At 36.2% G+C, this 115,343-nt stretch carries 122 protein-coding genes, 6 pseudogenes and 1 other annotated feature (2 of these 129 cut by a window edge); of the genes and pseudogenes, 28 read left to right on the forward strand and 100 right to left on the reverse strand.

Annotation, left to right across the window (positions count from 1 at the left end; genetic code table 11):
• From GY23_RS03825 to GY23_RS03840, 4 genes are all read right to left on the reverse strand, one after another.
• On the reverse strand, window positions 1-988 hold the start of the coding sequence (locus GY23_RS03825; protein WP_075617867.1) for an AfsR/SARP family transcriptional regulator. 2,222 nt of this gene lie to the left of the window's left edge; only the first 988 of its 3,210 coding nucleotides appear in the window; its start codon is at window positions 986-988; its stop codon lies off the left edge, out of view.
• A gap of 139 nt (window positions 989-1,127) precedes the next feature.
• Complete coding sequence (acnA, locus tag GY23_RS03830; RefSeq protein ID WP_075617868.1) at window positions 1,128-3,839, reverse strand: aconitate hydratase AcnA; 2,712 nt, start codon at window positions 3,837-3,839, stop codon at window positions 1,128-1,130.
• A gap of 137 nt (window positions 3,840-3,976) precedes the next feature.
• The gene (locus GY23_RS03835) at window positions 3,977-4,465 is read right to left on the reverse strand and encodes a DinB family protein (RefSeq protein ID WP_075617869.1); all 489 of its coding nucleotides are present in this window, start codon (window positions 4,463-4,465) and stop codon (window positions 3,977-3,979) included.
• A gap of 17 nt (window positions 4,466-4,482) precedes the next feature.
• Window positions 4,483-4,884 carry a thiol-disulfide oxidoreductase DCC family protein gene (locus tag GY23_RS03840; protein ID WP_075617870.1) on the reverse strand — a complete coding sequence of 134 codons (402 nt, stop codon included), beginning with the start codon at window positions 4,882-4,884 and terminating at the stop codon, window positions 4,483-4,485.
• 114 nt (window positions 4,885-4,998) lie between these two features.
• On the opposite strand from GY23_RS03840, the gene yfkAB reads away from it, so the two are divergent.
• On the forward strand, window positions 4,999-6,111 hold the full coding sequence (gene yfkAB / locus GY23_RS03845) for a radical SAM/CxCxxxxC motif protein YfkAB (RefSeq protein ID WP_075617871.1): 1,113 nt from the start codon (window positions 4,999-5,001) through the stop codon (window positions 6,109-6,111).
• A 206-nt stretch (window positions 6,112-6,317) separates the two neighbouring features.
• Here yfkAB and GY23_RS03850 read toward each other — a convergent pair whose 3' ends face one another.
• Complete coding sequence (locus GY23_RS03850) at window positions 6,318-6,992, reverse strand: DNA alkylation repair protein (RefSeq protein ID WP_075617872.1); 675 nt, start codon at window positions 6,990-6,992, stop codon at window positions 6,318-6,320.
• 719 nt (window positions 6,993-7,711) lie between these two features.
• On the opposite strand from GY23_RS03850, the gene GY23_RS03855 reads away from it, so the two are divergent.
• Window positions 7,712-7,960: a GlsB/YeaQ/YmgE family stress response membrane protein gene (locus GY23_RS03855; protein WP_075617873.1), complete on the forward strand. Its 249-nt coding sequence runs from the start codon at window positions 7,712-7,714 to the stop codon at window positions 7,958-7,960.
• Window positions 7,961-8,004: 44 nt separating this feature from the next.
• Here GY23_RS03855 and GY23_RS03860 read toward each other — a convergent pair whose 3' ends face one another.
• Window positions 8,005-8,685, reverse strand: a complete 681-nt coding sequence (locus GY23_RS03860) for a lytic transglycosylase domain-containing protein (RefSeq protein WP_075617874.1) — start codon at window positions 8,683-8,685, stop codon at window positions 8,005-8,007.
• A 147-nt stretch (window positions 8,686-8,832) separates the two neighbouring features.
• Here GY23_RS03860 and mscL point away from each other — a divergent pair, with 147 nt between their 5' ends.
• Entirely contained in the window at window positions 8,833-9,213 is a 381-nt protein-coding gene (mscL, locus tag GY23_RS03865; RefSeq protein WP_075617875.1) for a large conductance mechanosensitive channel protein MscL, read from the forward strand.
• 41 nt (window positions 9,214-9,254) lie between these two features.
• On the opposite strand, the gene GY23_RS03870 is transcribed toward mscL, so the two are convergent.
• Window positions 9,255-9,848 (reverse strand): SCO family protein, encoded by a 594-nt coding sequence (locus tag GY23_RS03870; RefSeq protein WP_075617876.1) that lies wholly within the window; start codon window positions 9,846-9,848, stop codon window positions 9,255-9,257.
• Window positions 9,849-10,036: 188 nt separating this feature from the next.
• Between GY23_RS03870 and GY23_RS03875 the strand changes: the two genes are divergently transcribed.
• Entirely contained in the window at window positions 10,037-10,465 is a 429-nt protein-coding gene (locus tag GY23_RS03875) for a DUF2621 domain-containing protein (RefSeq protein ID WP_075618229.1), read from the forward strand.
• An 11-nt stretch (window positions 10,466-10,476) separates the two neighbouring features.
• Here the strand turns inward: GY23_RS03875 and GY23_RS03880 are convergent, their stop codons facing one another.
• The 5 genes from GY23_RS03880 to GY23_RS03900 form a co-directional block, all read right to left on the reverse strand.
• Window positions 10,477-10,992 (reverse strand): CcdC family protein, encoded by a 516-nt coding sequence (locus GY23_RS03880; protein ID WP_075617877.1) that lies wholly within the window; start codon window positions 10,990-10,992, stop codon window positions 10,477-10,479.
• A gap of 37 nt (window positions 10,993-11,029) precedes the next feature.
• A complete protein-coding gene (locus GY23_RS03885) occupies window positions 11,030-11,740 on the reverse strand; it encodes a cytochrome c biogenesis CcdA family protein (protein ID WP_075617878.1) in 711 nt (236 codons plus the stop codon).
• 122 nt (window positions 11,741-11,862) lie between these two features.
• Entirely contained in the window at window positions 11,863-13,641 is a 1,779-nt protein-coding gene (locus GY23_RS03890; protein ID WP_075617879.1) for an ABC transporter ATP-binding protein, read from the reverse strand.
• Window positions 13,641-15,395 (reverse strand): ABC transporter transmembrane domain-containing protein, encoded by a 1,755-nt coding sequence (locus tag GY23_RS03895; RefSeq protein WP_075617880.1) that lies wholly within the window; start codon window positions 15,393-15,395, stop codon window positions 13,641-13,643. The genes GY23_RS03890 and GY23_RS03895 overlap by 1 nt, the downstream gene beginning before the upstream one ends.
• 129 nt (window positions 15,396-15,524) lie before the next feature.
• A complete protein-coding gene (locus tag GY23_RS03900) occupies window positions 15,525-16,781 on the reverse strand; it encodes a Y-family DNA polymerase (RefSeq protein WP_075617881.1) in 1,257 nt (418 codons plus the stop codon).
• 758 nt (window positions 16,782-17,539) lie between these two features.
• Here GY23_RS03900 and GY23_RS03905 point away from each other — a divergent pair.
• Window positions 17,540-17,767, forward strand: coding sequence for a hypothetical protein (locus tag GY23_RS03905; protein ID WP_075617882.1), 228 nt, complete (start codon window positions 17,540-17,542; stop codon window positions 17,765-17,767).
• 60 nt (window positions 17,768-17,827) lie between these two features.
• Here GY23_RS03905 and GY23_RS03910 read toward each other — a convergent pair whose 3' ends face one another.
• From GY23_RS03910 to GY23_RS03920, 3 genes are all read right to left on the reverse strand, one after another.
• Window positions 17,828-18,283, reverse strand: coding sequence for an SRPBCC family protein (locus GY23_RS03910; protein WP_075617883.1), 456 nt, complete (start codon window positions 18,281-18,283; stop codon window positions 17,828-17,830).
• Window positions 18,284-18,334: 51 nt separating this feature from the next.
• On the reverse strand, window positions 18,335-18,931 hold the full coding sequence (locus GY23_RS03915; protein WP_425434961.1) for a kinase: 597 nt from the start codon (window positions 18,929-18,931) through the stop codon (window positions 18,335-18,337).
• A 425-nt stretch (window positions 18,932-19,356) separates the two neighbouring features.
• Complete coding sequence (locus GY23_RS03920) at window positions 19,357-20,739, reverse strand: MATE family efflux transporter (protein WP_075617885.1); 1,383 nt, start codon at window positions 20,737-20,739, stop codon at window positions 19,357-19,359.
• Between the two features lie 416 nt (window positions 20,740-21,155).
• On the opposite strand from GY23_RS03920, the gene GY23_RS03925 reads away from it, so the two are divergent.
• Window positions 21,156-21,386: a hypothetical protein gene (locus tag GY23_RS03925; RefSeq protein WP_075617886.1), complete on the forward strand. Its 231-nt coding sequence runs from the start codon at window positions 21,156-21,158 to the stop codon at window positions 21,384-21,386.
• Window positions 21,387-21,472: 86 nt separating this feature from the next.
• Here GY23_RS03925 and GY23_RS03930 read toward each other — a convergent pair whose 3' ends face one another.
• The 8 genes from GY23_RS03930 to shc all read right to left on the reverse strand — a co-directional run bounded on the left by GY23_RS03930 (window position 21,473) and on the right by shc (window position 31,544).
• A complete protein-coding gene (locus GY23_RS03930) occupies window positions 21,473-22,651 on the reverse strand; it encodes a hypothetical protein (protein ID WP_075617887.1) in 1,179 nt (392 codons plus the stop codon).
• On the reverse strand, window positions 22,635-23,168 hold the full coding sequence (locus tag GY23_RS03935) for a sigma-70 family RNA polymerase sigma factor (RefSeq protein ID WP_075617888.1): 534 nt from the start codon (window positions 23,166-23,168) through the stop codon (window positions 22,635-22,637). Before GY23_RS03935 ends, GY23_RS03930 begins: the two co-directional genes overlap by 17 nt.
• Before the next feature lie 530 nt (window positions 23,169-23,698).
• Window positions 23,699-25,069, reverse strand: a complete 1,371-nt coding sequence (gene argH / locus GY23_RS03940; RefSeq protein ID WP_075617889.1) for an argininosuccinate lyase — start codon at window positions 25,067-25,069, stop codon at window positions 23,699-23,701.
• Window positions 25,066-26,274 (reverse strand): argininosuccinate synthase, encoded by a 1,209-nt coding sequence (locus tag GY23_RS03945; RefSeq protein ID WP_075617890.1) that lies wholly within the window; start codon window positions 26,272-26,274, stop codon window positions 25,066-25,068. The genes argH and GY23_RS03945 overlap by 4 nt, the downstream gene beginning before the upstream one ends.
• Before the next feature lie 158 nt (window positions 26,275-26,432).
• The gene (locus GY23_RS03950; RefSeq protein ID WP_075617891.1) at window positions 26,433-27,185 is read right to left on the reverse strand and encodes an SDR family NAD(P)-dependent oxidoreductase; all 753 of its coding nucleotides are present in this window, start codon (window positions 27,183-27,185) and stop codon (window positions 26,433-26,435) included.
• Window positions 27,172-28,116 (reverse strand): MBL fold metallo-hydrolase, encoded by a 945-nt coding sequence (locus tag GY23_RS03955; protein WP_075617892.1) that lies wholly within the window; start codon window positions 28,114-28,116, stop codon window positions 27,172-27,174. The genes GY23_RS03950 and GY23_RS03955 overlap by 14 nt, the downstream gene beginning before the upstream one ends.
• 209 nt (window positions 28,117-28,325) lie before the next feature.
• On the reverse strand, window positions 28,326-28,703 hold the full coding sequence (locus tag GY23_RS03960; RefSeq protein WP_075617893.1) for a transcriptional regulator: 378 nt from the start codon (window positions 28,701-28,703) through the stop codon (window positions 28,326-28,328).
• Window positions 28,704-29,621: 918 nt separating this feature from the next.
• Window positions 29,622-31,544, reverse strand: a complete 1,923-nt coding sequence (gene shc, locus GY23_RS03965; protein WP_075617894.1) for a squalene--hopene cyclase — start codon at window positions 31,542-31,544, stop codon at window positions 29,622-29,624.
• Between the two features lie 203 nt (window positions 31,545-31,747).
• Window positions 31,748-31,962, forward strand: a binding site (T-box leader).
• Between the two features lie 48 nt (window positions 31,963-32,010).
• On the opposite strand from shc, the gene proC reads away from it, so the two are divergent.
• Both proC and namA read left to right on the forward strand, forming a co-directional pair.
• Complete coding sequence (proC, locus tag GY23_RS03970) at window positions 32,011-32,823, forward strand: pyrroline-5-carboxylate reductase (RefSeq protein WP_075617895.1); 813 nt, start codon at window positions 32,011-32,013, stop codon at window positions 32,821-32,823.
• A gap of 44 nt (window positions 32,824-32,867) precedes the next feature.
• Window positions 32,868-33,884, forward strand: coding sequence for an NADPH dehydrogenase NamA (gene namA / locus GY23_RS03975; protein WP_075617896.1), 1,017 nt, complete (start codon window positions 32,868-32,870; stop codon window positions 33,882-33,884).
• Window positions 33,885-34,232: 348 nt separating this feature from the next.
• Here namA and GY23_RS03980 read toward each other — a convergent pair whose 3' ends face one another.
• The 9 genes and pseudogenes from GY23_RS03980 to GY23_RS19005 form a co-directional block, all read right to left on the reverse strand.
• Window positions 34,233-35,141: an aminoglycoside phosphotransferase family protein gene (locus tag GY23_RS03980; RefSeq protein ID WP_075617897.1), complete on the reverse strand. Its 909-nt coding sequence runs from the start codon at window positions 35,139-35,141 to the stop codon at window positions 34,233-34,235.
• A 35-nt stretch (window positions 35,142-35,176) separates the two neighbouring features.
• Window positions 35,177-35,980, reverse strand: a complete 804-nt coding sequence (locus tag GY23_RS03985) for a class I SAM-dependent methyltransferase (protein ID WP_075617898.1) — start codon at window positions 35,978-35,980, stop codon at window positions 35,177-35,179.
• Between the two features lie 871 nt (window positions 35,981-36,851).
• Window positions 36,852-37,319 carry a GNAT family N-acetyltransferase gene (locus GY23_RS03990; protein WP_075617899.1) on the reverse strand — a complete coding sequence of 156 codons (468 nt, stop codon included), beginning with the start codon at window positions 37,317-37,319 and terminating at the stop codon, window positions 36,852-36,854.
• 487 nt (window positions 37,320-37,806) lie between these two features.
• The gene (locus GY23_RS18180) at window positions 37,807-37,971 is read right to left on the reverse strand and encodes a hypothetical protein (RefSeq protein WP_161487561.1); all 165 of its coding nucleotides are present in this window, start codon (window positions 37,969-37,971) and stop codon (window positions 37,807-37,809) included.
• 92 nt (window positions 37,972-38,063) lie between these two features.
• Window positions 38,064-38,357, reverse strand: coding sequence for a 3-isopropylmalate dehydrogenase (locus GY23_RS04000; protein WP_075617900.1), 294 nt, complete (start codon window positions 38,355-38,357; stop codon window positions 38,064-38,066).
• Window positions 38,358-38,495: 138 nt separating this feature from the next.
• Window positions 38,496-38,909: a YhfM domain-containing protein gene (locus GY23_RS04005; protein WP_075617901.1), complete on the reverse strand. Its 414-nt coding sequence runs from the start codon at window positions 38,907-38,909 to the stop codon at window positions 38,496-38,498.
• Window positions 38,910-39,244: 335 nt separating this feature from the next.
• Window positions 39,245-39,805, reverse strand: coding sequence for a signal peptidase I (gene lepB, locus GY23_RS04010; RefSeq protein ID WP_075617902.1), 561 nt, complete (start codon window positions 39,803-39,805; stop codon window positions 39,245-39,247).
• A 507-nt stretch (window positions 39,806-40,312) separates the two neighbouring features.
• Window positions 40,313-40,810, reverse strand: coding sequence for a C40 family peptidase (locus tag GY23_RS04015; protein WP_084543956.1), 498 nt, complete (start codon window positions 40,808-40,810; stop codon window positions 40,313-40,315).
• Between the two features lie 437 nt (window positions 40,811-41,247).
• A pseudogene (locus tag GY23_RS19005) lies at window positions 41,248-41,666 on the reverse strand (IS110 family transposase); the annotation flags it as partial.
• A 204-nt stretch (window positions 41,667-41,870) separates the two neighbouring features.
• Here GY23_RS19005 and GY23_RS04025 point away from each other — a divergent pair.
• The gene (locus GY23_RS04025; protein ID WP_075617904.1) at window positions 41,871-42,146 is read left to right on the forward strand and encodes a transporter; all 276 of its coding nucleotides are present in this window, start codon (window positions 41,871-41,873) and stop codon (window positions 42,144-42,146) included.
• Between the two features lie 930 nt (window positions 42,147-43,076).
• Here the strand turns inward: GY23_RS04025 and GY23_RS04030 are convergent.
• The 3 genes and pseudogenes from GY23_RS04030 to GY23_RS04040 form a co-directional block, all read right to left on the reverse strand.
• Window positions 43,077-43,970, reverse strand: coding sequence for a GNAT family N-acetyltransferase (locus tag GY23_RS04030; protein WP_075617905.1), 894 nt, complete (start codon window positions 43,968-43,970; stop codon window positions 43,077-43,079).
• Between the two features lie 124 nt (window positions 43,971-44,094).
• Window positions 44,095-44,408: pseudogene (locus GY23_RS17775) on the reverse strand (recombinase family protein); the annotation flags it as partial.
• Window positions 44,409-45,106: 698 nt separating this feature from the next.
• The gene (locus GY23_RS04040) at window positions 45,107-45,547 is read right to left on the reverse strand and encodes a CotG/ExsB N-terminal domain-containing protein (protein ID WP_425434956.1); all 441 of its coding nucleotides are present in this window, start codon (window positions 45,545-45,547) and stop codon (window positions 45,107-45,109) included.
• A 205-nt stretch (window positions 45,548-45,752) separates the two neighbouring features.
• Between GY23_RS04040 and GY23_RS04045 the strand changes: the two genes are divergently transcribed.
• The 4 genes from GY23_RS04045 to GY23_RS04060 all read left to right on the forward strand — a co-directional run bounded on the left by GY23_RS04045 (window position 45,753) and on the right by GY23_RS04060 (window position 50,499).
• The gene (locus GY23_RS04045; protein ID WP_425434962.1) at window positions 45,753-46,844 is read left to right on the forward strand and encodes a CotH kinase family protein; all 1,092 of its coding nucleotides are present in this window, start codon (window positions 45,753-45,755) and stop codon (window positions 46,842-46,844) included.
• A gap of 1,342 nt (window positions 46,845-48,186) precedes the next feature.
• On the forward strand, window positions 48,187-48,285 hold the full coding sequence (locus GY23_RS19010; protein ID WP_161487562.1) for a JAB domain-containing protein: 99 nt from the start codon (window positions 48,187-48,189) through the stop codon (window positions 48,283-48,285).
• 598 nt (window positions 48,286-48,883) lie between these two features.
• A complete protein-coding gene (locus GY23_RS04055) occupies window positions 48,884-49,471 on the forward strand; it encodes a hypothetical protein (RefSeq protein ID WP_075617907.1) in 588 nt (195 codons plus the stop codon).
• A 464-nt stretch (window positions 49,472-49,935) separates the two neighbouring features.
• Window positions 49,936-50,499 (forward strand): hypothetical protein, encoded by a 564-nt coding sequence (locus GY23_RS04060; RefSeq protein WP_075617908.1) that lies wholly within the window; start codon window positions 49,936-49,938, stop codon window positions 50,497-50,499.
• A 28-nt stretch (window positions 50,500-50,527) separates the two neighbouring features.
• Here GY23_RS04060 and GY23_RS04065 read toward each other — a convergent pair whose 3' ends face one another.
• From GY23_RS04065 to GY23_RS04105, 8 genes are all read right to left on the reverse strand, one after another.
• Complete coding sequence (locus tag GY23_RS04065; RefSeq protein ID WP_075617909.1) at window positions 50,528-50,875, reverse strand: hypothetical protein; 348 nt, start codon at window positions 50,873-50,875, stop codon at window positions 50,528-50,530.
• A 555-nt stretch (window positions 50,876-51,430) separates the two neighbouring features.
• Window positions 51,431-51,838, reverse strand: a complete 408-nt coding sequence (locus tag GY23_RS04070; RefSeq protein ID WP_139311066.1) for a hypothetical protein — start codon at window positions 51,836-51,838, stop codon at window positions 51,431-51,433.
• Window positions 51,839-52,307: 469 nt separating this feature from the next.
• A complete protein-coding gene (locus tag GY23_RS04075) occupies window positions 52,308-52,586 on the reverse strand; it encodes a hypothetical protein (RefSeq protein ID WP_075617911.1) in 279 nt (92 codons plus the stop codon).
• 279 nt (window positions 52,587-52,865) lie between these two features.
• Window positions 52,866-53,213, reverse strand: a complete 348-nt coding sequence (locus tag GY23_RS04080) for a winged helix-turn-helix transcriptional regulator (RefSeq protein ID WP_075617912.1) — start codon at window positions 53,211-53,213, stop codon at window positions 52,866-52,868.
• 521 nt (window positions 53,214-53,734) lie between these two features.
• Window positions 53,735-54,520, reverse strand: coding sequence for a hypothetical protein (locus tag GY23_RS04085; protein ID WP_245827564.1), 786 nt, complete (start codon window positions 54,518-54,520; stop codon window positions 53,735-53,737).
• A gap of 508 nt (window positions 54,521-55,028) precedes the next feature.
• Window positions 55,029-55,730, reverse strand: coding sequence for a hypothetical protein (locus tag GY23_RS04090; protein ID WP_139311067.1), 702 nt, complete (start codon window positions 55,728-55,730; stop codon window positions 55,029-55,031).
• A gap of 573 nt (window positions 55,731-56,303) precedes the next feature.
• A complete protein-coding gene (locus GY23_RS04095) occupies window positions 56,304-56,696 on the reverse strand; it encodes a YciI family protein (protein ID WP_075618233.1) in 393 nt (130 codons plus the stop codon).
• Window positions 56,697-57,105: 409 nt separating this feature from the next.
• Window positions 57,106-57,456, reverse strand: a complete 351-nt coding sequence (locus GY23_RS04105; RefSeq protein ID WP_084543962.1) for a nuclear transport factor 2 family protein — start codon at window positions 57,454-57,456, stop codon at window positions 57,106-57,108.
• Window positions 57,457-57,848: 392 nt separating this feature from the next.
• Here GY23_RS04105 and GY23_RS04110 point away from each other — a divergent pair, with 392 nt between their 5' ends.
• The 4 genes and pseudogenes from GY23_RS04110 to GY23_RS04125 form a co-directional block, all read left to right on the forward strand.
• Window positions 57,849-58,301 carry a MarR family winged helix-turn-helix transcriptional regulator gene (locus GY23_RS04110; RefSeq protein ID WP_075617916.1) on the forward strand — a complete coding sequence of 151 codons (453 nt, stop codon included), beginning with the start codon at window positions 57,849-57,851 and terminating at the stop codon, window positions 58,299-58,301.
• Between the two features lie 25 nt (window positions 58,302-58,326).
• Entirely contained in the window at window positions 58,327-58,845 is a 519-nt protein-coding gene (gene paiA / locus GY23_RS04115) for a spermidine/spermine N(1)-acetyltransferase (protein ID WP_075617917.1), read from the forward strand.
• A gap of 23 nt (window positions 58,846-58,868) precedes the next feature.
• Entirely contained in the window at window positions 58,869-59,492 is a 624-nt protein-coding gene (locus GY23_RS04120; protein ID WP_075617918.1) for an FMN-binding negative transcriptional regulator, read from the forward strand.
• Between the two features lie 220 nt (window positions 59,493-59,712).
• Window positions 59,713-59,832: pseudogene (locus GY23_RS04125) on the forward strand (IS3 family transposase); the annotation flags it as partial.
• 78 nt (window positions 59,833-59,910) lie between these two features.
• Here the strand turns inward: GY23_RS04125 and GY23_RS04130 are convergent.
• From GY23_RS04130 to GY23_RS04170, 9 genes are all read right to left on the reverse strand, one after another.
• A complete protein-coding gene (locus GY23_RS04130) occupies window positions 59,911-60,177 on the reverse strand; it encodes a hypothetical protein (RefSeq protein WP_075617919.1) in 267 nt (88 codons plus the stop codon).
• Window positions 60,178-60,315: 138 nt separating this feature from the next.
• Window positions 60,316-60,708, reverse strand: coding sequence for a hypothetical protein (locus GY23_RS04135; protein WP_075617920.1), 393 nt, complete (start codon window positions 60,706-60,708; stop codon window positions 60,316-60,318).
• Window positions 60,709-61,204: 496 nt separating this feature from the next.
• Entirely contained in the window at window positions 61,205-63,049 is a 1,845-nt protein-coding gene (locus GY23_RS04140) for a M28 family metallopeptidase (RefSeq protein ID WP_245827591.1), read from the reverse strand.
• Window positions 63,050-63,179: 130 nt separating this feature from the next.
• On the reverse strand, window positions 63,180-64,547 hold the full coding sequence (locus GY23_RS04145) for a DUF4179 domain-containing protein (RefSeq protein WP_075617922.1): 1,368 nt from the start codon (window positions 64,545-64,547) through the stop codon (window positions 63,180-63,182).
• Window positions 64,540-65,061 (reverse strand): sigma-70 family RNA polymerase sigma factor, encoded by a 522-nt coding sequence (locus tag GY23_RS04150; protein WP_075617923.1) that lies wholly within the window; start codon window positions 65,059-65,061, stop codon window positions 64,540-64,542. Before GY23_RS04150 ends, GY23_RS04145 begins: the two co-directional genes overlap by 8 nt.
• 293 nt (window positions 65,062-65,354) lie before the next feature.
• Window positions 65,355-65,789 (reverse strand): hypothetical protein, encoded by a 435-nt coding sequence (locus tag GY23_RS04155; protein WP_245827565.1) that lies wholly within the window; start codon window positions 65,787-65,789, stop codon window positions 65,355-65,357.
• Between the two features lie 345 nt (window positions 65,790-66,134).
• Window positions 66,135-66,644: a YfiT family bacillithiol transferase gene (locus GY23_RS04160; protein WP_075617924.1), complete on the reverse strand. Its 510-nt coding sequence runs from the start codon at window positions 66,642-66,644 to the stop codon at window positions 66,135-66,137.
• 396 nt (window positions 66,645-67,040) lie between these two features.
• Complete coding sequence (locus GY23_RS04165) at window positions 67,041-67,916, reverse strand: hypothetical protein (protein WP_075617925.1); 876 nt, start codon at window positions 67,914-67,916, stop codon at window positions 67,041-67,043.
• Between the two features lie 205 nt (window positions 67,917-68,121).
• The gene (locus tag GY23_RS04170; protein ID WP_075617926.1) at window positions 68,122-68,310 is read right to left on the reverse strand and encodes a hypothetical protein; all 189 of its coding nucleotides are present in this window, start codon (window positions 68,308-68,310) and stop codon (window positions 68,122-68,124) included.
• 563 nt (window positions 68,311-68,873) lie between these two features.
• Between GY23_RS04170 and GY23_RS04175 the strand changes: the two genes are divergently transcribed.
• Window positions 68,874-69,650, forward strand: coding sequence for a Cof-type HAD-IIB family hydrolase (locus GY23_RS04175; protein ID WP_075617927.1), 777 nt, complete (start codon window positions 68,874-68,876; stop codon window positions 69,648-69,650).
• 40 nt (window positions 69,651-69,690) lie between these two features.
• Complete coding sequence (locus GY23_RS04180) at window positions 69,691-70,161, forward strand: DinB family protein (protein WP_075617928.1); 471 nt, start codon at window positions 69,691-69,693, stop codon at window positions 70,159-70,161.
• Between the two features lie 234 nt (window positions 70,162-70,395).
• Here GY23_RS04180 and GY23_RS04185 read toward each other — a convergent pair whose 3' ends face one another.
• The 7 genes from GY23_RS04185 to GY23_RS04225 form a co-directional block, all read right to left on the reverse strand.
• Window positions 70,396-70,746 carry a DUF3147 family protein gene (locus tag GY23_RS04185; RefSeq protein WP_075617929.1) on the reverse strand — a complete coding sequence of 117 codons (351 nt, stop codon included), beginning with the start codon at window positions 70,744-70,746 and terminating at the stop codon, window positions 70,396-70,398.
• Complete coding sequence (locus GY23_RS04190; RefSeq protein WP_211270639.1) at window positions 70,737-71,153, reverse strand: MarR family winged helix-turn-helix transcriptional regulator; 417 nt, start codon at window positions 71,151-71,153, stop codon at window positions 70,737-70,739. Before GY23_RS04190 ends, GY23_RS04185 begins: the two co-directional genes overlap by 10 nt.
• Window positions 71,154-71,392: 239 nt before the next feature.
• Complete coding sequence (locus tag GY23_RS04195) at window positions 71,393-73,408, reverse strand: S9 family peptidase (RefSeq protein ID WP_075617931.1); 2,016 nt, start codon at window positions 73,406-73,408, stop codon at window positions 71,393-71,395.
• Between the two features lie 221 nt (window positions 73,409-73,629).
• Window positions 73,630-75,177: an AMP-binding protein gene (locus GY23_RS04200; protein WP_075617932.1), complete on the reverse strand. Its 1,548-nt coding sequence runs from the start codon at window positions 75,175-75,177 to the stop codon at window positions 73,630-73,632.
• A 15-nt stretch (window positions 75,178-75,192) separates the two neighbouring features.
• Window positions 75,193-76,029 carry an SDR family NAD(P)-dependent oxidoreductase gene (locus GY23_RS04205; protein WP_075617933.1) on the reverse strand — a complete coding sequence of 279 codons (837 nt, stop codon included), beginning with the start codon at window positions 76,027-76,029 and terminating at the stop codon, window positions 75,193-75,195.
• 1,258 nt (window positions 76,030-77,287) lie between these two features.
• The gene (locus GY23_RS04220) at window positions 77,288-77,746 is read right to left on the reverse strand and encodes a hypothetical protein (protein WP_075617936.1); all 459 of its coding nucleotides are present in this window, start codon (window positions 77,744-77,746) and stop codon (window positions 77,288-77,290) included.
• An 829-nt stretch (window positions 77,747-78,575) separates the two neighbouring features.
• Window positions 78,576-79,283, reverse strand: coding sequence for an MraY family glycosyltransferase (locus GY23_RS04225; RefSeq protein ID WP_245827566.1), 708 nt, complete (start codon window positions 79,281-79,283; stop codon window positions 78,576-78,578).
• Between the two features lie 385 nt (window positions 79,284-79,668).
• Between GY23_RS04225 and GY23_RS04230 the strand changes: the two genes are divergently transcribed.
• The gene (locus GY23_RS04230; RefSeq protein WP_075617938.1) at window positions 79,669-80,673 is read left to right on the forward strand and encodes a DUF2268 domain-containing putative Zn-dependent protease; all 1,005 of its coding nucleotides are present in this window, start codon (window positions 79,669-79,671) and stop codon (window positions 80,671-80,673) included.
• 183 nt (window positions 80,674-80,856) lie between these two features.
• Here GY23_RS04230 and fosM read toward each other — a convergent pair whose 3' ends face one another.
• The 4 genes from fosM to GY23_RS04250 all read right to left on the reverse strand — a co-directional run bounded on the left by fosM (window position 80,857) and on the right by GY23_RS04250 (window position 82,844).
• Complete coding sequence (gene fosM, locus GY23_RS04235; RefSeq protein ID WP_075617939.1) at window positions 80,857-81,279, reverse strand: FosM family fosfomycin resistance protein; 423 nt, start codon at window positions 81,277-81,279, stop codon at window positions 80,857-80,859.
• 177 nt (window positions 81,280-81,456) lie between these two features.
• Complete coding sequence (locus GY23_RS04240; protein ID WP_075617940.1) at window positions 81,457-81,720, reverse strand: CPCC family cysteine-rich protein; 264 nt, start codon at window positions 81,718-81,720, stop codon at window positions 81,457-81,459.
• A gap of 146 nt (window positions 81,721-81,866) precedes the next feature.
• A complete protein-coding gene (locus GY23_RS04245) occupies window positions 81,867-82,061 on the reverse strand; it encodes a hypothetical protein (protein WP_075617941.1) in 195 nt (64 codons plus the stop codon).
• Window positions 82,062-82,403: 342 nt separating this feature from the next.
• The gene (locus GY23_RS04250; RefSeq protein ID WP_075617942.1) at window positions 82,404-82,844 is read right to left on the reverse strand and encodes a hypothetical protein; all 441 of its coding nucleotides are present in this window, start codon (window positions 82,842-82,844) and stop codon (window positions 82,404-82,406) included.
• A gap of 160 nt (window positions 82,845-83,004) precedes the next feature.
• Here GY23_RS04250 and GY23_RS04255 point away from each other — a divergent pair.
• Window positions 83,005-83,845, forward strand: a pseudogene (locus tag GY23_RS04255) (tyrosine-type recombinase/integrase).
• A gap of 73 nt (window positions 83,846-83,918) precedes the next feature.
• Here the strand turns inward: GY23_RS04255 and GY23_RS04260 are convergent.
• From GY23_RS04260 to GY23_RS04285, 6 genes and pseudogenes are all read right to left on the reverse strand, one after another.
• Entirely contained in the window at window positions 83,919-84,203 is a 285-nt protein-coding gene (locus GY23_RS04260; protein ID WP_075617943.1) for a hypothetical protein, read from the reverse strand.
• A 147-nt stretch (window positions 84,204-84,350) separates the two neighbouring features.
• Window positions 84,351-84,641: an immunity 53 family protein gene (locus GY23_RS04265; protein WP_075617944.1), complete on the reverse strand. Its 291-nt coding sequence runs from the start codon at window positions 84,639-84,641 to the stop codon at window positions 84,351-84,353.
• A 151-nt stretch (window positions 84,642-84,792) separates the two neighbouring features.
• Window positions 84,793-85,563: pseudogene (locus tag GY23_RS04270) on the reverse strand (serine hydrolase).
• Between the two features lie 282 nt (window positions 85,564-85,845).
• Window positions 85,846-86,031 (reverse strand): GNAT family N-acetyltransferase, encoded by a 186-nt coding sequence (locus GY23_RS18975; RefSeq protein ID WP_342742388.1) that lies wholly within the window; start codon window positions 86,029-86,031, stop codon window positions 85,846-85,848.
• Between the two features lie 301 nt (window positions 86,032-86,332).
• On the reverse strand, window positions 86,333-86,656 hold the full coding sequence (locus tag GY23_RS04280) for a hypothetical protein (protein ID WP_075617945.1): 324 nt from the start codon (window positions 86,654-86,656) through the stop codon (window positions 86,333-86,335).
• 136 nt (window positions 86,657-86,792) lie between these two features.
• Entirely contained in the window at window positions 86,793-87,221 is a 429-nt protein-coding gene (locus tag GY23_RS04285; RefSeq protein WP_075617946.1) for a GNAT family N-acetyltransferase, read from the reverse strand.
• A gap of 148 nt (window positions 87,222-87,369) precedes the next feature.
• Here GY23_RS04285 and GY23_RS18675 point away from each other — a divergent pair, with 148 nt between their 5' ends.
• Both GY23_RS18675 and GY23_RS18680 read left to right on the forward strand, forming a co-directional pair.
• Window positions 87,370-87,669, forward strand: coding sequence for a site-specific integrase (locus GY23_RS18675; protein WP_075617947.1), 300 nt, complete (start codon window positions 87,370-87,372; stop codon window positions 87,667-87,669).
• A 29-nt stretch (window positions 87,670-87,698) separates the two neighbouring features.
• Entirely contained in the window at window positions 87,699-87,911 is a 213-nt protein-coding gene (locus GY23_RS18680) for a tyrosine-type recombinase/integrase (protein ID WP_075617948.1), read from the forward strand.
• Between the two features lie 119 nt (window positions 87,912-88,030).
• On the opposite strand, the gene GY23_RS04300 is transcribed toward GY23_RS18680, so the two are convergent.
• The 3 genes and pseudogenes from GY23_RS04300 to GY23_RS04310 form a co-directional block, all read right to left on the reverse strand.
• Window positions 88,031-89,278 (reverse strand): DUF4153 domain-containing protein, encoded by a 1,248-nt coding sequence (locus GY23_RS04300; RefSeq protein WP_075617949.1) that lies wholly within the window; start codon window positions 89,276-89,278, stop codon window positions 88,031-88,033.
• 49 nt (window positions 89,279-89,327) lie between these two features.
• A complete protein-coding gene (locus GY23_RS04305; protein WP_075617950.1) occupies window positions 89,328-89,465 on the reverse strand; it encodes a helix-turn-helix domain-containing protein in 138 nt (45 codons plus the stop codon).
• Window positions 89,466-89,470: 5 nt separating this feature from the next.
• Window positions 89,471-89,880 (reverse strand): annotated as a pseudogene (locus GY23_RS04310) (DUF2975 domain-containing protein).
• 412 nt (window positions 89,881-90,292) lie between these two features.
• On the opposite strand from GY23_RS04310, the gene GY23_RS04315 reads away from it, so the two are divergent.
• Window positions 90,293-90,595, forward strand: coding sequence for a hypothetical protein (locus tag GY23_RS04315; protein WP_075617951.1), 303 nt, complete (start codon window positions 90,293-90,295; stop codon window positions 90,593-90,595).
• Here the strand turns inward: GY23_RS04315 and GY23_RS19015 are convergent.
• From GY23_RS19015 to GY23_RS04415, 20 genes are all read right to left on the reverse strand, one after another.
• Window positions 90,584-90,832 carry a GNAT family N-acetyltransferase gene (locus tag GY23_RS19015; RefSeq protein ID WP_161487565.1) on the reverse strand — a complete coding sequence of 83 codons (249 nt, stop codon included), beginning with the start codon at window positions 90,830-90,832 and terminating at the stop codon, window positions 90,584-90,586. The two genes, GY23_RS04315 and GY23_RS19015, sit on opposite strands and share 12 nt — an antisense overlap.
• Before the next feature lie 104 nt (window positions 90,833-90,936).
• The gene (locus GY23_RS04320; protein WP_075617952.1) at window positions 90,937-92,073 is read right to left on the reverse strand and encodes a zinc-dependent alcohol dehydrogenase; all 1,137 of its coding nucleotides are present in this window, start codon (window positions 92,071-92,073) and stop codon (window positions 90,937-90,939) included.
• A gap of 24 nt (window positions 92,074-92,097) precedes the next feature.
• A complete protein-coding gene (locus tag GY23_RS04325; protein WP_075617953.1) occupies window positions 92,098-92,460 on the reverse strand; it encodes a spore coat protein in 363 nt (120 codons plus the stop codon).
• 16 nt (window positions 92,461-92,476) lie between these two features.
• Entirely contained in the window at window positions 92,477-92,683 is a 207-nt protein-coding gene (locus GY23_RS04330; protein ID WP_075617954.1) for a spore coat protein, read from the reverse strand.
• A gap of 167 nt (window positions 92,684-92,850) precedes the next feature.
• Entirely contained in the window at window positions 92,851-93,222 is a 372-nt protein-coding gene (locus tag GY23_RS04335; protein WP_075617955.1) for a DUF2750 domain-containing protein, read from the reverse strand.
• A gap of 706 nt (window positions 93,223-93,928) precedes the next feature.
• Window positions 93,929-94,264, reverse strand: coding sequence for a hypothetical protein (locus GY23_RS04345; RefSeq protein ID WP_245827567.1), 336 nt, complete (start codon window positions 94,262-94,264; stop codon window positions 93,929-93,931).
• A 157-nt stretch (window positions 94,265-94,421) separates the two neighbouring features.
• Window positions 94,422-94,919, reverse strand: coding sequence for a hypothetical protein (locus GY23_RS04350; RefSeq protein WP_075617958.1), 498 nt, complete (start codon window positions 94,917-94,919; stop codon window positions 94,422-94,424).
• A gap of 347 nt (window positions 94,920-95,266) precedes the next feature.
• Window positions 95,267-97,885, reverse strand: a complete 2,619-nt coding sequence (locus tag GY23_RS04355) for an ABC transporter permease (protein ID WP_075617959.1) — start codon at window positions 97,883-97,885, stop codon at window positions 95,267-95,269.
• Entirely contained in the window at window positions 97,882-98,574 is a 693-nt protein-coding gene (locus GY23_RS04360; RefSeq protein WP_075617960.1) for an ABC transporter ATP-binding protein, read from the reverse strand. The genes GY23_RS04355 and GY23_RS04360 overlap by 4 nt, the downstream gene beginning before the upstream one ends.
• Window positions 98,571-99,329 carry a hypothetical protein gene (locus GY23_RS04365; protein WP_075617961.1) on the reverse strand — a complete coding sequence of 253 codons (759 nt, stop codon included), beginning with the start codon at window positions 99,327-99,329 and terminating at the stop codon, window positions 98,571-98,573. The genes GY23_RS04360 and GY23_RS04365 overlap by 4 nt, the downstream gene beginning before the upstream one ends.
• Window positions 99,326-99,868 (reverse strand): sigma-70 family RNA polymerase sigma factor, encoded by a 543-nt coding sequence (locus tag GY23_RS04370; protein WP_075618235.1) that lies wholly within the window; start codon window positions 99,866-99,868, stop codon window positions 99,326-99,328. The genes GY23_RS04365 and GY23_RS04370 overlap by 4 nt, the downstream gene beginning before the upstream one ends.
• A 673-nt stretch (window positions 99,869-100,541) precedes the next feature.
• Window positions 100,542-101,099: a GNAT family N-acetyltransferase gene (locus tag GY23_RS04375; RefSeq protein WP_075617962.1), complete on the reverse strand. Its 558-nt coding sequence runs from the start codon at window positions 101,097-101,099 to the stop codon at window positions 100,542-100,544.
• Window positions 101,100-101,941: 842 nt separating this feature from the next.
• Entirely contained in the window at window positions 101,942-102,394 is a 453-nt protein-coding gene (locus GY23_RS04380; protein ID WP_075617963.1) for a VOC family protein, read from the reverse strand.
• Window positions 102,395-102,750: 356 nt separating this feature from the next.
• Window positions 102,751-102,843 carry a helix-turn-helix domain-containing protein gene (locus tag GY23_RS18535; protein WP_342742389.1) on the reverse strand — a complete coding sequence of 31 codons (93 nt, stop codon included), beginning with the start codon at window positions 102,841-102,843 and terminating at the stop codon, window positions 102,751-102,753.
• Window positions 102,844-103,135: 292 nt separating this feature from the next.
• Window positions 103,136-103,639, reverse strand: a complete 504-nt coding sequence (locus tag GY23_RS04390; protein WP_075617964.1) for a DinB family protein — start codon at window positions 103,637-103,639, stop codon at window positions 103,136-103,138.
• A gap of 180 nt (window positions 103,640-103,819) precedes the next feature.
• On the reverse strand, window positions 103,820-104,260 hold the full coding sequence (locus tag GY23_RS04395; protein WP_075617965.1) for a YybH family protein: 441 nt from the start codon (window positions 104,258-104,260) through the stop codon (window positions 103,820-103,822).
• 180 nt (window positions 104,261-104,440) lie between these two features.
• Window positions 104,441-104,815: a YciI family protein gene (locus tag GY23_RS04400; protein WP_075617966.1), complete on the reverse strand. Its 375-nt coding sequence runs from the start codon at window positions 104,813-104,815 to the stop codon at window positions 104,441-104,443.
• An 85-nt stretch (window positions 104,816-104,900) separates the two neighbouring features.
• The gene (locus GY23_RS04405) at window positions 104,901-106,154 is read right to left on the reverse strand and encodes an RNA polymerase sigma factor (protein ID WP_075617967.1); all 1,254 of its coding nucleotides are present in this window, start codon (window positions 106,152-106,154) and stop codon (window positions 104,901-104,903) included.
• A 935-nt stretch (window positions 106,155-107,089) separates the two neighbouring features.
• A complete protein-coding gene (locus GY23_RS17785) occupies window positions 107,090-107,848 on the reverse strand; it encodes a hypothetical protein (RefSeq protein ID WP_084543970.1) in 759 nt (252 codons plus the stop codon).
• Between the two features lie 193 nt (window positions 107,849-108,041).
• Complete coding sequence (locus GY23_RS04415) at window positions 108,042-108,281, reverse strand: CPCC family cysteine-rich protein (protein ID WP_075617968.1); 240 nt, start codon at window positions 108,279-108,281, stop codon at window positions 108,042-108,044.
• An 822-nt stretch (window positions 108,282-109,103) separates the two neighbouring features.
• Here GY23_RS04415 and GY23_RS18540 point away from each other — a divergent pair.
• Window positions 109,104-109,601 carry a DUF7674 family protein gene (locus GY23_RS18540; protein WP_075617970.1) on the forward strand — a complete coding sequence of 166 codons (498 nt, stop codon included), beginning with the start codon at window positions 109,104-109,106 and terminating at the stop codon, window positions 109,599-109,601.
• A 143-nt stretch (window positions 109,602-109,744) separates the two neighbouring features.
• Here the strand turns inward: GY23_RS18540 and GY23_RS04430 are convergent, their stop codons facing one another.
• From GY23_RS04430 to GY23_RS04450, 7 genes are all read right to left on the reverse strand, one after another.
• Window positions 109,745-110,134 carry a hypothetical protein gene (locus tag GY23_RS04430; protein WP_245827568.1) on the reverse strand — a complete coding sequence of 130 codons (390 nt, stop codon included), beginning with the start codon at window positions 110,132-110,134 and terminating at the stop codon, window positions 109,745-109,747.
• Between the two features lie 168 nt (window positions 110,135-110,302).
• Window positions 110,303-110,503: a hypothetical protein gene (locus GY23_RS04435; RefSeq protein ID WP_075617971.1), complete on the reverse strand. Its 201-nt coding sequence runs from the start codon at window positions 110,501-110,503 to the stop codon at window positions 110,303-110,305.
• A gap of 69 nt (window positions 110,504-110,572) precedes the next feature.
• Window positions 110,573-110,740: a hypothetical protein gene (locus GY23_RS18190; RefSeq protein WP_161487566.1), complete on the reverse strand. Its 168-nt coding sequence runs from the start codon at window positions 110,738-110,740 to the stop codon at window positions 110,573-110,575.
• A gap of 114 nt (window positions 110,741-110,854) precedes the next feature.
• Window positions 110,855-111,118, reverse strand: a complete 264-nt coding sequence (locus tag GY23_RS04440; protein WP_075617972.1) for a hypothetical protein — start codon at window positions 111,116-111,118, stop codon at window positions 110,855-110,857.
• The gene (locus GY23_RS18195) at window positions 111,093-111,236 is read right to left on the reverse strand and encodes a hypothetical protein (RefSeq protein WP_161487567.1); all 144 of its coding nucleotides are present in this window, start codon (window positions 111,234-111,236) and stop codon (window positions 111,093-111,095) included. The genes GY23_RS04440 and GY23_RS18195 overlap by 26 nt, the downstream gene beginning before the upstream one ends.
• 495 nt (window positions 111,237-111,731) lie before the next feature.
• Window positions 111,732-112,280: an RNA 2'-phosphotransferase gene (locus GY23_RS04445; protein WP_075617973.1), complete on the reverse strand. Its 549-nt coding sequence runs from the start codon at window positions 112,278-112,280 to the stop codon at window positions 111,732-111,734.
• A gap of 73 nt (window positions 112,281-112,353) precedes the next feature.
• A complete protein-coding gene (locus GY23_RS04450; RefSeq protein ID WP_075617974.1) occupies window positions 112,354-112,824 on the reverse strand; it encodes a hypothetical protein in 471 nt (156 codons plus the stop codon).
• Between the two features lie 750 nt (window positions 112,825-113,574).
• Between GY23_RS04450 and GY23_RS04455 the strand changes: the two genes are divergently transcribed.
• The 3 genes from GY23_RS04455 to GY23_RS04465 all read left to right on the forward strand — a co-directional run bounded on the left by GY23_RS04455 (window position 113,575) and on the right by GY23_RS04465 (window position 114,956).
• The gene (locus GY23_RS04455) at window positions 113,575-114,036 is read left to right on the forward strand and encodes a JAB domain-containing protein (RefSeq protein WP_075617975.1); all 462 of its coding nucleotides are present in this window, start codon (window positions 113,575-113,577) and stop codon (window positions 114,034-114,036) included.
• A 57-nt stretch (window positions 114,037-114,093) separates the two neighbouring features.
• Window positions 114,094-114,336 carry a hypothetical protein gene (locus GY23_RS04460; RefSeq protein ID WP_075617976.1) on the forward strand — a complete coding sequence of 81 codons (243 nt, stop codon included), beginning with the start codon at window positions 114,094-114,096 and terminating at the stop codon, window positions 114,334-114,336.
• Window positions 114,337-114,488: 152 nt separating this feature from the next.
• Window positions 114,489-114,956: a hypothetical protein gene (locus GY23_RS04465; protein WP_075617977.1), complete on the forward strand. Its 468-nt coding sequence runs from the start codon at window positions 114,489-114,491 to the stop codon at window positions 114,954-114,956.
• Between the two features lie 96 nt (window positions 114,957-115,052).
• On the opposite strand, the gene GY23_RS04470 is transcribed toward GY23_RS04465, so the two are convergent.
• Window positions 115,053-115,343 carry the final stretch of a Y-family DNA polymerase gene (locus GY23_RS04470; RefSeq protein ID WP_075617978.1) on the reverse strand. It continues 966 nt past the right edge of the window, so only the last 291 of its 1,257 coding nucleotides appear in the window; its start codon lies off the right edge, out of view; it ends in the stop codon at window positions 115,053-115,055.

The raw sequence follows: 115,343 nt of genomic DNA on the forward strand, positions 1-115,343 counted from the left end.
GTTGAAATAATGCGTGAAAACGATAGACCTGGTCTTCACCTAATTGTTGGAGGAAACCGTGTTGATTACGGAATGCTTGTAAAAAATCCACAGAATCTTCGCCGTAAAACATGAGAATAAATTGATGTGAAAACGTAGGAAATATAGAGAACTGCAAAAGCCATTTTTGCTCTTCTGATGTGTATCTAATAAATACTTCTTCCGATAAATAGTGAAATAGATCGACAAGAGCAGGCTTTAAAGAAATATCAAACGTATTGATGTCACTCTCAGATTGTACAGCCATCAATTGAATGGCAATGGCCCAGCCTTCCGTAATTTCTAAAATATGTCTCGATTCGATTTCTGTTAACTGACGGTTATAATAATCTTCAAAATAAACCAGTATTTCTTCTTCAGTAAATACTAAATCTTTTTCTTTTACTTCTACTAATTGTCCACTCATTTTCAGTTTTAATAACTGGGACCATTTCAGTTTCGTTCGTGAAATTAATACCATGTGAATATGTAATGGACAATGTTCCACTATTCGTTCCATCATGAAATTAATGGAGAAGACATGATCGATTAAATGGTAGTCATCGATGATAATGACGAATGGTTCAGTCACGTATTCCAACTCATTGACAAACCAAGCATGCCAAGAGATTAATTCCTTCTCGCTTGGAAAAGCAGGTTGAAGAAACCAATCTTTCAAAAGTTTTTGTCCAAAGCCAGGGATTACCCGTTGTATACTTCCAATCAAATAGCGTAAAAAAGGCACTAAGTCATCGTCTTCTGACGATACGGTATACCACGAACAATTAATTCGGCTATCCGCAACAAACTGGGCAATTGCCGAACTTTTTCCATAGCCAGCTCCACCCGAAATCAAGGTGCATTTTTTTATTGTGAGTTGTTTAAATATGTGCGTCAAAGAAGCCCGACGCATATACGTTTCACTGGTTACAGGTGGCACGAGTTTCGATTTTAGTAAAGGTAAGTCCATGTAAATAATTCCCTCTCTTGCAATCTCTCTACCAAAAGTGTATCACAGCAATGTTCAAAATTGAATGACAATTTAAATAAAATATGACTCCAGGTCAAAAAAAGAAGGCCGCCCAAAAGGACAGCCTTCTTAAAAAATATTAGTTTTTCAATTTATCACGTAATACCATTGGCAAGATTCCACCGTGACGGTAGTAATCCACTTCCACTTCAGAATCAAAACGTGCTAACACGTCGAATTCTTTCACTGAACCATCTTCAGCTTTAGCAGTAACTGTCAGAAGATCACGAGGTTTAACGCCTTCAGCAATATTAACGCTGATTTCTTCTTTACCTGTTAAGCCAAGTGTTTCTGCACTTTGACCTGGTAAGTATTGAAGTGGTAAAACACCCATCATTACTAAGTTAGAACGGTGAATACGCTCATAGCTTTCAGCAATTACTGTTTTGATGCCAAGTAAGTTTGTACCTTTAGCTGCCCAGTCACGTGAAGATCCCATACCGTAATCTTTACCTGCTAGAACCACTAAGCCAGTACCATCTTCTTGGTATTTCATTGCAGCATCATAGATTGCCATGATTTCGCCGTTTGGCCAGTAAGTTGTGAATCCACCTTCTGTACCTGCAGCGATTTGGTTACGGATACGAATGTTGGCAAACGTACCGCGCATCATCACTTCATGGCTACCACGACGAGAACCATATGAGTTAAAGTCGCGTACTTCCACACCGCGTTCACGTAAGTATTTACCTGCAGGTGTATCTTTACCAATCGCACCAGCTGGTGAAATGTGGTCAGTAGTAATTGAATCTCCGAATTTCGCAACGACACGAAGACCAGCAAGCGTTTGGATATCGCTTGGTTCTCTCGTTAATCCTTCGAAATATGGAGGATTTTGAATATACGTTGAATTTTCGTCAAATGTATATAATGAATCATTTGACGTTTCAATCGCGTTCCAACGCTCATTTTCGCTGAATACTTTTTCATATTCTTTGCGGAATAATTCAGGTGTTACCGTTTTTTGAAGTACTTCTTTAATTTCTTCAGTTGATGGCCAGATGTCTGCAAAGAATACATCGTTGCCATCTTGATCTTTACCAAGGGATTCACTTTGAAGGTCGATATCAACCGTACCTGCCAATGCATATGCAACAACAAGTGGTGGTGAAGCCAAGTAGTTGGCTTTCACTAGTGGGTGAATACGCCCTTCAAAGTTACGGTTACCTGAAAGTACTGAAGTAATAAGTAAGTCATTTTCAATGATTCCTTTTTCAATTTCAGGAAGCATTGGGCCTGAGTTACCAATACAAGTCGTACAGCCATAACCAACTAAGTCAAAACCGACTGCGCTCAATGGCTCAAGAAGACCAGCGTCACGTAAGTAACCTGTTACAACTTTAGAACCTGGTGCTAATGAAGTTTTTACATAAGCTGGTGGACGTAATCCTTTTTCTGCAGCTTTTTTAGCTACTAGACCAGCACCGATCATAACGAATGGGTTTGAAGTATTCGTACAAGATGTAATGGCAGCAATCCCAATAGCACCTGTAGGAATTGTTACTTCACTACCATTTTCGAATGTTACTGTAGCAGATTTAGCAAATTCTTTTTTAGATAAACCAAATCCTTGGTTACCTTGTGGTGCTACAACTGCTTTGTTGAATTCCAATTTCATTTCAGACAATGGAATCAAATCTTGTGGACGTTTAGGTCCTGACATGTTTGGTTCGATTGTAGACAAATCTAATTCCACAACGTCTGTGTAGAATGGATCTTCGTTGTCAGCCGTAAAGAACATACCGTTTGCAGTTAAATATTCTTTAACCACTTGGATGTGCTCTGCGTCACGGCTTGTTAAACGCATGTAATCAAGAGCTTCTTCATCCACTGGGAAGAAACCACAAGTTGCGCCGTATTCAGGTGCCATGTTGGCAATTGTTGCACGGTCAGCAAGTGGAAGTTTTGTTACGCCAGCTCCGAAGAACTCAACAAACTTACCTACTACACCTTTTGCACGAAGTACTTCTGTTACTTTAAGTGCCAAGTCAGTTGCAGTTGTCCCGTTTGGAAGGTCACCCGTTAATTTAACACCGATAACTTCAGGGATTGGGAAGTATGAAGGTTGACCAAGCATTCCTGCTTCCGCTTCGATCCCACCAACACCCCAACCAAGAACTCCGATACCATTGATCATTGTTGTATGTGAGTCAGTACCTACTAATGTATCCGGATACGTTTCGTATGTACCTTCTTCATTTTCAACTGCGTGTACAACGTTAGCTAAGTACTCTAAGTTTACTTGGTGAACGATACCAGTTGCTGGTGGTACAGCACGGTAATTGTCATATGCTTTTTGAGCCCAGCTTAGGAACTGGTAACGCTCTGCATTACGTTCGAATTCAAGATCCATGTTGATGTTTAGTGCATCGCTAGTACCATATCTGTCTACTTGAACAGAGTGGTCAATTACTAAGTCAACAGGAATTGCTGGATTAATTTTATCTGGATCTCCACCCATTTCAGCCATTGCTGAACGAAGTGCTGCTAAATCAACTACTACTGGTACACCAGTGAAATCTTGAAGGATAACACGTGAAGGCTTGAACGGAACTTCCGCTTCAGGATCAACGTCTTTACCCCAGTTTGCTAATTTTTCTACGTGCTCATCTTTGATAACATATCCGTCATGCTGACGCAAAACAGATTCTAGCAATACTTTAATTGAATAAGGAAGGCGGGAAACATTTGCGATCCCTGCCTCTTCTAACGCAGCTAAACGGTAGTAATTGTATGTTTTACCGTTTAAATCGAAAGAAGTACGGCTATTGTGCAAGTTACTCTTTGCCATGTCTTTTCCTCCTTTTGTCTTATGAAAAGGCTCACATCTACTGGTGTTGTCTTTTCTCCATTTCTAATCATAACGTAGTCTAGTTTATAAGTAAATTACATTAAAATTATTGGTTGTGATAAGTATACGTTATGACCTTAGGCTGTTTTGATTGTTTTTTTCAATTGTTTGATATGACGTTTTTCATGAAGCCCAATAAATGAAAACCATTGAATCAGTGGGACTTGCCCAAAAATCGGATGTTTAAATGATTTCTCTCTAAATACGTCTTTTGTCCCAGATTCATACACATCTAATAAGAAGAGTCGCGATTCATGGAGATTTTTTTCCATCTCCATTTTTGTTTTGTACTCGTCAGTTGGAACCATATACCCTGGTGCTTCCACTTTTATTAGGCGACTTGTCGAAAGCCCAATCGGTTTTTTCCTCGTTTTCGGACTCTCAGGGTTTTTTAATTCTCTTGCAATATTCGTTGCAATGACAGTTTCCATTTTGACAAGATGTTCAAGAATTTGTTTAGGTGACCAGCCCCCCTTGTCAGGAGTTTGATTGAACTGATCATCTGTTAATTTCTCGATTGTTCGATATAACTCTTTTCGGATTTGGTTATTTTCTTCTAAGAACATCTAACTCTCTCCTTTATTTAACTTAAGAATCTTTTCCGTTGTTGTGCATTTGGCAGGAGACAAGAGTCATTCTTGCGGATTAACCGGTGTCGATGTTTCGCCACAATCCGATATACTCTGTCACGTAACCATTTCGGGGAAAATCGTGCGATCTTGCCGTAATGGTAAGGTGCACGTAAATAAGTCGCAAGTGCCAATACTGCATCTGATTCCACTAAAATGTCTTTTCCCATTACAAAGACAATTGAATCAACATTTTTGAGTTCAGGGTGGTTTTCATAGATCGAATTGGCTAGTTCACTTTGGATGGGCGCGAAAAAGATGTCTTCGCCACGCTCATGTTGCAAAATAAATTGCACTGAATGCTGACAAAAACCACAACTTCCATCGTATAAAAGAATGGATTTCTCTTGATTCATAAAATTCACCTTTTCTTCTTATATTACTTGATACACCTAAAAACCGACAATCAAACGTTTTCAATTAGCCAATGTTATGCGACAATGATTCATTGTAGAAAGGACGAATGATTTATGAACACAACGATTCAAAAACTGGCACCATCTAACGATCCTTGGGAAGCTTACGCTGACATGGAAAAACACGGCACACTAACCTTGTCGAATATCGAATTCACGACGACTACCTTATGTAATATGAGATGTGCACATTGTGCAGTTGGTTATACATTGCAAACGAAAGATCCAGATGCATTGCCATTTGAACTTCTTCGTCAACGTCTTGATGAAATTCCTCATTTACAAACACTTAGCATTACTGGTGGAGAACCGATGTTATCCAAAAAATCAGTTAACAATTATGTACTTCCGTTATTAAAATACGCCCACGAACGTGGGGTTCGCACCCAAATCAATTCAAATTTAACATTGGATTCGGAACGATATATGTTAATTGCCCCCTATTTGGATGTCCTACATATTTCTCACAACTGGGGAACAGTGGATGAGTTTGTCGAAACTGGCTTTGCGGTTATGGAACGAAAACCCACCTACGACCAACGTGCGAAATTATTTAGTCGAATGATTGAAAACAGTCGGATGCTTTCTGAAGCAGGTGTTATGGTTTCAGCTGAGACGATGTTAAACAAAAAAACTTTACCTTATCTTGAACATATTCACCGACAAGTGGTCGATGAAATGAAATGTGCGAGACATGAAATACACCCGATGTACCCTTCGGATTTCGCAAGCAGTTTAACCTCGTTGTCTTTAGAAGAAACACGTACTGCCATTCATCATTTACTGGATATACGTGATCAAGATACTTGGATGTTGTTTGGGACATTGCCATTTTATCCATGTAGTCCGAATGGAGACGACCGTGAATTACAGCAACGCTTAAAGCAAGAACGGAATGTAACCGTCCGAAATGATCCAGATGGCCGTTCACGATTAAATGTCAACATTTTCACTGGTGACGTAATTGTTACAGACTTTGGTGATGCTCCAGTTCTTGGAAATATGAAGAATGATGCCTTACCGGCCATCTTTGACAAATGGCTAGATTCACCACTTGCAAAAGAATTAAACTGCCACTGTCCTGCAGTGAAATGTTTGGGGCCAAATGTCTTAGTGAAAAATATGTATTATAAAGACCATTCGTTTGTGAGTGGTTCTGTAAAGTGAAAAAGCAGCCGATTTTCCTGAGGCTACTAAAAAGTTCATCATTACAGACTGGATGAGGTATTCCCCAAAATTCACGCTTGTGCGCCTTGTGGATGCCATCTAATGTATACAGTTTACTAATGAGCCTTCCCTCGATTTTTTCAAGAAAGGCTCGCTTGTTTAGATTGAATGAACTTTTCAGCGGCCTCGATTTTTTGGCTGCTTTTTTATTTGAAATGTTTTAACGCTTCACGTTTACTTAGAGGTTTTAACTCGTTTGTTTCTACAAACTGCTGAACGAATACTGAAGTCGTTTTTGCATATTCCCTCAACACCCACCCTATCGCTTTTTGAATGAAGAACTCATTTGAGTCCGCATGTTTCAATACAATTTCAGTAAGTAATTCTTCATTTGTTTCTTTTTTATATTTTAATTGATGTAAGATTGCTGATCGGTTCAACCACATATTGTCTGAATCTGACCATTGACGCATGACTTTCTCACCGTTCAGTCGATCTTTCAAAACAATTGTGCCTACGATAGACGGTGCAATCGAATCAACGCTATCCCACCATGATTTTTCGGTAATCAATTTTGCACAAAACACTAAATCTTCAATTGTTAGCGACTTTTGTTTCTTGCCTAATAAAGCGATTGCGGCATATTGAAATTCTCGTTCGGTCATATTATATATCGCCCATATTTCATCGAGTAATTGAGGTATTTCCGGTATTGAATAAGTAGAAAAATATGTTTTTAATGCCTCTTTTCGAGCTGGGCTTTTAATGCCCAAAAATGGAAAATGATGTTTCATATAAGCCTTCATGGGTTCTGCTATTTGTTCATTGCGAAGATTTTCAAATATCTTGATATATGCTTCTCGATTCCACTGTTCTTTCATTGTACTCCTCTTTTCATTTAAGCTTGGTTATAAGCCCAGCTATGCAATCGAACCTGTTGTATATCGTACGATTGCGCTGACCGCACGTTCCGCACGAGCCAGCAAGTAGGTAAACCGCATATTTGTGGGTCTCATTCATCACACTCGTTCGGCTGCTTGCGCAAGCTCATCGCAGAAAAGCTGTGCTAGGTGCAAATGCACTCTTATTCAATATCAACAGCATTCTTTAACATAGCCTTCAGTTTAAGCATTTCTATTATTTCAACAAAAAAGCGGATAGAATACCTATCCGCTTTTTCACAAGAATTCAATTAAGTCTAATGCGAGGTTAAAGATAAACAATGTATGAATTGTTACAAACCATAGTGCCTGTTTATTGAGTTTTTTCATCATCAATCGGTCCACCTTTATCACTCCTTTTGGTTATTATACTCTTCACTTGTCAAATTAACAAAATATTTTTTTAATTTATTTCTAACCTTTTTAAGCGATGAAATAAAGCGTTCAACTAAGGGCAAATGCATAGTACATTTTACGCCGTACTCATAGTATGAAGAATAAGAACTTGAGTTCACGGGATGCACAAACTACTTCCATTCTTAATAATTCTCCCTTGAGAACAAAAAAAATTCACGAATTGTGGTTTGAACTGAGGTTTTTGGGGATATCTATTAAGTAAGCAAGACAAATCAAAAAGACTTGAACAGGAGATGACTCAAATGGGATTCATATTATATCTAATTGTTGGTGGGATTATTGGTTGGTTGGCAGGATTAATTTTAGGTAAAGACGTACCAGGTGGAATTATCGGTAACATCATTGCTGGTATTATTGGTGCTTGGATTGGCGATATGCTCTTTGATTTCGGTCCAGTCGTAGCCGATATTCAAATTATTCCAGCATTAATTGGTGCAATCATTTTAATCTTCGTGGTTAGCATGATCTTAAAAGCTCTGCGTAAATCATAATTAATGTGTAAAAAAGAGTCGTTCTCAATTGAACGACTCTTTTTTTATGGCTTAACAGCAGTAGCTTGTTCTTTTGTTGATTGTTCATCTTCATATTTGTGATAATAATAAAGCACATCTTCAACATATTCATCACTATGATTATACATGAAAATTGCATTTTCTAAATCACCTGTGGCAGCACCGTTGCTTGCCAAATAATTAGCTGCACTAAACACGGCATCGTCTATTTGATAAGGGTCAGCTTTTCCATCTTGATTTGCATCTACGCCATATCCCCCGTATTTTGCAATTACGTCCGGATTTGTTTTTTCTTGTTCCACAATTTCGCCTTTGCCTAATCCTGAACAACTCGGATGTTGCCAACCAACAAACGTGCAAGGCATGAATTGCATATGACCTTCTGCCCCAACTGGAGATAACAATGGATCCATTGTAGAAAACCTCGTTTCTATTCGATGGTGAGCAGCAAGTAATGTCCATGGTATTTCATATGTTTCTGCAGCCAGCTGATAAATTGGAATGTATTCTTCTGGTATTTTCATATCCACTAATCGTTTGGGTGCATCTTGTATAGACTCTGTCAGTGTATGGACGATTGGAATTCGTTGAAGGTCTCCCCAGTAAACACTAATCAAAATAAAGAGCGTCAAGGCAAACGGGACCATCAGAATGAGATATATACTTCTTTTCACAATTGAAGTTGTTTTATTTGGTTTTTTCATAATGTCGCATCCTGTTTTTTTAATAGTTTATCACATAATCGCCTTAAATAGACTCGTCAATTCATAATAGTTACCGATATGGACATTTTCAATCATATACATGATATCTTTCATTTTGTACACTTATGTTGAAGGAGGTGTGAATATATGTGGGAAGATTTTAAAAAATTCGCTTTAAAAGGGAATGTTATGGATTTGGCAGTTGCTGTAGTAATTGGTGCAGCTTTTGGAAAAATCGTAGCCTCACTCGTTTCAGATATTATCACACCACTTATGGGTGTACTAATGGGTGGCATCGACTTTACCGGTTTAGTATTCGAAGTTGGAAGTGCAAAAGTTATGTACGGGAACTTCATTCAAACTGTTGTCGATTTTCTAATCGTGGCATTTGCTATCTTCATCGTGATCCGTTTATTGATGAAGTTTCAACGAAAAAAAGAAGCGGTGGTCGAAAAAGGGCCAGCAATCGATTCTAAAGAAGCATTGCTTGTTGAAATTCGCGATTTATTAAAAATCCAAAAGACGTAATAGGTAGGTATGAAAAAAGAACTGGCCATTGCCAGTTCTTTTTATTTACCCTGTTCGATTAGTGCTTGCATATCTGCAGCAATTTCTTCTTTTGGTACATCTTTATATCCATTATAGCTTTTCACGACAATTCCATCTTGATCCACTAGATAGAAACTAACGCCATGAATTACTTGGTCTGAGCCTGGATCAGCTTTAACAATTGCTTGAAATGAATTACGTGCAAATTGCTCAATGTAATTAGGTGCATATCCCGTAAGTAATTCCCACTTAGATTCGTCAGGCGCGTTAAATTTTGCTAAATAGTCCGCCAAGATTTCAGGTGTGTCCACCTCTGGATCTACGCTGAACTCGACAATTTTATAATCTTCTACCCCTAATTCGATTAACTCATCTTGTATCATCGCCAAATTCATCGTCATTGGAGGGCACACATCATCACAATTAGTGAAGATAAATGTAGCCAACCATACCGTTCCCTTTAAGCTTTCCAAAGAAACTTCTTCGCCTCTTTGTGAATCATGTGAAAAAGATTCAACTTCCCAATCCGTTTCTGCTTGAAACTTATTTGAATTACATCCAGTCAATATGACGACGCTTATGATTAATAATATGAATGCTGTTTTTAGCTTCATTAATGGTATCTCCTCGCTTTCACTTGTTTTCATCTTAGCGAATGAAATTTCCGAATTCAAGGTGGAAGTCTTCTTTGATTCTAACGAATTTGTGTCTTTAGCTTATTCAAACCACCAAACGAATACATTGGACGTGTTTTTTTCGCGTGAACCTCTTATAATAGAGTGACAGTGTATAAGAGGTGAGAATTGTGTCAGGATGGTTTTTATGGTTTATTGTATTTTGGGTGTTTATACTTGCTGGATTATTCGCTATTGGTGGCTACTTTATGTTCCGCAAGTTTTTAAAAGTATTACCAAAGGATGATGGAAAGTCAGTACTCGACTGGGAAGAGCATTACGTCGAAACGTCCCTTCATTTATGGGGAGATCAAGCAAAAGCAATGTTAAATGAGTTGGTAACTCCCGTGCCTGAACTATTCCGTCCCGTTGCTAAACAAAAAATAGCTGGGAAAGTCGGACAATTAGCATTGGAAGAAAATGCCGAATCCATAGAAAATGATCACATTATTCGTGGATATATACAAGCAACACCAAAGCGAGATCACAAGTTTTTACGTAAAAAATTAGCGGAAATGCAGATTGATGTAACACCGTATGAACACTTATTTGAATAGAAAAACCGACCTTATGTAGTTAAGGTCGGTTTTTTTGTATGTTCATCTAATGTTTTTTCGAGTTTCTTATATTGAATCAGCATGGCGATGCGCCAAGGCACAATCATGCCAAATGCCAATAACCAAAACATTCCACTTAACTCGCCCACATGAATCGTTGAACTTAAAATGAGTTTCGCTATTAACCGAACAATCAATAAACCAATTAATATGAAAATAAAGGCTTTCGATGGTTTTAAATAAATAGCTTCATCTTTCACTTCAAATCTAGACGTCCATATCAACACAGTTGAAAATAGTAAACCTACGCCTATTGATTCCGCAATTTGAATTGGGTGTACACGAAAAAACTCAAAGACAAACATGAGTGCCCCTGTTGACATGAAAAGTGGTGGCAAAATAATTTTTTTAGCGCTAGCTGGTTTTTTCGCGGATCTTGCTCGTACTGTCATGACAAATGTGCCCATGACAACTGCAACAATTGTTGATCCAATGATTAACCACTGCGAAGGAATTTGCTCAATCATTCGATTCCTCCTATTTTTTCAAATCTTATTATTTTCGTTAAAAACCTTGGAAGTCTCCAAAGATGGGACTTAAAATACGAATGATATATGTCATGCCATCAAAGAATAATAAGATTCCGACAGCAATCATGATGTACCCACCGATTTTGACGATTTTCATACTGTGTTTTCGAATCCAGCCCATTCGTGTAATAAAGAACGATAACACGAAGAACGGAATCGCGAATCCTAATACATATGCTAACATGTACCATATACCAGATCCTGGGTTAGCTGCACCAAGCGAAAGGACAGACATTAATATGGGACCTGTACAGGGAGTCCACCCTGCTGCAAATGCCATACCGATCAGGATGGTACCAAAATAACCCGATGGTCTATTTTTAAATTGGACTTTTCTGTCTTTCATGAGAAATTTCGGTTGAAATACACCTACAACGATTAAACCAAATAACACAATAAAGATAGCACCTATTTGTCTAATTAAATCTTGGTATTGAATATAGGCAGTGTTTACAAAGTTTGTCCCGAAACCCAATGCGATAAAAATGAATGAAAAGCCAAGCAAGAAAAATAGGGTGTGCAACATTCCTCGTTTCTGTAAAATTCCTCGATCTGTCTTTAGCTCATCTAATGTCATTCCCGTGATGTAAGAAAGAAAAGCAGGATATAAAGGTAATGTACACGGTGAAATGAAGCTTAGAAATCCCGCTCCAAATGCTAATAATATATTGATTTCTGATGCCATAATGTCGCTCCTTTACCATTCTCCTAACATCGTATCAAATAATCATGCAAATAACTTCATTTAAGGTTGTGACATTTTTTTGTCCAAACAAAAGAGGACACAAATGTGCCCCCTCATTTCAGTTATACAGTTTCTTCCACAATGTTATTTTGGAGCATATACATTTTGTGATATAGCCCTCTAGCAGTGAGCAATTCTTGATGATTGCCCCGCTCCACCACTTCACCTTGATGCAACACAAGAATCAGTTCGGCATCTTGAATTGTGCTTAAACGGTGTGCAATCGCAATGGTAGTTCGACCTTCACGCATTTTTTTCAGACTCGATTGAATGGCTACTTCTGTTTCGGTATCGATGTTTGCTGTTGCTTCATCGAGTACTAAAATTTTAGGATCAGTTGCCATTGTACGTGCGAATGCAACAAGTTGACGTTGACCACTAGAGAAAGTTGAACCCCGCTCGGTCACTTTTTGTTTATACCCATCTGGTAATTGGTTAATAAACGCATCGGCCTGCACAAATTCAGCCGCAGTTCTTACTTCTTCAGCTGTCATGTCTTGATGGTGCAAACGGATGTTACTTTCAATATCACCGAAGAACAAGAATGGATCTTGCAAGACGAGACCCATTCTTTCGCGTAACTCTTGTGTCTTGAAGTCTTTCACGGATTGTCCGTCTATTAATATATCACCATGTTCGTATTCATAAAAACGCATCAATAAATTGATGATTGAACTTTTCCCACTCCCTGTATGACCAACAAGCGCAACGGTTTCCCCAGGTTGTGCGGTAAACGAGATATTTTTGAGTACATCGGTTTGACCATCATACGAAAATGTCACATTTTTAAACTCTATTTTCCCATTCGTGATTTGTGCCGTTGTATTTGCTTGAGCTGGTGCCAATTCCTCTTCATCCAGCAACTTGAATACACGAGAAGCAGCAACGATTGCTTGTTGGAAAATAGATAGACGCTGCATCACTTGATTGATTGGTTCAAAGAAACGGTCAATATACGTAACAAACGCATAAATAACCCCGACTTCTATCGTATTGTTGAAAGATGTGATCCCAAAATAGCTGAGCAACATAATAAGCGCGAGTGCATATACCAAATCGATTGCAGGTCGTAGCAGCAAACTGTCCATTTTGATATTACGTTTGCCCGCTTTCCAATGTTGTTCATTAATGTCATTAAACTCATCTTTCAAACGAGGTTCTTGTCGAAACGCCTGAATCATGGACATTCCTTGTAGTGACTCCGCCAGTTTCGCATTTAATTGACTTAGGCGTTCACGTAAATCTTGATAAAATACCGAACTGTAACGTCGATACATACGAATAATCATGAACAAAATCGGTAATAGCAACAGGGTGACCAATGCGAGTTTGACATTTAATATAAACATCGCAATGTACACTCCAATTACTAAAAATCCACTTTGCAAAAAGCCGACCAATACGCTGACAAACATATCTTTAATGGCTTCTGTATCATTTGTTACACGAGACACGATACTACCCGCAGGCGTTTTATCAAAATAGCGCATCCCTAAATTCTGCACTTTTGTAAATACATCAATTCGCATTTGCTGAATAATTTTCAACGCGATCTCTTGGAATTTCAATAGTTGGAAATAGCTGATCACCACATTCGATAGTTGAATAAACAAGTAAGCTCCTGCTAGCCCCACTAGTGGTCCTGTTGGAAAGTTTCGAGCTGTTAAGTAATCATCGATAAACGTTTTGATTAACATCGGTCCTACGACATCCCCAATAACAGTAAGAACGAGTAAGATCAAGGCAATTGTGATTACTTTTTTATGCGGCGATAAATATGAAAGTAGCCGTTTCAATATTATCCCTTGATCTTTACCGGTTAGTTTCGGCTGTTGTTCCATTACGCCTCACCTCCCATTTCGACGAGTGCTTCTAGTTGTTGTAACTGATACATCTCATAATAACGGCCTTTTAGTTCCATTAGTTCTTCATGCGATCCTTTTTCTTCAATCGTCCCTTCATGTAGAACGATGATTTGATGTGCATGTTGTATGGCACTTAGTCGATGTGCCGTAATAATGGTCGTTTCGTCCGTTCGAGTTGCTTTTAATGACTCCAGTATGGCTTCTTCTGTGCGCGCATCTACAGCTGAAAGTGAATCATCTAAAATGAGCAGCTCTGGTTTCATCATTAACGCACGTGCGATCGAGATTCTTTGCTTTTGTCCACCCGATAATGAAACGCCTCGTTCTCCAACGATGGTTTCATAACCATTGGTGAATTTCAAGATATCTTCATGAATGTGTGCGAGTTGTGCCGCTTCATAGACATCTGCTAGTGGCGCAGTGGTATTTGTAAATGCGATATTCCCTGCAACGGTTGTCGAGAACAAGAAATGATCTTGTGGAACATAACCAATTGCCGAGCGGAGTCGTTCTTTTTTGTATGAATTAATCGAATGGCCGCCATATGTAATAGAGCCATCGTATCCTTCAAACTCACGAAGTAATAACTTTAGAATCGCTGTTTTACCAGAACCTGTCTTGCCGACAATTCCTAATGTTTCTCCCCTTTTCAATGTGAAGTAAACATGTTTAAGTGCGGCACGTTCATCATCTGGAAACTTAAACTCATGGATATTGACCTCTAAATCACCTTGTGCTTTTTCATCAAGTGCATGTTCTGCATCATCTATATCTATGGGTTCAGCGAGCAGCGTCCTTATCCGATCGTACGAAGCACGTCCTCGCTCCACAATGTTAAACAACCATCCAAATGCAAGCATCGGCCAAACAAGTAATCCTAAATAAGCTGTAAACGCGATTAAATCCCCGATTGTCATATCTCCTGCCACGATAAAACGTGCACCAAATGTAATGGATAGGAAGAAGGACACACCGACAATCGCAGAAATCGTTGGGTCAAATAGTGAATCTACTTTGGCTACATGGATATTCTTTTTCACAACATCATCTGATAATTGAACAAAATCTTGAATATCTTCTTTTTCCTGACCAAATGTTTTGATGACTTTAATGCCCGAAATACTTTCTTGTGCTTTATCGTTTAAGTTGGAGAAAGCTTCTTGGGCAAAATGGAAACGATTGTGTAATAGTTTCCCATAGTAACTCGTTAAATACGCCATAATTGGCATTGGAATCAACGCAATCAATGTTAACTTCCAGTCGATGGTGATGGCCATCGCAGCAATTACGAAACCACCGGTTGTGATGGAGTCAACAAGCGTTAACACACCTGCTCCTGCCGTTTGTTGAACTGCAGATAAATCATTTGTTGCATGTGCCATTAAATCTCCGACGCGACGTTTTTGATAAAACTGTGGTGACATGCGTGTGAAATGTTGGAACAATCGCTCCCTTAATTGACGGGCGAGCAAGATGGCAGAGCCGAAAATCATCATACGCCAATAATAGCGAATGATATACATAGCAAGTGCTGCTCCAGCAAGTAAAAGTAACCATTTCGTAAGTGCTTCGCTTGTTAAGCTTCCTAGTCGGATTTCATCGACGACATAACCAATTATTTTAGGTGGCAGCAGTTGCAAAAAAGCAACGAACATCAGCATAATAATCCCAACTATATACTGTTTCTTTCTCTCTTTAAAAAACCACCCTAAATCTAAAAATACTTTCACGCAGGTATCCCCCGATTCTTTTTCTAAGACCTTACTAGTTTAGCAAATGTTCTAAATTTAGAGAAGATATGAAAAGAAAAATTATTCGGATTGTGAAATGTTTTTGTATCTTATCGAAAAAATTCATTCTTATTCAGCTTTATGCCCTCCAATTAATTTCGCACGTGCTCTAGCCGTTCCAGCATCTGTGTAGGACACAGCACGCAGCAAGGCTGCTGATCCATACTTGCTGCGAATCTGATCCATTGCCGCACCCAGTTTCCGTCTACGCCATTTTTCAGCTTCAAATAAGCTGAGTTGCATGGAGTGCTCAGGTTCTACATTTGACAAAGTGACGGACAAGCGCCGAACGGGTCGATCATCAAAATGCTCATGAAATAATTTCACGCACATGTTATAGATTTTCATCGTGTCGTTTGTTCCTTCTTCCATTGAACGAGAGCGATGAAACCCGCCACCAAAAGCATGCTTACTATACTCAACACCTAGATGTACGGTACGTCCGACTTTCCCAGCTTCACGTGCACGTCTTGCCACGTCCTCCGTCATTTCAAGTACGACCGCCAGAATGTCTTCCGGCTTTCGGTAATCACGAAATAAGACCTGCCCTTTGCCATAACTAATTTGCCCTGCCACAAGCGGTGCTCCTAATTCGGATAAATCAATTCCCCACGCATGGTGATAGAGCTGGTTTCCCATGACTCCGAATTTCGCTTCAAGCGTGGCTAAATCCGTTTTTGCCAAATCACCGACTGAAAAAATACCCATGGCGTTCAAATTTTTTTCCATTTGACGCCCGATTCCCCACATTTTGCTGAGTGGGGATACCGGCCATAACTTCGTTGATACGTCGTCGTATGTCCATCGTGCAAATCCTGTTTTTTTGGCATCTAAATCAAGTGCTAACTTCGACATCAACATATTGGGACCCATGCCCATCGCAGAAGGGATTTGAAACATCTCGAGCAACTCGTCTTGGATGCGCCCAATCGTTTGTTCGATTGGTCCCCACAGTTGCTCCGTCCCTTCTAGATCGATAAAGCTTTCATCGATACTGTATACGTGTATGGCTTCTTTCGGTACATACTCACTTAGTAAACGTGTAATTTCCATCGACACCCGCACGAAAAATCCCATTTTGGGTTCAATCAACCGAATATCTGGATGGTCAGGTATTTCAAATAAACGTGTACCTGTTTTAACACCAAAATCCTTTTTTAATGAAGGGGAAGCAGCTAACACAACACTTCCCTTCTGTTCTTGATTTCCAATAATGGCAATTGGGGTTTTCATCACATCAAGACCCTCATCAACTGCTGCACAACTTGCATAGAAACTGCGCATATCCAAACATACAATTTTTCGATCAGGCAAATTTTCATACATAATGCTCTTTTCCTCTCCATAGAACGTTTGTTCTAATCAGTATACACCAAACAGACGTTCTTATTCAATGAGGGTGAATTTCCTGAAAATAACAGGAAAAATCAAACAGTGGAAGACATTCAAAAAATTTAAAGGAGGGACAAGTGGTGTCTTTGCATATCACAACCACACCTTCTCATATGATTTACTATTCGACTAAAGGAGTGGTGTAATGGCGAAAGCAAACAAGTGCAAACGTTGTGGTAAATCATCGAGCAATTGTTCTAAATGTAATAAGTGTTGAAATAGAAAAAATTTTGACACCTGTTTAACCTCTCAGGTGTCTTTCTGATTATCCCGTTCAGCAAATGATTCTTGTGATAGAATTCAAATCTATTTTCATGAAGAGTATGGTAAAATAAAATAACTTATTTACACAAAAGGAGTCGAGCCAATGCTCTACCTTGTCTATCTTGCACTGATCATTACAGCCGGAATACTGATACACTACGGTATCACCAAGCATTATGAATTCAAGATGAAAGAACTGGAATGCCACAATGCAAACCAGAAAAAAATAATCAACACCCAAAACAGTGCATGATTCATGAACTATCCATCCTCTAAAGGATGGTTTTTTTATGGCACCTATTAAAAAACTCATACATGGCATGTTGTTTTATATTTGTGTGTTAACGGAATGATTATTAATTGTTTTCATACTGGGCATATTAAGGGAGGAGTTGGTCAGGAAGGTATTTTGAAAGGATGGGAAACCGATGAAGAAAAAGAATTTCACTGCAGATGATCGCGAGCTTGCCACTGGACCTTATTTAGATAATCCCGAACAAGTGGACACGGACAAAATAAGTTTATTTGATATGCATGAAGATATGCAGACTGTCGATTCGATTTCAGTTGCAGAGTTAAACAAGCAGGTAATCAATGATCCAGCAAGAAAAGTGACCATCGATCCTTCTGCAAACGAGGAAATCCACCCGAATTAAATGAATGTATGGTTTAATAGGACAGCCCCCTGGTGCAACTTAATACCGGGAACTGTCCTATTAAACCATATTTTCGGCAATCCTTTTCAAGGCTTTTGCACGGGAAACAATAAAGTCTCGCATATATTTTTCCAGAAACAATTTATCGGCAACCACGCCGATCGGACCGAATGGTGACCTGTAGTGAAAACGATCGATCATCATCGTTCTGCCTGACTCTTCGAAAAACAGATGAGTATGAACAAAAGAGTGGAAGGCTCCCTTTACCATAACATCGACAAATTGATTGGGTCTATCCATCAATGTCACTTCAGCTGTAAGCCTTTGTCTCATACCAAAGTGTCTAGCCTCAAAAGTCACCGTGTCCCCAGCTTCCAATAACCCCTGTGTCACTCCACTAACTGCCCTTTCCTTTGTATGGGAAGTCGTTTGTGTATGTATATCTACATTTCTTGCAAGATCAAAACAAACTTCAATGGGTGCTTTCACGAATTGTCGATGCTCAATAAACGGCATTTCCACAGTCTCCTTTGAAGCATTTTCCTTTGACACCTAATTGCGCAAAAGTTATCCTTCGATAACCAGATCGGCTTTTCCCATCGGCTTCTCTGTCCGAAGATAGAATTCTTCTGCCTTCCAATATCGATTCCGTAGCTTATCCATATGCCTCTTTGCAGCGTCACTTTCACGAAGATACCTCGTTTCCCTCGAACAATCCACATACACCACCATATCAAAGAAACTTCTCCACTCCCTGCGTTGAAGAAAAACTCCTTCTATTATAATCAAGCACGCGTCTGGCAGATCTATGTCCTGGATGCTATGGGTATCCGATTCATTATCGTAAAATGGCAGGCTAACCTGATTTAATCCCTTGAGTTGTTCGAAGAAATTCCGGCTTAACCAGTCAATGTCCCACTGAAGATGATAATACTCGTACCATTGATCGTGACCGGTGGCGTAACGTTTTTCCCTTTCCACAATGTGGTCGTCTATATGAAATAGATGAAACGGCATACCCGCTTCCGTCAAATGCTCACTGAGCCTGTCACCTAATGTAGTTTTTCCTGAACGGCTCAATCCATCCAAACCCAGGATAAAACGATTCCCGCTTTTGATTTTTGGAATCTGTTTCATCAGAGCCATTAAATTTTTCTCCATTATGAACACCTCTCCCTTCCAGATATTCATGGCTATTTCCAGAGGTAAACACCTTCTTATCTCATCATAGCAGTTTCCCTTCGAGCTTCAAGCGGGTCTTTAAAAATAGAAAATAACCCATCTTGGTTGCAAACTCCAGGATGGGTTATTATTAATGTTTCACTTTGTTTGTTGACGTTAAATAAATCAAAGAAAGTACAAGTACATCAACTTTCTTATATTAGACTCTGTTAAAGGATAATGTTGATTTTCGCTGCAACGCACTTTCATGTTTCGAAGCTAGTGAAGCCATGCAGGACAGGCGGACGGTCCGTGAGCCTCCTCGTCGCAGGCTCCTGCGGGATCTCACCTGAACACGCTTGTCCCGCTGGAGTCGCCGCCTTTTACTACAATCACCAAAATCTTTAAATAGCAGGTAAACGCGGAAATTAAATTGTAGATTTATTTTCTTCTTCAGGATGAACAAGGGCAAATTTTTCCCAGGCTCTGCTTTTCCATCTGAAGTACATGATAACTGCACGCGTCCATTCATCTGTCGCAATTGCCAACCAAATACCAGGGAGTCCCATATTCAGGTGAAAAACAAAAAAGTATCCCAAAGGCAGACTCATTAACACCATTGAAAAGGCACCGATGATCACAGGGAATTTCGCATCCCCGGCTGCTCGTAGTGAGTTGATGATGACAATATTCATTGTCCGCCCGGTTTCGAGCAAAATACTGAGTAACAGAACGGTCGTCGCTATTTTAATGACATCTGCATCATTTGTAAACATGCCGATGAGCTGGTTACGGAATACAACAATAATCACTACCATAGTTATAGTAAAGACTAGAGCAGATTTCACACTGGAGCGCACTCGCAGATAGGCTTCCTCTTTCTGATTGGCCCCGACTAATCTTCCCACAATGATAGCCGTACCCATCCCAATAGCAATGGCAAACAAGTACGTAAACATTGATATATTCATGGCATACTGTCTAGCAGCTAATGTTTCTGCTCCTAAATACGTCGCATAATATAAGAAGACCAGTTGACACGCTTGGTACATAACTTGCTCAAACGCCGACGGAATTCCTATGCCCAAAATTTTGCCAATGAATTCCTTGGAAAATTTGATGTAATAATGAAACTGAATTCGATATTCCATAACTTGATAGAGTAACCAAAAGAAGACAATGAGTGCAAGGAGACGGCTAACGACCGAAGAAATAGCTGCACCCTTAACTCCCAATTCCGGAAAACCGAAGTTACCGAAAATTAGCAGATAGTTACCAATGATATGAATAATGTTCATTCCCAATGAAACGAACATGGTTTGTTTTGTCCATCCATGTACTCGAATAATGGCGGCTAACGAATTAATGATTGCTTGAAGGAATATAGCACCGCCCACTATAGACAAATAATGTTGAGCGTATTCTAACACTTCTCCTTGTAAATTCATTGCTGTCATCATTTGATTGGCAAATATTAGATAGCCAGCACTGATCAAGAGTCCGATTCCTAAATTTAACGTGACTGCAACCGCAGATATTTTCGATGCTTCCATATATCTCTTTGAACCTAGATACTGGGATACAACAATCGCTGCCCCATTTCCTACTACTTCAAGTACTAATATCGCTATATGAATATACTGGTTCGCTGTACCAACGCCCGATACGGCATCATCCGATAGCGCACTGAGCATAAAGGTATCAGCGATTCCCATTAGCATAAAAAGAAATACTTCTAAAAAAATGGGCCATGTTAAGTGAAATAAATTCAACTTTTCACCATGTCCTTTTGTTGCCTTAATCGTTGCCATTAGTTTTCCTTCTCGCTACTTAAATTTTCAACCAAGATAATATAGTAACATAATTGACTTTGTTCTTTGTATTTTTTATACCAATTTAAAAAGGTTAATAGCACGAAAAACCTATTTGACAAAATTCAACAAAAATATGATTTCCCTAAGAGAATGACATATAGTAATTGTTAGCTTGTTCAAATTATTTTCCGAAGGGAAAACTTGTTGGATAAGCTTAAATTAGTTTATTCCCTACAGAAAAGTTTTCTAATCCCTCAAACCATTCACTTCACATGAAACCCACTATAAACAGCAGCATATGCATTCAAGGTTTTTCGTATTTTGGCAAACGAAAGACAAGGCTTTCCTAGTTCTAGATCCAATGAATAGATCGCCTTCCACATCCTCATATTAACGATAAAGGAGATGATCAAATGCCACGTAGAAGTGACAATCAACATGTTGAAACAGCCCCTCATTTTGACGGGAAACAAGAAAACATAATAAATGACCCTACAGCATCCGCTGGCTCAATGATGGGTGTCCAAAATGAAACTAAAGAGGAATTCGCACGGGAAAACCCATTCCATTACACCCCGAAAGAGGATCCAGAAATGAAAGAGTTCGAAAAATTGATGAGAGGCAATATAGTAAAAAATAAATGACGGTTCGACTAAGAACCTACAAAAGTCAAACACGCCTACTACTGGAGTAGGCGTGTTTGTGCAATATCTTTCAAAACTTCTGATGTCTATCTTAAAAGCTCTACATCTTGCAAATACATCGAAAGCTGCTTGCCTTCTCCATTAACAACTAATATTCCGTCTTCTGTAAATCTTGGCTTGACTAGACGTTCTTTTATTTGACTAAACGTTGGCAGCTCTACAACGCCATTATTTTCGATTTGAAATAATTTAACAGTATTTGAATCATGTGTAGGTACACTTAATGCGACGAAATCTTCATACACTGCATACGCATCGGAAATCGGAACATTAACCTCATGCAATTTGTCATCCTCTAAATCGATATACGCCAAAATCGAGTCTTCACCTTCGTTATAAAGCATCGTAAAAACTTTATTATCGGTTAGTGTAACATTATAAGTAAATTCATAAGGAACTATATATTCTCCAACTTGGACTTGTGTAGTCAAATTGTATATAAAAAGCGTTACATTATTCTTGTTACCTGTTTTAAATTGTTCAGGAATGACCAGTAAACCGTCATGGATTGCACTTCTACTACTTGCTCCCTCACCTGTCAGTTCGTGAATTTCCGTTTCTTCCCAAGTCGTTAGATTGAGTTTTTTATAACCGATAAACGAATTTACATCTCCAATGGACATATACGTTAAAGTATCTCCGTCCAATTGAAAATCACTTGTCATCTGGGAATTAGAAAATTCATTCAGTTCATGACTAATTCGATTTAATATATATAGCTTACTTGTAGTTATGTCTTCCCAAACAAGCCACTCTCCACTTACTGCTAGTTCATATATTTCAGCGTTATCTTTCGGTTCTACAAGCACCCTTTTTGTTTCTGTCTCAACCGAATACGAATAGATGCCATTATGATCCGTGTAAATCATTTCTTCTGTGTCAGCTACATAAACAGCGTTAATCAATGAAGGATATTCTACGTCCGTGATGGTCACTTTTTTTATCGATTCACTTAACGGTTCATTTATCAATGGCTGATATGCACTTTCTTCTGACCAGTCTTGAATATATGGAAAGCTTAGAAATCCAGCTAAACAAATTATGGCCACACCAATAGCTATCGGTTTTAACATTCGCGTGCTTGGGAGATTGCGACCATGAATTCGCTTGTTTGCTTCGTTCAGTATTTTACGCTTTTGCACTTCGGACAATGTAATATGACTTGGTACAGATTCATCTAAATGCCGTTTAATGTTCTCTCGCATGTTCAATCTCCCCCTCGCTTATTGTTAAACGTGCCATTTTCCGCCCTCTTGCCAATCGTGTTTTCACTGTGTTCGCTGAACACTTTAATACTTCTCCGATCTCCATAACCGATAATTCAGCATAATAATGAAGCCACAATACCTTTTTATATTTAAGTGGCAATTTACCTATCATTTGTGTCACATATTTCGTATTTTCTTGCATTAAGAGCTCTTTTTCCGGGGTTTGGTTAGCGACTAGTAAGGAACCCACTAAACTAGAAAGTTCCGTCTTTCGGTAAGACCAACTCTTAAAATAGTTATGACATTCATTCACCGTAATACGATATAAGTAGGTTTTAACACTAGAGCGTCCTTCAAAGTTTTCGAGATGTATGTAATAGCGGATAAATACTTCTTGCACAATATCTTCAGCTTTAGCTTCATCTTTCACAAAGGCATAGGCAAGGCGAATTAAATAATGACCAAATTCATCCATTGCAGTCGTCAGTAATTGGTCTCGATCTTGCTTGTTCAATTCATTCCCCTCCTTTCCTTGTTACCTGTTAGACAAAGCAAACTGGATGATGGTTTCATTTTCAAGAAATTCCCTTTGAAAGTTAACTTACTCATAAAGACATTACTCTTCACACTAAATTTAAATCTATTTTATATGGGAATACAAACTTAATTAATAGGTTTCGCCCATCTATTAACGATTATCTGACGATATATTAGAGTAATAGTATGGATTTTTCAAGGGTGGTCGGTTTACATCCCCATCAGAAAGGGGGTGGTCAAGGTGACAATATTCGAAAGTCTAATGTTTGCACTTGCTTTTGCTTCCTTAGTCATGGCAATAATGTCAAATAACCAAAAAAATAACCCACCCTTTAGTTTTCGCAATTAGGTGGATTATTACTCTGAAGTTTTGCCGATTCCCCTTTTGGGAAACCAGCCTATTATAAGACCAGATGGTGTACGTGCACCAAATGGTCTTTTATATATTTCTATTATACATATCATATACAAAAACCTTCTGATTGTCTCAACATTTATATGACTAACTTAGAGAAGTGCTTTCGCTTTCTCAAGTTGTAACCGAACTTGATCAAACCCAGTGCCACCTAGTGAATTACGTCGTTTTACTGCCGCAAAGGGTGATAACACGTCATATACATCTTCATCAATTAAATCGCTTGCCGCTTTTAAATCACCAATCGAAAGGTCGAGCAAGTAAATTCCTCGTTGAATACATAGAAAAACGAGCTTTCCTGTTACATCATGGGCTTCACGAAATGGCATACCTTTCGTTGCTAAATAGTCTGCAAGTTCCGTAGCATTTGAAAAGTCTTGATGTACCGCTTCATTTAATCGGTCGGTATGAATCGTCATCGTACGAACCATTCCTTCAAAGATTTTCAATGAGCCCAATAGCGTTTGAACCGTATCAAACATACCTTCTTTATCTTCTTGCATATCTTTGTTGTATGTTAAGGGTAACCCTTTTAGTGTAGTAAGCAAACTAAATAAGTTTCCGTATACACGTCCGGTCTTCCCACGAATTAACTCTGCCATATCAGGGTTTTTCTTTTGTGGCATAATACTAGAACCTGTTGCAAACGCATCGTCGAGTTCAATAAATTGAAATTCTTGGCTCGACCACAAGATGATTTCTTCGGCAAAACGTGATAAGTGCATCATTACTAGTGATGCATTACCTAAAAATTCCACGATAAAATCACGATCGCTCACCGCATCCATGCTATTTGCGTAAACTTGCTCAAACCCGAGGTAATTGGCTGCTTTTTTACGGTCAATTGGGAATGTCGTACCTGCAAGTGCCCCAGCACCAAGTGGTGAGATATCGATGCGTTTGAGCGATTCAGACAGGCGTTGTTGATCACGCTCAAGCATCCAAAAGTAAGCCATTAAATGATGGGCAAAGGAAATGGGTTGTGCTCGTTGTAAATGCGTATAGCCCGGTGCAATCGTTTCGACATGCTGTTCTGCTTGAGTTACCAAGGCTTTTTGGAAAGTTTTAATACTATTGATAATTTCTTTCACTCTATTTTTCAAAAAGAGATGCATATCTGTTGCTACTTGATCGTTTCGACTACGACCTGTGTGGAGTTTTCCACCAACAGGTCCAATCAACTCAATAAGCATTTTTTCTAAATTTAAATGAATGTCTTCGTTCGCTATCTCAAAAACTAATTCATCGTTCGCTGCTTTTTCTTTTAACTGCTCAAGACCGTCTAATATTGCTACTACATCCGCTTTTGGTAAGATTCCACAGTCACCGAGCATTCTCACATGAGCAATGCTACCTGTTAAATCTTCCATGACGAGTTGATGGTCAAATCCAATGGACGCACCAAATTCATCTACCCATTGCTCAGCTGACTTTTGGAAACGTCCTCCCCATAATTTGGTCATGCTTTCACCTTCTCTACTCCTTTATTGACCATGGCATTCACTTTAGTTGGTAGACCCCATAGCTCAATAAAGCCCACTGCTGATGCATGGTTGAATTCATCTGCTGTAGAATAGGTTGCTAATTTCTCATCATATAAGGAATTTGGCGATTTACGTCCTTCGACAATGGCATGCCCTTTGAATAATTTAACACGAACAACACCATTTACGTACACTTGTGTTTCTTTAAGGAATGCTTCAAGCGCCACTTTTAATGGGGAGAACCATAAACCTTCATAAATCAGTTCCGTTAGCTTTTTCTCAATTACCGGTTTGAAATGGGCTAATTCTTTTACAAGCGTGATGTCTTCAAGTTCTTTGTGTGCCAGCAATAATGTATGAGCACCCGGTACTTCATATACCTCACGTGATTTGATCCCAACTAAACGATTTTCGACGTGATCGATGCGTCCAACCCCGTGTTTCCCGGCAACTTCATTTAATTTTAGAATCAGTTCCGATAATTTCATAGAAGTTCCGTTTAGTTTAGTTGGAACCCCTTTGTCAAATGTGATTTCGATGAAATCTGCCGTATCAGGAGCATCTTCTAGAGCAACGGTTAAATCGTATGCATCTGCTGGAGGAGTTGCCCATGGGTCTTCTAAAATGCCACATTCGTTCGCACGCCCCCATAAATTTTGATCAATTGAAAAAGGACTATCCAAATTAATAGGAATCGGAATGTTGTTTTTCTTCGCGTAGGCAATTTCTTCATCACGAGACCAACCCCAAGTGCGGACAGGTGCAATAACTTCCAGAGATGGATCCAATGCATTGATGGAAACCTCAAAACGGACCTGGTCATTCCCTTTTCCTGTGCAACCATGGGCCACTGCCTGCGAACCTGTTTCATGAGCAATTTCAACAAGTTTTTTTGCAATCAACGGACGAGATAAAGCCGAAACTAATGGATATTTGTTTTCATACCAAGTATGAGCTTGTAGTGAAAGCAGTGCATATTCATTTGCAAATTCGTCTTTTGCATCAATCATGTAGCTTTCAACAGCACCCACTTGGATTGCTTTATTCTTAACGGAATTTAAATCTTTTCCTTCTCCGACATCAAGACAAACTGCAATGACATCATACCCTTGTTCTTTTAACCATGGAATTGCCACTGATGTATCTAGACCACCTGAATATGCGAGCACCACTTTTTTGTTCATTTACAAAACCCCCCGAATGTATGTTTATTCACAAATAATGAATTAATATACACCGATACTATCATGGAATAAAAATGTAATCAAGTGAATTTTCATACATTAATAAAGATTAATTATTCAAAAAAATAGCAACCACATAGGGTTGCCCATAAGAAAATCTATTTCTTCATAAAGAAGTTACGACCGACCTTTTCAATGATTCCTGGGGCCATACCGTACATTTTACTGGAAATGCCCATATACCAAGGAAGGTTCACTTCTCGTACAGGGCGATTAATAACACGTAGAATTCCATTCGTCACTTCATCAACTGACAAAAGGAATTTCTTTAATGACGCTTTATATGAACCCGTCGAATCGGCTAAATCCAAAAATGGTGTATCTATAGGTCCTGGGTTAATCGTCGTTACATGTATCCCATAGGACTGTACTTCCATACGAGTTGCGTTTACAAATCCTAAAAGTGCGTGTTTTGTTGCTGCATAAACAGCTGCCTTAGGAGTAGCCACTTTGCCTGCCTGAGATGCCACATATATGAGGTGACCTGATTTTTGTTTCATCATTTCTGGAAGTATCCGGCTCGTTAATTTCATGGGTGCCGTGACATTGACACGCATCATTTGCTCAATTTGTTCATCTGTGGTTTCATGTGCGTATGCGAATGTGCCAACACCTGCGGAAAAGATCACGATATCAAGAGGTGGGCATTGACTGATCACCTTTTCAATTGCCTCATCTTCGAGCAAGTCGGCTTGGATGGTATGTATGCCTAAAGCAATTAGTTCTTGAAGCACACTTTTTGAACGGCCGCTTGCATATACGTTATACCCTTTTATATGTAGCTCTTTTGCAACTTGTAAACCTACACCACTAGTTGCACCTGTGACTAGAACTGTTTTACGCTTGTCCATATGAGAATACTCCAATTTGATCACACGACTCAATTGCAAGTCCCTCTGCTAGTAAATAATCTATCTGACCGATTGTTTCAGACAGAGTCAATCCGAGTTCTTTTTCATAGACAGTAGGGAATAATCTCTGAGTTATTTCGAAAATGGTTAGCGGTTGTTCTGCAATCATCGCATGTACTTTCATCGCACGGGCATGTTGTTTTTCTAGGCGGTGAACAATGAGTTGCTGAACATTTACCACTTCGTTGCCATGTCCACTATAGATTTTCTCAACTGGCATAGATAGGACTTTTCTCAGCGATTCATTATATTGCAGCATGGCTTGTGGTCGGCCTGCGTTTGGATCAAGTGGAGGCTCTATTAAAGGATTGGATGAAATTTTCTCCAATATATGGTCTCCACCAATCATAACCCGATCTTCTGCATGCCAAAATGACACATGACTCTGAGCATGACCCAATGTTTCAATGACAGACCAACCTGGATGACCTGGCAATGTGTCTCCTTCTTCGATCGTAACGTCGAGAGGACGACTACCCAAATAAGCCACTGGCCGTTTCATTTTCTCTACCCAAGAGTGATAATGTTCTGGAACACCTTCTTCTATTAATCGCTCCAAGTAAAAAGCATCATGGTAAGCAAAGAAACCAGGATCTCTCGTTAGCCATAAATCGTTATATTTATGTCCATACACTTTTGCTTGTGGAAAGGCATCAATCCAACCTGCATGATCTGGATGATGGTGTGTTAAAAACACTTGTTCTACATCTTTAAACGTATAGCCTGCTTCTTTTATCCCTCTCTCTAACGCTTCATAGGCTTCAGGAGTTTTAGGACCAGCATCAATTAATGATAATGAATCCCCTTTTAGTAAATATGAATTGACATCCCCTACAGCGAAGGGAGTTGGTAAAATAAGTTTATGAATCATATGGCATTCTCCTTAAAATGAATCACTATTCACTCTATTGTACAAGTTTTTATGATGTTCGTCACGTTTTCATGACCATGTCTTTCGACTATGAATTGCAAAGAATGCACGTAATAAAATTCATCCTAATCCAATTTCATTTTCTACACTCCTCGTTTTGGACAAGCAACATAAAAAGAGCATCGACTTTGAATGCTCTTTTCATCACCCTATTCTATTCGCATTAACTCTTTTCCATTTAAAAGCCAATCCTTTATCTTCTCGTATTCGGATTGCAATTGTTCATGATCCAGTTTAAGTTTCTCATAAGCATTGGATAGATCATCATAGGATGTCATCGCTAGTTGCAGATGGTCGTGAATTTCATTTGGTTTTTTGGTTCGACTCAATTTTTGTAAGTTGTACTGTTTCCGCAATGTTTTATTCCACCTGAACCCGCATGCCTGCTTTGTACGGTCGAGAATCGTGGCAGTTTCTTCAAAAGCCTGTAGTTGTGTTTTTCCTTCACGAATAAATGTTAAAACCGTGTCAGCAAGAACTTTATCATCTTCAACCGTCCAACTATCTTTTCTTGTTTTCTTATCCAAAACATCACCCCCGCATTTTTATTACTATATGCAGAGAGAGACTAAACTTTAACAAGTTATGAAGGGTTAATGAATCATCTGTCTGTTTTCTGTTATTCAAGCCTAAAGCAGATGTTTATTAATTTGAAGATTTCAGGACCATATCAAAAATTCGGGTTTTCGCGAATTATTTAAATGATTCACAAAGGCATCTTTCTAAGTGCCTGGGTAATTAACTTTATGGTTGTACTGTACTTCTTGCTTCCTTATATGATCTAGCTAATCTAGCATTACTTACTGTTTTACAATTTACCGTCTATTTAATTACAAATCATGTCATACTAAATAGAAAATTTTGCTAAATTATATGTTGTTTTCAAATAAAATATGTTACAATTAATTTACTATTCGGAAAGGGGTGAATAATATGAAAAATAAGTTTAAAATCGTTTTATCTGCTGTGTGTCTTGCTGCAATCTTAGTAGGACCAAGCGCAGCATTCGCAGGTGAAAGTCAAAACAATTTCTGTCATAAACCTTGTTTAGAAAGAACGTGAATTCATTTTTATTATTTTTGGTAATAAAGCAATAACATCTTTGTAATCGACCTTTCATTGTAAAGTTAATAATTGGTCAACAACAGCCAACATATGATTGGCTGTTTTTTTGTGCATTTTGTATCTACTATGTTTCTATTAGAATTAATAAGTATGTTTGAAATCCCAAAACTATGATCTGTATGTAAATTAACAATTCCATAATTTGTCGTCGAATTGAATAATGGATCAACCTCGTGTGCTGTATAGTTATCATAGAGTGCATGAGACATTCTTATCACGCTTTTTTATCATGATTATTCAATATCATCCGACAGGGAAAAGCAAGACCGCCAAAAGCCGTCACATTCCGTTTGCACCGTATGATATGTCACCTTTCATCCCTATTCGTTCTTGAAAGTTAAGAGGCTTTCATTCGGAAATTTTTTTTGATAATGCGCAAGTGCAAGTAGAGGAAAAATATATCGATAACTATGATAATGAATATAGAAACTGCCAGCCATTCCCTGTCCTTTTGGATAAGATGTTGTCCAGTCATCTTTATCATTATTTTCTAAAATATATTTGATGCCGGATACTATTTCTGGTGTAAGTTCATTTTCAGCAGCAATCAGCGCATCCAATGCCCACGCTGTATGAGTTAACGTACTGGCTCTCAATGGAATGTACGTTTTCCTTTTGTCACTTTTACAAGACTCTCCCCATCCCCCATCCGAATTTTGAATATCTCGGAGCCATTTGACTGATTTTAGAATAGAAGGATGGTCCGATGGTATACCTGCTGCAACAAGCCCGGTTATAGCAGCCCAAGCACCATAAATATAACATATGCCCCATCGGCCATACCACGATCCATTCGGTTCTTGATGATCGAATAACCAATTCACACCTGACTTTATAGAGTCGTGACTCTTCTTTAAGTTAGTGAATTTCCCAAAAAACTCCAATGTTCTTCCTGTTAAATCTGCACTTGATGGATCTGCGAGTAAATATTCAGCATCTTGAATTGGTATTAAAGACAAAATGCTTTTATTCACGCCTTTTTCGAAAGATGGCCATCCTCCATCATCATTTTGCATTGAAAATATCCAGTTGATTCCTCTGTCCCAAGATGTTTGGACCTTGGGATTTTTATTGACAGTTTTGCAGATTGACCTTAAGGATGCAGTAGTATCATCAATATCTGGGTTCATTGTATTTACATTTGAGAAACCCCATCCCCCTGGAAGACTATGTGGACTGTGTATGACCCAGTCCCCATATTTAAAATGCTGTCGTGTTAATAAAAATTGGTTTGCTTTTTTTATAACGGGATCTAATTCGGAAACGCCTGCTTCTTGCAGGGCATAACTAATTAAAGCTGTATTCCATACAGATGCTGTGGTGAATTGCATATGAGTCTTCCCGTCAACTTGGCATTTCATAGACTTTAATCCGTTTACCGCATGAATAATTGTGGGATGATCTTTCTTATATCCAAGGGAAAGCAACGCGAAAATCAGCAGAAATGTCGAACTGAAGTAACTGTATAAGGTGCCATCTGGTTCAATTCGTTCCAGCATATACTGTTTTGTCTTATCTACCGCAAGTTCCTGAATTTGCTTTGGCAAACCAATTAGGTCCTCAATTCTTTTTTGAATGGACAAAAGAAAAGGGCTCCATTCATTTAAGAGTACCCTTGATAAATATTCTTCATCCCACCGGTTATGATTCAAAATATATAAATCTGAAATGTTTGGACTTTTATGTGTTTTAATTATGTATTTCTTATCAGCGAGAATCATGATTGGAGCGATATTTACTCTACCAAAGACAGAAAAGTCGAAAAAATTCATCGGAAATGAGTGTGGTAGTAAAATGAATTCTGTCGGGATAGTGACAATTTTTGCCCATGAAAATTGTCCTGTTACTGCCAACATAATTTTTGTTAGTAAATTACTTTTGTCTATTCCCCCATTTGATAAAATAAACTGTCTTGCTATTTGCATTCGTACATCATCGTGAGAACAATAGCCGGAATATAGAAGGGCGTAATAAGCTTCAATCGTGGCAGCTACATTACCGTCATCTTCTTCATCATAATACAACTTCCAAGCCCCACTATCTTGTTGTTTGCTTAAAATCCGATCTACTAGTTCCTTTATTAATTCTTCATCATCAATTGTTAAAGAACGTAATAAAATAATCATATAGGCATCCGTTGTAATACCTGTTTCAAAAGGATAATTCCAAGTTCCTGCCTCAGATTGATCCTTCTTCAAGTTACTTATCATTCGTTTAATTTCGTCTGACAGGGTATCGTTCACAAAATTCGTCCTTCCTGTAGCATAAATTCAATACACCTAAACATATTCTTTTAGTTTTTAAAAAATGCGAGAAAGTGATTAAGTATCTTTAGTCGGAATCCAAACCCATAATCCCTAGAGAGTATGAATAAACCATTACTCACTTTTCCATTCGCTATTGACATTTTCTTGACCTGATGTTTATAATTTGAATAATTTAGAAATTTCGGGCTTTGATAAAGAATAGTAATCGTGTTGAAGGAACCAAGAGAGTGTGTTCATCGGCTGTAAGACACACACCCCTCTCACTCGATGAACCTACTTTGGAGCTACCATGCAAACATGGTCGTGCCTTCGCGATAAGAAGGAATGAGTTGTGTTCAAAATTATTTGAGCAAAACAAGGTGGTACCGCGGAAACATGCGTTTTCGTCCTTTTATAAGGACGGGAGCGTATTTTTTTATGCAAAGAAAAAGGAGGAGTCGCAATGAAAACGATCGTATTTGTTGGAGCAGGTTCAATGGCACAAGCAATGATTCATGGCTGGATGAAAGAGGATACGGTTTCCCCCGATGACGTCTATGTGATGAACAAATCAGATCGAGCTAAATTGTCTTCTCTAAAGGAAACTTATGGTGTCAATCTCGTGTGTGAAGAAAAAGAAATTGTGAAAAAAGCTGATTTAGTGATATTAGCGATGAAACCAAAAGATGTTCAAGCAGGCATGGAAACAATCGCCCCTCTTCTACCTTCAAATGCAGTTGTGTTATCCGTTCTAGCGGGTGTACCGATGGAAACGATTGAACAAGGGTTAGGAAAGCGACCAATTGCTCGCTGTATGCCGAATACTTCAGCTAATGTCGGAATGTCGGCTAGTGCGGTCGCTTGGAATAATCAGATACAAAACGATGAGAAAAAAGAGATTCTTCACTTGCTGCAAGCTATTGGAATAGTAAAAGAAGTGGAAGAAGAACAATTGCATGTAGTCACGGCATTATCTGGCAGTGGCCCTGCTTACATTTATTACTTTGTCGAAGCGTTTGAGTCAGCTGCCATATTAGGTGGACTTTCTTCAAAGGTGGCAAGAGAATTGCTTGTTCAAACACTTGCGGGATCTGCAGAAATGTTAAAACAATCCATTGAACCCCCAGCAAATCTCCGAGAAAAAGTGACAAGCCCAGGTGGCACAACTGAAGCGGGTATTCAATCGTTACAACAAAACGGCTTCACCGAAATACTTGCAGAATGTTTGAAGGCCGCGGAAGCACGTTCTCGTGAGCTTGGTAAGCTCTATTTATAGAAGAATTTGTTATAATACGAACATATATGGAAGGAGGCATTTAAATGGCTAAGTTATTTGATGAATATACAATTAAAGACATAACCCTTAAAAATCGTATTGTGATGGCCCCTATGTGTATGTATTCGAGTCACAATGAGAATGGTCATGTGGAAAATTGGCACCGCGTCCATTACCCGACTCGTGCAGTTGGGCAAGTGGGACTTATCATTGTAGAAGCAACCGCGGTTCTACCGGAAGGCCGTATTTCATCGAGGGATTTGGGTATTTGGAGCGATGAGCATATCCAAGGATTATCCGAAATCGTGGATTCTATGAAAGCCCTTGGTTCAAAAACCGGTATCCAATTAGCGCATGCAGGTCGGAAAGCAACAGTTGATGGTGATATTTTCGCCCCTTCTCCACTTGCATTCAATGATCATTACAAAATGCCAGTCGAAATGACGAAGGAAGATATAGCTAAAACAATAGAAGCATTTAAACAAGGAACCATTCGGGCGAAGAAAGCAGGGTTTGATGTAATAGAACTTCATGGTGCCCATGGTTATTTATTCAATGAATTTCTCTCTCCCTTAACTAATAAACGATTGGACGAATACGGTGGCAGTGACGAAAATCGCTATCGCCTGCTACGCGAAATCATTGATGCAGTTCGTACCGTATGGGATGGACCTTTATTTGTCCGTATTTCTGCATATGACTACACTGAAGGCGGCATGACACCTGATGCATATGTAACGATGACGAAATGGATGAAAGAACAGGACGTGGATTTAATCGATGTGAGTTCAGGTGCTAACGTTCCAGCAACCATTGATTCATATCCTGGGTATCAAGTGAATTTCTCTGAAACCATTAAACACGATACACCAATCGCAACGGGTGCAGTTGGCATGATTACTTCCCCACTACATGCTGAGGAAATTTTAAAGAATGATCGTGCTGACCTGATTTTCTTGGCACGTGAATTACTACGCGATCCTTATTGGCCTTATCGTGCAGCCAAAGAGTTACGTACAGAAATCAAGTCACCTATCCAATATGAACGCGGCTGGTTGTAAGGAAGAAACTTAAATGAATTTTAGGGATCAAAAATGGACCAATTTCCATTAACGGGTTCTGTTATGAAGTACAAAACTTTAAAATGTATAAACAAAAAACCATCAATTTGCAACTTAAATTGATGGTCTTTTCTTCTTGTTATATAAGACTTTTCCTTCTTCATTGACTAAATCTGTATTCCAATTGGTATTGGTAACCAATCTAATCCTAATTTCAAAGGTTTCAATGTTTTCTCTAATGTTATAGTTGTAACTTTTTAATAAGCAGTAACTCTATAATTAATGATTAATTAATCGGAAATCGAAACTTAAACTAAAGCATCCGTTAGTTGAATAAGAAGATGACTACTATAAGGTGTTATTTATTTTTTGACTTAACAAATGAACTCGCTTTAGATAGTAATCCCTTTTAGCAGAATCATTTATTAAGGTGGTGAATAATATGGATAACATTAAAGCAGTATCTAGTCGATAAATTGACTGTATAACTTCTTCAGTATTTATGATAATGTCTACATTTTTGTATCCTTTTAGAAATTCTTCCTCAATCAACTCTTGTGATTCGGAAATTCTCATTAACTCCATAATCGGATTACCAATGAATGCATTATCCCAATCTATAATCCCTTTAATGACCCCATTTTCCCCTATTATATTTGGTGGTCTAACATCAAGGTGGAGTAAACAGTCCTTTGTTTGTGTAGTATTCAGAATTGCTTCCATTTCCTCTGAATCAGGAATAAGAATACTACTATTTAACAGTTTACATAGTAAATGAACACGTTCTGTTATTCTGTTAGAAATAATATTACTTAATGTTCGTTCATTCTGGTCAATGATTGATAAATTATTCAACGGTATCTTATGTATTTTAGAAGTGAGTTGTCCAACATCGTAGGAAGGTACCTCTTGAGAATCTCCCGATATAAAATCAGTTACTAAAAAGTTAATTTCTTCACCTAAATAAAGCTTATGAACTTTTGGTACTGGGATATTGTATTTCTGACAATGTTCGGAAATAGTTGCTTCTTTTTTTAATGAAATAATGGCACTTAAATCTATATCATTCCTTATTTCTTCTGTTCTCCAAGGAGTTCTGATAGCAAGCATTCCCAAATTTTTTTCTTTAATCAAAAAAACAGCATTATTAACTCCATTACCTATAAATTTCATTTCAACAATCTGCCATTCCAGACTGTTTAAAACATTAGCAATGCTAATTCTTAACGTTTCAATTTTATTATTTGTTAATCTCATAGACCAACCACCTTTGTAATCAAATAATAAGTATTTTATCTATTAGATGTTTTTAGAGCAAGTTTAACCGATGTACTTATTTGCTCTTTGAACACACCATTTTTATCAATAGCTAATAATTCCGCTTTTAAATGTTTTTCAAATAAATTGACGTTTTCTCCTAGAAAGCGTTTAGCACCAAAAGAAGTAGAATAGTGATTTCCGATTATAGAGTCCAGTGTCCATATCTGCTCATAGGAAGGTATATGATGAACTTCTAGATCGAACTTTGAACTTAATATTATTTCCTGATGGCTAACTGTTGGATGACTGTATGTAATATTTCCTGCTCTCCTTTCATTCCCATACCAATGTTTTACAACTTCTTGTACTGTCTGTTGCCAAGGTAGAAGCACTTCATTATGAGAGTAAGTATCTATAATGGCTATTCCGCCACCAACAGCAACCATTTCGTATAAACTTTCAAGGATCCGTGGTCTATCCATCCAGTGAAATGCCTTTGCAATAGTTACAAATCTAAAGGTCGTGTTGGTATTACGTTTATATGTTTCAACATCACCAATAAACCACTCTGTATTTTCAACCCTAATTTCCTTACTGAATCTTTCAGCCTCCTGAATCATCTCAGGCTCCGTGTCCAACCCTACTATTTTTTCAAACCAATCAGAAAACCTTAGTGATAATCGTCCATCACCGCATCCCAAATCCAGCATGTTGCCATTCCCATCTAAAGAAAACCTATTTCTTAAATATCTTATTAAACTAGCAGAATATAATGGTCTATATCGCGAATAATACCACGCTGTGCCTTTAAATAAATCTTCCCCATAATCTTTCATTGAGTAATCCCCCTTACTTTAGCCTTTCAAGTCTTCTTCTACAACTAACCTGCAACGAGATGGTCTTGTTTAACTAAAGCACCACGTTAGTTCAACATTCAATATTAGGATATTTAATTACTTCACACAAGAAAAAGCCAGCACAATTGGAATTCATTGTCTTCTAACAAATTCATCTTCACTACTAAAATGTACACGCTTTGGTATCGCGTTTATCCCCCGATTGCTTACTAGTAAATGACGAAGTTGTAAGTGTATGCTGGTCCCATGAAGAAGACTACCTGAGTAAGAATCAACTTCCAAAATTAAAGAACCCAAAGTAGGGAAGCTGATTCCAAAGTATTTAACCGAACGGGAGATTGACCATCTTTGTGAATCCTATTATTCCACAATGGAAAAGCGGTTTTTGAATTCATGTTTTCTATCGGCTGTCGAATTGGAGAAATAGTTTCGTAAGAAAAGAACCATATTAATTGATCCAATCAATCCGCGATCGATAGAGGAAAAGGCGATAAGGAGAGGAAAGTTTATTTTAATACACACGTTGTGACATATGACTTAAACGCTATATGGAAAGCCGTAATGACCATAATTCAGCAATCTTTGTAACAGCAAGACAGCCACATAAAATGAGTGCGCACAAATAATGGAGCTCCTATTGAGTCATACAAAGTCTTATGGGTCATGATAAAAGTGACCCACCAAGATATAGGCTAAGTTAAGCGGAAGGTTAAGGAAAGAGTATTATCAGAAGTACTTTTAAATGTAAAAAGAGGCAACGTCTTAAAAGACGTTGCTCAACTTGACTAAATCACCCGTTAGCGGTAAAACATCACTAATTTAATGTGGTGGTCTACAGTGCAATCTGAGTTTATAAATAATAACTCATAATAATAAGTTCTCCTTTTTTCCCCATCTTTCTTGTACCTTCATCAATATATCCACACTTCTTGTATAATCCTTGTGCACCTTCATTCTTTATATTCACGGCCAATACAATTTCATTAATATCTCTAAAATGTTTCTTCACAAAATCAGGTAGTAGCATTAAAGCTTTTTTGGCATATCCATTACCTTGATGACGATAATCTGTTGAAAAAGCTCTTATTAATATTGATTTATGATTATCGGAGTATGGTTTTACACCATCATTTCTATGTAGTACAAAGAAAGTAACGAGCTTCTCATTTTCTAAAGCTAAAATTGAACTCCGATTTAAATCCTCATTTGAAAGATTAATGCATTCATTAGGTGTGCTTGTAAATCGGAGTTGTTCTTCAGTTAATTTATATTGTTTAATTAAATGATTGAAGCTATCATCGTAAAAATATAGCTGCATTATTCACCCTCCAAAAAGAACGTTTGTATTGGGTACAATATTAAAAGTTTATTTATATAAATTTACCCTTCTGGTCATATTTAACTAAAGCACCCGTTAGTTAAATATGAGAAAATCCTTACACAATTAATTAAGGCGAAACATATTATTTTCACTTTGTCACTTGTTCTAATTTTATAATTGCTTTAAGAATTAAATCCCGTTTTTTTGCTGACTCCATCCATAATGGTAACCTACTTTCCACGCTTAGGTAATACGGATGATTTTCGCTCAGTTCATCTTCAATATAGCTGTTGAGATATTGAAGATGTTCAAGGTTATATGACCACAAAGTATGTTCCCGGAAAGTAATTTGTAAGAGAAGAGGATAGCCAAAATACCAATCAAATGATCCACCTATGTTAATTAAACCTTATTTAAAAGTCTTATCATATAATATTTTGTTTTGGTTGAAGTTATTTTTCTTAGGGACAGTATCCTTGGTTAATCAGCAGTATAAACAAGTAAATCTTTTGGTTACGTCTATTTGAGAAGGTTGGTGTTCTCCAAGTGATAAAACTTTTGTTTGTTTACTGCAATTTGGGCAAATCACAAGAAAATTGTCACCAAAACTTTCTAACATACGATTTTGGTTATTAAATTGTTTTTTCATTGGTACCCCTCATCTTAATTAATAATAAAAAGTACTTCTTAATCAACCCGTCGATCTTCATCTAAAGCACCCGTTAATTTAATAAGCGTGAATCACATGTTTCTGCTGTTATATTTTTTTACGACGGTTGCTAAAACTGCAATAATAAAAACGATCACACTATTTATCATTAAATAGTACGCTAGTTGCATGCCATAAAACACTGCAAAAGGATCGCGAATAGTAAATATCGCTAATGCACCACCGATTGCACCAAATAAAACTGCTAGTATTAATATTGTAAAAGCAGAAGAATATAGATTTTTCTTTTTTCTGTAAAATACAAACGCAATAATATTTGCAATAACGATAAAAAAGCCCATAAGTATTATGAAAAAACTATCCATTTAACTCCTCCTCCATAAACATATTTTACCATTAAAACCAAAAAACTTTTTGAACTATTCCGTTGCTTTAAGAAAAATGGATTTACTTCTTCTGAAAGTAAAGCACCCGTTAGTTGAAGAGTATACGAAGATAGAGAATTATTTTGTTAATTCTTCTCCTGTTAAAATTGTGTATAGGTCTGCTGAATCGTGCTTTGTTAATCTCACATATCTATCGCTATTAGTAACTATCTCTAGATTTTCACCATTTGGGCTAATCCATAGTAAATAAGATGCTATTTTGTCTTCGCTGCTATTCTTAAATGGAAATTGAAATTGGTAGTCAGCATAACGTTCCATTTCTACTTTTTCATTTTCCCAATTAGCATTTTTCACTACATCTATCGCTTTAGTCACCTGTTTTCGTTGAGTGACTTCTTTGAAGTCTTCAAAAATATTTTCTTCACCTGTTCGTTTCTGCACAGTTATTTTTTGCCCTATCATTTCATTTACACACCCCGAGCTAACTAACAGAACACCAAGGAGAGAAAAAAGTAGTAGTATTTTTTTCAAGCAGCTTTGCCCCTTTATTATTATTTTCTTATTGAATCAACCTGCCCCGTTAGTTGAATCATCGTTACTGTATTAGTTCACATGAGACGCCAAATTCTAATGAAAGTAAAGCACTCGTTAGTTGAAGAAGAAATGCTAATCATTTAACCCTAAAAAGATATTTGCCTGCCTCATTTTAAATTCTCGGTATATTTATAGAAAAAAATGAACTTGGAAAAATATCTCCAAGCCCATCTCTTTTACTGTCCATTTTTACACAAAAACCAACAGGTAGTTACACAGGATATACAAGCATTTGTTTAATAATCTAGGTCTTTTATTATTTTTCGTTCATATTACTCAATAAGTCCCATTTCATTGGGCGGCCAAAAAACAACATTTGTGTTACCTATTATTTCACTTATTGATATTAGACCAATTTCTCGACTGTCTGTACTATTTCTTCGATTATCACCCATGACAAACACATATCCTTCAGGAATTACTGTCATTTGAGTGTAATCTTCAAGTGTAAAATTTTCTGTCAAGGTTCCTGAATTTATCTCTGCCTTGTACTTATCTAAATAGGGTTCTGGAAGAACTTCTCCATTTATTAATAGCTGGTCATTTTTATAAGCAAGAGAGTCTCCAGGCAATCCGATTACACGTTTAATGTAATCTTTATTCTCATTGGCATGAAATACAACAATATCAAATCTTTCTATTTCTCCTATTTCAAAGCCAATCTTATTAACAATCATACGGTCACCATTTTCAAGAGTTGGCATCATTGATTCACCGTCAACTACAATCGGCGTAAATAAAAGATATCGAATTAGCAAGGCAAGACCAAAAGCAATTACTAATGCTTTTGACCATTCCAAAAACTCATTTTTTTCCTTTTTAGTTTGTTCCATCGTTTGCCCCCCTGAATTGGTTATATTTCTCATTATACCTTTTGTAATACTTACTTGCCCCTTTTAGTTTATGTAGAAGCCTTCAAAATCTTGATATTATGTTAACATAAATCCCCATATCCGAATTTCAAAAATGATACAATTGGGATAGCCCTCGACTCGTTCCCCTAATTTGACTTCTTTGCCCTTAAAAGGACTAAAAATGTGATGACCATTCACTCGCCTACCTTCCTTAGTTTTCATTCTTTTCAAAATGAACGCGCAAGAATAAACCTTGGATTGCTTGATATATATAGCAAAAATGCTATGAGTTACAAACAGCCCAAACATCATATCAATTAAATAAACGGTATAACACCATTTAGACAATTCCCTTAGGATAAGGGTCTATCCCTGGCAGCAGTTGGTCACGGGTTAGTGGATTGCTACTTGGGCTGATCATACTTCTAAAAACAAAAAACGTCCTACCGCATGATAGTTTGCGATAAGACGTTTGGAAATGTAAGTTTATTTTTTTGCTGAAGCTACTTGAGATACTTTTGCTACACGCTTAGCACCCATATATTTAGCACCCCAGTAGTAAGGATCGTTTAATTTCGATACAGAAACACCTTTACTGGATGAAGAATGTGCAAACTTGCCGTTTCCAATGTAAATTCCGGCGTGAGATACACCTTTACCTGAAGTGTTGAAGAATACCAAATCTCCGGCTTTAAGGTTGTTTTTTGAAACTGAAGTACCGACAGTGATCATCCCAGCAGTTGTTCTTGGTAAGGCAACGCCAGCTTTTTTATATACATACCCAATAAATCCTGAGCAGTCAAAGCCTTTTGTTGTAGTACCACCCCAAACATACTTGGTACCCATTACTTGATTTGCAGTCGAGACGATTTTGTTTGCGCTAATACTTGAAGCTTCTGCTTGATTTGAAAATGGAGCTAAAAAGATGAACGATGCTAATGTTAATATTGAAATGCTCTTAAGCAACTGTGACTGTAATTTCATATAAAGTGAAATCCTCCGATGTATAGCTCTAAGCTGAATTTTTCTGAAAAATTAACTAAACTCAGTTTACCACGATACAAACCTATTTAATTTTACATTTACGTAACAAAGTGATTACACTTTCTGACTTTGTTGCAACAATCAATGATTATTAAATGTTTTAGTATCACATCACTTTTTTTATATCGAGTAGTATTTTAATCTTTTAAAAACCCGAAGTCCGCATGGAAGGAACAGTACATATTATGAACCCGCTTGAAGGTTGGCTCAACGTCTCAGAAGATGTATTTTTTGATAGTTACGAAGCACTTGGGAGTCATGCCTTTATTGTCTAAAAATAATGTAAGGTTAATCTGTGTTTCTACCCTTGCTATTCCTAAAAACTGCGTGAAATATCTCAGACAATAAAAAGACTACCTCATAAGGTAGTGGAAATTCAACAAACGTGGATAGCTAAAACGTCCATATTTCAATAAGCGTGCGATGACCAACGCATCTTTTTTGTCATTCTTAGTTTGTGAATTATCGTCCAGCTCCTTTGAACGTTTGACGTGCATTTGATTCACCATGACGAGTGGAATGTCACAATTATCTAAGAAATAGGCCAAGTTCATCCAATAGTGGCTTAGGATCAATTCCGATGATAACGTCTGTTTTCTTAGCCTCCTTCATCGTTTGACGAATCTTTTCATACAAACTTTCAAAGCATTCTTTTGATTAATGTACCGCAAAGGCTTTTTCAATCACACCCTCGTTCATCGACAAAGCTCGCACAATGAACACACATGGCAATATCCATACCGACAACGAGTGTATTTTCAGTCACTTGATTAATTTTTTCATTGCATTTAAACATAGAGAAGTCCTCCTTGTTAGATGATGGGTCAATGGTCGTTGACACTCACATCAATACTAGAAGGCTTTTTTTCTTTCATAAACCCAAACATCCTTCAAACAGGAATGCTGCCCCGTTAGTTTTAGTTAATAGTCCAGTCAAACAATCCTTTTACTTCTTTTCAACATATAATGCTGAGAACCTAACTTAAAGGAGTGAAATAACATGGGATTTTTCCAACCCGAAGGAACAATGTCTCCACAATCCCCTCCCCCACCTTTCATACCATCAAAACCTTCTGTCTCCTATATCATTGACTGTGTATATCAAAACACTTATGTATGGCTTAGAAATGGCGATCAATTCTGGTTTTACCCAACACGCGTGGAATATGGTGAAGTAACTGGATATAGATGGAACGGTGCCTTCTGGCAATTCTACGGAATTGACCCTAGAATTATTGACGCTGTCGCCTGTCCACCTACTCCTACTCTTTACTAAAATCCAAAAACCTTTTGGTAATAAAAATCCTCAAGGCTTTTTCTTTTTTAATAAGCTTAAGTTGAATATACATTTTAGCGATATAATCCATTAAAATTAGTATCAATTATTTCACTAACCTGACCCGTCAGTAAAATAGTCAGCCCGATATGTTCTTTACTAAAGCACCCGTTTATTGAATAAGTAAAAACCAATCATTGCGGCTGATCATTTGTTCAGAACATATTAATATACAGTAAATATCCAAATTAGATTGCCGAACGCGAAAAATTCAAAAAGTAATGACAAGCCAAGTGAAACTCGAAGTTCGTTAAAGTACACTTATACGGACGGATTTGAAGTGTTCCTATATAGTCTAAATCACTTTATTATGAACGCTCTCTTATAACGCACACTTTTACGAATACTTGTAGGTAATAAGAAAAAGCTATCCTGTATGGATAGCTTTTCTTCAAATGCTTATGGAACTAATCAATCATTAGTTTAAGTGGAATTCTTCATAATCTAATATTTATCTTAACGTAAATATCCAAATAGAATATTAAATTTATATATAAAGATTTTCTGAACAGTAATTTACGGTAAATCAACCTTTTCTTTTATATCCTTTTAATAAAGCATTCTCTGAGTCTCTTTTGTTATGTAATTTATTAATTTTGAGCATTTTTTAATTATCATGGGAGTTAGAGAAGTCCAACAAAAAGAGCATTAATCCCTTCCAGAATCAACACTCCAATCTATTTCATCCCGTTTCTTCAAAAGCCCTTTATTTAGATTCAACTCGTATGAAAACAACTTCATTCTCATTTATTCCATCAATTTCCATTCTTTTTGCGTTAATCTTTCTTGGATCATCGCACCCGTTAGCCATCCATACCACAAAAAAACGCTGCAACACAGAGGATGAAAAATAATACAGACCGAGTAAGGTTAAAGATTATAATTATAGCAAACCATCGATTCTTCCTTTTTAAATCCTTCTTTAGTATATAGATGAACCGCTCGTTCGTTATCCGCATTTGCGCTTAAAACCGCCTTTGGAAGTCCGATGCTTTTTCCGAATTCAAGAGCTTTTCTCAATAACTGACGTCCTAATCCTTTTCCTTGATATTCAGGGATGAGAGCTAAAGGACCAATGTTTAACACAGATTCATTATTGTAAAACTCTCTAGTTGAGCGTACGACCCCAATCGGATTTTCTTGGTGATAAAGAAGAAAGATTCCACCTTCTAAATAATCTTCTTTATTCTCCATATTCTTAACCTCTTCGACTGTCAGAGGCGTCTCTGAACCTTTAAGTGTTGCAAAACCATTGTTTCGCACATAAAGATAGTCTTCCTCATCTTTATTAAATTCAAAGGTTTTAAAAGAGTAGTCATTTGGTAAGTTTGGTTGTGCGACATCCATGGCTTCTCTTGTAAGAAAATAGGCGTAACGCTCAATATTGAACTGCATCGAATGAAAAATATCCCGGACGACAAAATTGTCTTCTTGAATAAAAAGAAAGACATGGTTTGTTTCTGTTGTGTGGGCCTTTATACTTTGGAGCATCAGCATGTAAATATTTAGGTTAGGCTCTACAGAGTGAAAAATCCGAAAGCGTCCCTTTTTTCCTCTCTTAAAATATGAATCCTTAATGAGAGAAACCCCAGCGATAATTTTTGATTGGTCATTTAAGACAATATATGTTGGATTGTCCTTATCAGGCTGAAAGTTTTTTAGGTCTGCCTCATAAAGAAATGAATCATCTACCTCATTCCTGTATTTTATACAGAAATCAATAAAATCTGAATATCTAGCTTCAGATAAATATTCAATATTCATGAACCGCCCCTCCTTCACTTTGTCTATCAATTAAATAGAAATGCTTTATTTTTCTGCCATCCCGATATTTAAACCACTTCAATTATATCCCACAGGGCAATTTTTTTATATGCAATTTTAAATATTATAAAGCCCACTCTAAAATGAAAGGGTAACCTGCCACATCTTTGATTGGAGTGCCTCCATCAATAAGTGCTTTCATCATTTCAATATCTTTCACTCCGTATTTCTCAAGACGTGCGCCAAGACGCCCACGTACTTTAGCCGCCACTCGGTAGCATTGCTTCAATCAATAGTCAGGTTTTCTTGAAGACCATGAAACCCAATACTTTGGTCATTCAAGTTATTGACTAGGTCAAACAGGTCTTGCATGTTTCGACTCAGACGATCTAATCGCCATACAACGATGATATCTCCTTGGCGAGCATATTGGACGCTTCTTCATTGTTTAATAATTTTCCTTTTCCCAAAATAATGTCATCTTAATCTAAAGCACTCGTTAGCCCAACAACGATTTAGTCATTAAACATCTTTTTAATATTATTAAGTTCTATCTTTTCTTCTTCTTTTCGATAATCATTATTATTGTTTTTACTCATTATAAAAATATTGTGAAGAAATTTGTACTATCTAAAGAAATCCTGGCTTTTGGATCAAATATCACTTCATTTGGATATAAACTCGGTAAATTGGATTCTTGTAAAAAATTCGACTAATAGCGGCGGTTTTGCAGTTGCTTTCCAATTAATCTAACAACATCGTTCAATGGATGTTCATTCTCTTCGATCGCTGGACAGTATTGTATGCTGCATGTACAGCAGAAGACATAAAATTATCCGTTAAAGGTCAAGAAACAAGGTTCCAGCTGCTAATTGGATAGTGGCTGTATAGGTGGCGATTTGTGAAACACTAATCGTTCCAGGCAAATATCCCAAAAATGGGTCATAGTCTAAGCCGTTTCATTACTTCTACATAGCCTATGCTGTACGGAAGTTAAAAAGTGTTAAGTCCCTTGTGCATAAAAAAAGTTAACTAGTAAAAACTAGTTAACTTTTTAATACTGCCCCACTCAATAATTCTTAAAGAAAAGAAAGTGAGATATTCTTCAAATAGCGAAAAATCGCCCCGAAGATTTTTTAATACATCTCGTCATTCCAAAAGTTCCAACTAGGGCATCGTCGGTTCCGAATTCTGTTTGAACGCCGTTGGTTCCGATTATTGTTTGAACGCCGTTGGTTCCGATTATTGTTCGAACGCCGTTGGTTCCGATTATTGTTCGAACGTCGTTGGTTCCGATTATTGTTCGAACGTCGTTGGTTCCGATTATTGTTCGAACGTCGTTGGTTCCGATTATTGTTCGAACATCGTTGGTTCCGATTATTGTTCGAACGTCGTTGGTTCCGATTATTGTTCGAACGTCGTTGGTTACGCGAGCTACGGCGTCTTCTGTTTGAGCATCGTTCGTTACTAAAAGGCTCCTGAAACATGAAGTGACATAATCCATCGGAGTTAGCCATTTCAAACGCATTCTGTATACCATCAAAAGCAAATTGTGACATATTCAGTCCTCCCTTCATCTTTAATTAGAGAAAGAAGGTAGATTAAATTCTATTTAAACTTGTGCTGATGCACATTTCTTTCCCTTATAGTAAGGTACGAAATTATACTGAAAATGATAGAGACAAACGCATACAATTTAAAAAGAAAATTTAGTTTCGTTTCTTAGCGTGACATTTTTAACTAGTTTCATAAAAATATTATAAAATGAAAGGACGAATTCTCGTGGATAATGACATGAAAATATCTGAATATCAGCTTTATATTCATCCAATCGACTTAAGGGAACTTCGAAAAGATATTTGGTTAGATGATCCGGTTTCCGCAAAGCTTGCGATAAACAAAAAGAAATATGAGATCGATATTGCGTATCGTGGCTCCCACATTCGGGAGTTTCGAAAGAAGTCGTATCACATTTCGTTTTACAAACCTAGTACTTATAGAAATGCCAAAGAAATTCATGTGAACGCAGAGTATAAAGATCCTTCTCTACTGAGAAATAAATTATCGCTCGATTTTTTCAATGAAATAGGGTGCTTGTCGCCAAAGTCTCAATTTGTGAATATAAAATTGAATGGGAAAAATGAGGGGCTATACTTGGAATTAGAATCAGTGGATGAGTATTTCCTAGCAAATCGACAACTACCGAAGGGACCTATATTCTATGCAGTTGACGGCGATGCTAACTTTTCGTTAATGAGTGATCTTGATAAAGAGGTGAAAAAATCGCTTAAGCTTGGCTATGAAAAAAAATATGGGACAGAACAAGATGAAATTCATTTACAAGAAATGATTATTAAAATTAATACCATTTCAAGAGCTGATTTTGAAAAAGAAATTGTGAAATACCTAAATGTTGATCAGTATCTCCGATGGTTGGCTGGCATTGTTTTCACCCAAAATTTCGATGGTTTTGTTCATAATTACGCACTATACCAAAATAGCGAAACAAAACTATATGAAATCATCCCCTGGGATTACGATGCAACATGGGGAAGAGATTTAAACGGGATAGTGATGGAGGAAGATTATTTACGAATTGAAGGATTTAATACGCTAACTGCAAGGATTCTCGACGTGAAAACATTTCGCGGTCAATACAAAGACTTGCTAGAAGTTATATTAAACAACCAATTTAAGGTAGACTATTTGAAACTAAAAATACAAGGTCTGCATGATTTGATAAGACCTTATATTCAAGAAGATCCTTATAAAAAAGATGATATCCATTTATTTGATAAGGAACCGGAGTATATATTGAATTTTATAGAAGCACGGGCAAATTATATAAAAAGAAAATTAGATACATTAGATTAAGTGGTTGCATCATTTTAAGAACTCCCCCCTTTCCATTTGATAAAAGGGGGTTCTCTTGCTAAATCAAATTTCCTGAATTACCAAAAATGCTCCTTGCAGTTTTATTAGATTTTATGTCTTGATATCAGTAATGGAATTAAAATTAAAATAACCTAAATTCAAAGATTCCCAGATCTCTAAAAGCTCTTCTTTTGGAAATGCCAGTATAAATAATCATAAAAAGAGCATCGTTTTTGAATGCTCCCTTCCTCATCCTATTTCTATTCTCAATTACTCTTTTCCATTTGAAAGCCAAGCTTTTACCTTCTCGTGGAGGGAATATAATTGTTCATATTCCAGTTTCACATAAGTTTTTGCCAAGGCATCAAAAGATGTCATGGCTAGTTGCAAATTACTGTGAAAATACAATTGGTTTGTCAGTTTAAATCATTTTTTGTATATTATATATTTTGCGCAATGTTTTATTCCACCTGAAACTGCATGCTGCTGTGTACGACCGAGTTTCCTCCCTTATCGAATGGTCCATTCCAATCAACTTTAAACGCATGTAGTTTTTATATCGGTTATTTCCGTTTGAATAATGTATGAATTCAGTAGAGTGTTGACTCGGTTTTTTCTGGTTTGGCGTGTTTTCAATAAGTAGTTTGATTTTAATCGTTTATGTAATTCATCCTATGGCTTATTTTTAATAAGGCTCGTCACAAATGCCCCTACCCTCTAAAAAGCCCGATAACCAGAACTGTACAGCTATGCTTACATGCTATTGGTTCATGTTCTTTTATGGACGTAGGAACGAGCAGTGAAAATCAGTCCCATAGTGACACTGAAAAATGGAGGGTAGCCATACGGCTACCTTTTTTAGTGTATTTTTTGCTTTTGTCCTCCGGATCGTAAACATTCCGATCCTGTCTAAACCAGAAACAAGGTCAGATTCCTAGGCGTTCGCCCCCTGTTCCACCACATACAGGAGCCGACTGAAAGTGAAAGACAACAGTAAAGAGGCGAATTTTTTTTTGAATCACATTTTCAGCTGAAAAACTATTTGCGCTGGGACCCTTGACTGGTCGGCTATGGGATGTGTCCGCCCTGCGTATCAAAAGACAAAAAATTATCCCTTTTGGGACATTTACCGCCCGGCGAACAACACAAAAGGAGGTACATCCAAGGATGCCATTAAATTTGTCAAAGCCCTGTTAGGTGAGGAAGACCGTGAAGTGTTTTTGGTCCTTTGCCTCAACGTCAAAAATGAAATTACAGCCGTTCATCGTTACCATGTCGAAAGCTTGAATAGCCAGCATCATACATCCAATCCGCCATCCTCAATAACGCCGATAGCAACATCGTGGCACATAACCACCCATCTGGTAACTGCCAGTATTCTTCTGAGGAAATTGAAGCCAACCGACGGTTGAAAGAAGCATGTGTATATAGAGGGTATTGAGGTTTTTAATTCCATCATCGTCATTCATCTCAACGATGGCCTCTCGTTGAAAGAACAAGAGTTGATATAAGAAAAAAGAATAAGAGGAGTAATATGAAAGAATGCCAGTTTAATGTTCTACGCAGCATAACAACATATCATTTTCAGCGACCTCAGCTTTGAAGGTAAAAGACATAAGCCAATTACTAAAAGTGGCCGTTAGCATATTACAACCCTATTCTATTTCATACTATCGGTAATAATTCTGGTTTGATTTCTTAATGTGCTTACCTGCTCCGTTGTAATAGTCGCGATTATCTAGAAACTAGATTGTTTTACAGTCAGCAAGACTATATTTGAATAATCAAGACTATCAAGAGCATCACTTAAGAGATGCTTTTTTTGTTACCAATATTACATCTCTGACCAAAAAACACTGGAACAATAGCCTCGAAAACTATCCCAAAACTAAAATTAATAGAAAAAATCTATTAAAATTCCTTATCTGCCTAGAGAAACTTTCAATCTCTTAATATGTTATTAAGGTAAGTCAATTACGGATTAAATGGAACTGAGAAAACAATGTCCATCAACAATCCGACGAAAGGAGGTGAAATAAATGGGATATTCAGAAAAAAAATGGGTGAAGAGAGAAGGCTGTGATTGCTTTAAATGTCATGAAGTAGAAATTACAGTGGAATGCAAGGAAGAAAAGAAACACCATGATTGTCGTCAGGAAGAGAAACATGATTGTTCTGAAAAGAAATCTGACTGTGACAAATGCAAAGGACCTAAAGATAAGGTTGAATTTCAAAATGACGAGCAAGACTTTAAAAATGAGCGAGTAAAAGAGCGCTCTCAAGAGATTCTTGAAGTGACATTTGATAAACTATGTTTTGGTGACAAAGTATGGTTGAGTGGTGTTGTTGGGTTCGATAATGACAATAATTTTGCAGTAGACGTAAAATTAACCATTACGAAAAGAGTTGGTAATGGGATTAAGAAAACTATTCTTACTCAAAAATTTGAAATTGACAAAGAAGGCCATGACGATTTAACACAAGTACCATTCGCAAAAGTAGATACTATTCTTAGCGAACAAAAAAATGTAACTTATACGGTTCGAGTAGAACTTGAAGATCACAATTCTTATGACGGTTTGTTCTTAGAAGGATTGAGCACACTTACAGCTTTACGTGTGGGTTAACCAATACCAAAGATGAGGGGAAAGTGTCTTAATGATAGACACCTTCCCTTTTCTTGAATGTACAGTTAGTATATTACAACCCTGTTCTATTTCCTACAAGCCGTAATAATTCTGATTTGATTTCTTATTGTACTAACCTGCCCCGTTATAATAGTCGCGGTTATCTAGAAACTAGATTGTTATACTGTCAACAAGACTATTTTGAATAAGCAAGACTATCAAAAGCATCACTTAAGTGGTGCTTTTTTTGTTGCCAATATTGCATCCCTGACCAAAAAACACTGGAACAATAGCCCCGAAAACTACCCCAAAACAAAATTAATAGAAAAAATCTATTAAAATTACTTATCTGCCTAGAGAAACTTTCAATCTCTTAATATGTTATTAAAGTAAGTCAATTACGGATTGAATGGGACGGAGAAAACAACGTCCATCAACAATCCGACGAATGGAGGTGAAAATAGATGGGGCATTTAGACAAAAAATGGGTGAAGAAAAAAGGCTGTGATTGCTTTAAATGTTGTGAAGTAGAGATTACAGTGGAGTGCAAGGAAGAAAAGAAACACCATGATTGTTCTGAAAAGAAATCTGACTGTGACAAATGCAAAGGACCTAAAGATAAGGTTGAACTTCAAAATGACGAGCAAGACTTTAAACATGAGCGAGTAAAAGAGCGCTCTCAAGAGATTCTTGAAGTGACATTTGATAAACTATGTTTTGGTGACAAAGTGTGGTTGAGTGGTGTTGTTGGGTTCGATAATGACAACAATTTTGCAGTAGACGTTAAATTAACCATTACGAAAAGAGTTGGTAATGGGATTAAGAAAACTATTCTTACTCAAAAATTTGAAATTGACAAAGAAGGCCATGACGATTTAACACAAGTACCATTCGCAAAAGTAGATACTATTCTTAGCGAACAAAGGAATGTAACTTATACGGTTCGAGTAGAACTTGAAGATCACAATTCTTATGATTGTTTGTTCTTAGAAGGATTGAGCACACTTACAGCTTTACGTGTGGGTTAACCAATACCAAAGATGAGGGGAAAGTGTCTTAATGACAGACGCCTTCCCTTTTATCTAATCCACCAGTCATATGATTTAAGAAATGGGTTGGTATTCCTTCTACCTCACCTCGTTGCCTAACTAAACCATTAATAATTGGAATCCATAATTCAGGATTATTTATGTATCCTTGAAATATTAAACGTAAAAGTTCCAACAACTGGCTCAATTCTCCGTTGCTATCTAGATCCCTTGGGTTTTGAGTAATATTTAAATTATAAAAATATGATTTAATTTTTTTATTAATACATTCCCAACCACCACAAAATTGAACGACTCTATTCGCAACGAAACTATCGTGGCAGGCTATCATCACTTCAATGGCTTTTGATAACACCGAATGCACCAAATAAGACTGCTAGTATTAATATTGTAAAGCAGAAAAATATAGATTTTTCTTTTTTCTGTAAAATACAAACGCAATAATATTTGCATTAACGATAAAAAAGCCCATAAGTATTATGAAAAAACTACCCATTTAACTCCTCCATAAACATGTTACCATCTAAACCAAAAATCTTATTGAACTATGCTGCCCCGTTAGTTGAAGAAGAAAAAGAGCTACCTTAGCAGCCCATGATCTTTAACTACAGCACCCGTTATTTTAGTTATGAATTCATCAATTTGTTACTTGATATACATAGCCTATCAATATAAATCCACTAGCTAATTCTTCTTCTTCGAAAATAAACCATACAAAGAAAAACCTTTTTCTACTACGTCAATATATTTTTTTGAAGGGTCTTTTAAATTGTAATTATATTTCATTTAATAACTTATCTCCTTAAAACCTTTCACTACCATTTTTCTTAATGGAATTGTTACGTTCAACAAGTGTATGCTGAATCAGCCCGATGATCTTCAACAAAAGCACACATTAGTAGAAGAAGAGTTAATTTACTTCTAAAACGAAGGCATAAAAAGCATCACCATTAGAAACGTTTTCTTCCTTTTCTTTCATCCACCAAACTCCATAGGAATAATAATAAGTCCCTTTTTGCGTAGGTGCGGTGAAATGATTATCAATAGCCTCAATATCGACCGTTATCTGATTTTCTCTAAACTCCGAAAGGTGAATTTCACTTGGTTGCGGTTCATAGTCCATCACAAATGAAATAGTCTCCCCCGGTTTAACCTTAATGGTTTCTGTGCCTTCTAAAATTTCAATTGAATCAGCAGTATCTACACAGGTATCTTTCCAACAATAGGTACCAAGTATCGTTTCATATGTTTCATTTCCAATCTCAACTAAAACCTTTGGTGGCTTACCTCCTTTAAGGCTATCATTAGAACAAGCCAATAAACAAACGCTAATAAGAACTAAGGTAAATAACCATTTAGCAATACAGGTTCCTCCTCACATACACTCGTATAATATATTTCACTTATTCATTAGATCCTAGAAGTATTCCACTTTTATAATGTGTCATTAGTTTTTCATAAAGGTTTAATCATTCTTCTTCAACTAGTCGAGTAGAAGGGAACCTCTCTACCTTGGTAGATTGTGTCCCTCCCCCTCACAGAACCGTGCTTGCGCTATTTACGCAAACGGCTTTCGGCCCGCCACCTAACTGTCTACGCTTAAAGGCTAATTTTACCATTAGCCCTCCAAGACTCGCTATGAGTGAATGGCTAGTTCTTCCTCGACGGGAATCCCATCCGCTATATGATACGACCTCGGCTCGGCCGCACACCTACTGCGTTAGTTCAAAATGTCAACAGAGCTACCTAAGAAACTTTAACTAAAGCTCCCGTTAGTTGAATAAGATTTATGGTTCGCTAATTCCCATTGCTAATAGTAAAAGAAAAGCTACAGTCAAAACAAATACATTTCCTATTAAGCCGACAATTAAAAGAATAAGTTGTTTAGACATTTTCCAAGAGAATATAGCAAATATAATACCTATAAATGATAAAATGCCAAAAATGTTGATAATAAAATAAATATCAGAGTTTGGTCCTCTTTGTGCATAATAAACAATGATGCTTATTATCACAGGTAATATAGAGGTAACACCTAAAATGTATCCTACTTTTCTCTTTTCCAAATTTTTAAATCCTCCTCACTTATTTTTTCTCTTTTCTTATCACTCTTTGTAAAATATACGCTCATAGTCATATATAGTAACAGTTTTATGAACTCACCTGCCCCGTTAATTCAACAAGAAAAAGAGCGGCTCAAGCAATCCCATGATCTTTAATTAAAGCACCAGTTAGTTTAAGTACATTTCTTCACAAACATTGTTTTTATTATAGAAATCCTGAGAAATTGGGCTTTTTTTGTTACTTCAAAAACCCACCTGTTTTGTTGATATTGGATTACTTTTTTATTTACTCTTTAAATGTTTTTTACTCCACTCTCCCATATTATCAATTATAGGAATAAAACTCTGTCCTAAAGGTGTTAACGAGTATTCTACTTTAGGTGGAACTTCTTTATATACTTCTCGGTGAACTAACTGATCATCTTCCAATTCTCTCAACTGACGCGTCAGTATTCCCTTTGAAATATTAGGTAATAATCTTTGAAGTTCATTAAACCTTTTTGTCTGTGTGCTTAAATTCCATAGGATAACTATTTTCCACTTTCCTGCAATTATGTTTTGAGCTTGCATAACTGGACAAAGCTCCATTTGTTCCTCTGGCGGTGCACTGACGAACCGACTTCGTGCCATAATATTCTTAATGGTACTATTTTTGTGACTAGGTTATAAAAATATAACTACTTATAAAAAAATGTCTAACACTATATTATTAGAATATGCTTAAAAATCAAACAAAAGATTGGAAAGATAAATAATGAAATTATTAATAACAGGAGCAACAGGAAAATTAGGTGCCAAAGTTGTAGAGACGTTATTGAAGACTGTACCAGCCAACAATTACTCTAGTAATTATTATTTGTATCAACCTTATTGTTTCTTAAACAAATCTGACTGTTAGATTAAGTGTAAATATTCACAATCTCTATGATGTTGTTCAACAATCTGGCCTTATTTTTTGTTGAATAAGATCTAAAGACGTTCTTCAACTAACCTACTGCATTAGTTCAATTAGAAATAAGAGTGCCTAAGAAACACCATGATCTTGAACTAAAGCACCCTTTAGTTTAAAAAGAGAAATTAGTTTTGTAGCCAGTCTCATATTGGGCTTTCATTAACTAACTTTGATTGCTAAGTTAGTTGTAAATAACTAACTATCGAGTTGAGCCTGAAAATTCCATCTGTTTATTATTTAACTTCTTTACCCATTCACTATCATTCCAAATATTAGGGTTGTCAATCGTTAGATTTTCTCCGCGCACCAAGAAATCATAACTATCTTTTGCACCAGTATACCAATCAACAATGACTAACTTGCCGTTTACATTACGTACGAGAAATTCAATGACTTCACCATAACTACCTACAGTCTTTTTAATTTCCGCAGGTAATTTTAAATAGAGAAAACTTCCATCCACATCATCCGTATACTCCACTTCCCAAGCGCCTACCTCAATATTTTGCACCTCATCCTTAGAATCAGTAAATGCTGAATACAAATCATTTTGGGATTGAATTTTCTTTTGCGTATACTGTTTAAGGTTTTCGTTATCGATAAATGTATCCAATTCAATTGCCGAGCCGTTCCATACCGCTTTAAAATAGTCAGTCAGCGCTCTCACACACATTTCAAAAGCCGTTTCAGAATCCTGAAAAGATAGTTCCCCTTCATTATTAGCTACATATTCGGGGGAATCCTGTAATATATTCTCTTCCGTGCTGGACGTAATTACTGTGTTTGTAGGACTATCTGTACTGCTATCTCTAGAGACTACAGGCGTATTTTGAGTTGTACTTTCATCAATATCAGCGGTAGTATTGTAAACTTTTTTATCATTATCACTACAGCCAACTAATATTAATACCAGAATAAATGTAAAAATAGAAAATTCGATATTTTTATTGATATTGTTCACCCCTTTATGATAATAGTCGGTCATTTCATAAAAAAAGTTACAAAATATAATATTGTTCTTCAACTAACCTGCTGCGTTAGTAACATCACTCAATATATCTGTAATTCTATTAAGTTGGTAATAATCCCTTTAATCTTACTTTTTTCAGGAGGAATGGAATTGTTACTGTCAAAAGCATGGGCTTCGTTTGAAGCGGATAAACGAATAGAGTGTTTATCACTGCAAATATTAAGGCCTACCGATTACATTCTTTGCTACTAATTGGTTATTTTAAGTCTGTAGAGATGAAATTGCTAGATACAAATCCACTGAGGGAATATCTTGCTATATCGGGCAGGCATTTTAAACCAGCCAGTCTTGCACATCGTATCCGCTTTATGAAATCGTTTTTCCGAAGTGAAGCCAACCGAATATACGCTCAATTAAGCAGAAGGCTAAATGAGTATTATCAGAAGTACTTTTAAATGCAAAAGGAGCAACGTCTTAAAAGACGTTGCTCTCTTAACTAAGCACCCGTTAGTTTAACAACACATTATTCAGAGGGTTTAAATTCAATTGATTTTGCTTGATACATTTTATCTTTGAATTTATAGGTAATTTGAATATCACCAATATATCCTCCAGCTGGAGAGATTTGTCCGCCGATTTTCGCAATAAGTTGATTGTCTTTTATTTCAAAGTTGATAATATTACCAAAGTATACATCACCAAATAAATGTTTTGGTTGAATACCCAAAGGATTAATATCAATTGTATATTTCTTGTCACCAATACTTACACTTGCTTTGTTCGGTGTTAACTCGGTCTTTACGTTTTTTAATAATATCGCTATTGGATCATCAACAAGCACCTCAACTGGCACCTCAATCTCGATCTTATCGAATCTTTGCTGTTGTATTTGAAAAACATGAACTTCCCGTTCTAAAACTCCAGTACCAGTACCTTTAGTCAAAATTATGATTAGTTCTTTCTTTCCATCTCGATTGATATCCTCATAGATAATCTCAGGAGACCAAGTAGGATTTGTTGTGTTCATCCAGTAAGGTTTTGAAAGGATGACACCTTGAAAATCAATTTTAAAATCAGTAAATAATCCATTCATCTTTTTTGCATAAAGGGTAACACCCACTTTATCAGACTCAGCAATTTCATCATATTCATTTATCATTGCATTAGCTTTGGTTAAAACAGCAAAAAGAGAAATAGCAATAATTAAAATAAGAACTTTTCTCAAAAGAAAACACCTCATTTTAGTGTTCTCAATAGTTGACTGTTTATTCCACTAACCTGCTGCGTAGAAGATTGGAAAAATATGACCTAACTGTGGATGCGAACTTGTCAGAAGACCAAGAAAACACATGAACTTTTGTTTCAGAATAGGCAGGGGAAATCATCTGCTTATTTCATATGCGATTGTTAGATTCATTTTAATATTGAACTAACCTACTGCGATAGTTTAATAAGTACAAGAGTTGTTTAAGCAGCCAGAAGATCTTAAAATAAAGCACCCGTTAGTGGAATAAGAAACAAGAGCCGCCAACCAATAATTAGCTTCAGTTCTTGATCAAAAGATCCTGCATTAAATAATAATTGTTCAAGCTAGACAATTAATATGGGGTTAATACAAACGCTGATCCTTCCATCAGTTTTATGCCGTTCAAAACTTTTCCTGTAAAATCAGTGTTAAAAATTAACCATTCAGGATTTTGCTTAAGTTAAAATATGGTGTGGCTGTTAGTTTTTAATACAAGTTGTCTAGAGGGGGTCACGATCCCCTTCCCTTCTCAGATTTCTCGCGTAATTCCGCTTACTTGGCCAACATTTCCGCATTCTTGGGCAGCTCCAGCGCCTCAAATACTTGTCGCAATTCAATCTGACCTTCCCCTTGTCCTTGCGGGTCCGGCATCCGCATCGCCCACTCGATGGCTTCTTCCCTAGACTTCACATCAATCAGAATGAATCCTGCAATCAATTCATTCGATTCCGTAAATGGGCCATCCATCATCACCGGCTTTCCCCCAGGTTTCGGGTACGAAAGGCGAATCCCATTTGAACTTGGATGAAGTCCTTTAGCCGCAACCCGCACGCCTGCCTTAACTAATTCCTCATTGTACTTCGTCATGGCTTCAATGAGCTCAGAGCTCGGGAGCTTTCCAGCTTCCGAATTATTCGAGGCTTTGACAATCATCATAAACAGCATAAAAATTTCCTCCTTCATTTTTAAAGGCAAATCCACTAATTGACCTCTTTCAATGATAATGTCACCCGAGGTGTCGCCATTCACATAATGGTAATATAAATCTGGCGGATACTTTCATGATACCAATTAGGGAAGTGATACAACGCTTCTTGTGTACTATCACCCATTTGAATAACAAAGTTCTCATAGTCCATCCAAATGATTTTAGCCATGAGGTAAATCATTTGACGCCTTATATCTTTGGGCCACTTAGTAAAACGATTATCCAAAGTACTTCCTGTCTTATAGCACCAGCTTTGAGAATTGAATAAAATCATAAACTATCTCATAAAAAGGATGATGTCTTAAAGGATTTCCCAAGTATACATACAAATAAGTGTTACTGCCCAATACAATCAACCACATTTGTTCAGACATTTTTCAAATGAAACATACCTTTTCCCGTGGCAGGATCAATTGGTAAGGAAGAATGTTCGTGTACAATTTGCCAAGACTCATTCATCTTGCATAACCCAAACGTAAATCGATTTGTAATTTGGCGAAGTTTTTCAGACGATGATTGAGCATACGCTGAAAAGGTAATCGCACATTTCGCAAAAGCCACTGATTCACCTTTTTCAATCGACATGTCAGAGAACGTTACTTTTAAATCTACACCTTCTTCTGATAGCTCCTGAAACCAACTCTCTACAGACTTTCGCCACTCCCACAATCCATTACATTCCCACTTACCCCAACAATCATTTATTGAACAATACACTAGAGGTTCTCAAAGAAATCTGTAACTTCAAGATAAAACTCATATCATACTTATGCTTTATATTACATATAAATTGAGGAAACCCAGCAACCTTGTTTTAACAGAATTGCTGGGTTTTTTTATTGTTCAATAGTTACGGTCTATTACTGCTACCCATTATATAGTTCTAATTCTCCCTGCATGGATTAATTTGGTAACGTTCTGGAGTTTGTTAATATACAATCTAATGCTTTTCCAATAGGATGCTGAAGAAATTAAGTATCAGCCCTCCTAAATAGACTTTTAATTGACCTATTAATCTTTTTATTGCAAATATAACAAAGATGGAGTAAATTCAATTTATATCACTTTTTATTGTATTTGCAACAAAAAAATTTACTGAGGAGTTTTTTATGAGAGCGATTCTGCGTGAAATTGGCATGATAGCAAGGGCATTGGATTCGATAAGCAATATAGAATTCAAGGAAATCAACCTTACCAAGGGGCAGTATTTGTACCTTGTGCGAATATGTGAGAACCCGGGAATCATTCAGGAACAGTTAGTGGAGATGATAAAAGTAGACCGATCCACAGCAGCACGTGCTATCCAAAAACTTGAAAAGAACGGCATTATTGAGAAGAAAGAAGATCCACACAACAAAAAGATAAAAAGACTCTTTCCAACGGAGAAAGGGCAAACCGTGTACCCGTTCATCGAAAGAGAAAATGATTATTCCAATCTCGTTGCATTAGAGGGGTTTTCCGAAAAAGAAGCAGAAATCACTTTCGATCTTCTGCAGCGAATCAGGAAAAATGTTGAAAAGGACTGGGAATTTGTAAAAAAGGGAAACAAGAGAAACTATTAATCAGATGAAGGAGCGACCTACTCAAATGACGATGACTATAAAGCAGTGTACCCTTGAAGATTCTCGTGAACTTCAAGAAATTAGTGTTCACACATTTAGCGAGACATTCAAGGATCAGAATTCACCTGAACACCTAAATGACTATTTGGAAAGGGCATTCAACTTGAAACAATTAGAACAAGAATTAGCCAATCGTTCTTCACAATTCTTTTTTGTGTATATTAATCATGAAGTCGCTGGATACCTCAAGGTTAATACCGATAACGCCCAGTCGGAAGCAATGGGCGATGAATCACTTGAAATCGAGAGAATTTATGTAAAGAAGAAGTTCCAAAAACATGGGCTTGGCAAGCATCTACTTAATAAAGCGATGGAAATTGCGATGGAACAGAAGAAAATGAAAATCTGGCTTGGCGTCTGGGAAAAAAATGAAAACGCCATTGCTTTCTATCAGAAGAAGGGATTTGTTCAAACTGGCGCCCACTCTTTTTATATGGGCGATGAAGAACAAGTAGACTTGATCATGACCAAAACACTCATCTAACTTTTTTGGAAAGGCGGATTATCTTGTATATTCCTAAATATTTTAAGGTCACAAATTTTGACGAAATCCGGGAATTTGTTCAAATGAATTCATTTGGAACGCTCATCACCACAAAAAAAGGGAAACCCATTGCGACTCACTTGCCCTTGCAGTTGATGAAAGAAGAAGATGCTTACTATATTACGGGCCATATGGCTTATGGGAATCCCCAGTGGAGAACATTCGAAACCTGTGGAGATGTATTGGTTACGTTTCAGGGACCGCATGCTTATATCTCCTCTTCTTGGTATGAACAGGAAAATGTCCCGACATGGAACTACCAAGCTGTCCATGTATATGGCACAGTTTATATTTTAGAAGAGGAAGAGTTGAAACAGGACCTGACAAGGTTGCTGCAAAAATACGAGAAACACCGTGATAATCCTATACTATGGGATAAGCTCTCCCCTTCTTTATTGGAAAGAGAGTTGAAAGGGATAGTTGGATTTAAGATCAAGGTAGGAGAAATTCAGGCTGCCTATAAATTAAGCCAGAACCGAAATGAAAAGGATTATGCGAATATCATTGAGCAATTACAAAATGAAAAAAATCCAGATTCGAAACATTTGGCTGAACTAATGCAAAAGAGATTAAAAAATCAACTGTAAGCCCACCCTGAAAATAAAAGTAAGCTATAGTTTTGAAAATAATCTTTTATAAAAAATCATCGTTTTTTTATTTTACTATGCATGAACTTATTTCAAAGTTGTTCGTAAAAGTACACTTCTCCGAACCTAAAAAGGAAAGAAACGTCTTACGAAGTTTCTTTCCTTCTGATATGTCACTTTGGTTGTTGTTTATCGACCGTTATGATCTCGCTCTTTTGAAGAGCTGAAGCAAGCAGTGATTGAGTATATTTTTTACTATAACAATGAACGGATAAAAGCAAAATTGACTGGCATGAGCCCGGTTGAATACCGTCTCCATACCAGTCAACTAGCTGCTTAAATATTTAAGTCTAACTTTTGGGGTTCAGTACAAAATGATGGTCGTGTTTAACTAAAGCACCCGTTAGTGAACTGTTCGTTAATGTGTATTCCATATAAAAGCACGCACCATGAGTGGACCAATTACTGTAAATAAAAGAACAAAAGTATTTCCGAAAATACCCATATTTCTTGTAACTCCTTTATTTCCAAACCACGAAAGAATAAACCCAATAAATGAACCACCTATCATTAAAGGAAAGAATACTTCATCTAGAACTAAATTAATTCCGTTGAAAAATAAAGTGTAAACCACTATATCAAATCCACATATTATTACCGATGCAACGTTGAAATAACTTTTCAATTTTCACACGCCCCTTATTACCATCACTTTCATATCCCTTGTCAAACAATCCTGCAGCGTTAGTTCGATAAGAAAAAGAGCCGTCTAAGCAGATCTGATCTTCAACTAAAGCACCACGTTAGTTGAAAAAGGAAATAATCATTCTTCTCGCACTTCAAGATGCTCATAAAAATTGTCAACGATTGGATGAATATCTGGTTCAGTATAATAGTAATTTTCATTCACTTCGTTCAGTCCGAACTGGAAAGTTTGTTCGTCATCTTGGAAAACAGTAATTGAATAACGCCAACCCACTCTTTTTTCTTGATTCTCTTCTGGAATGAACTTTATATCTTTTATTTCACCTAAGAATTCCTTTATTATCTCATTCTCTGTGACTGTCTTTTTATACCCCGTACTCCCATCTACTATCACTATCTTAGTTACATCAGCAAGGTCTTTCTCATAAAACTGGGGAAGTGTTTTTGTTTCTAATCCACATCCAACTAAAGCGAACGCAATAAAAAAAATAAGACCAAATATCCTTTTCATCTAGTTATTCCCCCTTGTCTTTGGCTTTGGCTTTATTATCTTTCACTTACCTTCCCTTTTATGTAATAAGAAATCCGATTTATAGGATAACCCCATCTTCAACTAACCTGCTGCGTTAGTTCAATAAGAAAGAGCTGTCTAAGCAGCTCAATAATCTTCAAATTAAGCACACGTTAGTGAAATAAGAACCTAAATGCCAGTAGCTACTCATTTTTTACGACTTGTTTTTCTTTGATTCATCGACCCGTTTTCTAAGATTACTCAATTTCTTATCAGCCAAGATATTATCCTTTTTTTCTTGTTTCTTTATCTTTATTAATTGTTAATTTAGTGTCTTTTAATTTTGTCTATTTTTTTCTAGAAGAATAAGAAAGTAGTCAAGATTTTTTGAACAGCCACTTAATAAATATTCAACATCGCCTTGTGTGTTCTTTTTATCAAAGGGTTGCCTTCGTATGTAGCCAGTGTAAAAAGAAATAGTTCAAGCCGATTTCTTTCAGGAAAAGTGTTCAATGAGCGGATTCACTTCAAAGGAGTTGATAAAGCTTTCGAACATCTCTTTCGTAAAAGTGCCCTGGATGAAAACAGTCATGATGCCATGATTCGTTTCAACCGTTTTTATTGCAGAATTAAAGATTTCTTCTCCCGGCTGGTGGCTCATAAGCTTCCAGTCGTCGACATATTCCACTGCTTCTGGCATATTTTCCAACTCGGAGTTGAATACCTGCACGAGAAAATTCACATCACTTTTAACCGCATCGAATTGAATGTTCGATAGTCTAATTTGCTCTTCCTTTAACTGATGGATTTTCTCACCATCCTCCACTTTCAATGAATCAAAGTCAATCGGGAAATAAAAGAATGTTGAATCTGTCAATTCAAATCCGTTTTCCTTCAAAGAATTGCGCAGTGGCTCTAAAACGTGCTGTGGCCATTCCTTTTCCAAGTTATAGGCAATATCCAAACTGTCCTTGAGGTTAGACATATAGGTTTTGTATTCCCCAAATCCCAAGCCTTCCGTCTGCTCTTCCCATTCCTTCATATAGGCGTTGTATCCGCCCTGGTTCTCCAATTCAATATTGGTAAATTGCTTCTGATGGTTCTTCTCTGCAAATTCCGTCACCCATTCAATAACTGACAGAATCGGCTTGGGCTCGATTTTATCGATCGTATCCTCAGTCATATGAAGGAAAGGCATCTCTTCCTGAGTAATCATAATGGACGGGAAATTGGCCGTATAAAATGAGAAATGGTCACTCATCAGGCTTGGAAAATCCTCCAGATTCACTGCGATTTCCAACCCTTTACTTTCCGCTATCTCAACCAACGCTTCACTTAGTTCGGAACTTCCGTTTTCGGTCCCAATTAGGCTAATCTTTCCTCCTCCAACCGAACCGATGCTATCCAAATTGATATTGACGACAGAGTCATATCGAGCCGCAATTTCCTCCACGAATGCCTGGCTCCCGATTAGACCGCTTTCTTCTGCATTGAAGGCTGCAAAAATGATATCTGATTCAAAAGTGATTTCGTCCGATATCACTTTCAACTGTTCTGCTATATTCAGTAACGATGCTACCCCCGAAGCATTGTCGGTACTTCCCGGGAAAAGGCTATCCCCTGCTTTTCCGACATGGTCAAAATGTGCAGAAATGACAATTGCCTGCTTGTTTTCCTGCTCCTGATCCCCGAACATCCTGCCGATAACATTGTTGATTTTTGTCGGGACGGGGGACCCGTAATAGACTAAATGGACATTTTCAATTTCTGCCTCATTCTCTATGAAATACGCATAGGACGGTTCAGAAATTTGAAAGGAGGAATGCTGTTCGCTATAGGTCAAATACTTCCGGAACTTGTTTGTTTTTACAAACTGCACCCGGATCTGATCGTTCGGAGGCTGCTGTTTTTCGGTAATAAGTATTTTTCCTTCAGGATTTTCGAAACTGATGGGCACAGTCAAATCCTTATTCGGCCCTGAAGATTTTTCCATCCAATCCTTCCCATACTCCAATTCCTTTTGTGACCCATCCTTTAGATTTATGACCAGGCTTTTTTTCATTTTATCCGGGTCGACGTACATATAATTAAAGGGAATTAAATAGTTGTCGTCCTGATACCCTTTTAACCCAATCTGCCTGAATCTCTTAGCAATTTCCTCAGCTGCCAGCTGATTGCCCTCAGACCCTGCCAATCTTCCTTCAAACCTTTCGGATGACCAGAAGGCGACATCTTCCATTATTCTCTCCTCTGGCGTCAGATCTTTTTTAACTTCCCGGTTTTCAGAACACCCTGCCATAATCAGCAGGATGATTATGGCAACTATATGCCTAACTCCCATCTTCTTCACCCAGCTTTTCTCTTTTAGTGTATTTCCAATAGTTATTCAGAACCTCTTTTTATTATTTGACTTCTATCTCCACATTTTCTCTTTTAGTGTATTTCCAATAGTTATTCAGAACCTCTTTTTATTATTTGACTTCTATCTCCACATCTTCTTCAATCCAAGATGGGTAATAAGCTAAATCGAATCGTAAGGGATTTTTAATAGATTCCTTCGGAAGTTCAAATTCTAGTTTTAATCCTTTTTCAGCCGTTTTCATCAATAATCCATTTACATACTTTTCCCCTGGCTTAGGATTAGTAAAGTCATACTTAATAAAAAATTCTTTCCCTTCATTATCTAAAAAGCTTGAGGATACTAACATGTTGTATTCACCATTCACATCCATTATAAAACTAACTTTACTATTCTCAATTTCTAAATTTGAGAAAATTGACTTAGCGGGTTGTTTCAAGAAATTTTTTGATTCGGTATCGATTAAGATAAAATCATCATCTTTATCAATTGCTGCTATTTTTCCAAACACTAGTTTTAGGTTATCAGAGTTATTAAAGTAAGGGCTTTGAAGTGTAATAGTCCATTCAGTTTCATCTAGACTTCTAAACGAAGTCCCATTATTATTAAGAATCCATTCATCACCTATATCATTGGTAAATTTCAAATTATCAAATGACAAGATTTTTTTGGAGTTATTCGGATCTATTTTTAATTTAACTTCTGCACGAATAGGGTTGATTGTAACTTTTTCAACTATAATTCGTTGCCCTTCAATCATAATTTCCTTATTTAAATCAATTGTTTTACTAAATACGCTAGACTTCGTAAACTTAAATGGAATTTGGAACTGCTCAACTTTATTTCCATTCTTCAAGCCAATTGTCCATAAAAGATTACTATTACCTACTATATGATTTTCTATAGTTTCAAGCGTCATCATGGAGCTAAATACTTTTTCTTCAATTATTGGTGGCTCAGCTCCCCAGAAGGTAGTATCATATACGGGCAAATTTCCGTACTTTTCGTTCATTAACTTTAAATATTCGATTTCTAAAGGTTGATTTTTCTTTTTAGATTGGACAGAGTAAAAAATAACCATGCCCTTTTTGTCTGCAATTACCCCATCAAGGGTCACCGTCATTCCGTTCTTTTCTTGAGAGAGATTCAATGGTTGATAAAAGTCGTTTTCAACTGCCGCAGTTAAGCCCCTATCTTGTTGTATAAGACCAACAATGCGTTCCATCCCTGGTATAGATGCAACTTTGTTAGCGAACACTGGTGATACAGAGACAGATGTGATAAACGAGATAAGAAGGATAGCGGCGATTACTATTGACCATGAACTCCGTTTTATTAACTTGGTTCTTTTTAACACTCGTTCTTTTTTTGCTTTCTCGAATCCACTCTGTACGGCAGAATGTAGCTTGTCCTTCGATACTTCGACCAGCCCGATTGAATTCTTTCTCTGCACCAAATTCCTTTTTTCCTCCTCAAACACGTTTAACCTCTCCTTTCTCTTCAAATCCTGCTCTAAGTGCGCGCAATGCTTTATGTAGACGTGTTTTAATCGTCCCTTCGGGGGTATTCCACATAACGGCGATGTCCTTTATTTTGACATCTTCAAAGTATTTCAAATGCAATAACTCTCTTTCGTAATCGGATAATTTTAAAAGTGCCTCCTCGACCTCCAGAAAAGTGTAATCTTCGGTTATTCCTTGTATGCTAAGTATTCTTTCTTCCAGCACTTCCCTCTTACTTTTCTTGATGACATCTTGACAATAATTCATCATGATTCGGATGAGCCAAGTTTTAAAATAGGTAGGCTCCTTCACCGTTTTCATACTTCGATAAGCTCTATATGTCACTTCTTGGATAGCCTCCAGTGCATCTCCTTCATTTTTTAAATACGAGAATGCTGTTCGATACAATGCTTCTTCATATGAATGCATCAATGTTAGAAATGCTTCATCGTCACCTTTGATCGCTTTCTTCACTAGTATTTTTTCGTTCAAAATGTCACCTCTTTTCGTTTGTCCCTATCTATTAGACCTACAACTTTGAAAAAAGTTTTTAGAAAGTAGATTAAATCATTCACATTCGAAATTTTTTACTCACGAATTCGTAAGATGAGTATACAAATAGTGAGTCGAAACTAAAAGTGCATGATTCTAAAGAGTGATAGTGAGAGGTACAAGGTTTAACGGTGAACTTAACCTGCATCGTAAGTGTAAAGAAAAGCTACCTAAGCAGCCCAATGACCTTAAACTAAAACTCACAGTTAGTTCAATAAGGAATGGCAGTTTGTTTAATGGTATTGAAACCAAACAAACCATCCTTTATCCTTACTTTTAGCTAAAAATATTTGACCCTGGGCTAAGTCAGCTCCAGGTGCTTTGGGGAAATCCAATCGTACAAGCCATGACTTTTCAGCAATTTCTTTGCCACAAAAGGTTTTTGCCATTCCAAAATAGTCTTCTTCTTCTTTATTACCAACTGTTTTGAGAAAAGGTTTGGCAGTTACTACATTCCACTTAATATACATGTCAGGAAAATCATCTAATCCAGTTCCATAAGTTTTTGGTATTAAAGTTTTTAACGCTTCTATTACCTCTTTTTTATCCTTAAGCGATGTTTTCTCTAATTCACTTAATACAGGACATTTTTTAGGCTGTGTAAAAGCTTCAAATGAAACCAAAGTGAATAAAGATATGATTAAAATCAGTACATACAGTTTTTTCAAGATAAATTCACCTCTTCTCTAATTATTTTCACCAATTAGAAAAGAATTATTAATCCTTTTTCAACTAATCTGCTGCGTTAGTTCAATAAGAAAAACATACTAAGATTAGTAATGCTGGCCAAGGCATTGGTTTACACTACTATTTTTTATATAGTAGAAGTGAAGAATAGGTTGGGCAGCTCTTTAAATCTTGAATCCGTAAAAAAACTGACCTACTTCACAACCTTTTTTGAATCAGGTTTAAGTGTGTTGGATCCGTTGAGTTTTGAATAAAACTTCTGTAATTATTCCTAATTTAAAAAATCGGCTTATCGAACTTCGATAAGCCAATTCATACATATTGTATTATTTTGATAATGCGATTTTTATATGGGCTAAGTGGTGCTCTTCGTGCCAAGCTAATTTTGCAACTTTTGTTGCAACTGTTATTTTACCGTTTTTCTGATGTGTAAAAGCTCGATCTAATAGCTCTTCAGTTAAACTATGACCTAAAGATACGATGCGCTCATTTATACCTTCTAGCATTTTAATAGAACTTTCTATAGGAAGCTTTGTATCCGGTTGAATAGCCCACTTTTCTTGATCAAAAGCTGGTACTGTTGGATTCTCGTCAGTTAAAGCCAGCTTCAAACGTTGATACATATTCAACTGAGAATCTGCAATGTGATGAACAAGTTGACGAACTGTCCAGCTACCATCACGATATATTCTGTTTAATTCCTCATCACTTAAAGAGTCAACAGTTTCTCTTAATCGAATGGTGTAAGTATCGATTTCCCTTAGCCATTCTAGAATATTTTCTAATGTTACTTTTTCAGGAACTTGTAATTTCCCAATCGGAAATCTTACATCCATTTTCAATCCCCTTTTCCCTATACGCTATTTTTTTATTAAATCTGTATTAAATTATTTAATTATTCACTTTATATTTTAACATAAATGTCTAATTTCTTTATTAAGAGTTATTTAAGAAACTGGTCCGATTGTTGAACACAAGTTAAACATCACTCTTAAACTAACCTACTTCGTTAGTTTAAGTGTAACATTTCACAATGGATCACCGAATCTACTTGATGTTTTGGACGTAAAAATATACCATCGAAATGATGGTCTTGTTTAACTAAAGTAAAGCACTCGTTAGCTTAAGTACAATCTTTCACAAACTTATTATCATTGTGATTAACTGAAATAACTCAATAAAAAGAAGCGTTCCCTTTTCTGAAAGAAACACCCCATTCGTAAAAACTATATTTAATCAAACGTTTGGCATTGTTTTTCGCTTTCTTCTTGCGAAATATGTTTCTTTATTTTTACGTTTGCCATTTGTAACCCTGTTAGGTTAGAATCCCTTACAGAAAAAGTAAGTTTATCATAATCTCCACCGTGGTGTCCTGAATAGTTTAAAGCACTGCCAAAAATGAGATGTCTCCTAGGATCTCCATCAATGGGTTCAATTTTGATTTTTGGGCACATAAAATATTCCGAATAAGATGGGCCTAAATGAGATAAATATCGTGTAAACAATGCTTCTTCAAGTAACTCTTCTTTAGTAAGTCCGTCCACTTCTTTTCTCCACCCTACCATGAGCCAATCATAAAGAGATTGTGACCTTAATCGCACTTTTTGTCTATTTTCCGAAACGATTAATTCCCCTTCTTTAGCCGTGCAGGTTTTGCCTTTGTTGTCAACAACACATGTATAAGCGGGTTCAATAGTGATCACCTCATCATTTGCCATTTTTAACGTCAATTTATTGGATGGATTATCTAAAGTTACCTCGATTGTTCCATTCACTCGGCCAGAGTTATTAAGCCAGTAAACCACTTTTCTGAGTACACGTTCTTGAAAACCATCATTGATACTGAATACACGTTGAAGTCCGGAATTATTTTTAACTTTAATGTTTTGAACATCATTATGCTCTAATGAATGCGTCATCAATTGTTCCAAAAAAGGGTTATTGGTATCCTTCTTTGCTTCAGCCATTTGACTGGCTGAATTAATTAAATTAACATCCAAAAAATACTTATTAATAAAATCTTGGTTAGGTGCTTCTTGCATCGCAAAAACATCAGTATTATTTACGAGAAATAGGATACAAAAAAGGACGTAGAGTTTTTTCTTCATACAGCCCACCTACCTTTTCTTTATAGGTATCTTTCCCGAATATTCTTCAACTATCCTGTTGCGTTAGTTGAACAAGAAAAAGAGCTGTCTATGTAGCCCAATGAACTTTAACTAAAGCACCCGTTAGTTTAATAAGAACAGAGACGCTTTTTAAACAATCGCTCCCAATTATGGAGAATCGGAAATTTGATAGGCAAATTAATCACTATTTAAATAGATGAGGTTTTTCTGCTTTCATAGATATGTGACCACATTCCGTGCAAACCCTAACAAGTATCTGAGAGCCACCTTTCCAATCAAGTTTTTTAGCTGGTTGCAAAGTACCTCCAAATCCTGCCCATCTAGCTTCTCCAATTGCTGCACTACCGCATTCTAAACACTGCCGTTCCACCATTTTTACACCCCAATTCCATTATTTTTGAAATAATACTTTATCCCATTATCAGGTCTGATTGTTGAACACAAGTTAAACAATACTCTTCAACTAACCTGCTGGGTTAATTGAAATAGAAACTTTCACAATCTTATATTTATTTTAACATAAATACCCAACTCGAATTTTGAATATTACGTATATAGCTTGTTAAATGATAAAAGGATTTGTAACAAAACTCGTCCTTTTCTGCACATTACACTAGTGGTTCTCAAAGAAATCTATAACATCAAGAGAAAGCTCATATCAATTTTTAAACTATATATTGCATTCGATTTGAAGTAACCCAGCAACTTTGTGCTAATTAGATTGCTGGACTTCTTGATTTATACATTTGGTCTATGGCTGCTATCGATAATACGTCATACTTTAGATTCATTATTATTATAAAAGAGCAGTAAGAATCTTTATTTAGATATTGCTTTATATAATGTCAAAATATAAAGTTAGAATAGTGGAAAATTTTATCAATATTTTAGACAATATATATTTTAAAATTACATCCCATCACCAAGGAGATTCCCATGAAATATAAAATTGCTTTTTTTGATATTGACGGCACGCTAAAGGACTATCAAGATGAGTGTATTTCTGAAAGTACGAAAACCGCGATTACCGAGTTAAAGCGCAAAGGAATCAAAATGGTTGCAGCCACGGGCAGACCTTTGTCCATGTGCGATGAAATCAGAGACCTGGGAATAGACACCTTTATCACCTCAAACGGGGGTTACGTAAAACATGGCAATAATGTGATTCATAAAGTGCCACTGGATCCCGTCATCCTGCAGGAAGTGGTCGGATTTGCCCAGACAGAAAACCACGGCCTTTCATTCTATACCGAAGAGTTGAACATGAATGAAGTGAGAGATCCAAGAATACTAGCTGCGTTAAAAGAAACGTTATCGTTACATGATTACCCCGCCAACAATCCATCGATTCACCATCAAGAAGTATTTTTACTCTGTTTATTTACTGATGATGAAATGGCTAAAAAGTATATCCATCGATTCCCCCACTTGTCCTTTAAAAGATGGCACCCTTACATACTAAACGTGCTGCATAGAGAAGTATCCAAATCTGCGGCCATCAAAAGTGTCTTACAGTATTTTAGCATAGATCAATCCGAGGCTATCGCTTTTGGGGATGGAGATAATGACATAGATATGCTGGAATTGGTTGGACTGGGCATCTCCATGGGGAACGGAAGTGAACGATTAAAAGCAGCAGCTGATTTCATAACAAAGAAAGCGTCCGATGATGGGATTGAATATGCGTTAAGAAAGTTTCAAATTATTCAGTAAGTATAATGATAAAAATCTAAATAAGTTTGGAGCAGTCTAAATGGTCGATATGTTCTTATATAACTGGCAGATAAGAGAAGAATGGTTTGATTGGTGTGAGACCCTTTCAAATGAAGAACTAGTGAAGAAGAGAATTGGTGGGACGGGCAGTATTCTGCATAATTTATATCACGTCATTGACTGTGAGCAAATATGGATCAACCAAATGCAAGGAACTCCTGTCATCGTAAATGACATTAATAACATAATCACTTTGAATGATGTAAAGATATTTTCAGACCGTACCAAAACTGAAACTCTTCATTTTATAAAATCGTTTAACGTCGAAACAAATGAAAAGGTTTTGGTTCTTAAAAGAAAAGATGGTTCCATAAAGTCGTTGCCTTATGAGAAAGTGCTCAGACATATTACCGCCCATGAAATCCATCACATAGGACAGCTATCCGTTTGGTCCAGGGACATTGGACTGAATCCGATTTCCTCGGATCTGATCTTCAGGGAGCTGGTTTAATTCTACATAAAACACCACTAGTAGGCTTAAGATCCCACACAAAAAGGAGAGGCTGCTGTCTAAGCAACCTCTCTTTTTTGTTAATTTACAGCTGAATAGCTGTAACTTCTGTAAACTAGTGATATGTAAACTGAATTTCCTAAAGGGTTTCACTAATGCTTTCAATCAATTGTAAATGCAATATTTTTCAGGAATCGGACAACAAAACATTTTATTGAAAACTTACTTAATCTATTAGTTAAGAATCCCTCTCATATAATCTAAAACAAGATCCTGAATAAATAAGAACAGCAACCAACCACATCCACCTAAAGCAATGGAGAGAAAAAGATGGACAGAATTTTGCAAAGCGATGTAAACGATAATTAACAGAAATGCTGTTGCAGGAAATCCCCATAAAACCCCTAATGTAAACTTACTTAATGTAGCTGTTTGTTCCCCTTGAACATAAAGCCAAATGATACTCAACAGGCTCACAAGCGGAAGGGCCGCCACCACTCCCCCATATGAGGGGAATCTTCTAGAAAATTCCGTCACTACACCAATCACAATCGCTGATGCTATGATTTTCATTGCTACAAACATGTTTTGGCACGCTCGCTTAAGATTTTCAAGGCCTGTTCAATTATCTCTTTTTCATTGTCCTTTAACCGATCGATAATTTGTGCCAGTTTCTCTTCATCCAGGCTTGTATTCCGAAGCAAAACGTCCTCCCCAAAATCCGTGAGACGGAGGATGACTCTTCTTTCATCAATTAGGTCCCTCTCTTTGGTCAAAAAGTTCTTTTCGATCATCCGTTTCACATGTTCTGAAGCCGTGTTATGAGAAACTTGGATATAGGAAGCAATTTCGTTTACACCGATATCTTCCTTTTTATCTATAAGCTGCAGAATGCGTACCACCTGATGGGAGATTTTTTCTTTATGGAAGTAATGCAGATGAAAATATATATCTGTCCAGTACTGATTTATTTGTTTTACTTTGCTATTCACAGCGAACACTCCTTTTAATCTTACAATACGATTATATCGCATTGTAAGATATAATTAAAGCGCGTTTTTAGAATATAAATGTAAACTTGCTTTTAAAGCGTTCAAAAAACTAAAGCACTATATTATGAACGATTTTTTTAATGTACACTTTTACGAACACTTGTATGTAATAAGAAAAAAAGCTTCATTATGAAGACTGTTTCATCCTTAAGTATCCTGTGAGGATAACTATTTATTAATCATAAAACCCTAAAGTCTTTCATACTTTCTCCAAGAATGTAGTGTGAAAACCACATCAAATTCTGCTTCATAATAGCCATATTAATTCCTGGCTGGTCAGAACTATATGCCATTCCTTTAAAAATAATTAATTCTGTATCAACTTCCATATCCCTTAATCCTTGATATAGCTCATATGCATTTGGAGTTGGAACTCTTGCATCCTTTTCGCCATGTTGGATTAAAGTGGGAGTACAGGCTGATTTAATATATGTCATTGGTGACGTTTTAGTATATATCTCTGGATCATTCCATGGATTATTTCCTAAATACATACTAATAAAATAAGGTATATCTGTATTTACATAATGGGTACTCCAATTAGTAATTCCACCTCCAACTGAAATAGCTTTAAATCTACTACTATATGTAGAACAGAAAGCTGATATATATCCCCCGTTGCTCCATCCCATAACCCCTACTCTATCTTTATCTGCAATCCCATTGTCAACTAGTTTATCAACTCCAGATATAACATCATCGTAGTTAGCAATTCCCAGTTTTCTATAGTTTGCTTTTAAGAATTCATTACCATAACCAGAACTTCCCCTGTAGTTTGGTTCTAAAACTATAAAGCCTTTTTCGATAAACTGTTCAATAGGATATTTCTCATTAAAACAGTCTGAAAATATCGGAAAGGATGCCCAAGCCGGTCCACCATGGATTACCACTAATAAAGGATATTTTTTATTTGCGTCAAACTCTACTGGGGTTGATAAAACTCCTTCTATTTCAAGACCATCACTACTTTTCCATGAGATTATTTCCCTGTTACTTTTAAGCTTTCCTTTGAAAAAGCTATTTTCATTCGTTATTTTTTTATCGTCTAAATAGATTTCAAAGGTTTCATTTGTTATAGCCTTATTATAGGATATATAATTTCCATCCTTTGTTATAGAAGCATCCAATATAAAGCTATCTACTTTTTCGCCTAACATTTCCACAGTGCCATTCTCAGATAACAACCCAATAAGATAATTAGTTTTATTCTGCCATCTAATTAAAATCCCTTTAGTTGTCCACCGTAATGGAATAACCGTACTATCAAAATCTGTTAAAGGTTGAATTAGCTCTCCATTATTAATATCATATATCTCTAGTGTACTGTCTTGTATATGGGTCTTATAGTAATCCTTCTCCATTATGCTTGCTGAGTAACATATTTTGCTACCTTCAGGAGAAAAGCAAACGCTCCCTCCCAACAACTTATCTATATTCATCTTTTGTAGCTTTCCAGCTTTAATATCTAGTATGTATAGATCTCCATTAAAATAATCTCCCATATTTGTGCTTGGTGTAGCCATAAATACAACCTTTTCCCCATCATTTGAAATATCAAATTCATGGATATGAAAATCCATTCCATCAGTTAGTTGATAAACAACGCTATCTTCGTGTTCATCTTTATACTTACCAGAACTATCAGAATTTTCTCGGTGTACATATTTATCATTTTGTATCACTTTTTCTATTTCAATGTAATATAAACAATTATTCTGGTATTCCTTACCTATATGTTGGAAATCTCCATATAGTTCCTTACGTTTCTTTATCGCATAAGATTCTTTTGACTGTGCTACATAAAAAAAACCCTTGCCAGTAGGCTCCCATTTGAATTTACTGACCCCTTCTTTCTCATCAGTAATTTGAACCCCACTATAACCATCTATTGACTTAACAAAGATCTGATTTTTCTTATTATCCCCGTCACCAACTGGGCTAAGGTATGCGATATCTCTAGAATCTGGAGACCATATTGGGTATGTACTATCTATATCCCTAGTTGTTAATGGGGAACACTGGCCCTTATCTTTTTCATATATCCATACATGATTCCTATATTTCTTGTCTTTCCAGTTAGCTGTCTTCTTGACAAATGCTACGTTTTTGCCATCATCACTTATGTTTGTTCCTGATAAGGTTGGTAATGAAATAATCTCTTCTATACTTAGATATGTTTTTTCATTCATTTTCATTAATAAACCCCCTCGTAACTATAATCAAATAGGCATAATCAAAATTTAATTTATCATGTTGAAAAAGGCAGAAAACGAGAGACTATAGCACAAGTTTAAGATAATAAGGTCTTTAATTATTGAATGTAATTTAATGTCGTTACATTCAATTCACCGAACCGCTTGACTTTATCCTTTTTAATTTTCTTTTGATAAGGAATCCTGTTACTCATTCCTTAAAGTTAGGTCCATATATCCTCAATCGCCTGCAATCGCATTCTGTCTAGCTTTCCTAGTGCTGTATAAGGCAGCTCCTTAACAAAGACGATTTCTCGCGGAATTTGAAATTCAGCCACATGTTTGCGTAGCCAGCTAATGAGTGCCTCTTCGGAAATGGTTTTGTTAGGATAGAGTTGAACAAACGCCTTTAAGATATGACCACTGTACACATCTCTAATGCCAACTACTGCCACGTCTTCTACGCAAGAATGGTTATTTACGGCAACTTCAATTTCCATGGGGTAAATATTGTTACCTGCTGAAATAATTAAATCATCTGTTCTACCACATAAGAAATAATAGCCGTTTTTGTCCCGATATCCTACGTCACCAGTTTCAATCCAGTGGCTTTTACTATTCTTCATCGACCACTTATTCTGAATACAAAATTGCCCGATACTTCCACTCTCTACTTCTTCCCCATTCTTCACTACCTGCAGTTGCCCCCCTGAAAGCAATTGACCAAGCGTGTTGGCATCATACTTAAAATCCTGAGGTGTACCGATGATATTCAGGCCTGCTTCTGAAGTGCCGTACAGATTGAATAAGACATCCCCTAGATGATGATTCACTTCCTTCACTAGAGCTGGATTCAGCTTCGCGCCACCCGATGCAATACATGCAAGGGAACGTAGATTTTCTTTGTTGATCTTAAGCATTTTATGAATCATCAATGGAACCACTGTGACGACTTCGACTTGATGATTCCGAATGAGGGCACAGGCATTTGCTGCATCAAAGCTATCTTGAATGACAACTTTTTTCCCTAGAGCAATGAATGATAACAAGATGGCGATGCCATAGCCATGATAAATCGGTGTCGCAATATAAGCTGTGTTATATCTTGTAAACTGTAAGCGATCCAACAGTGCTGCAAATGGTTGCAGGTAATTAAAAATGGAAGGGCTATGAATCACTTCTTTTGACTTTCCTGTAGTACCACCGGTTAATATGACAATTTTACTGCTGGATGACGGTTTTAGTTTTTGTTTTTTCTTCCATTTTGTGTCGACTAAGTTACTGATTGCTGTTATGTTTTCATGATAGCTGAGAATTTTCCGGTTCCGGTAAAGAGACCCTTCAATTAAACCTCTAGATTCATTGTCATACACCACTAAGTCGAAGTCATGCTCTTCCACCATTCGATTAAACTGAGGTTTACTCATGGAACTATTGAGCAGGTATAGATCTGCTCCTAATCGCGAAGCAGCAAAAAGGGCTTGTACAAGTGAAGCGTGATTTTTACAAAGGAAGGCAACTTTTTGTCCCTTCTCAAGTTGATAGTGTTCTTTTAACATATATGCAAGGTTTTCAGATCTCTCTTGGAGCTTCTTATAACTGAGGGTTTCCCTTCTATCTACTAAAGCAACTTTATCGGCTCGCTCTTTTTCCATCAAAGTAAACAAAAGCATCAGATTAATGCCGTTTTGACGAATAGCAAATCCTAAGCGAGTTAACTTCGAAGGTGATAGAAAATGAAGTTGGGATAATATTTTCAGCAAGTTAAACACCGTCTTTTCACCCTCCTATTTCTTTAATAAACGAGTGATGATAAACTCCAATGGCTTTCTGAACATTACCGAAGCCAGTTGTCCGAAGACCAGCCACCAAGGTTTGTAAACCTCTCTTTTCGAATACAAGGACTGACCTACAATTTCAGCCACATGAACAGGAGACATGGCCGGTACCGTTTGATAAGCAATTGTCGGCTCAATCATAGGTGTTTTCACTAACGGAAGATAAATAGAAGTTGTGGAAATACCTTGGATTTCCAACTCTGGAGCAGCCGAACGGAACCAAGTGTCAAAAGCAGTTTTAGATGCCTGATAAGCCGCCCAGTAAGGAACAGGCAGTAACAGAGCATTAATAGTGGATACATTAATAATATGACCCTTCTTTTTTGCAAGTAAAGGAATAACGGATAGCAGTAATTGCACGGGTGCAAAATAATTGATGGCCATTGTGCGTGTGAAATCATGATAGCGATCCAATGATTGAGTAATTGGGCGGTTGATAGATAGTCCGGCATTGCTGACTACCACATCCAGTCCATCAGTCAGTTGATGGAGAAAAGCCAGGAATTCAATCATCTCTTGTTCATTTCGTAAATCTGCGCGAAACACACTTACTTTGGCTGAGCAGTTTTCTATTTCATCTTTCATGAGCTTCATATTCTCTTCTCTTCTGGCCACCAAGATCAGATGTGCATTCGTATCTGCCAAAAGATAAGCTAACTCCTTGCCAATACCCGAACTCGCACCGGTTATCAAAATGGTCTTTCCATTCAATTCATTTTTCATTTTAATAGAGTTGAAAGGTGCCGGAAAAAACAGAAGTCTTTCCACCAAAGTATAGTTATGCACTTGAACAACTCCTTATAAATCAGATTGTAAATTTGACAGAAGAATTAAAAAATTCTTTTTATAAATTTTACCATTTAAAAGTGTTATTGGAATAGCCTATATTATTAAAATAAAAATTGGTTTCAAAAAGAAGTAATTTTAAAACAATTACCGTCCGTAAAATTACACTTTTACGGACGGGTTTGAAGTGTTCCCATTTAGTCATTAATATAGTTTAAAATGCTAAAGCACTATATTATGAACGTTCTTTTTTAACGCACACTTTTACGAACGCTTGTATGTAATAAGAAAAAGCTATCCTGAATGGATAGCTTTTCTTTAAATAAAGCGCTTTTTTCTTACTCTTTGTTCAACTAAAGCATCCGTTACTTGAACAAGAAAACTAAAAGAATAATTGCCCCAGTAACCCTATAAACAGGGCTGATAATATCAAAGGTGGTATTGAAAATAATATCTTATTACGCAACCTAATATTCTCGAATTGTCTATAAATCTTATTTACTACTCGGTAAACGATGATCATGATAAGTAAGCTTATACAAATTGCTATTAAATCAACAGAAGTTAAAGGTTTACCTAAGGAGTTATCAAGGGGAATGTTAATCACAAAAAGCGCTGAAAATAAGATGAATTGATACATACAAAATCTTACATAATTCAAAGGTGATTTCTCCTATTCGATGGTTATTAATATATCCTTTAAAGGATACTATTATATTTAATATATTTCATAAGGATTTTTTTCCCTTTTCCTTGTTCAATCCAATAAAGTAGTATCAATTAAATCTATTTAATTAGAAATTTCCTTAATAAAAATTCTATTACCACTATATGAGCTAAAAATGTTACCACAAAAGGCAACATTAAAAAAAGGATATACAACCAATGTGAATCATCGGTTATGTCAACCATTACATAGAAAAAATATAATATTAGCAACAATGATATAGAGTAGCTTACATAAAAGTTATATTTCCAGAAAACTAAAGAAATTACAGTTAATACAATGAAAAGTATTAGAAAATCAATGAAATAGAAAATATTAACGCCCTTATATATCGTAGTCCAGAAAAACAAACTTCCACCTACTATGCCCAGAATAACTTGTACTAATATTATTATTTTGTTCATTATTAGTCTCCATTTGATTTTATTATGGTTTTTTTAACAAACCGCTGCCCCTTTAGTTCAATAAGAAAAAGAACTGCATACGCATCCCCTTGATCTATATTAAAGTACTCGTTAGTTGAAGAAGCACCTATATATTAATAATCAATTCTCCATCGGATTTAACCGTAACCAATGGATATTCAGGAGAGTTCTCTTCCGTTAGAATACTGACTTTACCAAGAATCTTTGATAGCTTTTTCATAAATTGAAATACCTCAATTGCTTCAGTGGTACTTCCAACTTCTTTTGGTTGAATATCAAATTCTAATTCATCTTCTGAAAAGAAGTGACAATTGATCAAAATACCCTTAATATCAATAGACATTTGAATTGTATGATTCTTTTTTTCATTAAAAAAATGAGCAGCATCTGTTTCTTCATACACTTTTACTTGTCCATCCTTGTAAAAAGCAATCCCCCAATGAGAAATAAGAATCCAATCCAAAAATTTTTGCCAATCATTTATATCAACGTCAAGAACATAAATATCCCTTAGGCTTCCATCATTTAAAAACACCTTATCCAAAACCTCATTTGTTATTTTCATTTAATCAATCCCATTACTCAGATTTTTTGGATTTTATTTCTTTATTAACTAAACTACTCGTTTTAGGTCAATAAGAAAAGGTCTGCTCTTCTTTTGTTTATATGATTCTTTATTAACTGGAAGAAGTGATTGGAAAGCATCATTAAAATCCACCCCTTTTCATTTTTTCAAAGATACTCCCTATATTGCAGTTACCTGTCCCTATACTTTAATACGATTAACCCGTATAGATTCCAATATTAAGTAAATCATCCATTTTAACTTAACAAAAATCCACTTCAGCTTATTGAACTAAACTGCTGCGTTAGTTCAATAAGAAAGAGCTTTCTAAGCAGCTCAATGATTTTCAAGTAAAGCACGTGTTAGTTGAACAAGACTTTTGAGTATCAATTATTCTTAATTTATATAACACCGGTCTCTTGCCCAGTCCAGTTACCAGCATAAAATTCGTTATTTGTTTGATTGGTATGTAATTTAAACAACCAAACACCTCCAAATATAGCGAGTCCTCCTAAAGGATCGTGTCAATAAAATTCCAACCTAGAAAAAGTGAAACTAACCAAAGTGAAATTGTTTCAATACCTACTGTAAATGCAATTATATAAACTTTTTTCATTAAAAAATATTCCCCTTAGAAATTTCTTATAAATTTCATTACGAATTTCCACACAAAAAAGATCCATTTTTTACTGAACAAAACTGCCTGTTAGTTCAAGAAGAAAAAACCCAAAAAATGCCTTACTCCTTTTTGAAGTAAAGCACCGTTTGTTGAAGACAGGCTATATTTTTAGATAAAGCACTCTTAAGATTCGGTAATAGTAATTATTTGTTAAATAAAGCGATATTTACGGAAAAATTGCGTGATAACCAAAATCACCGTTAACCCCACAACCAAATACCATATTACTTCAGAAGGAACTACAAACATTAATACACTGAATATAATAGCAATTAAAGAGCTAATTGATATTGATTGTACATTCGTGAATTTATTTTGAATTAAATAATATAAAGCAAGTGGTAGTGCTAACACAAATATAGGAATATATACTGTTTTAAGGGCTAGTGAAAGTACTGCAATTATAAAACCTATTGACATAGTAAGTGTTCTACCTACAAATAATTTATTTGAATAATAGCTATATAGCAGAATCAACATAATCATTAAACTTGCAGAGATTCCAGTTATTGAAACAACTGAATCTCCCATGATGAAAGCCAATATAGAAAGACAAACTAAAGAAACACATGGTAACAGTAATATTAAATGATTTTGTTTTGTTTCCATATTCATTACATTTGTAAAACCTACAATAAATAATACGGAAAATGGAATCGTCAAATATCCAAATTGGATATGATCACCGTAAATTAGATTAAAATAACTAAAATCAAGTTTACCGAATATTATTATTAAAAGTGAAGCACTAATCTGTCCAACCAACTCCCAAATTCTTGATAATTTAAAAATTTGCGTAAGTTTAGTTATAGTTGCAATTAAAACGATAGCAATAAATAAAGATAAATATAACAACATACTCCCCCCAATAACTCTTTTAAACTCCACATTCTTAAATATTTAGATACCGATATTATCCTAATTTGATTATACAGTATATGGAAAACACCATAAATCCTATGATTATTCTTATTGAACTAACTTGCTGCGTTAGTTCAATAAGAAAAAAAGCTTGAAGTAAAGCACCCGTTAGTTGAAGTACATTATTTCAGAAAGATTTTTTATAATTGGAAAGGTAGTCCCTCTTCAAGAATCTTCACTCCAACTATTCCAAACCAGCCTAATTATCTTAAAAGTATGTTTTGTTTAATGTCATTAATATTAATAGTTTAAATAAATTAAATTTTTAGATAAAATGGAATGTAAAGGAAATAGGTCAATATAGTAAAGGGAGATAAAATTTATGAATATAGCCAAAAAAGTTTTAATTTCATATTGTATACTTCTATTAATTTTGATTTTATCAGCCTGTAAGCAAACTGAACAATCCCACGAGAATATAAACATGGAAAATGAACATCAAGAACAACAAAATATAACCCATTCTTTTAAAAACCTCAATACAGGGCAAGAATTTAATATAATTCATGCTTATATGCTATATGAGAACTATTTTGAAACTGTAAAGGATAATCCAGATGAATCACCCCATAAATTGTATCAACAAGAAATTATAGAACCTATATATGATGCATGTTTTAAAGATACGGAACATTTAGAAATTAATTTGTTTCAATGGACACCGGAAGAAAGTGATTATAATAGTATCAAGAATCAAGTTGAATCCATAGATAAAGATCATATAAATAAGTTATTCGAGGAATCCCTTGTTAAATCCTCCGACATACTTTCATCCGATAAAAAAACAAATGTATGTGTGTTTCCTAAAAATGAAAGATTTCCATCTGACATGATGACAGCCGGGTCAGGGAAAATCTTAGTCTTTCTTAATGATTTCGATAACTATTATAGTTTGAGTGAGCTTGATAATAATTATAAATCAGGTATTTCTCATGAATATCATCATAGCGTTTGGATCGAAAAACATTATACAGATGTTTATTATCCAACACTATTAGATTATTTAATAATGGAAGGGCAAGCCGTGATGTTTGAAACCTCAGTGTATCCCGATATAAATAGTACTGCTTATGTGATTGACGAAAACTTCAACAAAGAATATTGGAGCAGGATTGAACCAAATCTTGAGGGTTCTGTTACTGATCAGATTTATGAAATACTGATAGGTGGGACTAATGGTTTTCCCAATTATTATGGCTATAGTGAAGGCTACAAGATGATTAGATCTTACTTAAACTTGCATCCCGATATGACAGTAGAAGAATGGACTTCCAAAAGTCCGAAAGAAATATTTGAAGAAGGGAATTACATGGCTAACTACGAGTAGATTTCTTTATCAATGGTCTACAAAACTTTATGTGTCCTTTTCCACATGCTAGAAAAGGATTTTTTATTTATCCATGAAACACTTCTTTCACTAAACTGCCACGTTAATTCAATAAGATAAAGGTACCCTTACAGGCAGCCACTTGTTTAACTAAAGCACCCGTTAGTTCAATAAAGAAATCCTCTAATCGACAAATTCCATATGTGCTTTTTCTTGTTTATAATAATCTATTCTATCTTGTAAAGTGCCTGTATGAAATTCAAATTTATGACCATCTGGGTCAGTAAAATAAATAGATTTCTTATCTCTTTCATCTCTTGGACGACCTGACAAAATGTTTACATTCAATTCTCTTAGTTTCTTGTACATTTTATCAAATTCGGCTACTTCAATTGAAAAAGCTACATGTGTGTATGATTGGCTTATTTCATTACGAGGTATATCCTCTTCTACATTGAGGGCAAGCCACATACCATTTAAATCAAAATAGGCAGTTCTTCTACCTTTTACTAACAATTTAGCTTCAAATACATTTTTGTAAAAATCAATAGAGTTTTCTAAATTAGATACTGAAAATAAAAAATGATTAAGACCTTTTATCGACACCTTTACCACCTCATAAATTAGTTTCCTTACTTAAACTAAACTGCTGTGTTAGTTCAATAATAAAAAGCTACCCTTACAGACAGCCACTTGTTTAACTAAAGCACCCGTTAGTTGAACAGGGAGATTTGTTAATCTAATATCGCCTCTTTTATGAGGGTTCCTTAAGAAATTGGCACTTTATAAAGGTGTCCAATCTATATCTTTTACGTCATAATTCGTCGGCTTCCTAACAAAATCTTTTACCCTTTTCTCTTTTGCTCCGAATTCAATAAAGTTTTTCTGTGCTTCCCTTAAAGTCATATCGTTGGCACCCCCCCAGTAATCAGGGTCTTTAAATTGTATATAATCATCATGCCAGAAACAAATTTCGCATATGTCGTCTGATCCTGGTGGTTTCTCACATAAAGTTTTGTATCCACAACATGGACAAGTGTATTTCACGCTATCACTCCAATAATTCTCTATTTTCTTGTTTCCCTTTTCAACTAACCTGCCGCGTTAGTTCAATAAGAAAAAAGGCTTTACCCCTTCTTGAAGTAAAGCACCCGTTAGTTGAAGAAGCTTTGATTTAAAATAACCTCTTTCTGTTATTCAACATACCAAGCATTTTCGGTAAATTCATTCCATTCTAAAGTAAAACTGATTGCAATAATTTTAATACTACTAAATTGATGTGTTCTCCCATCAGTTCCAATCATTTCAAAAATCATATAAATTCCTAATGGTTTTTGGTTAAACTGCAAGAATTCCATTTCTTCTAAGCCGGTAATTAGAACTTGCATTTCCATCCCTTCATCAAAGTGAATAACTGCATTACTATCCGTTACTCCATTGAAAGTTAGTCTACATTTATCAGTTGATTTTGCTACACCATAGGGATTAAGAGGATGTTCAGAGGAAACATAAACAAATTCGAAATCAATAATGACCGTGTCTTTTCAACTACGCAATCGTGAAAATCCAGGTAGTTAAAAAATTTGTTCGTGGTTTTATATTTCCAAGTCTTCATTTTATTGAACTCCTATAATTTATAGTAAAAGTACTTCTTCTACTCCTGCTGTGTTAGTTGAAAAAATCCCTAAAAAACGAACATATATCCTTCTTGGATCAGCGCACAAATTTATTTATTCCTCATATAACCAGTCAAAATCATCATGTAGGCTATATTCTTGATTATCTAATAATAGATAATGGTTTGAGCAAACTATGTCCATTTCTTTATATTCATTTCCATAATCAATCCCTAAATAAATATGCTTCAAATGTTTATTTCCCTTAGCAATTTCACTTACATTATCAATTACATTTGAACTTTCCAATACTGCCGAACGATAAAATTCACTCCACTCATCCCACTCAAAACTATATGGAATGTTTGCATGAACAACGTCCTCAAATCTCAAAGTTCCTTTTTTTACACGATAGGTAAACCCGCCAGGTCTATCTAAGCGTGATATAGTCTTTAATATTTGAAAAGTAATACTCTTTTCACGATGGTTAATATTTAGTTCTTCAATCACTGAATTGTATAATTCTAGGTCATCATTATCTTTATAATCTTCCATCGATTTCATCACCATTTTCTTATATTTAGTTCTAATTTTTCGAGGAATTTTTATTTCTAATTGAACTAACCTGCCCCGTTAGTCAAAACACACCCTATGTCTATAATTCTATTAAATTGGCAATAATCCTTTTAATATTACTATTTTAGGGGGAATGGAATTGTTACTTTCAAAAGCATGGGCTTCGTTTGAAGCGGATAAACGAATAGAGGGCTTTTCGCCACAAACGTTGAAGGCCTACCAGTTACAGTCTTTGTTACTAATTGGTTACTTTAAGGATGTACAGATGGAATTGTTGGATACAAATCAACTGAAGGAATATCTCGCTATATCCGGCAAGCATTTAAAACCCGCCAGTCTTGCACATCGTATCCGCTTTATGAAATCAATTTTTCGTTGGTCCCATGAAGAAGGCTACATGAGTAGGAATCCAACTTCTAAAAATTAAAGAACCCAAAGTAGGTAAGCGGATACCCAAGTATTTAACCGAACGGGAGATTGAACACCTTCGTGAATCCTGTCATTCCCCAATAGAAAAAGCAATTTTCGAATTCATGTTTTCTACCGGTTGTCGAATTGGAGAAATAGTTTCGTTAGAAAAGAACCATATTAATTGGTCCAATCAATCCGCAATCGTGAGAGGAAAAGGCGATAAGGAAAGGGAAGATTATTTTAATACACGTTGCGACATATGGCTTAAACGCTATATCGAAAGCCGTAATGACCATAATCCAGCTATCTTTGTGACAGCCAGACAGCCACACAAAATGAGTGTCGCCCAAATGAGATACATCATCAAGCGGATCTCCAATCGTGCGGAAATTAATAAAGAAATTCATCCACACCAACTTAGACACAGTTACGCAACTCATTTGATGAATAATGGAGCTCCTATTGAAGTCATACAAAGTCTTATGGGGCATGAGAAGAGCGAAACCACCAAGATCTACGCTCAGCTGAGCGGAAGGTTAAGGAAGGAGTATTATCAGAAGTACTTTTAAATGGAAAAGGAGCAACGTCTTATAGGACGTTGCTCTCTTTGACTAAAGCACCCGTTAGTTAAAGAAGAATTGCTTAAAATTCAATTTTTTTCTTCGGAGAAATGGTTGGATGAGCTATTAACGCAGCAACTCTCTTTCCTTTTTTAAATCTAATGTGATTAAGCCAGTAAACCAGAGCTTCCGCATCGTAGTTAACAATATATCCTGTCTCTTCATCATATTTCCAATACTTATGGTTATTGTTTCTATCGAAAAGCCATTCAAAAAATTCATCTTGAAGTTGACGAATATTTCTTCCTACTTTAGTAAGACATCGTACATATTGAGTATCAGGTCCTAAAGACACCTCTATAATCATTATTATGCTCCTTTATGTTTTATTTTCTATTTTATTTTTCATTATTCTTATTCAACTAACCTGCCTCGTTAGTTCAATAAGAAAAAGAGATGCTTAAGTACCCGAACCAGAACTAAAGCACTCATTGGTTAAAGAAACACTTCGTTATTAACTATTAACCCATGCTTTAAACACATCTAAAATTTCACTTAAATTTCCGGGTCCACCATATCCCAAAAACTCACTTTCTTCATTAATTTCACAAAAAATCCAGTCATTTTCATGTCGTTCAATGGTAACTTTATTAAAAATTTCGTCCTCTAAATCCGTATCTATTAAGTTAATCCTTACACTCCAACCAGGGTTATCAAGAGTTTCAATTCTTATGCCAAAACTATGTTCCCAGTCACCATTACATTCTTTAAGATACCATTTCTGTAGCCAAATCAATGAATCCATCTAGATTCCTCCATTTACAAACAGAAATTCGTCTTGGTAATACTCAGTCAAAATTGAACTAGACTACTGTGTTAGTTGAACAAAGACACCCTATTCTTATTGAAGTAAGCACTCGTTAGTTTAATAAGAACTATGTAGATTAGCCAAACGGTCACTTTTGCGCTTGGCTATTCGAATACTCACCATAAAGTAATTTCAAAGCATCAATAATTTTTTCATCTGCTACTTTATCTGTATATCGATTAGGTAAATTCTTTGCACCCAAAACGTATAATAATGGATTTTGAGAGAACTCTCCTATTATTCCAATATCAACTACAGCATTATCTAATCCACCAGTCATATGATTTAAGAAATGGGTTGGTATTCCTTCTACCTCACCTCGTTGCCTAACTAAACCATTAATAATTGGAATCCATAAATCAGGATTATTTATGTATCCTTGAAATATTAAACGCAAGAGTTCCAACAACTGGCTCAATTCACCATTGTTATCCAGATCCCTTGGGTTTTGAGTAATATTTATATTATTAAAATATGATTTAATTTTTTTATTAATCTCTTCCCAACCACCACAAAATTGAACGACTCTATTCGCAACGAAACTATCGTGGCAGGCTATCATCACTTCAATGGCTTCTGATAATGCCAAGGTCTCTCTATTTTGAAAGTGAGGGTATATATGATTACTATCTTCATCTGGATTAAAACTAATATCTTCGACAATGTCATTCCATTTATAGTGTCTTTCCTCTACTAACTTTGCTATACAAAAAGCAATCGCAATTTTAGCGGAAGAAGCAAGGGGCACTAACGATTCTTAATTTAATGACCAAACTATATCCTGTTTTAAATGCGAATAAATAATTATTCCTACTTCACCTGTTTCTATTTCCTTTAATTTCTCATTAACTTTCTGCATTATGGAACTCCTCTTATAACTTTTTTATTTTCTCTTTCTTATTTAACTAAACTGACTCGTTAGATCAATAAAAAAGTGCCACCCCAGACTTGAAGTAAATAACCACTTCTGCTGAATAATTTACATATATTAACTTATTCAACACAATCCCCAAAAACCCTTCTCCAACAAATCTGCCCCGTTAGTTAAATAAGTTCAAAAAAAGCGTTAATCCTTCTTTCAACAACCTTACTGGAAAATAAAAAACACCCGAAACCTTATGTATCAAGGTGTCCGAGTGTTTCAATAAGTACCGACTAACCGCGTTAATTTTAATTGTTCATATAATTTAATAGCTGGGTTTTCCGCAAAAGCACTAAGACGAATCTCTGAATATCCATCTTGTTTTAACTGATTTATACCTGCTTTCATTAACTGTTTGGATATCCCATTCTCTCTGATTTCGTCTATAACAAATAGTTCATAAATAAATCCGTTCTTCTAAAATAAATCCGTTCTTCTTATCGATAAACTCGATAAACTGGTCTTTACTTGCACCTAAAAGAATCCATCCCATTATTTTCTTGTCCTCTACCGCTATTTAGTAAAAACCACCCTTTTTTAATATTGGACCAATAAGTTGTTCAACTTTTTCATTAGTAGGTTTTACTTCGCCTAATGTCCTAGCATGTAGCTTTTGGAGAAAGTGAAAAAACCTTTTGAAGTTCCAAATCATCTGGCTTTCTAATATCCATTATTAAAATCCCTTCTGGATCAACGCCCAGTTAGTTTAAGACTGATTTTTTATTATTTCATCAAAATAATTATTTGGATTAGAGATATCATTATCAATAAAAACCTTTGTCCAATGCTTGAACATGTCAATATAAGAGTCTTTATCCATGCTTAAATCTCCTAATTGATCAACGTCTCCTTGAACTTGTACATTATCATTTTTCAAATCAACAATGACTGTCATATATATTTTATCTTTGTATAAGACAGTACAGGTTACTTGCTGTTGAAGTAAATCAACTTGAGGGAATTCGTGTCGTACTCCTGTGGGCTTAAAAATTGTATATCCAACATCAGATTTCTTTGTACTATTCTCCATTTTCCACCTCGTTAATTTTTAATAGTTTACTTATTCATATTCGTTGTTTTGTGTTAACCTGCCCCTTTTTAGTACAAGAAGTTCAACAAAAAAGAGTGTAAATCCTTTCTGGATCAACACTCTATTAGGTTTGTCGCTAAAGTGGTTTTCTGAATGAATAACACCATTTTCCATACTCTAACTTTTCTTCGTAAAATCGATGAGCATTTATTCGTTGAAGTCCAGATTCCAATGCTACATACTCTGCTCCTTGCTCTTTTGCCCAACTATGTATATATGATAGTAATTTTTTACCGTATCCAAATGAACGGTATTCTATGTCTGTTACAAAAACATAAATAAAAATATGTCTCTTGTTATAGAAATTCACTCTCCAACTTAAACCCGCAACCGCAACAATTTTTTCATTATTATAAAGAGCAAATAACGTGTAACCGTCTTTTTGCATTTCCCCAAGTAACTCCAAATATGTTTCCTCTGTTAAATCGGTCCGAAGTTGATTTATGACTGGAAATGCCTCAATCCATTGTTCATGTGATGTTAATTCCTGAATGTTTTCGTTCATAAGGAACCTCTTTCTATTAAGTAATAGTTAAATTACTGCTAATTGTTCTTCAACTAACTTGCTGCGTTAGTAAATTATCAATATGTCTTAATTTCGATAGGAATGGCAATATTTCCTCTAATGATACTTTTACTAAGGGGGGACAAAATTGCTACTTTCGAAAGCATGGGAAGGATTTGAATCTGATAAAAGGATCGAAGGTTTTTCTCCACAGACATTGAAAGCTTATCAGCACCAATTTTCATTGCTTATTGAGTATTTTAAGGATGCTGAGATTACAACTCTAGAGACGAATCATTTGAAAGAATACCTTGCGACTTCCTGGAAGCATTTAAAACCAGCCAGTCTTGCCCACAGAATTCGTTTTCTGAAGTCGGTATTCCGTTGGTCCCATAAGAAGGCAATATACTTAAGATTCCAGCAGCAAAAATTAAAGAACCTAAAGTAGGCAAGCGAATCCCCAAATATTTAACCGAAATGGAAAAAGAACTTCTGCATGAAGCCTGTCATTTACCAATTGAGAAAGCAATCTTTGAGTTTATGTTTTCGACCGGTTGTCGAATAGGAGAAATTGTTTCGTTAGAGAGGAACCATATTAATTGGTCCAATCGATCTGCTATAGTCAGAGGAAAGGAGATAAGGACAAATACCCGTCTATCTTTGTCACCGAAAGACACCCCCATAAATTGAGGGTCGCCCAAATGAGATACATCATCAATGCAACTCTGTATAAAAAGTTGCATAATAACGGCTCTAAGGATTTTATATGTTATAGAAGATTAGCTTTTCGTTCCATTAACAGAGCCTTTCTATTTAAAAATTATCGGAAAAGTAAATATAACGAAAGCTGCCCAAAGTCCGTAGACCGGCAAATACTTAGTAACTGCATCTTGGATAGTTGAAGGTCCGGATTTGTTTTGTAGAAAACGCATATAGGAGAGCATAATCCAAATTAGATTTGCACAGATAAGTACGTTTACTCCTAAAACAGCAAGTCTATTAGGCGTAATCCCATAAGAAGAAAGTCTGAACACGATGGCTGACAAAGCCACACTGTCAATGATAAGCGCAAGGACAATTAAGGCAAAATTTATATAATCTGAAATGTTCTTTTTCTCGTCTGAGTCGCTCTCGATAATGGAAAATATGGTAACGGCCAATACACCAAGGAGTATTCCGTTGAAGGCTATCAAGAAATTGCGGTCCAAGAATGGATTCTTTCCGACCCATATAACCGTTATAAGATAGACCAACAATGTGATCAGGACAAGAGGACTAAAAATTTTAGCTATATATGGTGTAATATTCTTAGCAAGTTTAAGATTCATTGATACCAGGTATGCAGCCACAATAGCGAGAGCCGCAGCACCAAATAAAACGACATTACTAAAATAGAAATCTTCTATATCCAGGCCAACAAAGCTAAATAACTGCATGGTTAATGCTGCTAATACCATTCCGCTAACTGCCATGCTGGCGTAGAGAATACAATATTCCAAATTAAATTTAATATAGGCTAATCTTGTACTGCCTTTTGAATATTCATTTCCTGTAAATGCAAGCCCTACCAATACCCATAAGAATATAGGAAGGTGTAAATAAGCAAGGATAATACTGTCTTTATAATTTAACGGCAACATATTAAGATAAATCCCTGAAATTAGGAACAATACTGCAAGGGAATAAATAACACTTTTTTTCGGAGTATTATTGTAAACAAAATAGGCAGCAATAAAGGGAATTATACCAAAAGCCAGGTTAATTGGAGCAATTGCTTCCTGTTCGACAAAATGGAAAATGATCCTGGTGCTTATCCCGGCCAGAATGGCTAAAATGCCCATGAATAAGAAACCTTTTTGAAGCAAGTAAGATTTTTCTGTATTTGCCGTCTCCTTGAAATGCAATCTTTCATACCAAACACCAAGAACCTGAGAATCAGGATTTTGTTCCCATGCGTGTGAGAATGACTTTTTAAAAGCTTTCGGGTCTTTTCTATACACTCTCTCCAGCTCATGAGGGTTAGTAATATTTTCAATAATCAAATTGTTAATGTCCATAGTTATATCTCCCCCTAATAATTGTTATATTAAGTTTCCTCCACTATGTTTAACTGTCCTCGTCACTTTTGTATTCTAAAATATCTCCAGGCTGACATTCTAAAGCCTTACAAATTGCTTCTAAAGTGGATAATCTAATCGCTTTTGCCTTTCCATTTTTCAATATAGAAAGGTTTGCTATTGTTATTCACCTCAGACCGTTAAATCATTTTCTGATTTGATATTAATTGCTTCTTGTAACAGTTTTTGGAGAACAGCCGCAAAGATATAGAAGAGCGGCCAAACTAGCACATGCAAAATTCTGATTGCGATGACACAGTATTTGATTTACTTTAAAGCTTTTACAGATAAATCGGAGAAAGCTTTATTTTTGTCAATGTAGCGTAAGAGTTTGAAAGCCTGATACAAAGCAAAACAAAGTAAAAAGGAATCGCCGATGCCTCAAAAGCGATGAAAACGAGATGTTTTATAAAAGCAAACTCTGGAAGCAATTTTGCTGCAAGATTCGCCATCTCAGACACCAAAAAGATGCACAGAGCAAGAACTGGAACTCCTAAAAGAATAACAGCTATTTTTAAAAACAACGTTGTTACTTTTTCCATAAAAAGCACCTCAGTTATTTATTCTTATTTTGATTTTAATATATATTTTATCGATTTACAATAAATTTTTATTAATTTAGATAATATTTTTATTGTGGTTTTTTAAGCGAAAATTAAAAGCATACCTCAATCTAAGAAATGCTCTATAACTTTAAACCATTAAATTTATAACTTGTACAGCTAACCTCCCCCGTTAGTTTAAGTGTAATGAGATCAAGTATAAAAAACGCCATAAATAAATTCACCAAAAAGAGCGTTAGCCCCTTCCGGAATCAACGTCATGAAAAAATAGAAACTACGATGATTTACTTGGAAAAGGTTTTTGCGAAGGAACGTCATGCAATTCATCAATGGAAACCCGAAGTGTTTGGTGAATATATTTAATAGAATGAATATAAAGGAGAAATTCGCGGTGAAAAAGACAATTTCTGACGTTAACGGAAACGTAGTTCTTTCCTATAAAGAAAATGGATATCAAGCTGTGGTTGATGATTTTATAAACGCAAGATTCATAAACATCGTCACATATAATATCAATACTTTTGAAAAAAATACCGATTTGATTAAAGAGCTTAGGAAAGTTACTAGTTCTACTCCCATTAATTTAATTCTTAACATCCCGTCTAGAAGCGAGGATTATTATAAAAACGGTAAAATCGATCAGACCGCCGTTAATAATGTAAAAGTAAGAATAAAATACACATTAGAAGTTTAGAACGAGAAAAATTTGGTGATTTAAACGTCTATTTGCTGAACCTAAAATGGATAATCCAAATCCAATAATTTTCCGCTTTAGATTTCTAACAACTAAACATTGTTTAGATTGATTTATCTTGTAAAGAAGTAATTTTCTTCTCTTATCATTAAATGCAGCTAAATCTAATTCAATAATTTCATTAATATCATTCTCACGGTATTTCTCTAAGGTAATTTCTCGAGGATTATTAAACAATATTTCGTTGGAACATAATTATCACTTAAATATTTATGTACAGAGTCGCCAAAATTCTAAAAAAAGCACCTCATAAGAGATGCTCGAAAACTAACCTGCTATATTTACGGCTTTAGTACAACTTTTATACAGTCTTCCATTTTGGTATCAAATACTTCATAGCCATGCTTAGCTTGATCTAAAGGAAGTACATGAGTGACAATATCACTTGGATCAACCTTACCTTCCGCAATTAAATTATATAAATGCTGCATGTAGTGAATAACTGGAGCTTGACCTGTCCTAATATTCACATTTCGTTGAAAGATGTCACCTAATGGGAATGCATTATAACGTGCCCCATAAACTCCTGTAATTTGAATTGTTCCACCTTTGCGAACAGCTTGACTTGCAATTACTAGAGCTCCCATTGCTCCTCCTTGTAATTTCAGACCAGAAGCAAGAAATTCCAGTGGAGTCATTTTTCCACTCATTCCTACGCAGTCAATGACTACATCTGCTCCACCCTGTGTTATTTCTCTTAAATATTCACCACAATTTTCGTGATCTTCAAAGTTAACAATCTCCACTTTATTCGTACGTTTTGCATGTTTTAATCGATAACCAACGTAATCAACTGCAATAACTCTTTTTGCACCTTTTAACCACGCAAATTTTTGTGCTAACAGACCAACTGGACCGCATCCTAATATTACGACCGTATCCCCTGCTTTCACTCCCGCATTGTCTACACTCCAAAATGCTGTGGATGCAGCATCTGCAAGTAACACTAAACTTTCATCCGCTACTTCACTGTTTTCTGGAATCTTAAAAGGTGTAAAATTTGCATATGGAACTCTCATAAATTCCGCTTGACCACCTGGGAACCCTCCCGTCGTGTCTGAGTAGCCAAAATATGCGCCCATTTCTCCATTTTCATTCGCATTGTCGCATTGACTTTCTAATTCATGATTACAGTACCAACATTGACCACATGCTATATTAAATGGGATTATAACGCGATCCCCTTTTTTAACTTTCGTTACATCCTTACCGACTTCTTCTACAATTCCCATAGGTTCATGTCCAATAACATAATCCTCTCCAAGGTTTGGGATCATCCCATGAATTAAGTGTAAGTCTGATCCGCAAATGGCAGTAGTAGTCAGTTTAACAATGATATCATCCGCTTTTTGGATACTTGGGTCTTTCACGTTTTTTACTTGAACATTTTTAACACCTTGAAAAGTAACAGCTTTCATTAATTAAATCTCCTTCTATATTCATTATTTCTTCGGTGGGCTTGGAAACATTCCTTTCCGATTTGTAACGCCCGGAAAGAGATTTAAATTAGCTATATCTACTGCATTTTGAGCGGATTTAATATCCAATTGTTTTTGTAGTTCTAAATCATATGGGTTTAACCATTGTTTTTTCATCATGAGATCTGCAATTTCGAAATATAAGGCAATGGTTACATCAAGTTGTTCCTGTAATAACTTTCTAATTGTAGGTGTTGCTGTTTCTGTCAATGCAATTGAAAGATTTCTAACCCCAGTTTTTGCTGATAACAAAAATTCAAGGGCAATACCTGAATCAGTAAGTTCGGGCATTCCAACAGAATTTATAGGATCTAAATAATCATTCATACGAACCGACCTCCGATTATTTTAACTCAGCGTTTGAATATAGTTTTATCATTGCAGTTAAAGCTGGTATAGATTGTTTTACGTCCTTCTCCATTAGCGCTTTTAGATCTTGGTCAAAAACGATACCTTGCATCATTTTAGATTTAAGTAAACATATTGTCTTAAAATTTATTACTTCATGAAATTCCAAAGTTTCATGAAGTGCTAATTTCTTTTCAAACATTCCTGCACCTCCGAATCTTTTTATCCATTAAAGATTACCCCGAAAATGGTGTTTATATTCAGAACAATTGAACAATCTGCTCGTTAATAAAAAGCATCCATCTTTACGGATTGATGCTTTTGTAGAGATAACTCCTATTTTCCAATTTAATGTGAGTAGCATCCTACTTACTTTAAATTGCGAATCATCTCCTTTATTTCATCACGTTTTTGAATGGTTGTATCGTTTCCATTTGGAAAAATCGCTGTGGCACCACCGTCATTTTCAATATCAATTAGTATATCGTCTAAAAAAGTCGAAAGTGGTATGTTGAACGCTTCGTATGACTCATCAAAATTGCAAGAATTCATTTCAGCAAAGCTTCGGCTTGGCCAAACAGGTATTAAAAATGGATATTCTCCATCATTTTCTAATAGTAATAAGTCGCTTTTTTTGTCGCGTAGTAGCCACACTTGTTCATCATTTGCAACCATAGCATAAAAATATACCAGTCGCTTTTCAGCAGGACGGTTTAAAATTAACCGTTTAATTAATTTCATATAGGTCATTCCTTTACAATATTATTAAAATTACACCATAAAATAGTTTTTACATTTATTTCACTTTCGTGCATTGTTAATTACTGGTGTATTCTGACTTATATAATTGAAAAACAAGTCATTATTCAAACACTTTATTTAACTAATCTGTCTTTAAAATCAATAATTCAACAAAAAAAGCTTTAATCCTTCTCGGATCAAAGTCTATTTACACTTACATAAGCTTTGCGTACTCCCCCGCTTGCTCCCTATTCAATTTCTTAAGAGTAAAATCTTTAGCTATTACTTCTACGTAAACATCATGACCTATGACCACAATATGTTTATAATCTTTATATCCGCTTTCTAATATGCTATTTGGATAAAGTCTCTTATTTTTCATCACTAAGCTATTAAGCCAGTGTGAATCTAGAACACTGAGAATATAGGAGTGATGTGTGTGTCCGTACACATACTCAATGAATTCAGCATGTGTGAAGTTAGTTGTCCAACAGTTATTAAATGTTATTTGTCCAATATAATCAGCTGGAGTAGAGTCCTCATTCCAACATCCAAATAAACCATACAATCTCTTTCAGTAACATGAAGAATTACATCCCCCTGTGGATCTTGCCATATTTCAAGAGGTATTTGTATTGCTTTTTCCTTGTCAATTTTTTACGCCCCATTCAGTAATTTTACTCTGCATTAAAGTAAGCCATTCATTCTAGATGCTCAGAACCTTGGGTGGATATATTTTATGTACTCGAGAAAAGAAACCTCGTTCGCGTAACCGATTCATGGCAGTCGCTCTTGTATTCTCCTTCAATACTTCAACTTCCTCCCACGTATGATCAGTGACGACTACCAGCCACTTTCCATTATCACACTCTCCCAAATAGCCACTTACATGTCCGGCAATAATACTTTCTTCATTCTTTATAACTTTTTGAACGTAGTACTTTTCCATTAGTTCGTTGGATATCGTTTGGTACACCTCTAGGTATATACTATCGGATAATTTCGACTTTTTGCGATAAATTCTTTCGTCAAGTTTCGACATTTGGGCAAATAAAAAAGCATCTATTCAGATGCTCATCTCTCCTCGACATATATTTTTTCCAGTAAAGTAACAACCTAATAAGGAAATATAATCTCTTCTTATTTCACTAAAGCACCCGTTACTTCAATAAGAAAAAAAGCAATTTACTCATTTGATTTTAAAATTTTTCATTTCTCATACTTCTTAACTTTATGAATTTTTCAAGGTGAAGATAAATAAAGCTAATTAAAAACCCAATAATAAAACCACCTACCACTGCAACGCCACTCCATTCAACAATATTACCTACAACAACACCCCAAAATACACTTTCCCAATTCCCCCAAAAGAATGGGTCTCCTTGACTGGATATATGTAATTCCGGTCTTGTTGAAACTCCTATAAAAGCAAGTTGAAATGCCATATATAGATAATAAGAAATAATTGAGAGAATCCAAGTTAAGCTACAAGCTAAAGCTGCACGCAATTTTGATTTAGAAATTCTTATTTCAAATATGGCGACAGGAATAAGCGGTACCAACCAAACACCATAAGTTAACATTCTCCAAGAAACTCCACCTTGCCCAAGTACATTAGAAATAAAACTGTGGAATAAAAAGTCAAATACTCCAAATATAAATCCAGTAATAATATAGATGAACCAACGTATTTTCAATAAAATAATACCTCTTTTCGGATTTATTTATCTTAGTTATATATACCGTTTCCTTCTTCAACAATCCTGCTACGTTACTTCAATAAGAAAAAAGGCTTTACTCCTTCTTGAAGTAAAGCACCCGTTAGTTGAATTATTCGTATCAGGAAAATCCATATATATGAAGCCCACACCTATCAACATAAAAGAAACTTTACTACCCACCAAGGTGCAATAGCCAACAAAAAAGTTGTTATTCGTCCAATAATAGTAACAATTATAGAATCTGTAGTAGCAGTGGAAGACGTATTCTCTCCATATCTCTTATGTTTCTCTTTATTGTGAAAAAAACTACTTAAAAGAGTAATTTATGAACTTTCTTTCAACAGTTGGTATGGCAAGGTTTTCAGTGCTTTGATTGTTGGAATCAGAGCTCCAATGACACCAATCAGAATAGGAATGCCAATCGTCATCAACAATACCGTCAATGAGTCCCAAGGGAAAATATCATACATAAAGCCGATATAGCACATGGAAAAGATTACCCCAAGAAGACCCGCTAAAAATCCGATAATAGCGCCTTCCATGATAATCGTGCTGCCAACGGTGCCATTTTTCCAGCCGACGGATTTGAACAAGGCTAGTTCATCTTGTCGTTCCATGACATTCTGCCATAACATTTCCGCAGTCGTCAGCGCACCGACCAACAGTGCTGCGGAAATAATGAAGTAATGCGATTGATTGATTTCTACTGCTACAAATTCCCCCAGATACGATGTGAACAGAATGCCATCCAAGCGGATTGTGACAAACAAATAAAATGATAAAAGAGTGGAAGGGATAGCAATTGCCAGGATAGACAATATGTTTCTGCCCGGCCGTTGAATAATATGGTTCATGACAAATCCACCCAAGAAGTTATTGCTCATGATTCGCTTCGATTGGCGGTTGATTTCCCCATTCTTAATTCCCTGGTAAGGTTGGATTCGCCCAACCTGAATCAGTGGTAATAAAATCCCTAAACAGTAGATAACTACTGCGGTAGCGCTAATAAGACCGATTTTCATCACATTGAAAGTCTGACCATTGGCTACTAGCAATAACTCGACGATGACCGCGGTAATGATAATAATCAATACGAAAAAAACAGATTCCATGATGATTATTTTCCTCAGCATGCTGGTTTTCCAACCGAGCGAAAGAAAGATGCTGTATTCACGCTTTCTCGTCAGATAGGAAACATAGGTAGTCGCCAAGATGTACATTGCTCCAATCAACAGGACCGCTAACAATACACTCGAGTAACCTAAAGAAGTTTCCCGAAAAATCGTGATGGCTGCACCGACGTGAATCCACGGCTGCTCGATCCACCCCAGTGATGCCCCTCCTTCTTTCACTTCAATAATCGTTGATTGCGGTGAAGATCCACGGGTTATGAAGACGTCCAAACCGGTCATTTCTTCGATTTCAGCTTTCAGCTCATCCAGTTTTTGTTGCGCGGATTCGCCCATTTCCTCGATATCTGCTACTTTTACCCGAATAGAGGAAATGCTGTTGCCCCCGGTAATCTCTTCGGCAGCTTCCACTGTCGTCAGAAGGTTCGGTGGACTCGTCAGCAATCCGGTTGGTCCTGGTGCACCTTCAAACTGACCTGGCGGATTGAGCGGTTCATTGTCGGGACCAAGAACGATATCCGCAGTCGCCGGGCGGTAAGTCTCAAGCGGCAATTCCGTTAAAGAATCATTGCTGAATACCAGCTCATCCGGCGAGTAGGTCCCAATAACGTTTAATTTCACCATAGGCAGTAGAGGAACCCCCATGTCATTAGTTTCATGTGGTCTCAACTTTGCATCACGGAAACCTGATTTAGGCAAGCTACCCTCGAATATTTTATTTTCCAATTTAATAGGACGCTCGGAAACTGCAAAACTATTAGACCATCTACTTGGAAATGGACTATTCACTTCCTCGTAGTCCAGCGAACTAGATATGAATGTTAGACCGGTTCCATTAACTGAGACAGACGGATCGGAATCTGGATGTTGGAGTTTATTGAATACCATGTCCTCAAACTGTGTGCCAGATAATTCGAACAAATCTAGTTCTGTAACTTCAACTTCCTGTAAATACGAATAACCTCCCTCATCTATGACCTGATTAACAGTATTCTCCTGTTCTTCCGGGGTTTCAAAAGGGAGGGCTAGTTTACCTAATGTGATTTCGAATTTACTGTTTGAAAAGCTCTGTTCGTTTAACAGGATAGGAATCTCAAATATGCTTTTCTCTGAATGCGGAACATCTCCTTGCAGCAATATCCCACTTCTGTCAGACACTGAAGCCTTATCATCCCGTTGGAAATAACGACTAGTGTTTGATAATGTTGTTGCCTGGTCTAATCCCACTAGCTTGGCTTCCTCTTCAGGATCAATTCCTACGACTAATTGAGACTGCCTTAATGACACCGTCCCGTTATCGCCCGAGCCAAAACCAATACCTCCCTCGGAATAAATGATCTCGCCTGTTGTAAACGAGTCAAAATGCTGTAATGTCTTTTCAGAAAATCCATCATTATAAGTTTCTGTAATAGTATATTGATAAATGCCTTTATTTTTAATTTCCGACTTATATTTCTCGTTCATATTTAAACTGAACGGCATATAACCTAATATTGAAACTGGAGCAGCTATTGCAATATCATTTAGTGATTTAATCTGTTTATATTGGTCGTATGATATGCCACCGTTAATTCCATTTAAATAATTTGGTTCAACTAGTTGTTCTTCGTTGAAGATTGAGCCAGGCGGTGTAACGACTAAATCGTATGCACTTTCCCATTTTTTTTGCAGATTATTATTGACAGTTCCTTTCGTTGTTTCAGTCAAATTAAATAGATAAATCAGCACACCGCTTATTAGCGCGACACCGATAAGCGATAACAGGAAACGCTCCTTATTGCGAACCCATTGTTTTAGCATAAAGGAGATCATACGGTCGTTCTCCTCTCATCCGATATGATTTCGCCATCCTGAATCTGTATCTGGCGATCCATTTTCTTAGCGAGTTGCATATCATGCGTGACGATGATCAGCCCACAACCCGCCTCTTCGTTAAGCTCCAGCAAGAGGGAGAGTATTGTTTCACCTGTTCCTGTATCTAGATTCCCAGTTGGCTCATCCGCCAAAATCCACGCTGGATGGTTGATCAGCGCCCTGGCGATGGCGACGCGTTGCTGTTGGCCACCGGACAGCTGGGAGGGTAGTTTATGTAAATGATCTTTTAAGCCAACCCGTTCCAAGAGAGAAACTGCCCGTTCTTTCTTATTGAAGTCCACTTTCCGCATCAAGAGGGGGCTTAACACATTTTCGAGAACCGTCAGCGAAGCGACCAGATGATATTGCTGAAAGATGAAGCCAATGTCATTGAATCGCACCTCCGATAATTCCCCCGTTTTCATTCTCGAAACATCCCTTTCTCCTAAAAAAAACGAACCGCTCGTCGGTCTGTCCAGCGTTCCGATGATGCTGAGCAGGGTCGATTTGCCGGATCCTGATGTCCCTACAATCGCAATGGATTCACCGGAACGGAGCTTAAGCGTTATATCTTTCAGCACCTGATTTTTAGTCCCACCTGTTTGGAATGTTTTTGACAATCTATCTAATGTAATTGGAATGCTCATTTTGGTCTCCCTTCGTATTCTATCATTTTGGAAAAGTCAATTCCCTCTGTAATTTTCTCAAGAATCCGCTGTACCTCCACCAAGGTAATGATGTCCGCGTTCCCAGAAACGAAGAAAGCGAGTTTTCCTTTGCTGAAAAATCCGATATTCTTGTCTCCGTCGTTTTGGAGATAAAACGTCGTATCATTGGCTTTTACGATTTCTTTAGTTTCAGGCTGTTGCATCTGCTCCTCTAACCATGCTGGAGAGCCGGAACTCGTGTGCCACTGTTCAATGATAAGATGAGCTGAGGAATCAGCACCGGATGTGTAACGATACCGCATGAAGGTATCTTCACCATTGCTTTTGGGGAATCTGACGGGTCCACGGAAATCAGATAGGAACTCTTCATCTTCTAAATACACCAGCCCTATAAAATCCGGCACCTTGAGTTCTGATGCATGAATGTTTTTCCACACTGGACTGATTGATGTTCCTTCCGGCAAACTACTATCCGCGTCTTCCCATCTCTCACCGGCAGTCTGTTGCCAGCCAATGGCATCACCATCCACTAGATAATCATGTAAATACAGGCAGCCGACTCCAAGAAAGGCCGAAGTAAAAATCACAGTCAGCGTCTGAGGAATCCATAAATTCCGTTTTTCCTTGGAACGTACATTTCGAAAAAGTTCTTTCATTTCTTTGTCCGTAAACCTTTTTTTCTTGTATACCGATTCATCCATCAGTTCTCGTAATTTCTCAAGTTCGCTACTCAATTCAGGCTCTCTCCTTTCAGCAAATCTCCAAGTCGATCCCGTGCTCTTCTTAAGCGGGTTCGCACAGTATTTTCGTTAATACGGATAATTTCGCTGATCTCCTTCGTGTCCAGTTCCTCGTAGTAGTAGAGTAAAACAACTTCTCTGTACTTTATCGGAAGCGAAAAAACCGCTTCAATTAACTGGTTATTCTTTTCATTCCGCAATGCCGCTGCTTCTGGGCTATGATCTATAGTGTGAATTAATTTCACTAGGCTATTATTCAAAACTACCTTTCTTAGAAATGAACTCTTTAATATATCCTTGGAACGATTTACGGTGACCCGGTAAATCCACGCCTTGTAAGAAGAAATGTGCAAGCGATACTCATAGTTTTTAAAGCAGGTCAGTAGGACATCTTGCGCAACGTCTTGAGCTTGGTTCCAATCTTTTAAATAACTGTATGCCAGTTTCGTAATCTGGTCTCCATATGTATAAGCGATTTCTTTCAGCCATTCTTCCCTCGCTGATTCATGCGTATCCTCATTTTGATAATCCATAAGCATCGAGTTCACCTCATTTCTCCCATCGTTGCGATAGAGATGGCTATGTATTGCTATCTTAAAGACGAAACAGAATATGCCCCCGGTTCAATTTTTATAAAAAATTTATTTTAATTTATTTGTGTCTTGAATTTTCGACTCACCTGAATCTTCATCTATCAATCATTTGTGTTGAATAAAGGTGGGAAAATGCTTAACTGGTTAAAGTTCATTAATTTACTATGTCCCTTTACTTCATGGGAATCACAATATCTTTGTTTATGTAATAATAAGGAATGCTTTTCGAAAAGTAAAAAAGAAAAGGAAACTTTTAATTAAGCTCCTTCTCTTTCAATAAATTCATATTTTGTGGACCTTTCTTGAGAGTAGGATATCCTGAATGGATAGCTTTCCTTTCTTCAAATATAACGTTTTTTTCTTACTCCTTGTTCAACTAAAGCACCCGTTAGTTGAAGATACGACAAACGAAATTTACTTATCGCTATTAATAATTTCTTTAAACAAAATCACTTCTATAGCTATTTTTTCTTCCTCAATTATTGCCTAAGCTTATTCTACTAACCTGCTGTATTGGTTCAATAAGAAAAACGGCTTTATTCCTTCTTGAAGGAAAGCACCTCGTTAGTTGAAAAAGAAAGTTTATCTTCAGGTTCGAATTTCATTAAAATAATTAAAACTCTTCTATTAAGATAGAGTACATTTTTAAATCTCGATGTTTCCCTTTCACAAATATACCTTTTCTAATAATCCCTTCAAAAGACATTCCTGCTTTTTCCATTACTCGTGCTGAACCAATATTTTCCACATCACACCTTGCTTGAATACGAACTAAATTCATTTCTTCAAAACCGAATTTTATTATTTCCTTTGCTACTTCAGTAGCTAAACCTTTTCCCCAATAGTCTTTAGAAATAACATATCCGATTTCAGCAATTTTTTGATTTGGTTGCCACCAAACAAAATCTATAGTCCCAATAAATTTTCCGTTTTCCTTGTATTCAATTCCCCACGGTGAAACCTGCTTGTTTTCATATTTGTTCAATACAAATTCAACAAAATCTTTTGTATCAGATTTTGTTTCGTGGGTATTCCAGGTTACATACTTAGATACTTCTTCATCTGAACCGTATAGATGCATATCTTCAATATCTTCTAAAATGACTTTTCTAAGAATAAGACGTTCTGTTTCTAATATTGGTAAATCACCATATATTTTCTCAATCTTCATTTAATCCCCTCCACTAATTACTTGATAAGAAACACTACTTCTATAAAGAGGTTGTCTATTCCTCCTTCTCCTTGTTGAACTAAACTGCTGCGTTAGTTTAAGTGTAATATTTCACAATGGATCGCCGAAATCAACTTGATGTTTTGGACGTAGAAATAGACCATCGATATGATGGTCTTGTTTAACTAAAGCACCCGTTAATACAATAAGCAGTTTAATTTAAGATTTATTTTCACTTGAAAATATTAAAAATGCACCAATCATAAAGACAAAGATAAATACTATTAAAGCAAGTCCGAAAACATAAGGTTTTAAGAAAATGCTTATAAGAACAAAAGGGGTCCCAACCATTGCGGATAAGTGTTACATTCGATTGTAAGCAAATTGAAAAAGCTGCCCTGTAAAGGCAGCCGGTTATTCGACATAAGCACACATTAGATGTATAAGGGGTAGCTTCAGGAAAATGCGGATTTACAACGTTAAAATAACCATATTAAAAAGGCGAATTTTTCAACATTTATATTTGAGAAATTGGGCTTTTTTCGTTACTCCGTTAAAGCGCCATTTTATTGAGTAAGAATTTTCTTCAAATCGAGACTTATTGGCATATAACGTTTTCGCATTCACGAACCCTGCGAGACTTAGAACGAAGTTCTTAGGTTTGAGGGTTGTCGCCTGAATCTGGCTACCCTGCTTCTTCTCCTAGCGACTAAGGGGCTTTGAGAGTTTCGCAGCGTGAATGCTGTGTTATATGACGTACTCGAATTCTTCGAGATACTTTCACACTGTTTTTCTGTTTCAATTTCCACTTCAGTAAAGGCTTTTTATAAAACGTCCCTTACTTATTTGTTACCGAGTTGTTCCGCCAAACCGATTAGAAGTCCTTCGGTTCCACGAATATAGCAGAGCCGATACGAGTCCTCGTACTGAACCACTTCGCCAACGAGCTGAGCACCATACTTAGTGAGTCTGGATACCATTTCGTCATTGTCTTCAACGGTGAACATGACGCGTAGATAACCGAGGGCATTTACAGGAGCAGTCCGGTGATCTGATATAGTAGGTGGGGTGAGAAATCGCGAAAGTTCAAGTCGGCTGTGGCCATCTGGGGTAACCATCATAGCAATCTCTACGCACTGAGAACCCAATCCGGTTACGCGACCAGCCCATTCACCTTCGACAGTGGCTCGCCCTTCGAGGTTCAAGCCAATCTCCTCGAAGAAAGAGATTGCGTCATCAATGGATTCTACAACGATGCCGACATTATCCATTCTTAGTAATTTGTTTTTTTTCACAGTTTTATCTCCTTATGTGTAAAAATTTATATCTGATCATCTTCATAATTATTCTATAAAAAAGTTACAAATTCCTTCCTAACAAAAAACACCTTGTCACAGTTCATGTTAACAAAGGAAAGTCACAGTATAGGAAAATGTAAAATTGGGTTTTCGGGTATTTGTTAACGAACAACACTTCGTAAACCCTCTACTCTTGGAATATTCGCGAACCTTATTTCGTGTATGTCATCATGTTCCAATAGTTTCAAAAATTCGATACCGTAGTTGCTATTCGATAAAACAACTTCAACTTCCCCACAAAATATTCCTGTCCTGTACTCCATTAAATGGCCTATTAATGGAATAAGGAACGATTATTGTTTCCCTTCCGACAGCTTTCTATATAATGAAGCCCTAGAAACATTTGTAATTTCACAAATTAGCCCTCCGAATAATAGGTTATAAATTTAAAATAGGCAGATAATTCTGAGTCATAAAAATCCTAAAGGCTGTAAATTAATCTAAAGTACCGTTAGTTAAATAACCTCTTCATACTGGTATGTCATAGTCTAATCTGATTACTGTCGAAATAAACTTCGTAAAAATACCCAAAAAAGAGAAAAGACGCTTTTTATAGCATACTTTCTCTTTTTATATTGCACTCTTTCTTACTTATGTTAATCTTATTTCTCTTTCTGCATCTTCCGATATGCGGTCATATGTCAACAAAAGATATTTAAGCGTTTTCCAAATATTCGTTTATACCCAAAGTTTTTGATCTAATTCATACTTCTGACGCAGATGATGACGAAAATGCATTCCAACAAGATCAAACCACTCCTGTGCATTCAACCATCCAAAGCCTCCATGTTCATCTTTGTAATTTGGGTTTATATCATTTACTTTCAATTTCAATTCTTTCATTCTTTTCATAAGTAGATCGAGCTCCAGCAAAATGTCCTCTTTAATTTTTGTATTATCCGGTGGGGTATCCAGTTCATCAGGTAATTTGATTTTAATTGGTGGGAATCCTCCAATATTGAATAAATATTCGCCAAACTCCGTCTTCTTTCCATTGTTTTGCTCTCCAGCAATTGTCGCACAAGCTTCAACACTATCCAAATATTCATGAGCTACGATAATTAAATGGTCATACATTTGACTGATAGACCATACTCCTTGATCAGGTATGTGCCTTAGTTGCTCAAGTGAATATTCTTCTAAAAAGCCTTTGTATATTTCAATCAATTTCAGAACACTCATGTAAAAATCCTCCTTTTTAAATGATTGTTTAATTACATTGTCCTTAAATCTGCACATCTGTTCATAGATTAAAAAAAGTACTACAAGCACTTCTCCTTAAAAAACGCATCTAATTGTGGAATTAAATAGAGGTGTTATATCTAAAAACATTTTCACTTATTTTTGCCACTATTAACTTAATTATTTTGGGTTAAAGATACCTTTTCCAGATTGCATATCTATTGGCAATGATGAATGCTCGTGAGTTATAAGCCAAGACTCATTTACTTTTTTCAAGCCAAATGTGAAACGGTTGGTCATTTGTCGAAGTTTATCTTCTGTATTTTCTCTGAAAGCAGCGAAAGTCACAGCACAATGCACGAATGCAACATTCGTATTTTCCTCAATAGTTAAATCCATAAAATCTACTTTTAGTAAATATCTGTCTTCATTCAAACCATTAAACCACTCTGTCACACTATCTTTCCATAAAGAGATACCCTTACACTCCCAGTTCCCCCAGCAATCATAAATGTGTACATCTTCGGCATAGATTGATAGGAATTTTTCAGTATCTAGTTCAAAAATGGCACACTTGTAAATTTCAAGAACGTCCTGAACTAACCTCGTTTCATTCGTCATAAAAATCAGCTCCTTGATAAAAATTTAATTCTTTTCGAGAGGCATTAAAATATCTACACTTTATTTAGTGCCTCTGTTTCCCACTAAATTGAACGTCTATTTTTGTAGTTCCTCACTTTTTATAAGCTTTAAACTATGGATCACCACGAGAGGTTCTCCACCTTTGATTTTTAGGGTAAATTATTTATCGTTCTTAAAGTAATGAACAGGGCGAATCTCGATGCGCCACCCAAACTCTTCTCCTTTGTTTACTTGTGTTGTCGGATGAATAGAGGCTATTTGGATCGCCTCATCCATGTTCTCAGCTTCAAAAATGAATATGCTGCCAATCAACTCTTTCGTTTCTGTATACGGACCATCTGTTACGATTACCTTACCATCCACACGGCGCAAGTTTTTGATCTCTGACTCTAGACCTGCATCGAGTAGCACCCTACCGCCTTGATAAAATTTCTCAGTATGCGGCTGGCATTCATCCATCACAGCCTCAATCTCTGCTCTTGGTCGTGCATGCATTTTTTCAGAGTTATAATAGCCCATACATAAAAATATCATTATCATCTCTCCTAAATCATTCAAATTTTTGTATCTATTAATACAACGAACAGCAAACCAAAAAATAGACAAAACTAATATTTTTTTATTTCATACAATCTTTAGCCTGTTTCAATAGGAATTTCTGTTCTTGTACATTTTGTGTTAACAAAGCAGCACGCTGGAATTCTTCAAGTGCTTCCCTCTTTCTCCCTAGCTTTAGGAGAAAATTGCCCTTAACACTTGGAAGTAAATGATAGTTCTTCAATGCCGGAGCCAAAAGTAAAGAATCGACAATCTCCAACCCTGCCATTGGTCCATAGACCATTGATATAGCAACCGCCCGATTCAGTTCAACAACTGGAGAAGGAGAAATTTCAGAAAGTGCCTCATAAAGAGCAGAAATTCGCTCCCAATTTGTTTTTTCTGGAGTGTCTGCTATTGCATGGCACGCAGCTATAGAAGCTTGCAATGCATACATACCGAGTGTGCCTCCCACGTCTTCTGCTTTTTTTAGTGAGACAACACCTCGACCGATGTGTTCCTGATTCCACAACGACCGGTTTTGATCCAGTAGCAAAATTATTTCACCTTCTGTATTTGTTCGTGCTTTAAATCGGGATACTTGTATCTCCATTAGAGCAACAAGACCATAAACTTCCGGTTCTATAAGAATGAGATCTGCTAGAACTCTTCCCATTCTTAATGCTTCATTACAAAGATTCATTCGTATTAAATTATCACCTGAAGAAGCCGAATACCCCTCGTTGAACATAAGATAGATTACTTCCAATACAGAAGAAAGCCGTTCCGCATACGCTCTCTTATGAGGAACCTCGAAAGGAACATTGGCCGCAGCAAGTGTTCGTTTTGCCCTAACAATCCGCTGGGCAATCGTCGGTTCAGGCACAAGGAACGCATTTGCGATTTCTTCTGTTGTTAGTCCCCCGACCAGTCTCAGAGTAAGAGCTACACGGGCATTTTTTGATAATACCGGATGACATGTCATAAAAATCAGCCGCAATAAATTGTCCTCAATATCTTCGTCAATATCATCAGCCAAGTCAGGCTCATAATGTATATTCATTTCATAAACCATTTGTTCATATTTTTGATCCAGTCGTTTTTTCCGGCGAAGCAGGTCAATGGCTTTTCTTTTAGCCACAGTCATCAACCAGGCATCAGGGTTATCAGGAATACCACAGACTGGCCAGCGTTCAAGCGCTATGATCAGGGTATCTTGCGCAACATCTTCCGCTATACTGATATCCCTCACCATCCGAGATATGGAAGCAATTATTTTAGCTGATTCCGTTCTCCAAACCGACTCAATCCTTTGGTGGATGAAAAACTCATTCATATGTTTGTTCCTCCTTTCTCCAAAGAATTCCCTCCTCTATAAAGAAAACGAATGAAAATTGATGTTATCGACATCCTTTTTGAAATTTTTTCGCCTGCAAATTTCTATAAAAAGCCGTCTTCCTCCATTAATGAAAAATGCAACCATTGTTTTTCAATAAGTTTCAAATGGATAGGCTATATTTAGTTGGACAATCAAAAGATAACTTCCTTCTTAAAAATCTGATTAATAATGCTGAAACCCGGGAAGTTTGAGTAAAATCTTTCACATACTCTAATTTATCTTAACATAAATATCCAAATATTCTGTTAGTTATTAATTTATAAAATGTTGAATGTAAATGAACATGTAACAAAACTTGTCCTTTTCTCCACATTAAACTAGTGCTTCTCAAAGAAATCTGAAACATCAAGAGAAAGCTCATATCAATTTTAAACTTTATATTGATGCGAATTGAAGAAACCTAGCAACCTTGTATTAACAGGATTGCTGGGTTTCTTTATTGTTGTATAGATTTGGACTGTGGCTGCTACCGATAATCGGTCATACGTTAACTAAATATATTATAATAATGGACGAACAGAAGGCATCCCGCCCTCTGCTCATTTTAAGTTTTATGATAGATAAATAAAAAAGACCCCAAACGACAGAATCGCCAAGAACAAGATCATCGCTGTATCTTTCAACGAATCTTTTACTCGAATATGGGTAAGAATCCCATGGGATTGAAGCGTTTCTAATTAGTCATTTATAAAGTGCAAAATACTAAAGCATTTTCTTATGAACGTTCTCTTTTTACGAATACTTGTAGGTAATAAGAAAAAGCTATCCTGAATGGATAGCTTCTTTAAATAAAACGCTTGTTTTTCATACTCCTTATTCAACTAAAGCACCCATTAGTTGAATAAGAAATCAAACTAAAATTATTTATTATCTTAATCTCCTATTGCTTCTACCCACTTATTGTTCAGTATGGCTGTTTCGCAAAGTTTTTTTAATTCTTTAGCAAAGTACCTTATTTTTTGGTCATACAAAGTGTCTGTTATGTAAGTACTTAATAAACCATCACAAATACTTATTAATTGCTTTATTTCTTGTTCATAAAACATTTTCACTCCATATTCATCTAACCCAATAAGTAAATCAACGGGTTTTGGGGGTCCCTTTTGCTCGTACCGTGCCCAATACCGTTCTCTTTTCTGAAGATCACCCAACACATCTTCATCAAATTTTACGGACTCTCCTATATAACTTGAACTTGTCCGTTTTTTTGTTTTTTCTCTAATATAGAAATCTATCCCGTTATTTGCTCCATTTAAAATATAAAGATCAAAGGGAGAAATTTCATTATTTAATTCGTCATAAACCTTTATGTTTTCTGTTTCAATGAGAATGTTTGACCATTTTTCTTCTATACGACAACTTAAAACAAGCTTACTGTTTTTAAATTCAGCATCTTGCATTTCTATCTCATACTTTTGGAACTCTTGTAAATCCTTAATACAAACACCATTCTCTAGCTCTAATATGAATTCTCGGCAATTTATTAAATCGCATTTAAGGACAGTGTATGGATAAGTGAAATATTCGAACATTGCAATGGTAAGCATTATGCCGTTATCTGTTTCGCTAACATTACTAATTTTCCCCTCGGAAAATCCAGATAAGACTTCTACTTGAATTCTTTTATCCATCCTAAATCACCTGTTTTCATAAATTATTATTCTTCAAATTATATCAGTTTTTTTCAAGTAAACTGTTTGTTAGATGAAGAAGAAAAAGTGCTGCTAATCAGCCCGTTTATCTTTAACTAAAGCACCTCGTTAGTGAAAAAAGGAGTTTTATTTCTCCTTATTTAAAGTCTTAGCTAATAAGCCTTTATTTGAATTATTCGTCTGAATATTTTCTGAGGTTTTTATTATCACTTTCTCTAAACATTATTCCATTATTTTTAAAGTTTTTTCTTGCTTCAGTAAGTGAATAGTCATAATTAGGACCCCCAAAAACTTCATCCGCATGAGGATCATCTTGTCCATCATCCTGCCACTTACAAATTTTACATATATCATCATTATCTCGTTTTTCTAGTGTAGGAAATCCACAGCAAGGACATATTGCTTTTTGCATCTTTTTCTCCTCCGATATTTTAAATTATATGATTTTCTGTACTTTAACTAACCTGCTGCGTTAGTTCAATGAGAAAAAGCTTCCCTTTAAGGCAGCTACTTGCTTAAATAAAGCATCCCTTATTCAAATTTATGTTCCATCAAAATTATTATAGTTTAATTAAGATGTTTTAAAAAAAGAAAGATAGAATAGGGAACAAAACAAGTAATTTCACTATACTTTGAAACAAAGTTAATAAAATATCTTTTTTCCAAGTGTTATTTTGTGGATAATGGTTGTTAACTCTTTGGAAAACAAGTAGGAAAACCCACCAAATCAATAAACTTAATAAGAATTCACTAATGTTATCATAAAGCAACAAAACCCCTCCTCAATTAAAACTAACCTACCGCTTTACTTTAATACGTTCGCAAGAACAAAACGGTTCCAATTTTACATAAATATTCCATACTAAATAAACAAAAATCCATTTTGATTATTCAACTAAACTGCCGCTTTAGTTCAATAAGAAAAATGGCTTTACTCCTTCTGAAGTAAAGCACCCGTTAGTTGAAGAAGAATCCAGAATGATTCCACTTAATAATAAATTAGGTAACTCCCAATTAAACAACCAAACCCAATCACTAAAAAATATCCTTAAAAGTTTATTGAAGCAGTACACGCAACTCTCTAATTTAAATGAACCACTCACTTGAACTTCAAACATCACGTAACTGAGAAACTCTTAAAAATTTTCATTCCCATTTAACAGGAATCATTAATTTATAAAAAGGAGTATGGTTAATTGTGATAATATAGTTCTAATACAAAGAGGTGATCAGGTTGGCAAAGGAAATAACAAAAGAACAGGTCATGGGTCTTTTATTAAGTGCTTGTCCTTCATACTTTGAAAGATGGGAAAAATACTTAAAAGAAAATTATGAAGACGGGGATGAACAATTAGTTTATATAGAGGTTGCTGATTTTGCTGATCATATAATTGAATTATATAAACTTAATGAAACCGAAGAATTCAAAGCAGTCTTTGAAGTAATCGAGCTTTTACACATACAAGGTAATGATTTTGTTAAGGAATTAGCAACAATTGGACTTTTGGAAGACATTCAACTTAGCCTCTCTGACAAACAGGAGCACGATTTTTTTCTTAAATATTTGAAACCAGAGTCATTGAAAGGGTGGAACTATCTTATTGATTTTTGGTTAGGAAAATTGTCCAATGAAAAATCAAATAGCACTCAGCTAAAACCATCAATGGACTCCTCTAAAAAACGAACTAAGAAACAACGAAAAGATGCAAAGAATAGAAAAAAACAAAAATAAAAATGCTCTATTACTTACTTAACTCTCAACTTTTAAATAGCATCACAACTGAACCACCCTGCCTCTTCAGTAAGAGGCAACAAGGAGCTGTACTCGCAGCTCCCCAAATTGACTAAAGCACCCGTTAGTTGAATAAGACTTGTTTACCCTTCAACGACTGCAAGATATTTTTTGATTTCTCCTTCAGATTCAACAATTAAAATATCTCCTCTTTCTTTGGTGGAAAAAATCTTAGCACTAACAGGAAGTTTATTCGACATCTCATCTTTAAAATCTGTATTTTCATCATTTTTTGTTTTTATTTCACCGATTTGAACATCTTTTGTTAAAGACAATTTTTCAACCCAATCAATATTAGTTTTGTAGATAACTCCATCATACTGAAAAATATCAGCATCAGAGTCCAATGTTAAAACTTCTTTGGCATCAATACTATCAATTGTTGTTACTGTGGTTGTTTCCCCTTCATTGGAACATCCACTAATCATAAATAACGCTAATGCAATCAGGACATAAAATAACCTTTGAACCAATGTAATACCCCCTTTATATATATTAGTCGGAAATACTCTATTATAAGTTTCATCCTCAACTAACCTGCCATGTTAGTTCCTTAAGAATATGGCTGCAATTAGCTCGATGATCTTTAACTAAAGCACCCGTTAGTTGAAGAAGCTTTAATTTAAAATAACCTCTTTCTGTTATTCAACATACCAAGCATTTTCGGTAAATTCATTCCATTCTAAAGTAAAACTGATTGCAATAATTTTAATACTACTAAATTGATGTGTTCTCCCATCAGTTCCAAACATTTCAAAAATCATATAAATTCCTAATGGTTTTTGGTTAAACTGCAAGAATTCCATTTCTTCTAAGCCGGTAATTAGAACTTGCTTTTCCATCCCTTCATCAAAGTGAATAACTGCATTACTATCCGTTACTCCATTGAAAGTAAGTCTACATTTATCAGTTTATTTTGCTACACCATAGGGATTAAGAGGATGTTCAGGGGAAACATAAACAAACTCGAAATCAATAATGACCGTGTCTTTTTCAACTATAGTCTTTTCAACTACGCAATCGTGAAAATCCAGGTAGTTAAAAAATTTGTTCGTGGTTTTATATTTCCAAGTCTTCATATTATTGAACTCCTATAATTTATAGTAAAAGTACTTCTTCTACTCCTGCTGTGTTAGTTAAAAAAATTCCTAACAACAAACATATATCCTTCTCGGATCAGCGCACAAATTTATTTATTCCTCATATAACCAGTCAAAATCATCATGTAGGCTATATTCTTGATTATCTAATAATAGATAATGGTTTGAGCAAACTATGTCCATTTCTTTATATTCATTACCATAATCAATCACTAAATAAATATGCTTCAAATGTTTATTTCCCTTAGCAATTTCTCTTACATTATCAATTACATTTGAACTTTCCAATACTGCCGAACGATAAAATTCACTCCACTCATCCCACTCAAAACTATATGGAATGTTTGCATGGAGCATATTCTTTCAATATCTTCTCCTCTAATGTGGACGGTTTGTAGGTTTCGACCAACACTACAAAGGCCTGGAGTTCTTTAATTTCTTTTTTCGCTGCCTCAACGGTCCTTAACAGCTTCATAGCTAATCCCCCTCTAACTTATGAGTATTTGTAATTTTGAATCCATTACAATATTCTCCATATATAGGGAAATCCCTTCTAAAAAATATAATTAATCTGTCTATTAAACCTCTTCATGGCGGCTGCACGATAGCTCCTAGCAAAGCCAAAAACGCTTTGCAAGGCGCTCTATTTTCTTGTCGTAAATCCTTAGAACCGCAAGGGCTCTGATTTGTGAAATTAACTCATAAAAAAGAACAGCACTCGGAGTAATCCGATTACTGTTCTTTTTGTCTTAAGGTTTTTCTTTTGTAAGAGTTACTTTTAAATAAAAATTCTTTATAAAACTTCAAAATCGTTCGTCAACCAAATCTGCAAAAGTTCCTTGGGGCATCAAGTTAGCCAATTAACGTTGTAATTAGTTGAATGCAACGCGCGTCCGAAACAAACATACAAATAAAAACAATCACGTTAATTCAAAAATTAACGTGATTGTTTTTGATACAGGCACAAAAATTAATTGCAATTTAACAACTCAATATAATTTGTTGGTATGGAATTAGAAATCCAAACTTTGTCATTACAATAATAAAAGTGAATTCCTGCTATAAAAGCTTCTTTTGCCCTTATTTTAAGTATGACCGGACTAATATCTCTCCTCTTTCCAACTTGGAAGGCAGTTTCAACTTCAGGTGACAGGTGTACATATTGTCTTAAAATAGGATTTAAGCCGTTTTTAAAAATTGACTCGACATTATTATTCGTTGTTCCGTGAAATAAAAATTCAGGTGGCTCGGAAGCAACTCTCTGTATTTTTTGAGAAATTGAATGACCGTAAATGGCTCTTATTTTACCATCTAACACTTCAAAGCGTTTTTTATCAGATATTCTAATTAGTTTTAATATTTGATCCTCTGTAACTTTTGAAAAATCTTTGTTCTTATTCAAAGCTTCCAACAAAAATTGTAATTTAACCCACCCTTGATTATCGAGTTCAAGCCCGAATTCCCAAGGGGCATGCCTTAATGCATATGATATTTTTTTACTCAATTTTTCATCCTTCATTGCATCACTCTCTTTCGATCAAATAAACTTCGCAAGTGTTCTTTTATACCCTGAAAATTAATTGAAAAATTTATTAAAGCTTCATCCTCATTATACTTATTATGTCATTTGAATCCCGGTTAATTGTTTCTACTTCAAAATCTTCAGCTATACATTCGAAAGTTGAATCGTGAAAGGATAGTATAAAGTGTCTTAAATCTTCAAAGTGACTTTCTTTATGTCGTGGGTGCACTGAATTCATTTTTATCAATATTCTTAACCAAGAAGAATCCTCAATTATAAATGTTGAATACCGTTCTAGTCCACGAGAACTCAAAGGATGTGCTTCAAAGATTTCATCACCAGGTGGACCGAACATAATTGAGCGACAACTTTTGAATGTAATTATTGCAATGTCGTTATTTTCAATTTCATCTTCTTCTAAGTCATAGGCAACTACGGTTGTTGTCTTATCCGATAGAACAATTGGATTCGGTGATCCAACTGATGATTGTGGGATACTATTTAAAGGAACAACTCTATCTTTATTATCAATTAAATACATTATCTATATATCTCCTTTTCGTACTACTTACTTAATACCTCACTAAACCTTAATTTTCTTTTCAACTACCCTGCCTCGATAGTTGAAGAAGGAAGAAGGAAGAAAAAGAGAGACTATTGCACATGTTTAAGATTCCTACTTTATATATCACTATTACAACATTCTCCATTTAAAGGAAAACTCCTTCTATTTTGCTTCATTTATATCTAGTAACACACCATAAATGGCGGCTGCACGATATACCTCCTAGCAAAGCAACAAACACTTTGCAAGGAGCTCTAGCGTGTCGCTTCCCTCTAAAAAGCCCGATAACCACGGACTGTACGGCTTTGCCTACAAGCCGTAGGTTCCTGTTCTTTTCTTGACGAGGGAACGAGCCGAAAAACGTACGTGCATTAAAGATAGGTGCAATGGAGGGCAGCCGAAAGGCTGCCATTTTTATTGTATTTTTTGCTTTTGTCCTCCGGAATCGTACACATTCCCAGCCTGTCTAAGCCCGAAACAGTGGCAGATTCCTTGGCGTTCGCCCTACCCCTGTTTCAGGCAAAGACAGGAGCCGACTGAAAGTGAAAAACAACAGTCAAGGGGCGAAAAACTTTTTCAGATCACGCTAACGCTGAAAAACTTTTTGCGCTGGGACCCTTGACTGGTCGGCTATGGGATGTGTCCGCCCTGCGTATCAAAAGGCAAAAAATAATCCCTTTTGGGACATTTACCGCCCGGCGAACAACACAAAAGGAGGAACACAAGATGAAATTAGAAAAAGTGATTGAAATCGTACGAATCAAACAGGAAATACGAGAAGTCGAAGAAGCGTATACAAGCTTACTGCCGAAACAAATTCAGTCACCCAAAGATGCAATTGATTTCATTCAAGCCATGATAGGGGATGAGGACCGTGAAGTGTTTCTAGTCCTTTGCCTCAATGTGAAAAACCAAGTCATAGCTGTTCATCGTTGCCATGTCGGAAGTTTAAACGCTAGCATAGTACACCCTAGGGAGGTCTTCAAGTGCGCCATACTCAATAACGCAGGAAGCATTTTAGTGGCACATAATCACCCCAGCGGCAACTGTCAGTATTCACCGGAAGATGTTGAAGTCAGCAAACGCTTAAAAGAAGCCGGTGAATATATCGGCATCGAATTACTTGATTCCATCATCGTCGGTTACAAAAACGGAGGACTTTCATTAAGAGAAACTGGTGTGATATAAAAACAGGCAAAAGGGGACTTTCCCCTTTTGTTCCATTTAAAAAAGGAGGAATCGATAATGACGACTATGACCTGCCAACTGGACGAAAAACAAAAAAGTGCTCTGCGAGCTCTTCATTTTTGGAGAAAAAATCTACTAGTATCAACCAGACACCAAGATATTTCCGAATGTAAGAAGAGTCGAATCGCCATTGTTCATCTATTCAAGTATTGTGACCACCTAAAAATCCCGTACAAGGTTCAAAATAAAGTGATATATGCAGCCACGCAAGATGTTGCTTTCCACGATCTAACCATATGAGAAGAAAACATGGAAACGCCAGGAAGAATGTTTCTTCATGGCGTTTGTATTTAAACTAAAACCGTTAAAGGATATTTGTTGAGTTACTCAACAAATTTTGATATACTAAAACAACAACTGTTGAGTAACTCAACAGGAATGGAGGGAATGACATGAAAAATGCAACCAAGGAAATCCTGGCGAAATGCCCGAATTTGGCATCTTATGTGAATGCAAAGGACGTGCCAAGTGACTGGACACCCTTGAATGAACACGAACAAGCGCTTACAGCCCTTGCTCGATTCTTCGAGTACGAGGAAACATTTGACTTAAACCGACTCTTCAAGGAAGTGGACCCGGACTGGATTCCATTTGCATTGGAGAGACTCCTGACGTATTTCCATGATGACACCTATCTTGCCAACACACAGAAACCCTTGATCATCAACAATCCGAGTGACTTATTGAGTCAACAGAACTTTGCCGAGCTCATGAATGAATATGGTCACAACATGGACGTGAAGAAGATTCATATGTACCGCAAGAGAGGGAAACTGCCAAAGGAGACAGCCATGATTGGCGGCAAACCTTATTGGATAAAAGAAGACGTCCAACATTATATACAAAGTGAACGGAAATAAACCAATACTAAAAATGAGCTCCTTCAGCATGTGGTTGCTGAAAGTGCTCTATTTTTTCCGGTCTGTATAAATTCCTGAACAGATCTAGTAACTTGTTCATTCTGCTTTGTGACCACCAATCAATTTATCACGCTGGCGTGCCGTACCAGCGTCCGTGTAGGATACAGCCCTTAACAATGCCGTTGAACCATATTTACTTCGAATTGCGTCCATAGCAGATCCTAATTTACGATTACGCCATTTATTGGCTTCGAATAGACTTAGTTGCATACTGGTTTCATCTTCTAAATTAGATATGGATACCGTTATCTGACGAGTAGGGCGACCGTCATAGAATTCATCAAAGAGTGCATTGCATACCCGGTAAATTTTCATGGTATCGTTCGT

The sequence above is a fragment of the Paenisporosarcina indica genome (assembly GCF_001939075.1).
In the GTDB taxonomy this organism is placed as follows: domain Bacteria; phylum Bacillota; class Bacilli; order Bacillales_A; family Planococcaceae; genus Paenisporosarcina; species Paenisporosarcina indica.

Excerpts from the sequence above, each read along its gene's own strand:
- GY23_RS03955 (WP_075617892.1), bottom strand. The coding sequence starts at position 28,116 with ATGATTCATAAACTTATTTTACCAACTCCCTTCGCTGTAGGGGATGTC.
- GY23_RS03870 (WP_075617876.1), bottom strand. The coding sequence starts at position 9,848 with ATGAAGCTAAAAACAGCATTCATATTATTAATCATAAGCGTCGTCATA.
- GY23_RS04325 (WP_075617953.1), bottom strand. The coding sequence starts at position 92,460 with ATGAATGATTATTTAGATCCTATAAATTCTGTTGGAATGCCCGAACTT.
- GY23_RS04400 (WP_075617966.1), bottom strand. The coding sequence starts at position 104,815 with ATGATATTTTTATGTATGGGCTATTATAACTCTGAAAAAATGCATGCA.
- GY23_RS03900 (WP_075617881.1), bottom strand. The coding sequence starts at position 16,781 with ATGTATGAAAATTTGCCTGATCGAAAAATTGTATGTTTGGATATGCGC.
- GY23_RS04370 (WP_075618235.1), bottom strand. The coding sequence starts at position 99,868 with ATGGATTATCAAAATGAGGATACGCATGAATCAGCGAGGGAAGAATGG.
- GY23_RS04280 (WP_075617945.1), bottom strand. The coding sequence starts at position 86,656 with ATGGAGAATAGTACAAAGAAATCTGATGTTGGATATACAATTTTTAAG.
- yfkAB (WP_075617871.1), top strand. The coding sequence starts at position 4,999 with ATGAACACAACGATTCAAAAACTGGCACCATCTAACGATCCTTGGGAA.
- GY23_RS03980 (WP_075617897.1), bottom strand. The coding sequence starts at position 35,141 with ATGAGATTAACAAATAATAAAATTGAAACGTTAAGAATTAGCATTGCT.
- GY23_RS04080 (WP_075617912.1), bottom strand. The coding sequence starts at position 53,213 with ATGGCACGAAGTCGGTTCGTCAGTGCACCGCCAGAGGAACAAATGGAG.
- GY23_RS04405 (WP_075617967.1), bottom strand. The coding sequence starts at position 106,154 with ATGAATGAGTTTTTCATCCACCAAAGGATTGAGTCGGTTTGGAGAACG.
- GY23_RS04345 (WP_245827567.1), bottom strand. The coding sequence starts at position 94,264 with ATGTCGAAACTTGACGAAAGAATTTATCGCAAAAAGTCGAAATTATCC.
- GY23_RS18195 (WP_161487567.1), bottom strand. The coding sequence starts at position 111,236 with ATGAAGCTGTTAAGGACCGTTGAGGCAGCGAAAAAAGAAATTAAAGAA.
- mscL (WP_075617875.1), top strand. The coding sequence starts at position 8,833 with ATGTGGGAAGATTTTAAAAAATTCGCTTTAAAAGGGAATGTTATGGAT.
- GY23_RS04285 (WP_075617946.1), bottom strand. The coding sequence starts at position 87,221 with ATGAACGAAAACATTCAGGAATTAACATCACATGAACAATGGATTGAG.
- GY23_RS04135 (WP_075617920.1), bottom strand. The coding sequence starts at position 60,708 with ATGAAAAGGATATTTGGTCTTATTTTTTTTATTGCGTTCGCTTTAGTT.
- GY23_RS04435 (WP_075617971.1), bottom strand. The coding sequence starts at position 110,503 with ATGGAAAAGCAAGTTCTAATTACCGGCTTAGAAGAAATGGAATTCTTG.
- GY23_RS03855 (WP_075617873.1), top strand. The coding sequence starts at position 7,712 with ATGGGATTCATATTATATCTAATTGTTGGTGGGATTATTGGTTGGTTG.
- GY23_RS04175 (WP_075617927.1), top strand. The coding sequence starts at position 68,874 with ATGAAATATAAAATTGCTTTTTTTGATATTGACGGCACGCTAAAGGAC.
- GY23_RS18180 (WP_161487561.1), bottom strand. The coding sequence starts at position 37,971 with ATGAAAAAACAATTTAATAACCAAAATCGTATGTTAGAAAGTTTTGGT.
- GY23_RS04460 (WP_075617976.1), top strand. The coding sequence starts at position 114,094 with ATGACGACTATGACCTGCCAACTGGACGAAAAACAAAAAAGTGCTCTG.
- GY23_RS04055 (WP_075617907.1), top strand. The coding sequence starts at position 48,884 with ATGGGATATTCAGAAAAAAAATGGGTGAAGAGAGAAGGCTGTGATTGC.
- lepB (WP_075617902.1), bottom strand. The coding sequence starts at position 39,805 with ATGGAACAAACTAAAAAGGAAAAAAATGAGTTTTTGGAATGGTCAAAA.
- GY23_RS04300 (WP_075617949.1), bottom strand. The coding sequence starts at position 89,278 with ATGGACATTAACAATTTGATTATTGAAAATATTACTAACCCTCATGAG.
- GY23_RS04390 (WP_075617964.1), bottom strand. The coding sequence starts at position 103,639 with ATGAGTGTTCTGAAATTGATTGAAATATACAAAGGCTTTTTAGAAGAA.
- GY23_RS04095 (WP_075618233.1), bottom strand. The coding sequence starts at position 56,696 with ATGCTGTTTATGATGATTGTCAAAGCCTCGAATAATTCGGAAGCTGGA.
- GY23_RS04440 (WP_075617972.1), bottom strand. The coding sequence starts at position 111,118 with ATGCTCCATGCAAACATTCCATATAGTTTTGAGTGGGATGAGTGGAGT.
- GY23_RS04415 (WP_075617968.1), bottom strand. The coding sequence starts at position 108,281 with ATGCAAAAAGCAATATGTCCTTGCTGTGGATTTCCTACACTAGAAAAA.
- proC (WP_075617895.1), top strand. The coding sequence starts at position 32,011 with ATGAAAACGATCGTATTTGTTGGAGCAGGTTCAATGGCACAAGCAATG.
- GY23_RS03920 (WP_075617885.1), bottom strand. The coding sequence starts at position 20,739 with ATGGCAACGATTAAGGCAACAAAAGGACATGGTGAAAAGTTGAATTTA.
- GY23_RS04330 (WP_075617954.1), bottom strand. The coding sequence starts at position 92,683 with ATGTTTGAAAAGAAATTAGCACTTCATGAAACTTTGGAATTTCATGAA.
- GY23_RS04030 (WP_075617905.1), bottom strand. The coding sequence starts at position 43,970 with ATGAATATTGAATATTTATCTGAAGCTAGATATTCAGATTTTATTGAT.
- GY23_RS04320 (WP_075617952.1), bottom strand. The coding sequence starts at position 92,073 with ATGAAAGCTGTTACTTTTCAAGGTGTTAAAAATGTTCAAGTAAAAAAC.
- GY23_RS04355 (WP_075617959.1), bottom strand. The coding sequence starts at position 97,885 with ATGATCTCCTTTATGCTAAAACAATGGGTTCGCAATAAGGAGCGTTTC.
- GY23_RS04220 (WP_075617936.1), bottom strand. The coding sequence starts at position 77,746 with ATGAAAATAACAAATGAGGTTTTGGATAAGGTGTTTTTAAATGATGGA.
- GY23_RS04025 (WP_075617904.1), top strand. The coding sequence starts at position 41,871 with ATGGGATTTTTCCAACCCGAAGGAACAATGTCTCCACAATCCCCTCCC.
- GY23_RS03860 (WP_075617874.1), bottom strand. The coding sequence starts at position 8,685 with ATGAAAAAACCAAATAAAACAACTTCAATTGTGAAAAGAAGTATATAT.
- GY23_RS04015 (WP_084543956.1), bottom strand. The coding sequence starts at position 40,810 with ATGAAATTACAGTCACAGTTGCTTAAGAGCATTTCAATATTAACATTA.
- GY23_RS03910 (WP_075617883.1), bottom strand. The coding sequence starts at position 18,283 with ATGCCGTTTATTGAGCATCGACAATTCGTGAAAGCACCCATTGAAGTT.
- GY23_RS04000 (WP_075617900.1), bottom strand. The coding sequence starts at position 38,357 with ATGGATAGTTTTTTCATAATACTTATGGGCTTTTTTATCGTTATTGCA.
- GY23_RS03840 (WP_075617870.1), bottom strand. The coding sequence starts at position 4,884 with ATGAATCAAGAGAAATCCATTCTTTTATACGATGGAAGTTGTGGTTTT.
- GY23_RS18680 (WP_075617948.1), top strand. The coding sequence starts at position 87,699 with ATGGAAAAAGAACTTCTGCATGAAGCCTGTCATTTACCAATTGAGAAA.
- GY23_RS04180 (WP_075617928.1), top strand. The coding sequence starts at position 69,691 with ATGGTCGATATGTTCTTATATAACTGGCAGATAAGAGAAGAATGGTTT.
- GY23_RS18190 (WP_161487566.1), bottom strand. The coding sequence starts at position 110,740 with ATGAAGACTTGGAAATATAAAACCACGAACAAATTTTTTAACTACCTG.
- GY23_RS04260 (WP_075617943.1), bottom strand. The coding sequence starts at position 84,203 with ATGATTATAGAGGTGTCTTTAGGACCTGATACTCAATATGTACGATGT.
- GY23_RS04060 (WP_075617908.1), top strand. The coding sequence starts at position 49,936 with ATGGGGCATTTAGACAAAAAATGGGTGAAGAAAAAAGGCTGTGATTGC.
- GY23_RS03890 (WP_075617879.1), bottom strand. The coding sequence starts at position 13,641 with ATGGAACAACAGCCGAAACTAACCGGTAAAGATCAAGGGATAATATTG.
- GY23_RS04185 (WP_075617929.1), bottom strand. The coding sequence starts at position 70,746 with ATGTTTGTAGCAATGAAAATCATAGCATCAGCGATTGTGATTGGTGTA.
- GY23_RS04450 (WP_075617974.1), bottom strand. The coding sequence starts at position 112,824 with ATGTATTTAATTGATAATAAAGATAGAGTTGTTCCTTTAAATAGTATC.
- GY23_RS04110 (WP_075617916.1), top strand. The coding sequence starts at position 57,849 with ATGAGAGCGATTCTGCGTGAAATTGGCATGATAGCAAGGGCATTGGAT.
- GY23_RS03885 (WP_075617878.1), bottom strand. The coding sequence starts at position 11,740 with ATGGCATCAGAAATCAATATATTATTAGCATTTGGAGCGGGATTTCTA.
- argH (WP_075617889.1), bottom strand. The coding sequence starts at position 25,069 with ATGACCAAATTATGGGGAGGACGTTTCCAAAAGTCAGCTGAGCAATGG.
- GY23_RS04375 (WP_075617962.1), bottom strand. The coding sequence starts at position 101,099 with ATGAAGATTGAGAAAATATATGGTGATTTACCAATATTAGAAACAGAA.
- GY23_RS03905 (WP_075617882.1), top strand. The coding sequence starts at position 17,540 with ATGAAGAAAAAGAATTTCACTGCAGATGATCGCGAGCTTGCCACTGGA.
- GY23_RS04265 (WP_075617944.1), bottom strand. The coding sequence starts at position 84,641 with ATGGATTCATTGATTTGGCTACAGAAATGGTATCTTAAAGAATGTAAT.
- GY23_RS04165 (WP_075617925.1), bottom strand. The coding sequence starts at position 67,916 with ATGAAGAAAAAACTCTACGTCCTTTTTTGTATCCTATTTCTCGTAAAT.
- GY23_RS03880 (WP_075617877.1), bottom strand. The coding sequence starts at position 10,992 with ATGATTGAGCAAATTCCTTCGCAGTGGTTAATCATTGGATCAACAATT.
- GY23_RS04395 (WP_075617965.1), bottom strand. The coding sequence starts at position 104,260 with ATGACGAATGAAACGAGGTTAGTTCAGGACGTTCTTGAAATTTACAAG.
- GY23_RS04160 (WP_075617924.1), bottom strand. The coding sequence starts at position 66,644 with ATGGATGTAAGATTTCCGATTGGGAAATTACAAGTTCCTGAAAAAGTA.
- GY23_RS04170 (WP_075617926.1), bottom strand. The coding sequence starts at position 68,310 with ATGGTGGAACGGCAGTGTTTAGAATGCGGTAGTGCAGCAATTGGAGAA.
- GY23_RS04085 (WP_245827564.1), bottom strand. The coding sequence starts at position 54,520 with ATGACCGACTATTATCATAAAGGGGTGAACAATATCAATAAAAATATC.
- paiA (WP_075617917.1), top strand. The coding sequence starts at position 58,327 with ATGACGATGACTATAAAGCAGTGTACCCTTGAAGATTCTCGTGAACTT.
- GY23_RS04195 (WP_075617931.1), bottom strand. The coding sequence starts at position 73,408 with ATGAAAATGAATGAAAAAACATATCTAAGTATAGAAGAGATTATTTCA.
- GY23_RS03930 (WP_075617887.1), bottom strand. The coding sequence starts at position 22,651 with ATGCGAGAGAACATTAAACGGCATTTAGATGAATCTGTACCAAGTCAT.
- GY23_RS04335 (WP_075617955.1), bottom strand. The coding sequence starts at position 93,222 with ATGAAATTAATTAAACGGTTAATTTTAAACCGTCCTGCTGAAAAGCGA.
- GY23_RS03925 (WP_075617886.1), top strand. The coding sequence starts at position 21,156 with ATGCCACGTAGAAGTGACAATCAACATGTTGAAACAGCCCCTCATTTT.
- GY23_RS03985 (WP_075617898.1), bottom strand. The coding sequence starts at position 35,980 with ATGAAAGATTATGGGGAAGATTTATTTAAAGGCACAGCGTGGTATTAT.
- GY23_RS04445 (WP_075617973.1), bottom strand. The coding sequence starts at position 112,280 with ATGAAGGATGAAAAATTGAGTAAAAAAATATCATATGCATTAAGGCAT.
- GY23_RS04140 (WP_245827591.1), bottom strand. The coding sequence starts at position 63,049 with ATGGGAGTTAGGCATATAGTTGCCATAATCATCCTGCTGATTATGGCA.
- GY23_RS03945 (WP_075617890.1), bottom strand. The coding sequence starts at position 26,274 with ATGAACAAAAAAGTGGTGCTCGCATATTCAGGTGGTCTAGATACATCA.
- GY23_RS04245 (WP_075617941.1), bottom strand. The coding sequence starts at position 82,061 with ATGCAAGTTCTAATTACCGGCTTAGAAGAAATGGAATTCTTGCAGTTT.
- GY23_RS04230 (WP_075617938.1), top strand. The coding sequence starts at position 79,669 with ATGAATATAGCCAAAAAAGTTTTAATTTCATATTGTATACTTCTATTA.
- GY23_RS03990 (WP_075617899.1), bottom strand. The coding sequence starts at position 37,319 with ATGCAGCTATATTTTTACGATGATAGCTTCAATCATTTAATTAAACAA.
- GY23_RS04225 (WP_245827566.1), bottom strand. The coding sequence starts at position 79,283 with ATGTTGTTATATTTATCTTTATTTATTGCTATCGTTTTAATTGCAACT.
- GY23_RS04040 (WP_425434956.1), bottom strand. The coding sequence starts at position 45,547 with ATGAAGGGAGGACTGAATATGTCACAATTTGCTTTTGATGGTATACAG.
- GY23_RS04465 (WP_075617977.1), top strand. The coding sequence starts at position 114,489 with ATGAAAAATGCAACCAAGGAAATCCTGGCGAAATGCCCGAATTTGGCA.
- GY23_RS04250 (WP_075617942.1), bottom strand. The coding sequence starts at position 82,844 with ATGGAAGATTATAAAGATAATGATGACCTAGAATTATACAATTCAGTG.
- GY23_RS03950 (WP_075617891.1), bottom strand. The coding sequence starts at position 27,185 with ATGGACAAGCGTAAAACAGTTCTAGTCACAGGTGCAACTAGTGGTGTA.
- namA (WP_075617896.1), top strand. The coding sequence starts at position 32,868 with ATGGCTAAGTTATTTGATGAATATACAATTAAAGACATAACCCTTAAA.
- acnA (WP_075617868.1), bottom strand. The coding sequence starts at position 3,839 with ATGGCAAAGAGTAACTTGCACAATAGCCGTACTTCTTTCGATTTAAAC.
- GY23_RS03850 (WP_075617872.1), bottom strand. The coding sequence starts at position 6,992 with ATGAAAGAACAGTGGAATCGAGAAGCATATATCAAGATATTTGAAAAT.
- GY23_RS17785 (WP_084543970.1), bottom strand. The coding sequence starts at position 107,848 with ATGGATAAAAGAATTCAAGTAGAAGTCTTATCTGGATTTTCCGAGGGG.
- GY23_RS04360 (WP_075617960.1), bottom strand. The coding sequence starts at position 98,574 with ATGAGCATTCCAATTACATTAGATAGATTGTCAAAAACATTCCAAACA.
- GY23_RS04455 (WP_075617975.1), top strand. The coding sequence starts at position 113,575 with ATGAAATTAGAAAAAGTGATTGAAATCGTACGAATCAAACAGGAAATA.
- GY23_RS03835 (WP_075617869.1), bottom strand. The coding sequence starts at position 4,465 with ATGTTCTTAGAAGAAAATAACCAAATCCGAAAAGAGTTATATCGAACA.